Here is a 110479-nt window from a genome sequence, read left to right on the forward strand (position 1 = left end):
ACCCCGAGCGCGTTCGCGATTCGCTCCGTCGTGGCCAGAAGGCCGTCGGCTTCGCAGGCATAAGAAACGTGGTCCATACGCATGGAAGTCATGGTGCCACTTTGTGATGGGCGCCTCAGCTTAGGGGCGCCTTATCGAGATGGGACGTGGGCGGACCGGTCTCAGCGCGCCAGCGGGAGCGAGACCTCCATGGTCGTCCCGGCCGCGCCGGTCTCCGCGATGCGGACCGATCCGCCGTTGCGGACGGCGATGTCCCGGACGAGCGCCAGGCCGATTCCGAAGCTCCGACGCCCGGCCGGCGACGCCGTCCCGCCGCCCGCGTAGCGGTCGAAGACCCGCTCGGGTGCCGGCCCGGCGATCCCCGGGCCAGTGTCCGCGACAGTCAGCAGCGCCGTCGTCCCCGGGCCCCGCCCGCCGTCGGAGACCCGCACGCCGACGGTGACCCGGCCGCCGTCGGGCGTGTATTTGACCGCGTTGTCCGCGAGCGCCACGATCACCCGCCGCAGCGGGGCGGGGGCGACGGCGACGGGAACCGCACCGGCGGGCGTGTCCGCCTCGACCGCGATGCCCCGCTCGCCGGCGAGCACGGCGACGTCGGCCACGACGTCGCGCGCGAGCCCAGCGAGGTCGGTCGGCGTCTCAGGGATGTCCGGTCCGCCGGACACGCTGTGCAGGAGGTCCTCGATGACGGCGGCGAGCTTGGCCGAGTCCGCGCGCAGCTCGGCGAGGACCCCCGCCGCCTCGCTGTCGGGGCCCAGACGCCGCTGGGCGAGCTGGATGCGCGTGTTCAGGACGGTCAGCGGCGTGCGCAGCTCGTGGCTCGCGTCCTGGACGAAGCTGCGCTGGAGGGCGAGCGATTCGCCCAGCGGCTTGACGGCCTGCCGCGCGACGAGCGCCCCCACGACGCCCGCGAGCACGATCCCGAACACGCCGCCCGCGACGAGCGCGCCGAAGACGTCCACGGTGTCCAGCAGGAGCTGCTGCCCGCTGCGCGCCGCGTGTGCGGCGATCTCGGAGGGCTGGGACTTGACCCAGATGAAGACGGCGGCGGCGGCGAGGAGGAGCACGACGACGACGGCGACGGCCGCCGCGATCTGCAGTCCCACCTTCAGGGCGGCCCGCCGCAGCGCGGCCTCGTCCGAGTTCGCGGGGCGGCGCCGCGGGAAGCCGGGGCGCACGCTGCGTGCCGGCGCCGTCATTCGAGGCCGCCGAGCTGGTAGCCGACTCCGTGGACGGTCCTGATCACGGTCTTGTCCGTCTTCTTCCTGAGGTAGTGGACGTAGGTGTCGACGACGCCGGGGGTGTCGCCGGCGTCGAACACCGACGCGAGGAGCTCGGCGCGCGAATGGACCCGGTCCGGCTCGGCGGCGAGGCGCGCCAGCAGGGAGGCCTCGGCCGCCGAGAGCTCGACCCGGTGCCCGTACGGCGAGGTGAGCACCCGCGCCGCCGGATCGAGGTCCCACGAGCCGACTGCCAGCAGCGCGGGGGCCGGCGGCGCGTAGGTCCTCGTGAGCGCGCGGAGCCTCGCGGCCAGCTCGTCGGAGTCGAAGGGCTTGACCAGGTAGTCGTTGGCGCCGGCGTCGAGGCCCTCGACCTTGTCGGGGACGCTGCCGAGCGCGGTGAGGATGAGGACCGGGACCGCGAGCCCCCGGGCACGGATCGACTTCACGAGCGAGACGCCGTCCACGAGGGGGAGCCCGCGGTCCACCACCAGGGCATCCCAGTCCTCGCCGAGCGCGAGCCGGAGGCCCTCGCGCCCGTCCGGGGCGAGGACCACGTCGAAGTCGTCACGGAGCAGCTCCGCCATGAGCGGGCCGAGCTGGGGATCGTCCTCGACGAGCAGGACGCGGGGCGTGGCGGTCATGGCTGCCATTGTGCCAAGCGCGGCTTCCGGGCGCCGTGGCGGCGCGGTCGGCGGCTCAGTCCTGCTCGGCCCCCACCGGGGCGGGGTCCGGCTGGGCGGCCTTGCGGCGGCGGCGCCAGATCTCGAGGCCGATGGGGATGACCGAGGCCGCGACGATCAGCACGGAGAGGATGTCGATGTTCTTGGCGATGAACTCGACGTGGCCGAGCCACACGCCCAGCAGCGTGATGGACACCGCCCACGCGACGCCGCCGAGCACGTTCCAGCCGATGAACCGGCGGTAGGGGTAGTGCGCCATGCCCGCCGCGAGCGGGATGAAGGTGCGCACGATCGGCACGAACCGGGCGAGCACGAGGGCCCGGCCGCCGTACCGGCCGAAGAACTCCTCGGCGCTGTCGAGGTAGGAGAGCTTGAGCACGCGCGCGTCGGCGCGGAACCAGCGCTTGCCGACGAATCGGCCGAGCAGGTAGCCGGCCTGGTCGCCCGCGACCGCCGCGGCCGCCACGACGAGCATGAGCACAGGCAGGCTCAGCCCGAGCTGGACGTGGAGCAGGCCCACGGTGAACAGGAGGGAGTCCCCGGGCAGGAAGGGGAAGAGGAGGCCGGACTCGATGAAGACCATGAGGGCGACCACGCCGAGCACCCAGGGCCCGGCTCCGGTCAGGAGTGCAGTGGGATCGAGCATGGTGGTATCAGCGGCTTTCGAGTCGGGTGATGAAGGGCAGCTTGGCGAGCACCGGCGGGACGAGGCGGTTCCACAGGCCCGCGAAGAGGAAGATCCCGGCGATCGAGGCGGGGAAGGAGACCAGGACGTCCATCGGGTAGTGCATACCCACGTACACGCGGGTCCACGCAACGAAGACCGAGGCCGCGAACCCGACGACGAGGACCCAGACGCCCCATCGCGTGTGCCTCAGGAGGAAGTACAGCGCGATCGTGAGCGAGACGGCGAAGCAGACGTGGCCGCTCGGGAAGCTGTTGGGGTCCATGGCGTCGGAGATGGGGTTCGCGAGGAGGCCCTGGTCGGGACGCTGGCGGTGGACCGCGTATTTGAAGATGAGGCTGTAGACCCAGCCGAAGCCCGTGATGCCGACGACCGCGATCGCGTCCACCGGGGTGCGCCGGACGAACCACAGGGCCGCGAGCACCACGACGAGGATCACGATGGCGCCCTTGGGGCCGAGGATCTGCTCGAGTGCCAGCGAGACGGTGTTCATCCACGGCACGTGGTGCAGGCTCATCCACGCATCGACGTTGAACTCGGCGTTCGTGTAGGCGCTCGTGGTCGCGGCGAAGCCCAGGGCCAGCACCACGACGCTCATCACGACCGGGACGAGGATCCAGTGCTTGAGCGTTGGCAGGTACAGGAGCCGGCTGCGGACCGGGAGGCCGGCCCAGGCCCCCGGCCGGGCCGACGCGTCGCGGGAGGTCATCATGAGCCCATCATGGAGCCGGCCGTCTAAGACCGTTCTAAGAACCTCCCGCTCGCGCAGCGGCGCAAGCGGCACGAACGTGCCGGTCGCCGGGCTTCCCTGTGGCTTGACTCACAGGATCGGCCCGCGCAAGCTGGTGAGCGGAACGTTCGTGCCGGTGATCCCGCCGCGTTCAGGGTCCGGGAAGCGGCGCCAGACGGTGGGCCGCCGGGAAGCGGGGAGGCCTGTGGGCAAGCTCAGCAGGACGGTCGCCGGCGAGGTGAGGGCCCGCCGTCGGGCGCTCGGACTGACACAGCAGGACCTGGCCGAGCTCGCCGGGGTGAGCGAGCGGTTCGTCCGGTTCGTCGAGCAGGCCAAGGCGAGCGTCCAGCTCGACGCCCTCGAAGCGGTCCTCGGCGCGCTCGGGCTCGAGCTGCGCCTCGCCGGCAGCGGTGAGGCACCGTGACGAGGCACCGGATCGCCGACGTCTACAAGGCCGGCGTCCTCGCCGCCCGGCTCGAGCGCTTCGAGGGAGGGACCCGCTTCGCCTACCTGCCCGCCTACGTCTCCTCCGGAGGCGAACCGGTCGCGAGCACACTCCCGCTCACGAGCCGCCCGGTCGTGACCGGCGCCGGGGCCGTGCCGCCGTTCTTCACCGGCCTCCTGCCCGAGGGGCGGCGCCTCGCCTCGCTGCGCCGGGCCGTCAAGACGAGCGCCGACGACGAGCTCGGGCTCCTCATGGCCGCCGGCTCGGACCCTGTGGGCGACGTGCAGATCGTCCCCCACGGCGAGCCGCTGCCCGGCACGGAGACGGCGGCCGGCCCCGGCGCGGGCGCCCCGAGCGGCCCGGACGAGCAGGCCGTGGTCCTCGACCCGCGCCGCACCCCGGACTTCGCCAGGCTCCTGGACGATCCGAACCTCGTGGACCCCAAGGCGCTCGCCGGCGTCCAGGACAAGGTGAGCGCGGGGATGATCTCGGTGCCCGCGGCGCAGTCCGGTCGGAGCTACATCCTCAAGCTCAACGCGCCCGAGTTCCCGCACGTGGTCGAGAACGAGCACCTCATGTACCGTTACGCGGCCCGGCTGCGGATCCCGGTGAGCCCGGTCAGGCTCGTGCACGACGTCGCGGGGCGGGCGGGCCTGCTCGTCGAGCGCTTCGACCGGCCTCCCCGCACGGCGGACGCGGCGGCGGGCGTCCTCCGCCTGGCCGTCGAGGACGGCTCGCAGCTGCTCGGCCTGTATCCCGCGGACAAGTACAACGTGAGCTACGAGGAGCTCTGCCGCGCGGTCGCCGCCCAGTGCGCCGCGCCCCTGCCGGCACTGCGGAGCCTCGCCCTCCAGGGCGCCTTCGCGTGGCTCACCGGCAACGGCGACCTCCACGCCAAGAACGTCTCGGTGGTCCGCGGGCTGGCGGTGCCGGGGGAGTGGGCCGTTGCCCCCGTCTACGACATCCCCTCGACCGTTCCGTACGGGGACAAGTCGCTCGCGCTGCCGCTCGGCGGCAAGCGCACGGGGATCTCCCGGCGGCACTTCCTTGCGTGGGCGCACGAGCTCGGCCTCCCCGCCCGCGCCGCCGAGGGGGTGCTCGCGGCGGCGCTGCGGGCCGCGGGCCCGCTCGTGTCGGACCTCGATGCGGCCGACGGCGGCCCCTCGCCGTTCGCGGCGGCCGTCACCCGCGCCTGGGTCAGGGAGCTGCGGCACCGCCGCCGCCTCATGGAGGGCTGACGGGGCCCCTGGGGGAGCCAAGTCACAGACGGTCACAGTCTTCGGGGCCCCTCGCGGGCGCCCCTACACTCGAGCCATAGGTCATGAGTGCCAGCGCCAAACCCCGGTTCGCTGGCCGGCAACCCTCCCGCCGCGGTGGGGTGCCCCGGGTGAAGACCTGGGCCGGCGAGAGCCGCCGGTCAAGCGCAGCGCAAAGGAGCTTGCTATGTCCAGCAACCCCCAGTGGTCCTTCGAGACCCGCCAGATCCACGTCGGCCAGACCCCGGACGCCGAGACCGGCGCCCGGGCCCTGCCGATCTACCAGACCACCTCGTTCGTGTTCCCGAGCGCCGAGAGCGCCGCGAAGCGCTTCGCCCTCGCGGAGCTCGCCCCCATCTACACGCGTATCGGCAATCCCACCCAGGACGCGGTCGAGCAGCGCATCGCGAGCCTCGAGGGCGGCGTCGCCGCGCTCCTGCTCTCCTCGGGCCAGGCCGCGACCACCTACGCGCTCCTCAACGTCGCCGAGTCCGGCGACCATGTGGTCGCGAGCGCGAGCCTGTACGGCGGGACGTACAACCTGCTCAAGCACACGTTCGCCAAGTTCGGCATCGAGGTCACCTTCGTCGAGGACCCCGACAGCCTGGACGAGTGGAAGGCCGCCGTCCGGCCCGCCACGAAGGCGTTCTTCGCCGAGTCGATCTCCAACCCGCGGCAGAACGTCCTGGACATCGAGGCCGTCGCCGGCGCCGCGCACGCGGCCGGGGTGCCGCTGATCATCGACAACACGGTGGCCACCCCGTACCTCGTGCGCCCGCTCGAGCACGGCGCCGACGTCGTGGTCCACTCGGCCACGAAGTACCTCGGCGGCCACGGTTCCGCGATCGCTGGGGTGATCGTGGACGGCGGCAGCTTCGACTTCGCCCAGGACCCGGAGCGCTTCCCGGGCTTCAACACCCCGGACGAGAGCTACAACGGGCTCGTGTTCGCCCGCGACCTCGGCGTCGGCGGCGCCCTCGGGGCCAACCTCGCCTACATCCTCAAGGCCCGCGTCCAGCTGCTCCGCGACCTCGGTTCCGCGGTCTCGCCGTTCAACGCGTTCCTCATCGCCCAGGGCATCGAGACCCTCTCCCTGCGCGTCGAGCGCCACGTCGAGAACGCCCAGAAGGTCGCGCGCTGGCTCGAGGCGAGGGCCGACGTCGAGTCCGTCGCCTATGCGGGCCTGCCCTCGAGCCCGTGGCACGAGCTCGGCCGGAAGTACGCACCCAAGGGCACCGGCGCGATCGTCTCCTTCGAGCTCGCGGCGGCCGACGGCGTGGACCCCGCCGCCGCGGGGGCGGCCTTCGTCGACGCCCTGTCGCTGCACTCGCACGTGGCCAACATCGGCGACGTCCGCTCGCTCGTGATCCACCCGGCCTCCACCACCCACGCCCAGCTCACGGCCGAGCAGCAGCGTGCCGCGGGCGTCACCCCCGGACTCGTGCGCCTCGCCGTGGGGCTCGAGAACATCGAGGACATCCTCGCCGACCTCGAGGCCGGCTTCGCCGCGGCCGCGGCCGTCGGGCAGTCCCGGGACGGCGCCCGGCAGGAGGAAGCTGTCGCGGAGCCCGTCGCGTGACGCTCCTCGACCGCCCGGGGGCGCCCCGCCCGGCTGCCGCGCGCGGCGGCGAGCGGACGACGGCGCCGCGGCAGGACGGCGTCGTGCTCACCGCCGGCGTGGGGGCCCTCCAGCTCGAGGCCGGCGGCGCGCTCCCCGAGGTCGAGCTCTCCTACGAGACGTGGGGCACCCTCGACGCGGACGCGTCCAACGCCGTGCTGATCCAGCACGCCCTCACCGGCGACACGCACGTGGCCCAGGGCCACGGCGAGGAACCCGGCTGGTGGGACGCGCTCGTGGGGCCGGGGAAGCCCGTGGACACCGAGAAGTACTTCGTCGTCGCGGCCAACATGCTCGGGGGCTGCTACGGCAGCACCGGCCCCAGCAGCCTCGATCCCGAAGGGGTCCCGTGGGGGTCGCGGTTCCCGTTCGTGACGATCCGCGACTCGGTCCGCGCCGAGGCACGCCTCGCCGACCGGCTGGGGATCCGGCGCTGGCACGCCGTGGTGGGAGGGTCGATGGGGGGCGCACGTGCCCTCGAATGGGCCGCGATGTACCCGGACCGGGTGCGCCACTGCGTGGTGGTGGCCATCGGCGGGTACTCGACCGCCGAGCAGATCGCCCTCGCGCAGGCGCAGCTCCTCGCCATCCGCCAGGACCCGGCGTACCGCGGCGGCGACTACTACGGCGGTCCCGTCCCGGTGGCGGGCCTCGGCCTGGCCCGGCGCATCGCCCACATCTCCTACCGCTCCGAGGCCGAGCTGAACTTCCGGTTCGGGCGGCGCGGCCAGGGCGCCGAGAATCCGCTCGAGGCGCCGGGCAGCGCGGCAGAGCGGGGCCGCTACCAGGTGGAGAGCTACCTCGACCACCAGGCGGAGAAGCTCGTGGGACGCTTCGATGCCAACAGCTACGTGGCGCTCACCGAGGCGCTCATGAGCCACGACGTTGGCCGCGGCCGCGGCGGCCTGCAGCGTGCCCTTGCCGGAGCCAAGGCGGAGTTCTTCCTCGCCTCCGTGAACTCGGACCGTCTCTACTTCCCTGAGCAGAGCGACGAGCTCGCCCGCGCCCTCCCGGGCGAGGTCCCGGTGCACTCGATCGACGCGAAGATCGGCCACGACGGCTTCCTGACCGAGATCGGCCAGCTCGGCGCGGAACTGCGCAGGAGCGTCTTCACCCTCTGAGCAGCCGGGACGGCCCCACTCCGGGGGCCGTCCCGGCTGCACCCGAATGAGGCTGAGGCACAGGAACCACACAGGTTCCTCCCGCCCAAGCTACAACTGCGTCCTCCATGCTGGAAGAAGACCAGAGGAGGACCTGATGGGTGAGAGCATCCGCGAGACGGGCCGGCGCCGGGCGCGTCTGGCCGCCGTGGCCGTCGGCGCCAGCGGCGTGTTCGGCGTCGGGGCGATCGCCGCCGCCGTCTACGTCCCGGCGGCTGTCCCCGGCGTGACGAACCCCGGCGGGTCCGGCTCCTCGGACGACTCCGGCCAGAGCGGCGTGTCCGGGCAGGACGGCAGCGGCACCACGGGCGGCCCGTTGGACAGCGGCGGAGTGCGCCACGGCCGCCATCAGCAGTACCAGTCCGGCACCCAGGGCCTCGCACCGTCCCAGGGCGGCGCGCCCATGGGCCAGTCGTCGGGATCCTGACATGGCGGCGCACGCCGACTTCGAGGCGTTCACGTGCGCCTGCCGGGTGGCCGTCGCAGAGCCCTCCGCGCTGCCCGCGGCCCTCGCCGGTGTCCGGGCACTCCTGCGCCGCGTGGACGAGGCGGCCAGCAGCTTCCGCGCCGACTCTGAGCTCGCCCTGCTCCAGCGCGCCGGCGGCGGCACGGCGAGTCCGCTGCTCGCCGACCTCCTCCGCGCCGCGCTCGAGACCGCCGAGCGCAGCGAGGGCGATGTCGTCCCCACCCTCGGGCGTGAACTCGCCTCTCTGGGGTTCGGCTCGCCGGACCACGCGGGCTCCCCGGCGGCGCCGGGCCCCCGGCCGGCTGAGACCTGGCGGGACGTCGCCCTGGACGGCAACAGCCTGACGGTGCCGCCCGGCGTCGTCCTCGACCTCGGCGCGACGGCGAAGGCCGCCGCCGCCGACCTCGCCGCCCGGCAGGTGCACGACGAGCTGGGCACCTCGGTCCTCGTCTCGCTCGGCGGGGACATCGCCACGGCCGGGGCCGACGCGTGGGAGGTCCTGGTGCAGGACCTCCCCGGCGACCCAGCGACGCAGGTCCGGCTCACCGGCGGCTGGGCGATGGCGACCTCGAGCACCCAGAAGCGCCGCCGCGGAGCCGGGGCGCACCACATCCTCGATCCCTGGACGGCGCTCCCGGCCCCCGCGGTGTGGCGCAGCGTCACCGTCGCAGCGCCCGACTGCCTGAGCGCGAACATGGCCAGCACCGCGGCGATCGTGCGGGGAGAGCAGGCGGTGGCGCGGCTGCGCGACCTCGGGTTCCCCGCGCGGCTCGTGAGGGACGACGGCGGCGTGATCGAGCTCGGCGGCTGGCCGGCACCGCGAAGCTGCTCCGACGCCGCGCCGGCGGCGGGGGCGCGGGAATGAACGAGATCATGTGGGCCATCGGACGGGCCGGCGGCATCGTCTCCCTCGGGCTCTTCACCCTCGTGCTCGTGCTCGGGATCGTGAGCCGCTCCGGCCGCACTCTCCTCGGGCTGCCGCGCTTCTCCGTGGCGCTCGTCCACCGCAGCACCGCCCTGACCGCCGTGGTCTTCCTGGCCCTGCACGTGGGCACCCTCCTGCTCGACCCGCACGCCAAGCTCGCCCTCCCCGACGTCGTGGTGCCGTTCATCGCCGCCTGGAACCCCTTCTGGGTGGGCCTCGGGACCGTGGCACTGGACCTCGTCCTCGCCCTCGTGGTGACGGGACTGCTGCGGCAGCGCCTCGGCCAGCGGGTGTTCAGGACCATCCACTGGGCCGCCTACGGCATGTGGCCCATCGGCCTGGCCCACGCCCTCGGCACCGGCACCAACGCCGTGGACCTCTGGTTCCAAGCCTACGCCTGGGGCTGCGCGGGCGCCGTGGCCTGCGCCGTCGTCTGGCGCCTGAGCGCCGGCTTCGCCGAGACGTCCGCCGCCCGGCTCGGGCGAGCCTGAAGGGAACGGCACCCATGGAAGCGACGGCAGCGACGGACATCAGACTCCCCGCCCTCGGCACAGGTCGGCTCTTCGCCGCGACGGGCCCCGGCAGGGCCGCCCACGAGGCGGCCTACGGCGCACGGCGGGACGACTGGACCCGGGGGACGCTGCTCACCGAGCTCGAGTCTTCCGGACTCGCCGGCCGCGGCGGAGCGGGGTTCCCCGCCTGGCGCAAGCTCTCCTCCATCAGCGGGCGCCGTCCGGTGGTCATCGCCAACGGTGCCGAGGGCGAGCCCGTGAGCCGCAAGGACGCCGCGCTCCTGCGCTGGGCCCCGCACCTCGTGCTCGACGGGCTCCTCGACGCCGGGGAGGCGCTGGGCGCCTCGCAGCTGTTCCTCTACGCCCCCGCCGACTCGCTCGCGGCTGTCCGCGACGCCGTGGCCGAACGCCGGGATGCCCGGCGCGTCCGGCTCGTCGAGGCCCCGCGGACGTTCATCTCCGGAGAGGCCACCGCGGTGGTCTCAGCCCTCGAGGGCGGCCCGGCCCTGCCACGGGACACGACCCAACGTCTGAGCAGCAGCGGGTACAGGGGGCAGCCCACGCTCCTGCACAACATCGAGACGCTGGCCCACCTCGCGCTCGTGGCCCGCTACGGGGCCTCGTGGTTCCGGAGCACGGGCACCCGGGAGGATCCCGGGACGCGCCTGGTGAGCCTGGCGGGGGACGTCCCCGCCGAGGCGGTGCTCGAGGTCCCCGGCGGGGCGACCGTCCGCGAGATCCTCCAGGCCGGGGGAGTGAACCCGGCGTCCACCGCCGCCGTCCTCGTGGGCGGGTTCCACGGCGCCTGGGTCCCGAGCAGCGGCTTCGACCGGCCCATGACGACGGCGGGCCTCGCCCGCTACGGCGGCCGCCCGGGCGCGGGGGTGCTCCTCGCGCTCGCGCAGGGCCGGTGCGGCCTCGCGGCCGCCGCGCCGATCGCCCGCTACCTCGCCGACAGCTCGGCGCAGCAGTGCGGGCCGTGCATGTTCGGCTTGCCCGCCATGGCCGCGGTCGTCGAGCGGATCGCCGGGGGCGAGCGCACCCCATGGCTCGCGTCCGAGGCCGAGCGCCTCGCGGGCCTCATCACGGGCCGCGGCGCATGCCGCCACCCCGACGGGGCCGCCGGGTTCGTCCGGAGCACGTTGTCGGTGTTCCGCGACGAGGTCCACGCGCACCTCGGCGGCTCCTGCGTCCAGGGGTGGCAGCGATGAGCCGCACGCAGCTCGAGCTGCACATCGACTTCACCCGCTGCGAGGGGAGGGGCCTCTGCACGGAGCTTCTGCCCGAGCTCCTCGTCCGCGACGACTGGGGCTACCCGGTGGGCCGCGGCGGGCGGGACGTGCCCGTTCCCACCGCGCTCGCGGAAGCCGCCAAGGACGCGGTGGACCTGTGCCCCGTGCAGGCCCTCCTGCTGCGCCGCGTCAGCCGCGCATGACCTCGTTGCGCGCCTTCATGTACTCCTCGAGCGAGATCTTCTGCTCGGAGAACTGCCGGTCGAGCTCGGCGAGCTTCTTGGCCCGGTAGCCCTGCGGCGCATCGTCCGGCGCACCGGCCTCCACGGGCTCGGGAGCCCGCTGGGCCCGCGGCGCCGGCTGGGTCTGCTGCGTCGGGGCGCCGGGCTGGGCCTGCGGGGCAGGCTGTCCGGGGAAGCCCGGGGGAAGTGGCTGCTGCCACCACGGCACGCCCGGCTGGCCCTGCGCCGCCGTGCCCTGCCCCTCCGGGAGCTGGCCCTGGGCATCCTGGGGATAGGGCGGCGGCGCCTGCGTCTGCGGGTACCCGGGGTACTGGCCCTGCGGGTACTGGTCCTGGCCGTCGTGGCCCCGGCGGTCCTGCGGGTAGGGCGGGCGCCCCGTCCCGGGTCCGGACTGGCGCATCTTCCGCATCACCATCGGGATCACCCACCAGAAGATGACGACCCAGAAGATCCAGTTCCCGTTCATGCCACCAGCCTACGCCGCCGCCTGTGGGCCCGCTGGGCGCCAGGGTGGACGCCTGGGCACCCGGCCTGCGGTCAGCTCGGTTCCCCCGAGCCGAGGGGAGCGCCGGCGCCGAAGACGGGCTCCGCCGTCGGCCGCTTCGCGAGGATGCCGTCCCCGCTCGACTTGTGCCGGAGCCGGCGGATCACCCACGGGACGAAGTACTCGCGCGCCCAGACCAGGTCCTCGGTCCGGGCCGCCCGCCACGTGCGCACGGGCACCGGGCTCGGGTCCATAGGTTCGAGGCCGTGCCGGACGTTGAGGGCCTCGAGCGCCATGATCGCGATGGTGTGGTGGCCGAGCGGGGAGAAGTGGAGCCGGTCCGTGTCCCACATGCGCGGGTCGGAGAGCTGGCGCAGGCCCCACATGTCGGCAACCACCGCGTCGTGGCGCGCCGCGACCACACGGAGGTTCTCGTTGTAGATGGCGACTTTGCCGCGGATCGCGGAGAGCACGGGCGTCGAGCCGATGTCGGGACCGTTGAAGAGGAGCACGGTCGCGCCGGCGTCGGCGAGACGTCCGACGGCGGCGTCGAGCCTGAGCGCGAGGGCGTCGGGGTCGCTTCCGGGCCGCAGCAGGTCGTTGCCGCCCGCGGAGACTGAGACGAGGTCCGGCTGGAGCGCGAGGGCCGGCTCGAGCTGCTCGTCCAGGATGCGGCCCAGCAGGCGCCCGCGGATCGCGAGGTTCGCATAGGCGAAATCCTCGGTGCCGTGCGAGAGCTCCTCCGCCAGCCGGTCCGCCCAGCCGCGGTGGCGGCCGGGGTTCTCGGGATCGGGATCCCCGATCCCCTCGGTGAACGAGTCCCCGAGCGCCACGTACCGGTGCCACGGGTGCCGGCGCCCCTCGGGGAGACCGGCTTCTGCTGGGGCCTCGCGTTCGACGGTCATGCCTGCATTATGCCGCGCAAGTAACCTGAATGGTCTTTCAGGTTGGCCCTTCCGCGTTGGTCGGCTCCCGGCTACTGTGGCGCCATGCTCTTCGACGGCATCACTGCCCGGCGGGTCCCGACCCCGCGCTACGAAGCCCAGGTCCTCGAACGCGACGGCGACCCCGCCGATGCGGCCGCGGTGGTGTTCGTCCACGGCAACGTCTCCTCGTCGCTGTTCTGGCAGCAGGCGATGCTGGACCTGCCGGAGGCGTTCCGCGCGGTGGCCGTGGACCTGCGCGGGTTCGGCGGCAGCGAGACGCTCCCCGTCGACGCCCGCCGCGGGCTGCGCGACTACAGCGAGGACCTCGAGGCCGTGATCGCGGCCCTCGGCCTCGGCGTCCCGCACCTCGTCGGGTGGAGCATGGGCGGTGGGGTCGTGCTCCAGTACGCCCTCGACAACCCTGCGCGCTCCCTCACCCTCCAGGCCCCCGTCTCGCCGTACGGCTTCGGCGGCACGGCCGGCGCGGACGGCCGCCGGCTCACCGACGACGACGCCGGCACGGGCGCCGGGGGAGTCAACCCCGACTTCGTGGCCCGGCTCGGCGCCGGCGACACCGGCGCGGACGCACCCACGTCGCCGCGGTCCGTCTTCCGCGCGACCTACGTGCACGCGGGCTTCGAGTCCCCGCACGAGGACGTGTGGGTGGCCTCGATGCTGACCACGGCGATCGGCGAGGGCAACTACCCGGGCACGTCCACGGCGTCGTCCTCGTGGCCCGGCTTCGCCCCGGGCGAGTGGGGCGTGCTCAACACGATGGCCCCGGGCAGGCTCGATCTCTCCCCGATCGTGGAACTCGCCGAGAAGCCGCCCATCCTGTGGATCCACGGCGACGCAGACGCGATCGTCTCGGACGCATCCCTCTTCGATGCGAACGTCCTCGGCCGGCTCGGCGCCATCCCGGGCTGGCCCGGCGAGGAGGCCGCGCCCGCCCAGCCGATGGTCTCGCAGACCCGCCACGTGCTCGAGGCCTACCGTGGCGCCGGGGGAGCGGTGACCGAGGTCGAGCTCGCCGGCTGCGGGCACTCGCCGCACCTGGAGCTCCCCGGCGAGTTCAACCGGGCGCTGGCCGCGCACCTCGGGAAGGCCGACCCGTTCCCATATAGTTGATGTTTCAACTATGTGTGACAATGGTGAGCATGACTGACGCCCCCGCCGACGCCCGGCGTGCCCTCTTCCCCGCCCACTACCCCGAGCATGTCGCCCTCTGGAGCCGACCCGAGGAGGAGCGGAAGGGGACCCCGCTCCTGGTGATGCTCCACGGCTACGGCTCCAACGAGGCGGACCTCATGGGACTCGCCCCCTACGTCCCCGAGCAGTTCACCGTCGCCTCCCTCCGCGCCCCGCAGGAGCTGGCTCCTGGGGCGTACCAGTGGTTCCCGCTGATGGCGGCCCAGGACTTCGCCATGGAGGCCGTCGAAGCGGCGACCGAGTATGTCCTCGCCTGGCTCGACGACGTCCGCAGCCAGCACAGCTCGGTGACGGTGCTCGGCTTCTCGATGGGCATGGCGATGGCCACCTCGCTCATCCGGCGCCGCCCGCACGACTTCGCCGCGGTGGTGGGCCTGTCCGGCTTCGCCATCGACCCCTCCGCCGGCGGCGCCCCCGCGGAGGGCTACGGCTACTTCCTCGACGGCGAGCTCGACGGCACGCTCCCCATGTTCTGGGGCCGAGACCAGGCCGATCCCGTCATCACCCAGGATAAGGTCGAGTACACGATGGGCTGGGTGCGCGGCCACGTGCAGCTCACCAAGGTCACCTACCCGGGGATCGGCCACAGCGTCAGCGCCCCCGAGATCGCCCACGTCAAGGAGTTCCTCGAACTCTCCGTCCTCAAGGGCTGAGGGCCCGCCCGGTCAGGGCTGCGGGACGAGGCGGACGCTCCGGCCGTTGACCTCCACGGAGTCGCCGACGCCGAGCTGGCGCCCGCGACGCTCCTCGATCTCCCCGTTGACCTTCACGAGGCCGTGGCGGATGAGCTCGGCGGCCTCGACGCCGTCCTCGACGAGCGAGGCGAGCTTGAGGAGCTGGCCGAGACGGATCGTCCCCTCCCGGATCTCGACGGTCTCCTCGGCGCCGTCGCGGGGCGAGGGCTGGCCGGCGGGACGGGAGGATTCGCGGGGCGTCATGCTGCAACTCTAGGCTAGCGGCGTGACTGACGCCCGCCGTGTTCCCCTGCCAGTGTGGCTCACGGTGGCGATCGCCGCAGGCGTCGCCATCCCGGCCCAGGGCCGGGTGAACGGCGCGCTCGGCCTCCGTGTCGGCGACGGTCTGGAGGCCGCGGTGACGAGCTTCGCGACGGGACTCGTGCTCCTCCTCGCCGTCGCGCTCCTGCTGCCGTCCGGCCGGGACGGGCTCCGCGAGATCGTCCCCGCCGTGCGGGACCGCCGCGTCCCCTGGTGGTACCTCGGCGCCGGCCTGAGCGGGGCCCTCTTCGTGGTCGCCCAGACCTTCACCGTCGGCATCCTCGGCATCGCCGTGTTCACCATCGCGGCCGTCACCGGCCAGACCATCAGCGGGCTCCTCGTGGACCGCGCGGGATTCGCGCAGGGGCGGAGGCGGCCGCTGACCGGGCTGCGGCTCCTCGCCACCGTCCTCACGCTCGCCTCCGTCGCCTACGCCGTGGCCCCCAAGCTTGCCGTCTCCGACCCGGCCGCGCTCCTCGCGGTCATCGTCCTCCCGGCGGCGGCCGGCTTCGGTCAGAGCTTCCAGTCGGCCATGAACGGCGCAAGCGCCCGCGCGTACCGCAGCCCGCTGGCCGCCACGCTCATGAACTTCATCTCGGGAATCGTCGGCCTCGCGCTCGCGTGGGGCATCAAGCTCGCAGCCGGGGGCCCCGGCCGGCCGCTGCCCGCTGACTTCCCCGGCGACTGGTGGTACTACACGGGCGGCGCCCTCGGGGTCGTGTTCATCGGCGCGGCCGCCGTGCTCGTCCGGCACCTCGGGGTGCTCCTGACCGGGCTCGGGATGATCGCAGGGCAGCTCCTTGGTTCCCTCGCCCTCGACGCCGCCGCGCCCGTGGCCGGCAGCACCATCGCCCTCCCGACCGTGATCGGGACCCTCGCAACGCTGGGGGCGATGGTCGTGGCGACCCTCCCGTGGGACCGCCGCCAGTTCCGCCGGTAGTCTTGGAGGCACACACCCGACGGACCGCACCCAGCGGCCTGAGCACTCTCGGAGGATTCCCCTTGGCACCCAAGACCGCACTGGACTCGATTGTCTCCCTGGCCAAGCGCCGCGGATTCGTCTACCAGGCGGGTGAGATCTACGGAGGGTCCCGCTCGGCGTGGGACTACGGTCCGCTCGGCGTCGAGCTCAAGGAGAACATCAAGGAGCAGTGGTGGCAGACCTTCGTCCGCGGCCGCGAGGACATGGTCGGGCTCGACTCCTCGGTGATCCTGCCCAAGCAGGTCTGGGAGGCCTCGGGCCACGTCGCGACGTTCACGGACCCGCTCGTCGAGTGCCTGCAGTGCCACCACCGCTTCCGCCAGGACCACCTCATCGAGGCCTACGAGGCCAAGAAGGGCCGAGCCCCCGAGGAGGGCATGGCCTCGATCACCTGCCCGAACTGCGGGACGGCCGGCAAGTGGACCGAGCCGCAGATGTTCTCCGGCCTCATGAAGACCTTCCTGGGCCCGGTCGACAACGCGGAGGGCCTGCACTACATGCGCCCCGAGACGGCGCAGGGCATCTTCGTCAACTTCAACAACGTCGTGACCACCTCCCGCAAGAAGCCCCCGTTCGGCATCGGCCAGATCGGCAAGGCCTTCCGCAACGAGATCACGCCGGGCAACTTCATCTTCCGCACCCGCGAGTTCGAGCAGATGGAGATCGAGTACTTCACCGCCCCTGCTGACGCGGACACGTGGTTCAAGCACTGGGTCGATGCCTGCTGGAACTGGTTCATCGACCTCGGCATCGACCCCGGGAACATGCGCAAGTTCGACGTCCCCGAGGACGAGCGCGCCCACTACTCGGCGGGCACGATCGACATCGAGTACCGCTTCGGCTTCCAGGGCAACGAGTGGGGCGAGCTCATGGGCGTCGCCAACCGCACCGACTTCGACCTCTCGAGCCATTCGAAGGCCTCGGGCCACGAGCTCGCCTACTTCAACCAGGCCACGAACGAGCGCTACACGCCGTACGTGATCGAGCCCTCGTTCGGCCTCACCCGGTCCATGATGGCCTTCCTCGTCGACGCGTACACCGAGGACGAGGCGCCCAACACGAAGGGCGGCGTGGACAAGCGCACCGTCCTGCGCCTCGATCCGCGCCTGGCCCCCGTCAAGGCCGCCGTCCTCCCGCTCTCGCGCAACGAGGACCTCTCGCCCAAGGCCCGCGCCCTCGGCGCCGAGCTGCGCCGGCACTGGAACATCGAGTTCGACGACGCCGGTGCGATCGGCCGCCGCTACCGCCGCCAGGACGAGATCGGCACCCCGTTCTGTATCACCGTGGACTTCGCCACGCTCGAGGACCACGCCGTGACGATCCGCGAGCGCGACTCGATGAGCCAGGAGCGGGTCTCCCTCGACAAGGTGACCGGCTACCTGTTCGAGCGGCTCGGGAAGTGACGCGGGCGTGGCACAGCTGACCTATCGGCCCTGGCGCGAGGGCGACGACCGCACCCTCCTGCAGCTGTGGGGCGACGCCGAGGGGGCCTCGCCCGCGCAGTTCCGCGGCGCCTTCGCGCCGGATTCGGACGGTGCGGACGACGCCGCGCCGTCGCCCGCCGCCGCATGGCGCCGCTGCATCGTGGCGGAGGACCAGGGCATTCCCGTGGCGGCCGGCGTCGTCTACGAGGCTGCGCTCCACCCGGCCCGGCTATGGGTGTACGTCGAGGTTGCCCGGGACCATCGCCGGGCCGGCATCGGGACCGAGCTCCTGCAGCGCCTGCGTGGGTGCACCGCCGACGTGCCCGCCCGCATCGCCGAGGCCGCAGGCGGAGGGGCCCCGCGCCTGCGCTCGAAGGTCGAGGCCGGCAGCGCGGGGGCGGCGTTCGCCGAGGCCCGCGGGTTCGGCCTGCTCCAGCGCTCCCGCGAGGTCGTGGTGCGGCCGGGGGCGCTCAAGCTTCCCGTCTTCGGCGACTCGCCGGCCGCGGACACCGGGCTCGGCGACGACACCTCCCCGCTCGTCGAGGACCTGGCGACCGGCTCGGTCGAGCTGAGCGACGCCGTCGGCCGCTACTACATGGCGGTGCACGAGTGGGACCCGCCCGCTCCGCTGAGCGTGGGCCGGGCCCAGCAGCTGTTCCTCTCCGATGCTGCCGGAGCCCACGGAGCCGTGGTGCTGCGCGCCCCGGCCGGGAGCGCGTTCGGGGCCGGGGTCACGCCGTCGAAGAAGGGCCGGCTGCGGGCCTTCGCGGTGAGCTATGCCGGCCCGTCCAGCGCTGCCGCCGAGCAGCCGAGCGAGGTGCTGCTCGGCCACGAGGTCCGCCTCGACCCGGCCGACGCCGAGGACGCCGTGCGCGGACTCCTCGCGCTTGTCGCCTACCAGCACCCCGTGCGGCTCGAGGTCGACGACGCCATGGGTGCCGTCCGGGCCGCCATCGATCCGCTGCTCGAGGCGGGCGCGGCCGAACAGGTCGGGCCCGAGACCCTCACCGTCGGGGACTGAGGGGTCATTTCCCTGCGTTGAGGGGTCATTTCCCAGAGGGAAGTGACCCCTCAGCGCCAGGGGCTACATCTTGTCGCGGTCGGGGCGCAGCCCCTCCATGACGTCGCGGGCGTCCCAGATGTCACGCTCGGCCTCGGTCGGTGCCCCGCCGCCGAACTTCGCCGGCACCCACCACGCCCCTGAGGGGTGTCCCAGCGGGAAGTCGAGCACCGCGGTGTCGACGGCGGACTGGAGGGCCGCCTGGAGGCGCCGTCCGGCGTCCTCGGGACCAGCGGTCCCGAGGAGATCCACGGGGGCGCCGAAGTGGATCCGGATCGGCGCCTTCCACAGGGCTCTGAGCGAGCCCGCGCCGCGTCTCGTCGTGGCGCCGTGTCCCCGCGTCATGATCCGGTGGGCGCCCCAGACGCCCACGGGAACGAGCGGGACGCCGGTCTGGAGGGCCATCCGCACCGCGCCGGTGTGGCACGTGCGCACGGTAAAGCTCCTGCTCACCCCTGCCTCGGGGAAGAGGGCAATGCTCCAGCCGGCGTCCAAAGTGCTCAGCGACGCCCTGAGGCTCGCGTGGCCCGGCTTGCCGACCACGGCGAGCCCTCCGCACGCCGAGATCGCGGCCCCCAGCAGACGGCTCCGGTAGGGGCGCGCGCCCACGAGGAACCTCAGGCGGTCACGTCGCCGCTCCCACCACAGCAGCGCGACGAAGACGAAGTCGAGGTACCCGAAGTGGGTGATCGCGAGCACCACCTGGCCCGGCGGCACGTCGTCGAGACCCGTGGCGGTCACCCGCACGCGGGCGAGGTTTCGGATTCCGGTGAAGGCACGGCGCGCCACGTCGTAGAGCCAGAGGCTGCCGGGGCGAAGGGGCAGACCCCGGTGGGGAGGCTGGGGTCGGCAGGCGTCGCGGGGTGTCGCCATGGCGCCAGACTACAGCCGTGCTGTTCTCCCGCCAGAGGCGCTTCGCGTCCGGGCCTGTCGGCGCCGCTCCCGTCGGCGCCGGAGTTGTCCACATAGGGCGGGCCCGGGGTCCTCTCCCGGGCGGCCGCTCCGTAGCGTCGGGACCAGGTGCCGACGGGGCACCGGAATCCACGGAACGGGGTGCACGGCATGGGCAAGGGACAGCGCCATCGGATACGCGGCGGCCGCGGAGCGCCGGCCGCCGGCACGAGCGGGCCCTCGGTGCCCGCGGGCGTGGGCGGGGAGGACGAGCCGCAGGACCGGCACCTGCCCGAGTTCAGCAGGCGCCAGGCCGATGCCCTCAGAACGCATGCGGCCGAGGCCGTCCGCAGCCGCGGATACCGGGCCTGGGACCGTGGGACCCATGTGGCAGTGACCGGGGGCCCGTTCACCGGTCCGGGCGCGCAGCTGGGGTTCTCGACCATTGCCCGCGAGGCACTGCGGCTTCCCGAAGCCGAGTGGGGTGCCATGGTGGCGGCCGTCGTCGCCCAGCTCCTGGACGCCGCAGTCCATGGGGGCGCGGCAGGCGGGGGCCTCGGCTACGCGGGGCCGGCGCTGCGTGAACGGCTATTCCCGCGCTTCGTGGCACCCGAGCGGGTCCCGCCGGGCCAGCTTGCCGAAGCGCACACGTACGCCCGCGACGTGGGAGGACTGCCCCTGATCCTGGCCATCCGCCACGACCAGACCTCCGTCTACGTCGCCGATGACCACCTCGCGAAGGCAGGCGGGCCCGAGGCGGCCTGGGCGGCCGCGGAATCCAACCTCTTCGAAGCGGGACTGGGCAGGGGAGAGGCCTTCGTCCGTGACGGGACGGCCGTGCTGCTGCTCGAGTCCGATCACCCCCGCCAGGCATCGTGGATGGCCTACCCGGACCGGCTCATGGCCCATTTCGGGATAGAGCCGGGTCCGCGCGGCGTCCTCTTCAGCGTCCCCGCGCTGAGGATGATCGCGTTCAGCGTGACCGAGGGCAGCGTCTCGCGCGCCGGCATCCGCTCGATGCTCGAGCTCAACGCCGTCCTTGCCCAGGACGAGGTGGCGCCCCTGAGCCCGCACGTCTACTGGTGGCGCCCGGGTGCCGCCGTGCAGCAGGCGACGGCGTGGGAGGACGGCCACGTCGTCGTGTCCGTGCCCGAGGAGCTGGCCGTCCTCCTGGGCGGACAGGATGGCAGGGCCGTGGCGTGAGGAGGGCGCGCTGCCCCCGTCCGGGGCGCATGCGCCGGCGTTTTGCATCGCTTTGACACAATGGAGGGGTGACTGCTGTGCCAACCGTCCTCCCAGGAGCCCCCACGGGCGCCCCCGCCGAACCGGTGCGCCTCGAGCTGCCGCCCTTGCACCTGGGGCGGCTCACCGTCGACACCCCCGTGGTGCTCGCGCCGATGGCCGGCATCACGAACACGGCCTTCCGGCGCCTGTGCCGCGAGTTCGGCGGGGGCCTGTACGTCGCCGAGATGGTCACGTCGCGGGCACTCGTCGAGCGGCATCCCGAGTCCCTGCGGATGATCCGGCACGATGACGACGAGACGGTCCGCTCCGTGCAGCTCTACGGGGTGGATCCAGTCACCGTGGGCCAGGCGGTCCGCATGCTCGTCGAGGAAGACCTGGCGGACCACATCGACCTCAACTTCGGCTGCCCGGTCCCCAAGGTCACCAAGCGCGGTGGAGGCTCGGCCCTGCCCTGGAAGACGGACCTGTTCACGCAGATCGTCACCACCGCGGTCCGCGAGGCCGACCAGGGCGGACTGCCGCTGACCGTGAAGATGCGCAAGGGCATCGACGAGGACCACCTGACGTACCTCGAGGCCGGCCGGATCGCGCGGGATGCCGGCGTCGCGGCGGTGGCGCTGCACGGGCGCACAGCGGCCCAGTTCTACTCGGGGACGGCGGACTGGAGCGCCATCGCCCGGCTGCGGGAGGCCCTCCCAGACGTCCCGGTCCTCGGCAACGGCGACATCTGGAGCGCCGAGGACGCGGTGCGCATGGTGCGCGAGACGGGGGTCGACGGCGTCGTCGTCGGACGCGGATGCCAGGGCCGGCCGTGGCTCTTCGGCGACCTGCAGGCGGCCTTCGAAGGCCGCGCGGACCGCATCCAGCCCGGCCTCGCGGAGGTCGGCGAGGCGTTCTTCCGCCACGCGCAGCTCCTGGTCGAGTACTTCGAGGACGAGGGCAAGGCACTGCGGGACATCCGCAAGCACGTCGCCTGGTACTTCAAGGGCTACGCGGTGGGAGGGGAGCTGCGGGCCCGCCTCGCGCAGGTGAACACGCTCGAGGAACTCCGCGGCCTTCTGGGCACGCTCGACGCGGACGCGCCCTACCCCGGCGCCGACGCCGAGGGCCCGCGGGGCCGGGCGGGGTCGCCGAAGCGGCCCGCCCTCCCGGACCGCTGGCTCGAGAGCCGGACCATGGACAGCGACCAGACCCGCGACATCGCCGCCGCAGAGCTGGACGTGTCCGGTGGCTGAGGCAGTCGCCGAGGGCACCCGCGGCTATGCATCCCAGGACACGCAGCGCTGGGTCGAGGAGCCGACCAAGAAGTCCTACCGCAGCGACTTCGAGCGGGACAGGGCCCGCGTCCTCCACTCGTCCGCCCTGCGCCGGCTCGGCGCGAAGACGCAGGTGGTCGCGCCGGACACCGATGACTTCGTCCGCACCAGGCTGACCCATTCGCTCGAGGTCGCCCAGGTCGGCCGCGAGCTCGGACGGGTCCTCGGGTGCGATCCGGACGTCGTTGACGCGGCCTGCCTGAGCCACGACCTCGGCCACCCTCCGTTCGGCCACAACGGCGAGAGCGCCCTGAACGACATCGCCCACGCCATCGGCGGCTTCGAGGGCAACGCCCAGACCCTCCGCCTTCTGACGCGGCTCGAGCCGAAGGTCCTCGACGCCGCAGGTCGGCCCGCCGGGCTGAACCTGACGCGCGCGAGCCTGGACGCGGCGTGCAAGTACCCGTGGACCGCCGTCGATGCGCCGCTGGTCCACGGCCACCGCACCAGCAAGTTCGGCGCGTACGAGGACGACCTCCCGATCTTCTCCTGGATCAGGGAGGGCGCCCCCGCCGGGCGGTCGTGCATCGAAGCCCAGGTCATGGACCTCTCCGACGACATCGCGTACTCGGTCCACGACGTCGAGGACGCGATCGTGGCAGGCAAGTTCCAGCTGCGGTGGATGGAGAACCCGGACCACCGCGCGAGGGTCATCGGCTACACCCAGCAGTGGTACCTGCCGCACAGCGACGCCGGCGCCATCGACGCGGCGCTCGCCCGGCTCGAGGCGACCCCCGTGTGGGTGCGCGAGGCGGACGGCTCGCGCAGGTCCATGGCGGCCCTGAAGAACATGACGAGCCAGCTGATCGGGCGGTTCTGCGACAGCGCGCTCTCGCTGACCAGGGCAGCCTACGGGTCGGCGCCGCTCACGCGGTACGGCGGCGAGGTCATGGTCCCGGAGGAGACGGTCCTGGAGATCGCGGTCATGAAGGGGCTCGCTACCACGTTCGTCATGACCACGGACCACCGCCAGCCCATCTACGAGCGCCAGCGCGAGGTCCTGCACGCCCTCGTCACGGCCCTGAGCGCCACCGGCGAGCGGCATCTCGAGCCGATGTTCGCAGCGGACTGGCGTGCAGCCGAGGACGACGCCGCCCGCCTGCGCGTCGTCGTGGACCAGGTCGCCTCCCTCACGGACGGCTCGGCCCTGGCCTGGTACGAGCGGCTTGTGGGGAGCCTGCCGAGCCTGTGGTGAGCCCCGAAGGAGCCGGGCAAGGACTGACGGCGGCAGTGGCTAAGGTAGATCCGTGGCTGGCCTGATCAAACCCGAGGACATCGCGGAAGTCCGCGCCCGCACGGACATCAGGGAGATCGTCGACGGCTACGTGACGCTCAAGGGAGCAGGCATCGGCTCGTGGAAGGGCCTGTGCCCCTTCCATGACGAGCGCAGCCCCTCCTTCCACGTCCGCCCGCAAGTGGGCACCTACCACTGCTTCGGCTGCGGTGAGAGCGGCGACGTGATCAGCTTCCTGATGAAGATGGACCACACCGCCTTCGCCGAGACCGTCGAGAAGCTCGCTGCGCGCGTCGGCTACGAGCTGCACTACGAAGAGGGCGCAGGCCCCCGGCGCGAGGAGGTCGGGCGGCGGCAGCGGCTCCTCGACGCCCACAAGATCGCCGCCGAATTCTTCCAGGCACAGCTGCTGACGCCAGCGGCGGCCGCCGGACGGCAGTTCCTGTTCGAGCGCGGCTTCGAGCGCAACGTCGCAGAGCAGTTCGGTGTCGGCTTCGCCCCCCAGGGGTGGGACGCCCTCCTGAAGCACCTGCGGTCCAAGGGCTTCCGCGACGACGAGCTCAAGCTGACGGGCATGTTCTCCGAGGGCAACCGGGGGCTCTACGACCGCTTCCGCGGCCGCCTCATCTGGCCCATCCGCGACATCACCGGGGACGTGATCGGGTTCGGCGCCCGCCGCCTCTTCGACGACGACCAGGGACCCAAGTACCTCAACACCCCCGAGACGACGCTCTACAAGAAGTCCCAGGTCCTCTACGGGATCGACCTCGCCAAGCGCAACATCGCCAAGAAGCGACAGCTGGTCGTCGTGGAGGGCTACACCGACGTCATGGCATGCCATCTGGCCGGGGTCGACACTGCGGTCGCGAGCTGCGGCACGGCGTTCGGCGCAGAGCACATCAAGATCGCGCGCCGCCTCCTCTCGGACGACGGGACCGGGGGAGAGGTCGTCTTCACGTTCGACGGCGACGCGGCAGGCCAGAAGGCGGCGCTCAAGGCCTTCGACGAGGACCAGCGCTTCGTCGCCCAGACCTACGTTGCCGTCGAGCCGAGCGGCATGGACCCGTGCGAGCTGCGGCAGCACCGCGGCGACGCGGCGGTGGTCCAGCTCATCGGGACCCGGCGCCCGCTCTTCGAGTTCGCGATCCAGGCGACGCTGCGCAAGCACAACCTCGACTCGGTCGAGGGCAGGGTGTCAGCCCTTCGGGAGGCCGCCCCCGTCGTCGCCCAGATCCGCGACCCCGCGATCCGTCCCGCCTACACCCGCGAGCTCGCGAAGTGGCTCGGGGTCCCCCTCGAGGACGTCTCCCGTGCGGTGCAGTCGGCCGCGCGGCGGGGCGCGCCGCCCACCGCACCGCGCCACGGCTCCCCTCAGCAGGAGGGCCCCGCGCACGACGGCGACGGCCCGGCCCCCGCGTCCTTCTCGCCTGCCGCGTGGCGTCCGGACCCGCGCGACCCGGTCGCGATCATGGAACGCCAGGCGCTCGAGGTCGTGCTCCAGCAGCCCCAGATGCTCGCCGACTCGGCCTGGGCCGAGTTCTCGGCCGCACGGTTCGCCGCGCCCGCCCACGCGGCCCTCCACGCCGCTATCGTCGCCGCGGGACGCGCCGCGCCCCAGGAGGCGGCCGCGGCCTGGATCGAACGGGTACGCCACGAGCTGCCCGAGGCCCTGCGCCCCCTCATGGCCGAACTCGCGGTGACCCCGCTCCCGGCCACGACCGAGGAGTCGCTCGAGAGGTACTGCCGGGACATCCTCGCCGGACTCGCCGAGCTCCAGATCACCGCCCAGAAGGCGGAGATGATGGGGCAGCTGCAGCGGCTCGGCCCGGACAGCCCTCCTGAGGAGTTCCAGCGGCTCAACCGGGCCCTGCTGGACCTCGAGCTCCGCCGCAGGGCGCTCCGTTCGCCCGACTGATCGTCCCGACGGTGCGCCGCGACGGGCCCGGGCGCCGATTTCGCGGGAGGCGCGCGCCCTGATAGGGTAGAACCCGCTGCAATCCCCCGTAGCTCAATTGGCAGAGCATTCGACTGTTAATCGAAGGGTTACTGGTTCGAGTCCAGTCGGGGGAGCCACTTGCAGCCATTCCCCCGTAGCTCAATTGGCAGAGCATTCGACTGTTAATCGAAGGGTTACTGGTTCGAGTCCAGTCGGGGGAGCCATGGTGTGCGCCACCGGCCGGAAGGCCGGTGCAGCGCCGCCCGCGGCCTCTATCATGAACGTATGCCCGAACCGTCGGCCTCCCTCCCGGCAGGGTGGACCCGCTACGAGGGTCCCCTCCTGACCGTGTGGCGTGCCCGCTTCGAGAGCGTGTACGGCGAGGGGTCCGCCGCCGGATTCAACGATGGGCTGCTGATGCGGGACCACCGCAGGCCCATCGCCCAGTGGGTCAACTTCGCCCTGAGGTCCGCCGTCCTCGTCGCTCCCGAGACCCCGGCCGGCTGGCCCGTCCAGCGCTTCGCCATCTACTACGCGCCGCCCCGCGAGGGATTCGAGACCATCCGGACCGAGCGCCACGAGTGGCTCCCACGCGGCCCCCGCGGCTCGGCCACGGACACCGACGCCTTCGACGCCGCGGTCCACGCCGCCGAACAGTTCCTGCAGGTCGAGGCCGCCTTCGGGGCGCTCGGGACCGGGAGCTCCCCAGGCTGAGGCTGGCTGCGCGGCGTCGGGCCCCGCGCGGCCCCGGGTGGTAGTTTGGTCACGGATTGCGCCTCGCGCGTTCCGGACCGACTGGAAGGAACCCGACGACGATGAGTGGACGCCACAGCATGCCGGATGATCGGCGGCCGAAACTGGCGGCTCTGCCGGACCTCGCAGGCCAGGCCGCACGGCTCGCACCGCGCCAGCTGAACGATGAGCTGACGCTAGCGAAGATCGAAATGAAGCAGAGGGGGAAGCAGGCCGGCATCGGTGCCGGCCTGTTCGGTGTGGCGCTCGTGTTCCTCGGGCTCCTCGTGATCGCGCTCGTCGTGGCCGCGATCCTGGGCCTCGCCACCGTGATGCCGGGATGGCTCGCGGCACTCCTGGTCAGTGCGGCCTTCCTCGTGATCCTTGCGATCGCTGCGCTCATCGGGCTCCGCTGGGTGAAGAAGGCCATGCCCCTTGTCCCGGCCGACGCCATCCGCGGCCTGCGGTACGACCTCGGAATCGTGACCGAGGGCCGCAGCTTCGACCCGCGTCTGCTCGACCCCTCCACGATCCAGTACAAGCGCGCCCAGGCCACCAAGGAGGCCGAGAAGGCGCGGCAGCGGCTGGAGAAGGAGGCGCAGGACCGGGCCCACGGCAAGGTCAAGCTGCCGACTCCCACCGAGGCAGAGCTGCGCGAGCGCCTGGAGAAGCGCCGCGAGCACCTCCTCGACGTCCGCGAAGGGCTCGTCGCCGAAATGGACGTCAAGCGCCAGGCAGGCTACCTCGCCGAGGACGTGCGCTCGGCCCTGGCCGGTGCAGCAGGACGCCGCCCCTCTGCGAAGGGCGCGCCGTCCACCCCGGGCGCGGCCGGCCAGCACAACGAGGACGCGGCGCGCCGCGGTGCCGAGGCCGCCGAGATGATCCGGGAGCGCTGGGCACCCCTGACCGTCTTCACCGTGTCGGCGACCGCCTTCGTCGTGTTCCTGCGCAAGCTGGTCAAGAGCTGATCGGCCGGGGGACCTCGAGTGCACGGCAGTACGTCGGCCGTGGGGGGAACGCGAGCGATGCGGGGCCATGAGTGGGCGGAGCGGTCCCCGTGAGGCTCTTCGACGCCGGCGCGCGTCCCGGGCGCGGACAGACCGAGACGGATGCCGTCCTGACCCTGCCGAATGTCATCACCATCCTGCGGTTCCTCGGCGTGCCACTGTTCATGTGGCTCGTCCTCGGACCTCGGGAGTACGGATGGTCGGTCGTGGTGCTCGCCGTCATGGGCAGCACTGACTGGGTCGACGGGTACGTCGCGCGGCGGCTCGGCCAGACCTCGGCCCTCGGCCGGGTCCTCGATCCCGCCGCGGACCGCCTTGCGCTCCTGGCCGTCGCGCTCACCCTCGTGCTCGCCGATGTCGTGCAGTGGTGGTACCTCGCCGCGCTCCTGGTGCCGGACGTCGCCCTCGGCATCGCTTCGCTCTTCTACTTCCACAGCCACCCGGACCTCCCGGTCTCCAGGGTCGGCAAGGTCCGCACCGCCCTGCTCCTCGTGGGAACCCCGCTCCTCGTCCTCTCCAAGCTCGCCCTGCCGGGCGCCTCCCTCTACTCGGCTGCGGCGTGGGCCTTCCTCGTGCTCGGCCTGCTCGGGCACTGGGTCGCGGCGGTGAACTACTTCCGCGCGATCGTCGCCAAGGGGCGGCCGGTCCGGAAGGGCCGGCTCGGGGACGGCAGCAGGGAGGCTGGCTGCTGATGGTGTGGTTCGCCGTGGTCCTCGCCGTGCTGGGCGCCTTCTTCCTCGCGATCGGCGCCCAGCGCCAGGGGAGCGCCGTCAAGGCCGACATGGGCGGCCTGGCGCTCAGCTCGCGGGGATTCGTCCGCCTGGTGAGGAACCCGCGCTGGGTCCTCGGGCTCGCGCTGCTCGGGGCGGGAATGCTGTGCAACATGGTCGCCCTCGTCTCGGCCCCGCTGACCGTCATCCAGCCGATCGGTGCCATCGCGCTTGTGATCACGACGGTGGTGAACTCGAAGGACCAGGGCATCACGATCAACCGGCCGACCGTCGTCGCGATCAGCTCCTGCGTCACCGGCTCGGCGCTGTTCGTCCTCCTCGCCGTGAACGCGACCGTCGAGAACCACCACGTCGGCCCAGACGCCGAACTCACGATCGTCCTCCTGCTCGCCCTCGCGGTGGGGGTCTTCGGCTCCCTCGCCGCGATGTTCCGCCACCGGCTCGGTGCCTTCGTCTACATCCTCGGCGCCGGCGTGCTGTTCGGTTTCGTCGCCGTCCTGACCCGCATCATCGGCCGCGACCTCCTGGCAGCCAACGGCCAATTCCTGCTCAACGTCCAGTGGTACTCCGTGGTCGCGATCGCCGCGGCCGGCGGACTCGGCTCGTGGTTCGTCCAGAACGCCTACTCCTCCGGGCCTCCGGACCTCGTCATCGCGGGCCTGACGGTCATCGATCCGATCGTGGGCATCGCGATAGGCATCACCATCCTCGGTGAGCTGCGTCCCGATGTGCCGCCAGTGCTCGCGTTGTCCATGGTCGTGGCCGCCCTCGTTGCTATCGTGGGGGTCATTGCCCTGTCCCGGCACCACCCCGAGGTCGCGAAGCGGAGGAAGGACGCCGCCCGCGAGCTCCGGGGAGGATCCGGGCCCGATGCACGTTCCCACGCCGGCTGATGCCCACCCGCCACCGGCACAGCGGAGCCGGAACAGCCGGCCCGCCCGACCAGGAGAGCCCTCGTGACACTGCCTGACTCCGACACGGACCTGACCAGCAAGCCGCTGACGATCCTCATCGGCGCCGACACCTACCCGCCGCACGTCAACGGCGCAGCCCAGTTCGGCTACCGCCTCGCCAAGGGCATGACCGCTCGCGGGCACCACGTCCACGTTGCCGCGGTGCGTTCCGACAGGGGCAAGAGCTTCACCGAGGTGCGGCCCGAGGCCACCGTGCACCGCCTCCGCTCCCACTCGGTGCCCACCCACGAGTACTGGCGCATCGTGTTCCCCTGGGAGGTGAAGAAGGAGATCGCGCTCCTCTTCGACCACGTCCAGCCGGACGTCGTGCACATCCAGAGCCACTACATGATCGGCGAGCACGTCCTGTACGAGGCGGTCCGGCGCGGCATCCGCGTCGTGGCGACGAACCACTTCATGCCGGAGAACCTCAACCCCTTCCTGCCCTTCCCGCAGTGGTTCATCGACATTGTCGGCCGCCAGTCGTGGAAGGACATGGGCAAGGTCATGGGCCAGGCCGACGTCGTCACGACCCCCACGCCGCTCGCGGCGCAGGCGATGCACGACCACGCGTTCCTAACCGACGTCCTCCCGCTCTCCAACGGCATCGACATTGCGGCCTATGAGCCGCGGCCCGACGAGACCGTCCAGAAGAACCAGTACCCGACCGTGCTGTTCGCCGGCCGACTGGCCGAGGAGAAGCACGTCGACGTGCTGATCAAGGCCATCGCCAAGACCCCTGCCGAGCTCGACGTGCACCTCGAGATCGTCGGCGGGGGAGAGGTGCGCCCCTCCCTCGAGAAGCTGGTGGACAGCCTCGGCGTCCGCGACCGCGTGCGCTTCCTGGGGCTCGCCCCCGACGATGAGCTGCGGCTCGCGTACCTGCGCGCCGACCTCTTCTGCATGCCCGGCACCGCCGAGCTCCAGTCCCTCGTCACGCTCGAGGCGATGAGCGCCTCCACCCCCGTGGTCCTCGCCGACGCGATGGCCCTGCCGCACCTCGTGGCCGACGGCGAGAACGGCTACCTCTTCAGGCCCAACGACAGTGACGATCTTGCCGCGAAGATCACCGCCGTCCTGAGCCAGTCGGAGCAGGAGCTGGCCCGCATGGGGGCCGAGAGCCACCGCATGGTGCAGAAGCACGGCATCAAGGCGACCCTGGACACGTTCGAGGCCCTCTACCGCGGCACGGACCTAGGGGGAGACCTGGCCCGCGCGTAGCCCGGCGCGGCGGTGCCACTAGGATGAGATGGTCCCGCCCGCGCGGGACGGGGGGCGTTAGCTCAGCCGGTTAGAGCAGGGGACTCATAATCCCTTGGTCGTGGGTTCAAGTCCCACACGCCCTACCCGCAGGGCCCGGGGCCAGCCATGGTTCCGGGCCTTCGTCGTCCCGGCCGCTCTGTGACCTGCCGTCTCACCGGCCGTCCGGGCGGTTGTGGAAACCGGGCAGGGCAGCGTATGTTACTGACCAGTAGTTACCCATCAGTAGCACCATGACCGGGAGACCCCATGTCCCAGCACCGCAGCGCGGCCGACCTTCCCTACGCCGACGGCGACTTCTACTCCTTTGAGGCCCTGCTGGCGGACAAGGAGCGCGACCGCCTCCACGAGGTGCGCGAGTGGCTGGGCCGCGAGGTGGCACCGATCGCGGTCGACTGCTGGAACCGCGCCGAGTTCCCGCACGAGCTCGTCCCCCGCCTGGCGGAGCTCGACGTCATGAGCCCCATCCGCAGGCAGGGCCACTCGAGTCTCCTGGCCGGACTCCTCCATGCCGAGTTCACCCGGGCCGACGCGTCGATCGCCACGTTCATGGGAGTGCACGACGGCCTCTTCACGGGCTCGCTCGAGCTCCTCGCCTCCGAGGAGCAGAAGGCGAAGTGGCTTCCGGAGGCCTACTCGCTCGAGAAGATCGGGGCCTTCGCGCTCACTGAGCCCCTCGGGGGCTCCGACGTGGCCGGGGGCACCCGCACGACCGCCCGCCGGGAGGGCGACGAGTGGGTCCTCAACGGGGCCAAGCGCTGGATCGGCAACGCGACCTTCTCGGACTGGGTCGTCGTCTTCGCCCGCGACGTGGCGGACAACCAGGTCAAGGGATTCCTCGTCGACACGGCGCTGCCCGGCTACCGGGCCACCAAGATCGAGAATAAGATCGCGCTGCGCACCGTACAGAACGCCGACATCACCCTCGACGACGTCCGCGTCCCGGCCGAGTTCAAGCTCGCCCACGCCAACAGTTTCCGGGACACGAACAAGGTCCTCAAGGTCACGCGGCTCGCGGTCGCCTGGCAGGCGGTGGGCCAGCAGCTTGCGGCCTTCGACGTGGCACGGCGGTACGCAGTCGAGCGCGAGCAGTTCGGCCGCCCCATCGCCTCCTTCCAGCTCGTCCAGGACCAGCTCGTGACCATCCTCGGCAACGTGGTGAGCTCGCTGGGCATGATGGTCCGGCTCGCACAGCTCGAGGACGCGGGGCAGGCCCGCGATGAGCAGTCCGCCCTCGCCAAGGCCTTCACTACCGCACGGATGCGCGAGAGCGTCGCGATCGGCCGCAGCCTGCTCGGCGGCAACGGGATCGTGAGCGACTTCGGCATGGCCAAGGTGTTCGCCGACGCCGAGGCCATCTACTCCTACGAGGGCACCCACGAGATCAACACCCTCGTCACCGGGCGCGCCATCACCGGCATCTCGGCGATCGTCTGACCGACAACGCGGCGCCCACGCCCGGCGCCGCTCAGGGCGGGCCCTCCCACGGAAGGAGCACCGAGGGGCGCCGGTCCTCGATGAAGGCGAGCGGGTCGACGTAGTCGTCCCCGCGGCGCACGCCCCAGTGCAGGCAGGCGCCGTCGGCGCAATGGACCGCCCCGGAGGCCGACAGCACCCCGAACTCCTCGCCCCGGGCCACGGCCGAGCCGACCGGAACGGTGGCCTCGACGGGCTCGAAGCTGCTGCGGAGCCCGCCCCCGTGATCGATCGTGACCACCGGGCGGTCCACGACGCGCCCGCTGAAGGACACCCTCCCGGCCTGCGGCGCCCTGACCGGCATGCCGGGCGCCGCCGCCAGGTCGACGCCGCGGTGGCCCGACAGCCACGGGCGGGCGGGCGGATCGAAGGGGCGGGCGACGGCGGGCCGCGGCTCGAGCGGCCACGTCCAGCCTGCCTCCGCGGCCGGCCCTGCGAGGGGCGGGAGCGCCGCGGCCGTCGCCGGGCCCAGCGGCGCGAGCAGCGCCGCCACGAGGGCCAGAGCCGCCGCCAGGCGGACGGCTACGGGCGGGCGGGCTGGCCGGTGGGCAGTGTCCATGGCCTCAGGATGCCGGAGGCGGTGCGGGCCCGGCAGGGCGCAGGACGCCTATGTGGACGACCGGCCGCAGACCGGCCGGCGGGTGGGCAATGTCCCCCGGGGGCTGGAGGTGCCGAGGAGGCCCAGGCGCCGCCCCCGGGCGTGTCGCGCTGTAGTACACTGGGAACCGCGGCTTTCGAGCCCGCTTCGCTGTGCCGGATTCAGTGCTCTGCCACCCGGCCCGGTCCGCGGGGGAGGAGGCCGACTCCGCGCATCCAGCGCCTCGTCTCCCTCATCGCCCGGCCCCGGCCGGCGCATGCCGGGAGAACGGCACTGCCAGCCCATCGGTCCGCGACTGCGGTAGGGCGGGGAGGGGATGCCAGGGACGGACGGCCACCCGGCCGTCGTCGTCAGTAACCGTCAACTATGGCAGGGGCAAGGGCCGACCAAGGGTCGCCCTCGGAGAAAGACCTGCCGGAAGGAGCGTCGGCATGCCCGTCGTTACCATGCGCCAGCTGCTCGACAGCGGTGTCCACTTCGGCCACCAGACCCGCCGTTGGAACCCGAAGATGAAGCGCTTCATCCTCACCGAGCGCAACGGCATCTACATCATCGACCTCCAGCAGTCGCTGTCGTTCATCGACCGCGCCTTCGAGTTCGTCAAGGCCACGGTCGCCCACGGCGGCACCGTGCTCTTCGTCGGCACCAAGAAGCAGGCCCAGGAGGCCATCGCCGAGCAGGCCACCCGCGTCGGCCAGCCGTACGTCAACCAGCGCTGGCTGGGCGGCATGCTCACCAACTTCTCCACGGTTGCCAAGCGCATCCAGCGCCTCAAGGAGCTTGAGGAGATCGACTTCGAGGACGTGGCCGGTTCGGGCCACACCAAGAAGGAGCTCCTCATCCTCCAGCGCGAGAAGGACAAGCTCGAGAAGACCCTCGGCGGCATCCGCAACCTCTCCCGCACTCCGTCCCTCCTCTGGATCGTGGACACGAAGAAGGAGCACCTCGCGGTCGACGAGGCCAAGAAGCTCGGCATCCCGGTGGTGGCCATCCTCGACACGAACTGCGATCCCGACGAGGTCGACTTCCCGATCCCGGGCAACGACGACGCGATCCGCTCCGTGAACCTCCTCACGCGCGTCGTGGCCGACGCCGTGGCCGAGGGCCTCATCGCCCGCCAGAACCGCGGTTCCGGGTCCGAGGGCGCGCAGGCCGAGCCGCTCGCCGAGTGGGAGCGCGAGCTCCTCGAGGGCGAGAAGGCGGAGGCTCCCGCCGAGGCCCCGGCCGCCGCAGAGGCTCCGGTCGCCGCCGAGGCCCCGGCCGAGGCCCCGGCCGAGGCTCCGGCCGCCGCCGAGCAGCCTGCCGAGCAGTCTGCCGAGGGCACGAACTAACTCGACCAAGACCCTCTCCGCGTGCCGTGAAGGACCGGAGGGCCGCCGGCAGGATGGCCGCCCCACGAGGCGGCCATCCTGCTGGCGGAAAGACCTGCAGAACATACGAGACGAGGGGTTCATATGGCGAACTACACCGCCGCTGACATCAAGGCCCTGCGCGAGCGCACCGGCGCCGGCATGATGGACGTCAAGAAGGCTCTTGACGAGGCCAACGGCGACGCCGAGAAGGCCGTCGAGATCATCCGCATCAAGGGCCTCAAGGGCGCCACCAAGCGCGAGGGCCGCTCCACCGCCGAGGGCCTCGTGGCCGCCAAGGTCGAGAACGGCGTCGGCGTCATGGTCGAGGTCAACTGCGAGACCGACTTCGTGGCCAAGTCCGCCAAGTTCATCGAGCTCGCCGACAAGGTGCTCGCCACTGCCGTCGCCTCGGGCGCTGCCGACCTCGAGGCCCTCCTGGCCGCGGACGTCGACGGCAAGCCGCTGAGCGAGTACGTCGTCGAAGAGGGCGCGGTCCTCGGCGAGAAGGTCGCCGTCCGCCGCATCGCCCGTGTCGAGGGCGCGACGGTCGACGCCTACCTCCACAAGACGTCCAAGGACCTCCCGGCCCAGGTCGGCGTCCTCCTGGCCGTGAACGGCGAGGGCGAGGCCGCCGACGCTGCCGCGCATGACGTCGCCGTGCACGTGGCCGCGATGGCCCCGAACTACCTCCGCCGCGAGGACGTCCCGGCCGACCTCGTCGAGTCCGAGCGCCGCATCGCCGAGGAGACCGCCAAGGCCGAGGGCAAGCCGGAGGCTGCCCTGCCGAAGATCGTGGAAGGCCGCGTGACCGGCTTCTACAAGGGCGAGGTTCTCGTCGACCAGGCGTTCGCCAAGGACGCCAAGAAGTCCGTCGGACAGGTGCTGTCCGAGGCCGGCGTCGAGGCGACCGCGTTCGCCCGCTTCCGCGTCGGCGCGTAGCGCGCACACCAGAGGGGCGGCCACTTCGGTGGCCGCCCCTTTGCTGTGGCCGCCGCCGCGCAGGCCCCCGGCAAGTGCCGCTACTCTAGACGCAGGCTCCAGCCCAGACGCTCCACACGAGGGGACACATCCATGGAATCCGTAACGACCGCCGACCCCGCTATCCCCTCCACCGCCGACGAACCCCTGGCCGAGACGGCCGCGGCTGCCTCGCCCGTCGACGACCCGCAGCCCCACCGCCGCCGCGTCCTGCTCAAGCTCTCCGGGGAGGTGTTCGGCGGCGGCAAGCTCGGCGTCGACCCTGCCACCGTGCGGGGAGTGGCCGAGCAGATCGCCGCCGCAGTGGACGAGGTGGAGATCGCCATCGTCGTGGGCGGCGGCAACTTCTTCCGCGGCGCCGAGCTCTCCCTCTCCGGGATGGACCGCTCGCGCGCGGACTACATGGGGATGCTCGGCACGGTCATGAACTGCCTCGCGCTCCAGGACTTCCTCGAGCAGGCTGGCGTCGAGACCCGCGTGCAGAGCGCCATCACCATGGGCCAGGTCGCCGAGGCGTACATTCCGCGCCGCGCGATCCGGCACATGGAGAAGGGCCGGGTCGTGATCTTCGGCGCCGGGGCCGGCCTGCCCTACTTCTCGACCGACACCGTCGCCGCGCAGCGGGCCCTCGAGGTCCACGCGGACGAGGTGCTCATGGCCAAGAGCGGGGTCGACGGCGTGTACACCGCGGACCCCAAGAAGGACCCTGACGCCGTCAAGCTCGAGCACCTCACCTACGACGAGGCCCTGCGCCGGGACATCCGGGTCATGGACCAGACCGCCATGACCATGTGCAAGGACAACCGGCTCGACATGGTCGTGTTCGGCATGGAGGGCGAGGGCAACGTCACGAAGGCGATCCGCGGCGAGTGCCTAGGCACCCGCGTGACCGTCTGAGGGCCACCCACATACGGCTAGGATGTTCCTAGTCCCCTCCGGCGGGGGCCGGCGCCGCGCGCCCGGCCCCCGCCGTACGCTGCAAACGAAGTCCACAAGGAGTGCGACGTGATCGAAGAGACCCTGCTCGAAGCCACCGAGAAGATGGAGAAGGCGGTCGAGGTGGCCAAGGAGGACTTCGCGTCGATCCGCACGGGCCGCGCCAACCCCGCGCTGTACGCGAAGGTCATGGTGGACTACTACGGCACGCCCACCCCGCTGCAGCAGCTGGCCTCCTTCCAGGTCTCGGACGCCCGCACGATCCTCATCACCCCGTATGACAAGAGCGCCCTGCGCGACGTCGAGAAGGCGCTCAGCGACTCCGAGGTCGGCGCCAACCCGTCCAACGACGGCAACGTGATCCGCGTGGTCCTGCCGGAGCTCACCCAGGAGCGCCGCAAGGAGTACGTCAAGATCGTCAAGGGCAAGGGCGAGGACGCCAAGGTCTCGATCCGCAGCATCCGCCGCAAGGCCAAGGAGTCGCTCGACAAGCTCGTCAAGGACGGCGAGGTCGGCGAGGACGACGGCGTGCGCGGCGAGAAGGAGCTGGACTCCCTCACGAAGAAGCACGTCGATGCGGTCGAAGACCTCGTCAAGCGCAAGGAAGCCGAGCTGCTCGAAGTCTGATGAACGCGCCCCAGCCCGACGCGCCGAGCTCGGGGCCCCCTTCCTCAGACGGACACGTGCCGGGGGACGGGCCCCCCGGACTGCGCCGCGACCGCAAGCCCAAGCCGCTCTCGCGCGCCGGCCGCAACCTGCCCGCCGCCATCTCGGTCGGCCTCGCCCTGCTCATCGTGCTGCTCGCGGGCCTGTTCCTGTGGCCGCTGGGCTTCGTGCTGATCGCCGTCGCGGCCGCCCTCCTGGGCGTCTGGGAGGTGTACCGGGCGCTCGAGACGCATGGGACCAGGATCCCGGCGGTGCCGGTGCTGGCGGCGGCCGTGGCGATCCCCGCCACCGCCTACTTCGGCGGCCAGGAGGCCCAGCTGTTCGCGCTCCTGGCCAGCTGCGCGGCGGTGCTCCTGTGGCAGAGCCTCGAGCATCCCGAGGGCGCCGCGCGGGGCGTCTTCGCGGGCGTGTTCGTGGTCCTGTGGATCCCGTTCCTCCTGGGGTACGCCGTGCTCCCGCTGCACGCGACCACCCCGCCTCCGGGCCTTGGCCTGTGGCAGGCCGGCGCGGTGCCGCACGCCACCCTTGAGCTCGCGCTGACACTCCTGCTCGTCGTGGCCAACGACACGTTCGGCTACATCGTGGGCGCGAGCCTCGGCCGGCACCCGATGGCTCCCAAGATCAGCCCGAAGAAGTCCTGGGAGGGCTTCGCCGGTTCAGTCGGCGGGGCGATGGTCGTGGGCGTCCTCGGAGCGGTGCTCCTGCTGGGCCGGCCCTGGTGGGAAGGCCTCGTGCTGGCGGTGGTCATGGTCGGCGCGGCGACCGCGGGCGACCTCGCAGAGTCCATGGTCAAGCGCGAGCTGGGGATCAAGGACATGAGCAGCATCCTCCCGGGCCACGGCGGCATGATGGATCGCCTCGATTCGATCCTCTTCGCCACGCCGGCGGCGTTCCTGGTCTTCAGTCTCCTGCCGGGCTCCTAGCGGGCAGGTTCCCATGATGGTCTTTCGATCACTCCAGAGAGGACGCACACACGTGGCGCACACCGAGGACAGCGCGGCGGCAGGGTTCGATCGGGTCGGCCGCAGCGACCTGGGCTACAGCCCCAAGCAGGTTGAGAAGTTCATGTCGGCGGCCCGGGACTTCCTCGAGGATCCGTCCGCACCGGCCGTGACGAGCCACGACGTCCGCACGGTCTCGTTCGACGCCGTCCGCGGCGGCTACGACGCCACCGAGGTCGACGCCGCGCTGGACCGCCTCGAGGACGCCTTCGCCCGGCGCGAGCGCGACGAGCTGATCCAGCACTCCGGGGAGGACGTCTGGCTGCGCGAGATCGGGCAGCTCGCCGGGGTCCTCCGCGGGCGGCTTGTCCGCGCCGACGGCGAGCGGTTCCGCCGGCCCTCGAGCCCGAAGGCGCCCAGCTACCACGTCGAGGACGTCGACAGCCTGTGCGTCCGTCTGCTCGACTACCTCGAGCACGGCTCGCCCATGAGGGCCGACGATGTGCGCACGGCCGTGTTCCGGACCGTCACGGGCCAGGAGGGCTACGAGGAGACGCAGGTCGATGCCTTCCTCGACCGCGTCGTCGAGCTCATGGCCGCCATCGACTGAGCGCACGACGCCGGCCGCGCGCCGTGCGCTGCCGGGGCGCCTCAGCGCCGCGGTTCGGGCGAATGGAGCCGCACGAGGAAGCGGTCGGCGCTCCGCGGGACGCTGCGCCTGCTCGCGCGCGAGACTGCGATCATGACCGTGAAGGCGAGCGGCACGGTCCAGGCCGCCGGCTGGGCGCACGCGACGGCCAGCGGCGACACCCGGGCGGCCTCGCCCCAGGCGCCCGCGCCCAGCGCGGCGGAGGCAACGAGCGCCCCGCCGCAGGCGACGGCGCCGACCGTCATGCCGGCGATGGCGCCCGCCGGCGTGAGCCGCCGCCACCAGATGCCGAGCACGAGCAGGGGGCAGATTGTCGAGGCCGTGAAGGCGAACACGAGTCCCACGCTCCCGGCGAGGCCCTGGCCCCCCATCCCCACGGCGAGCAGGAGGGGAACGAGGGCGGAGAACGCCGCGGCCGTCCTGAAGCCGCGCACGCTCCCGCCGAACAGCTCCTGGCTGATGACCCCGGCGACCGAGACGAGCAGCCCCGAGGCCGTGGACAGGAAGGCGGCCATGGCGCCGGCGAGCACGAGCGCCGAGAGCGCGGTCCCGAGCGGGCCGGCGAGCAGCCGCTCCGGCAGGAGGATCGCGAGGGCGTCGCCCTGGGCGGTGAGGTCCGGCGCGGCGAGCCGGCCGATGAGCCCCACCGCGGTGGGGAAGACGTAGAAGACGGTCAGCAGCCCGAGCACGATCACCGTGGTCCTCCGGGCCGAGACCCCGTCCGGATTGGTGTAGAAGCGCACGAGGACGTGGGGGAGCCCGAGGGTCCCGAAGAGCAGGGCGAGCAGCAGCGAGAAGGTGCGGTAGCCGCCGTCGGACGTCCCAGGGGCGGGAGGCAGGCCCGCCAGCCCGTCCGCCGGGGCCGCCGGCAGCCCGCGGCCGGCGACCAGCAGCGTCAGGAACACCGCGGGGACGGCGAGGCACGCGAGCTTGAGCCAGAACTGGAAGGCCTGGACGAACGTGATCGAGCGCATGCCGCCGAGCATGACGGCGAGGACCACGACGGCGACCACGGCCGCCGAGCCGGCCCAGCCGGGCAGCCCGGTGGTGATCCGCACCGCGAGCGCGGCCCCCTGCAGCTGCGGGATGATGTAGAGCCAGCCGATGAGGACCACGAGGACGCTCGTGGTGCGCCGGGCCGCGAGCGAGCCGAGCCTGGCGGCGGCGAAGTCGGGGATCGTGTACGCGCCGGAGCGGCGCAGGGGCGCGGCGACGAACAGCAGGAGCATGAGGAACCCGGCCGTGTACCCGACCGGATACCACAGGGCCTGGGATCCGCTGACCATGATGAGCCCCGCCACCCCGAGGAAGCTGGCCGCGGAGAGGTACTCGCCGCCGATGGCCGACGCATTCCACCAGGGCCTCACCGTGCGGGAGGCGACGTAGAAGTCGCTCGTCGTGCGGGAGATCCGCAGGCCGTAGAAGCCCACGAGGACCGTGGCCGCCGCCACGGCGCCGAGCGCCGCGAGGCCGATCGCCGGCGTCACGGGTGGTCCTCGAGGAGCTCGGCGTAGCGCTGTTCCGTGCGGTTCGCGGCGCGGTAGTAGGCCACGGCCGCGACGAGTGCCGCGGGGTACGGCAGCGCCCCGACCAGCAGCCACACGAGCGGGACACCCGGGAGCCAGGGCAGGTCCCCGGCCGCCTCCGAAATGATCCACAGCACGGCCACGGCGGTGAGGAACGCGCCCGCGACGAGCGCCGCAAGCCGGAACTGGGAGCGCAGGAGAGAGCGCAGCACCACACCGCCGAGTTCCGACTGCTCCGCCACCTCGCGCGAGAGCGGAGGCGTCCTGGGCGCCCTGGCCGCGCTCGAGGCCGGCGCGGTCACGCGCACCCGCCGCGAGCGGTCGATCCGCCGGTCGCCGGCGTCCGGGGACGTCACGGCCGTGGCCGGATCCGGCCCGCGGCCAGGCGCTCGCGCAGGCCGGGCAGGCAGCGCCGGCTCACGGGGAGCTCCGATCCGCCGGCCAGCACGGTCGGCTGCGGGCCGCCGAGCCGCAGCTGCTGCACGGCGTCCATGGCCACGAGGTAGGAACGGTGGATCCGCACGAAGCCCGCTGGACCCCACTGCCGCTCGAGGTCTGTCAGGGGAACCCGGACGAGGTAGGTGCCCTCCCGGGTGTGCAGCCGGGCGTAGTCGCCCTGCGCCTGCACGAACGCCACGTCGTCGCGGCGGATCATCCGGGTGACTCCGCCCTGCTCGACGGTGATGACCTCGGGCGCCTCCGCCTGCGGGCCGCGCGACCCCTCGCGGGCCTCGGCGACCCGCGCCACGCAGCGTTCGAGCCGCTCGGGGCGGACCGGCTTGAGCAGGTAGTCGACCGCGGCGAGGTCGAACGCCTCGAGGGCGTGGTCGTCGTCGGCGGTGACGAAGACGACGGCGGGCGGCGCCGCGAAGCGGGCGATCACCCGGGCCAGCTCGAGCCCGTTGAGGCCGGGCATGTGGATGTCGAGGAAGAGGGCATCGATCTCCTCGCGTTCGAGGAGCTTGAGGGCCTCGGTCCCGGACGTCGCCGAGTGGACCGCGCCGATGCGGTCGTCGCGGCCCAGCAGGTAGGTCAGCTCCTGCACCGCCGGCAACTCGTCGTCGACGACGAGGGCACTGATCATGCGGCTCAGTCTATCGGCGGGCGCACGTCGTGCTCCGGCTGCGACTTCGGGATGCGCAGGGTGACGAGCGTGCCGTGCCCGGGGGCCGTCTCGATGACGAGGCCGTGGTCGTCGCCGTACACCTGCCGCAGCCGCGCATCCACATTCCGCAGGCCCACGTGGATCCCGTCTGCGTGGCCGGCGAGGACCTCGCGGAGCCGCTCGGGGTCCATGCCCGCGCCGTCGTCCTCGATCTGCACGAGTGCCTCGTGCGGGGAATCCGCAGCAGTGATGCTGATGTGCCCCGTCTCCTCCCGGGCCTCGAGGCCATGCCGCACCGCGTTCTCGACGAGCGGCTGGAGGCTCAGGAAGGGAATGGGGACGCCCAGCACCTCGGGAGCGATGCGCAGGCTCACTTGGAGCCGCTCCCCGAAGCGGGCGCGCTCGAGCAGGAGGTACTGGTCGATGCTCCTGAGCTCCTCCGCGAGGGTCGTGAAGTCACCGTGCCGGCGGAACGAGTACCGGGTGAAGTCCGCGAACTCGACGAGGAGCTCCCTCGCCCGTGCGGGGTCGGTGAGGATGTAGGAGGCGATCGCGGTGAGCGCGTTGTAGATGAAGTGCGGGCTGATCTGCGCCCTCAGCGCGCGCACCTCGGCCTCCATGAGCAGCGTCCTGGACCTGTCCAGCTCGGCGAGCTCCGCCTGGGTCGCCACCCAGTCCGCGACCTCGCGGGTGGCGCGCACGAGTCCCGCGCCCGCCGAGGGCGAGAACGCCACGACTGTGCCGATCACCCGCGCGCCGGCGCGCACCGGGGCCACGACGGCTCCGCGCAGGCGGCAGTCTGCCTCGGCGCAGCCCACGGCCGCGCACGCGACCTCGTCCCCGTCCGCCACCCGGGCGCGCCCGTGGGCGAGCGTCTTCGCGGCCAGCGCCATCACGGCGTCCGCGTGCGCCGGGCTCTCGCCGTCCCAGGCCAGCAGCCGCGAATCGTCGGTCAGGGCGAGTGCGGGGGCGCCGAGCATGGAGCGCAGGTGGTGGGCGGCCTTCGCCGCGCCCTCGGGGCCGAGGCCGCCGCGCAGGGAACGGCCGGCCTGCGCCGCCGAGTGCAGGATCGTGTAGCTCGCGCGCTCCGCGTCGCTGCCGAACTCCCGGCGCGTCCCCCAGGTCCGCCAGGCGACGGCGCCCACGGCCACACCGGCCACCAGCACGAGGGCCAGGGCGGCGAGCGTCAGGGCGTCGGGGGACATGATGCAAGGCTAGCCGCACGCCGCTGCCGCTCGGCGTCGGCCGGGCACCGTTCGGCGCACGCTCGCGGCCGCTCGGCGCTCACCCGCCGGGGGCTCTGGCTGGCGGGCGGGGAGGGGCGCAAAAGTGATGTGCATCACGCATCCGCCGGAGACTGCGCCGGCATACGTCAGGAGGACCCATGGGCAACGACGCCTCCCGGGACGCGAGGGCCGGCACGGCCCCGCACCCGGACTTCCAGCTGGTTCAGTCCAGCCCCGAGTTCCGCGCGCTGCGCGCCAGCCACCGCAGCTTCGTGTTCCCGATCGCCGGTGCATTCCTGCTCTGGTACTTCCTCTACGTCCTGCTGGCGGACTACGCCCATGACTTCATGTCCATCAAGCTCGCCGGCAGCATCACGGTGGGCCTGGTGCTCGGCCTGGCACAGTTCGTGAGCACGTTCGCCATCACCGCCTGGTATGTGCACCATGCCAACAAGAAGCTCGACCCGGCAGCGGAAGCCATCCGGAGCGAGATCGAGCTCGGCGACGCGTCGCAGGGGGCCCGCGCCGCAGGCAGCGAGGGGAGCGCCCGATGAACGTCGCCGCAAGCCTCCAGAGCAGCACGTGGCTCAACATGTCGATCTTCGCGCTGTTCGTGGCCGTCACGATCGTGATCGTGATCCGCGCGGGCCGGAACAACAAGACCGCCGCCGACTACTACGCGGGGGGCCGGTCCTTCACCGGCGGCCAGAACGGCACCGCCATCTCGGGCGACTACCTCTCCGCCGCCTCGTTCCTGGGCATCACCGGCGCGATCGCCGTCAACGGCTACGACGGCTTCCTCTACTCCATCGGCTTCCTCGTCGCATGGCTCGTCGCGCTGCTGCTCGTCGCCGAGCTCCTGCGGAACACGGGCAAGTTCACCATGGCGGACGTCCTCGCGTTCCGCCTCCGCGAGCGCCCCGTGCGCATCGCGGCGGCCATCTCGACCCTCGCGGTCTGCTTCTTCTACCTCCTGGCCCAGATGGCGGGGGCCGGGGGCCTGATCGCGCTGCTCCTGGGCATCTCCGACTGGGGAGGCCAGGCGGTCGTCATCACCGTGGTCGGCGCGCTCATGATCATGTACGTGCTCCTCGGCGGCATGAAGGGCACCACCTGGGTGCAGATCATCAAGGCCATCCTGCTCATCGCGGGGGCCTTCGTCATGACCGTCATGGTGCTGGCGATCAACGGCTTCAACCTCTCCACGCTCCTGGACAGCGCGGTGCACACGGCCGGTGCGGGCGGCGAGAAGCTGCTCAACCCGGGCCTCGCCTACGGCAAGGACGGCACCTCGAAGCTCGATTTCGTCTCCCTCGGCCTCGCGCTCGTCCTCGGCACCGCGGCCCTGCCGCACGTGCTGATGCGCTTCTACACCGTGCCGACCGCGAAGGAGGCCCGCAAGTCGGTCGTGTGGGCGATCTGGATCATCGGCGCCTTCTACCTCTTCACGCTCGTGCTCGGGTACGGCGCGGCGGCGCTCATCGGCGCGGACACGATCAAGAAGGCGCCCGGCGGGGTGAACTCGGCGGCGCCGCTGCTCGCGTTCCAGCTCGGCGGCCCGCTCCTGCTCGGGTTCATCTCCGCGGTCGCGTTCGCCACGATCCTCGCGGTCGTGGCCGGCCTGACGATCACGGCGGCAGCCTCGTTCGCCCACGACATCTACGCCAACGTCCTCGCCAAGGGCCGGACCACCCCGGCCTCGGAGGTCAAGGTGGCCCGCCGCACCGTCGTGGTGATCGGCATCTTCGCGATCGTCGGCGGCATCTTCGCCAATGGCCAGAACGTCGCCTTCCTCGTGGCCCTCGCCTTCGCGGTGGCGGCCTCGGCCAACCTGCCCACGATCCTCTACTCGCTCTTCTGGAAGAGGTTCACCACCCAGGGCGCGCTGTGGAGCATCTACGGCGGCCTTGGCTCGGCGGTCCTGCTCATCGCCTTCTCTCCGGTGGTCTCCGGGTCGAAGACGTCGATGATCCCGGGCGCGCACTTCGCCTGGTTCCCGCTGAGCAACCCGGGCATCGTCTCCATCCCGCTCGCCTTCGCCCTCGGCTGGCTCGGGACGGTCCTCGACAAGCGGCGGGAGGACCCCACCAGGCAGGCGGAGATGGAGGTCCGGTCCCTCACCGGTGTGGGCGCGGAGAAGGCGGTCTCGCACTAGCGCTACCCCCTCGCGCACGACGGCGGGCGGCGGCTCCCAGCAGGGGGGGGCCGCCGCCCGCTGGGGGTTCCAGGGCGCCCGCCGCGTTCCGGACAGCGGGCCGCGTTCCGGGCAGGGGGCCGCGTTCCGGGCAGCGCGAGCCGGGACCACGCCGTCGTGCGTCAGCGGGGCTGGATCCTGATGCCGTCGAGCATCAGCGGATCGCCCTCCCACCTGTAGGAGAGGTCGAACGCCCGGGTGCCGCAGACGAGCACCCCCTCGGCCGTTCCGCGCGGGCGCTGTCCGGCGCGGGCCAGCGAGTCGGCCCGCTGGATGTCCGCGGCGCACGTCGAGTCCACCTGCAGCTCGGTGAGTCGGCTCGTGAGCTCGGTCTCGCTCAGGTGCTCCTTGAGGGCGGGGGTGAACTCGCCGTAGGCGCGGGAGAGGTTGCCCGAGGCGAGGTCGGCGCTCATCTGCTCCGAGGCCCGCTTGACGCCCGCGCCGGGGCTGAACACGACGAGGGCCAGGACCACGGCCGCGGCGCCCGCGAGGAGGACTGCGCCGCCGCCCACGCCCAGCCCGATCCACAGCCAGGGGCTCCGTTTCCTCGGTGGCCCGCCCGGGCCGGCCCACAGCTCCTGCGGCGTGGGCTCGTGGGGCCGCTCCATGCGGGCTTGGCTCTGGTTGGGCAGCTGGGGGAACGTCATCGTGCGGGTCAGTCCTCGGCGCTAGGCGGGCGGTCGGGGGCCCCTCGCGAGGAGCGGGTCCATCCTGAATGGTATGAGGTCGCCCATGGCGAGGGCAGTATCAGTCCGCTCGACGCCGTCCACAGCGAGGATCTTGCCATTGATCCTGAACAGGTCCTCGGCATCGAGGGCGACGACGCGGAGCAGGAGGTCGGCGGTCCCGGTGAGGCCGTGTCCCTCGAGGACCTCGGGGATCCCGGCGATCTGCTCGGTGATCTCAGCGAGCTTGCGCTGCTGGACGTGGACCGTGATGAACGCCAGCAGGGGGTAGCCGAGGGACGCCGGGTTGATGCGCCGGTCGAAGCCGAGGAACACGTGCCCGGCCTCGAGGCGGGCGAGCCTCGCCTGCACCGTGTTCCTCGAGAGCCCCAGGTCCTGGGCGAGGGCCACGACGGTGCGGCGGGGGTCCTCGGAAAGCGCCCGCAGGATGCGGGCGTCGGTGGCGTCGACGACGTGCATGCTGCGCAGGCTAGCACGCCCCGGACAGGCCGATCTGGGCATCGTGCCCAATGTCGGCGCGATTGGTTGTACCCCCTGATGGTTGTGAGTATGGTCACATTAACCCGGCGGCCCACAGGCCTCCCGAGATCAGAGAGGGATGCGTACCCAGTGTCCAGCTACCAGATGTCGACCGGCGACGACGGCTCGCCGATCCAGCTTCTCTCCCCCCACGGCGAACGCCGGCCCCACGAACGGTACGACAGCCTCGTCGCCGACCTCGGCCCCGTGACCCTCGCCTCGCTCTACGAGGACATGGTGGTCGCCCGGCGCATCGACGCCGAGGGCACGGCACTCCAGCGCCAGGGCCAGCTCGGCCTCTGGCCGCCGTTCCTCGGCCAGGAGGCCGCGCAGATCGGCTCGGCCCACGCCATCGCACCCGACGACTTCATCTTCGCCAGCTACCGCGAGATCGCGGTCGCCTACGCCCGCGGCGTCCCGCTCCCGGACCTCATGCGGCAGTGGCGCGGCGCCGCGAATGCGGGCTGGGACCCGTTCCGCCACAACATGGCACCGACCCAGGTGGTGATCGGCGCCCAGTCGCTGCACGCTGTCGGGTACGCCATGGGGGTGCAGTTCGACGGGGCGGAGACCGCCGTCATCACCTACTTCGGGGACGGCGCCACGAGCCAGGGCGACGTGAACGAGTCGATGGTCTTCGCGGCCAGCTTCCAGGCGCCGGTCGTGTTCTTCTGCCAGAACAACCACTGGGCGATCTCGGAGCCCGTGGGCGTGCAGGCGCACGTGCCGATCGGGCTGCGCGCGCCCGGATTCGGCATCCCGAGCGCGCGGATCGACGGCAACGACGTCCTCGCCTGTCTGGCCGCGACCCGCGAGGCCCTCGGCCGCGCCCGGTCGGGCAACGGCCCCTCGTACATCGAGGCTGTCACCTACCGGATGGGCGCCCACACCACCGCGGACGATCCCACGAGGTACCGCGACGCGAACGAGCTCGAGGACTGGCGCGGGCGCGACCCGATCGCGCGGCTCGAGGCGTACCTGCGCGCCGAGGGCGTGCTCGACGACGCCCTCCGGGCGCGGGTCGCCGAGAAGGCCGACGACGTCGCGGCCACCCTGCGCGAGGCCACCATCCACATGCCCGATCCCGCGCCGGCGGAGCTCTTCGAGCACGTCTACGCCGGGCCGCACTCGGCCCTGGACCGGCAGCGCGAGCACTTCGAGAGATTCCACGCCGGGTTCGACGACCATGCCGCGCACACCGCCGGCGCACACACGGAGGGGGCCCGCTGATGCCCGGGATGACGTTCGCCAAGGCCCTCAACGCGGGCCTGCGCAAGGCCATGGAGCGGGACCCCAAGGTCGTGCTCATGGGCGAGGACATCGGCCGCCTCGGCGGGGTGTTCCGCATCACCGACGGGCTCCAGAAGGACTTCGGCGCCCACCGGGTCATCGACACGCCGCTCGCGGAGTCGGGCATCATGGGCACCGCGATCGGCATGGCCTACCGCGGCTACCGCCCGGTCGTGGAGATCCAGTTCGACGGCTTCGTGTACCCGGCCTTCGACCAGATCGTCTCCCAGGTCGCCAAGATGCACTACCGCACCCGCGGCGCCGTGACCCTGCCGATCACCCTGCGCCTGCCCTACGGCGGGGGCATCGGCTCGCCCGAGCACCACTCGGAATCCCCCGAGGCCTACTTCGCGCACACCGCCGGGCTGCGCGTCGTGTCGCCGTCGACGCCCCAGGACGCGTACACGATGATGCAGGAGGCCATCGCGTGCGACGACCCGGTGGTGTTCCTCGAGCCCAAGCGCCGCTACCACGACAAGGGCGAGGTCGACGAGGCGCTCGAGCCGGGCGCAGGGGCGCTGTCCATGGGCTCGGCCCGGGTCGCTGCCGAGGGGAGCGACGTCACCCTCGTCGCCTACGGGCCGATGGTGAAGACGTGCCTCGACGCCGCGGTGGCCGCCTCCGACGAGGGGGTGTCCGTCGAGGTGATCGACCTGAGGTCCCTCTCGCCGGTGGACTACGGCCCGCTCGAGGCGTCCGTGCGGAAGACGGGACGGCTCGTCATCGCGCACGAGGCCTCGCAGACGCTCGGGCTGGGCGCCGAGCTGTCCGCCGTGCTCACCGAGCGGTGCTTCTACCACCTCGAGCACGCCCCGGTGCGGGTGACCGGCTTCGATGTGCCCTACCCGCCGTCCAAGCTCGAGTTCCACCACCTGCCGGACCTGGACCGGATCCTCGACGGAGTGGACCGGGCCCTGGACAGGCCCAACTCCCTCAGCGGGATGGAGGAGGACGCATGAGCGCGGCCACGGTCGACCAGGGGGCGGGCTCCGTCACGCGGCCCTTCCTGCTCCCGGACCTGGGCGAGGGGCTCACGGAGTCCGAGATCGTCTCCTGGCGGGTCGCGGTGGGCGATTCCGTCCGCCTCAACCAGGTGATCGGCGAGGTCGAGACGGCCAAGGCCGTCGTCGAGCTCCCGAGTCCCTACACCGGCACCGTCACCGCGCTGCTCGCCGAGCCGGGGGACGTCGTCGCCGTCGGCGCGCCGATCGCCGAGTTCGAAGTGGCGGCCGACGCCGGCCGCCCGCCCGCCGCTGCCGGCTCGCCGACGTCGTCGGGCACGGCGGGGGAGGCCCCCCGGCGTCAGGCGACGCTCGTGGGCTACGGCGCCATGCCGGAGACCGGGGCGCGGCCAGCGCGCCGCGCGCGCCTGACGGTGGTCGGGCAGCCCCCTGCCGTCCCGTCGGCACCGCCGGTTGGGCCCCGCGGAGCCGCGGCGGCGCCTGCCCCGGAACCGGAGCGCGCGGGCGCGGAGCCGATGCCCCGCCCGGCGGAGCGGCCCCGCTCCACTCCTCCCGTCCGCAAGCTGGCCAAGGACCTCGGGGTGGACCTCGCGGACCTCGAGGGCACGGGCCCCCGCGGGCTGATCACGCGCGACGACGTGCTCGCCTCGATCGGGACCGGTGGGGCCGGCGCGGCCCCCGCCGCAGGCGCACCGGCCGCGCAGCCCGCCGGCGGCGCCGTGCGCGAGACCCGGACGCCGATCAAGGGCGTGCGCAAGCACACCGCGGCCGCAATGGTCGCGAGCGCGTTCACCGCTCCCCATGCGAGCGAGTTCCTCACGGTGGACGTGACGCCGGCGATGGAGCTGATCGGCCGGCTGCGCGAGAGCCGCGCGTTCGCGGGCCAGAAGGTCACCCCGCTCACGCTCGTCGCGAAGGCCGTGCTCATCGCGCTCCGCAGGAGCCCGTCGCTCAACTCGCGCTGGGACGAGGAAGCGCAGGAGATCGTCCAGTACCACTACGTGAACCTGGGCATCGCGGCCGCCACGCCCCGGGGGCTCGTGGTGCCCAACATCAAGGATGCGCAGGAGCTCTCGCTGGCCGATCTGGCGGGGGTGATCGGCGCCCTCGCCCAGACGGCGAAGGACGGGCGCACGGCGCCGGCCGACCTGTCCGGGGGCACGATCTCGATCACGAACGTCGGCGTCTTCGGAGTGGATGCGGGCACTCCCATCCTGAACCCCGGCGAGGCCGCCATCCTTGCGATGGGCCAGGTCCGCAGGCTCCCCTGGGAGCATGAAGGACAGGTCGCGCTGCGCCAGGTCATGACGCTCTCGCTCTCCTTCGACCACCGCCTCGTGGACGGCGAGCAGGGGTCCAGGTTCCTCGCGGACGTCGGCGCGATCCTCGCCGATCCGGGCATGGTACTCACCATGGTGTGACCCCGCCGGAAGCCCGGCCTGCCCCCGGAATCGCGGGCGGGCCGGGCTTCCGTCTGCCCGGCCCGGGCCGGCACCCGTAGTCCGCCGACGGCGGCCGAGTACCCGCCCAGTGGCCCCCTCGGCGGACCCTGCGTACACCCCCCGAAATCCCCCGAGTAGGGGCCCGCGGAGTACCCAGAAAGACGGGTACGCATTACTCGGGCGCCCCATGGGCCCCAATTTTTACGCTCCTTCTATCACGCCGCCGGCAGCCCGCCAGCGACGGCGAGGGTAGGGGAGCCTGGCCATGGAGCCCATCGGAAACCCACGGATCCGCGGCCGGCGGCGCGCTCGGCGCCGCACTGTCCACGTGCCCCGCAGGGCCGTCGCCGTGCTGCTGGCGGGCGTGCTCGCCGGTGCCGCGCTGCTCGCCGGGACGACGGCCTCGGCGGACGTGGGCACGGTCAACCAGGACAGCATGAGGACCGGGTGGGACAGCAGCGAGAGCGCGCTGTCGCCGGCGGCCGTGGGGTCCACCAACTTCGGCAAGCTGTTCTCCACGGCCCTGAATGGGCAGGTGTACGCCCAGCCGCTCGTGGTGGGCCAGACCGTCATCGCGGCCACGGAGAACAACGCGGTCTACGGCCTCGACGCCAGGACCGGCGCGGTGAAGTGGACGCGTACCGTGGGCCCCTCCTGGCCCGCCTCGACGGTGAGCTGCGGGGACCTGGTCCCGAACGTCGGCATCACGTCCACCCCGGTGTATGACGCGGCGACCAACAGCGTCTTCCTCACGGCGAAGACGAATGACGGCGCGAACGCCCAGCTGCCGCACTGGTACATGCACTCGATCGATGTCACGACCGGTGCCGAGCGGGCCGGGTTCCCGGTGCTGATCGACGGCGCGCCCACCAATGACCCGGCCCATCCCTTCAACGCTCTCACGGCCATGCAGCGGCCGGGGCTGCTGCTCATGGGCGGGGTGGTGTACGCCGGCTTCGCGAGCCACTGCGACTACAACCCGTTCGTGGGCTACGTCGTCGGGGTCTCCACGGCGGGGAAGCAGACCACGATGTGGGCCACCGAGACCGGGGTCAGCAATGCCGAGGGCGGCATCTGGCAGTCCGGCGGCGGACTGGTCTCGGACGGGCCGGGACGGATCCTGTTCACCACGGGCAACGGCATCGCCCCGCAGAAGTCCCCGGGGACGTCCCCGCCGTCGACCCTGGCCGAGTCCGTGGTCCGGCTGCAGGTCGGCACCGACGGCAACCTGACCGCGAAGGACTTCTTCAGCCCGGCGGCCAACGTGAAGCTGAACCAGGACGACGCCGACCTCGGCTCCGGCAGCCCCATGGCCGTGCCCGACGGCTACGGCACCTCGGCGCACCCGCACCTGATGGTGCAGACCGGCAAGGACGGCCACATCTACCTGCTCGACCGGGACAATCTGGGCGGCATGGCCCAGGGCACCGGCGGCACGGATGCCGTGGTGAATACGGCCGGCCCCTACAACGGGGTCTGGGGACGGTCCGCCTTCCTGGGCACCACGCAGGGCGGGTACGTGTACCAGGTCGAGAACAGCGGTTACCTGCGTGCCTCGAAGCTCGTCCCCACGAGCACCGGCGGCGTCCAGCTGGCCTCCGTCGGGACGTCCAGCGGGACCTTCGGGTTCTCCTCCGGCTCGCCCGTGGTGACCTCGTCCGGCACCGACCCGTCCACGGCGCTCGTATGGGTCGTCTACGCCGACAACGGGACGGGAACCAACGGGCAGCTGCGCGCCTACCGGGCCATCCCGGACAGCACGGGCAAGCTCGCGCAGGTCTTCAGCGCCCCGATCGGCACCGCGGCCAAGTTCGTCTCGGTCGCCACGAACGCCGGCAAGGTCTATGTGGGCACCCGCGATGGGAATGTGCTCGCCTTCGGCATCCCGACGACGGCCGCGGTGGGCTCGACGGGCGGTGACCTGGGCCAGGTGGCCGTCGGTGCGAGTGGGACCGCAACCGTGACCATGACGGCGACGCGGGCGGTGACGATCAGCTCGATCACCACGGCCGCGCCGTTCGGGATCGGCTCGGTGGCCCTTCCCAAGGCCCTTGCCTCCGGCGCAAGCCTCTCCCTCCCCGTCACCTTCGCCCCCACGGCGACCGGGGAATCCGACGGCTCGCTGACGGTGAAGACCTCGGACGGCGAGACCGACCAGCTGGGCGTCCACGGCATCGGCACGAAGGACGGCCTCGGCGGCACGCCGACATCGCTCGCCTTCACCAACGTGCCGACCGGCACGATCAGTCGCCAGACCGTGAACATCGTCAACACCGGCACGACCGCGGTGTCGGTCACGGGGGTGACCCTGCCCGCCAACGCGAGCCTCGTCGCGGATTCGAGCACCGTGCCGGTCGTGGGCGCCACGATCCAGCCCCAGGCATCGGTCCCGGTGTCGATCGCCTTCAGCCCGACGGCCGCGGCCACGGTCAGCGACTCGCTGACGGTGACGAGCAACCTGGGGGGCGTGACAGTTCCGATCAGCGCCACCTCCATCTCGGGTGCGTCGCACCTGCAGGTGCCCGCATCGCTCGACTTCGGCAACGTCCCAGTGGGCGCGTCGGCGACCCGCTCCTTCCAGATCCAGAACACCGGCAACATCCCGATGACGATCACCAAGGCGAAGGCTCCTCAGGGCGTGTTCAGCACCACGACGCCCGTCTCGGAGGGGCTGAGCATCCCGCCCGGGGACTCGGTGTTCCAGAGCGTGACGTTCGCCCCGACGGCGGTCGGGCAGGCCGGCACCGCGGACACCTTCTACCTGATCACGGCCGACGACGGCTCCGGCGCCCAGGACGTCATGCTCACCGGGTACGGCGTGAACGATCCGGTCGCCGCGTATGCACAGAAGATCGGCGCAGGGACCTGGGCGTCCCCGCTCGGCCAGTCCCTCTCCACCGAGTACGCCGTGGGCACGGGCACCTGCCAGGACTACACCTCGGGCATCATCTGCTGGTCCCCGACCACCGGGGCGCACGAGGTCCACGGGGCCATCTACACCCGCTACGCCGCGGCCGGAGGCCCCAAGGGCTTCCTGGGCTTCCCGACCACGGACGAGACCAAGTCGCCCGACGGGATCGGCGCGTACAACCACTTCTCCGGCTCGGGCGGGGCCTCGATCTACTGGTCCCCGACCACAGGCGCCCACTCGGTCCAGGGAGCGATCCGGTCCAACTGGGCGGCCTCGGGGTGGGAGCGGGGACCGCTGGGCTACCCGACCACGGACGAGATGGGCACGCCGGACGGGAAGGGGCGGTACAACCACTTCAACGGCTCCGGCGGCGCGTCGATCTACTGGACGCCGACGACGGGGGCGCACTCGGTGCGCGGCGCCATCCGCTCCAACTGGGCAGCGTCCGGCTGGGAGCGGGGACCGCTCGGCTACCCGACCACGGACGAGCTGGGCACGCCGGACGGCGTCGGCCGGTACAACCACTTCAACGGATCGAGCGGCTCCTCGATCTACTGGTCCCCGACGACGGGCGCGCACTCGATCCGCGGTGCGATCCGGGCGGAGTGGGCTGCCTCGGGCTGGGAGAAGGGGCCCCTGGGGTACCCGACGACCGACGAGATGGGCGCCCCGGACGGCTCGGGCCGGTACAACCACTTCTCCAAGTCGGCCTCGATCTACTGGTCGCCGTGGACGGGGGCGCACTCGGTGCTCGGCGCGATCCGGGCCACGTGGGCGTCGATGGGCTGGGAGCGCAGCTGGCTCGGCTACCCGACCTCCGACGAGTACTCCGTCCCCGTCGGTCGGGCGGAGGACTTCGAGAACGGCACCCTGACGTGGAGCGCCTCCACAGGAAGGGTGAACGCCGCCGGCTGACAGCCTGGGCCACCGACCTGTCCCGTCGGCTGGCCCACCGGCGGAGCGGCGCTCACGGCCTGGCCGTGAGCGCCGCTTCCGCCATGAGGGCGAGCGTCGCCCTGGCCGAAGACGCCGCCACGCGCCCTCCGGGCCTGCGCACCGAGTGCGGCGTGGAGTTGATGAGGCCGAACACGGCCTGGGCCCGCATCCGCAGCTCCGCCGCGCTCGCGGTGGGGTGCACGGCCCGCAGGGCCTCGCACCACACGTCGACGTAGGCGAGCTGGAGGGAACGCACCCGCTTGCGGTCGGCGTCCGCGAGGGAGCCGAAGTCCCGGTCCTGGACCCGGATGACGTCCGGCTGGGCGAGGGCGAAGTCCACGTGGAAGGCGACGAGCGCGCGGACGGGGGCGGCGCCGTCGGCCGCCCCCGACGCTGCCTCGAGCGCGACCCGGCGTCCCCCCTCGAGCAGTTCCTCGCTCACCCCGACCAGCAGCGCCCCGAGAACCGCCTGCTTGCCGGGGAAGTGGCGGTAGATGGCCGGACCGCTCACGCCCGCCTCCGCGCCGAGGTCCTCGAGCGAGGCCCCGGCGTAGCCCTGCGCGGCGAACAGCCCGGCGGCCGCATCGAGGATGGCCTGCCGCCGCTCGGCCTTCGCCTGCACCCGCGCACTCGTGCTCTCGCCCATGTCCCTCCGATCCGGCGGAAACTGCCTGTGCTGGACATCACAGTTAATCCACATTAACTTAGAACTCAGTTAGCCGTCACTAACCGAGTTGAAGCGGGCCGTGCCCGTCCCGGAGGACAGATGGAGACCCTGACCAGCCGGATCGATCCGGCAGGCCCCGCCTTCGCCGAGAACGAGGCCGCCCAGCGCGCCCTCGCCGACGAGCTGCGGGCGCGCCTCGCCGCCGCGGCCCTCGGCGGCCCCGAGCGCTCCCGCGAGCGGCACGTGGCGCGCGGCAAGCTGCTCCCGCGCGAGCGGATCGACGTCCTGCTGGACGACGGATCACCGTTCCTCGAGGTCGCCCCGCTCGCGGCGGAGGGGATGTACGACGGCGAGTGCCCGGCCGCCGGGGTCATCGCCGGCATCGGCCTGGTCCACGGCCGCCACGTCATGGTCGTCTCGAACGATGCGACGGTCAAGGGCGGCACCTACTACCCGATGACGGTCAAGAAGCACCTGCGCGCCCAGGAGATCGCACTCGAGAACCGGCTCCCGTGCATCTACCTCGTCGACTCGGGCGGAGCGTTCCTGCCCAAGCAGGACGAGGTGTTCCCGGACCGCGACCACTTCGGCCGGATCTTCTACAACCAGGCCCGCCTCTCCGCCGCCAAGATCCCGCAGATCGCCGCCGTCCTCGGCTCCTGCACCGCCGGCGGGGCCTACGTGCCGGCGATGAGCGACGAGACCGTGATCGTGCGGAACCAGGGCACGATCTTCCTCGGCGGCCCGCCCCTCGTGAAGGCCGCGATCGGCGAGGTCGTCACCGCCGAGGAGCTGGGCGGGGGAGAGGTCCACGCGAAGGTCTCCGGCGTGGCGGACCACCTCGCCGACAACGACGAGCACGCCCTCGAGATCGTGCGCAGCATCGTCGAGACCCTCCCGCCCCCGGCCCCGGCGCCCTGGGAGGTGCGCCCGGCCGTCGAGCCCAAGGCCGAGCAGTCCGAGCTGTACGGGGTGGTGCCCGTCGACGTCAACGCGCAGTACGACGTCCACGAGGTCATCGCCCGGCTCGTGGACGGCAGCGGGTTCCACGAGTTCAAGAAGGACTACGGCGCCACGCTCGTCACCGGCTTCGCACACCTCGACGGCCACCCCGTCGGGATCGTCGCGAACAACGGCGTCCTGTTCTCCGAATCCGCGATGAAAGGCGCGCACTTCATCGAGCTGTGCGACCAGCGCGGCATCCCGCTCGTGTTCCTGCAGAACATCTCCGGGTTCATGGTGGGCCGCGACTACGAGCACGGCGGCATCGCCAAGCACGGCGCGAAGATGGTCACCGCCGTCGCCACCACGCGGGTCCCCAAGCTCACAGTGGTGATCGGCGGCTCCTTCGGCGCCGGCAACTACTCCATGTGCGGCCGCGCGTACTCGCCCCGGTTCCTGTGGATGTGGCCCGCGAGCCGCATCTCGGTCATGGGAGGCAACCAGGCCGCGTCCGTCCTCGCGACCGTCAAGCGCGAGACCTCCGAGGCCCGCGGCGAGGAGTGGTCCGCCGCCGAGGAGGAGGCCTTCAAGGCCCCGATCCGCGCCCAGTACGAGTCCCAGGGCAGCCCCTACTACTCGACCGCGAGGCTCTGGGACGACGGCGTGATCGACCCGGCCGACACGCGCCGCGTGCTCGGCATGGCCCTCGCCGTCCTCGCCCAGTCCCCCCTGCCGGAGACGTCCTTCGGCGTCTTCAGGATGTGAGCCGCATGACCGCCACCGCCCCCGCCGCCCCGCCCTTCGCCAAGGTCCTCGTGGCCAACCGCGGCGAGATCGCCTGCCGCGTGATCCGGACGCTGCGCCGGCTCGGCATCGCGTCCGTCGCCGTGTACAGCGATGCCGACGCCGGCGCGCGCCACGTGCGCGAGGCCGACGAGGCCGTCCGCATCGGCCCTGCCCCCGCGGCCCAGAGCTATCTGAGCATCGCCGCGATCGTTGACGCCGCGCGCGCCACCGGGGCAGAGGCCGTCCACCCCGGCTACGGCTTCCTGAGCGAGAACGCCGAACTCGCCCGCGCCCTCGCAGACGCCGGCGTCGTGTTCGTGGGACCGGGGCCCGAGGCGCTCGCGGTCATGGGGGACAAGATCCGGGCCAAGAACCACGTCGCCGGGCACGGGGTGCCGGTCATCCCGGGCGTCTCCGAGCCGGGCCTGACGGACGCGGAGCTCATCGCGCGGGCGGACGGGGTGGGCTACCCGCTGCTCATCAAGCCCTCCGCCGGCGGGGGCGGCAAGGGCATGACCGTCGTCGAGTCCGCCGCGGAGCTCCCGGGCGCCCTCGCGACCGCCCGCAGGGTCGCGACGGCCGCCTTCGGCGACGGGACGCTGCTCCTCGAGCGGCTCGTCCGCGCGCCCCGGCACATCGAGGTGCAGGTCCTCGCCGACACCCACGGAACCACGATCCACCTCGGCGAGCGCGAGTGCTCCCTGCAGCGGCGGCACCAGAAGGTCATCGAGGAGGCGCCCTCGCCGCTGTTCGCCACGGCGCAGGGCGCCAGCACGCGGGCCCGCATCGGCGCCGCGGCGTGCGAGGCCGCCCGCTCCGTGGGCTACGTCGGCGCCGGCACGGTCGAGTTCCTCGTCTCGGACGAGGCGCCGGACGAGTTCTTCTTCATGGAGATGAACACCCGCCTCCAGGTCGAGCACCCGGTGACGGAGATGGTCACGGGCGTCGACCTCGTCGAGCAGCAGCTCCGCGTCGCCGCGGGCCAGCCCCTGGCCCTCCGCCAGGAGGACTTCCGGCTCGAGGGCCACGCGATCGAGGCCCGCGTCTATGCCGAGGTCCCCGCGCGGGGCTTCCTGCCCGCCACCGGTCGGGTCGAGTTCCTCCACGAGCCGGCCGGGGAGCACATCCGCGTCGACAGCTCGCTGCGGGAAGGCCTCGGCATCGGCTCGGACTACGACCCGATGCTCGCCAAGTGCATCGCCTGGGGCAGCACCCGGGCCGAGGCGCTCGAGACGCTGGACGCCGCGCTCGCCCGCTACACGGTGCTCGGCGTCGAGACCAACCTCGAGTACCTCAGGCTCCTGCTCGCCGACGAGGACGTGCGCGCCGGGCACCTCGACACGACCCTCATCGAGCGCCGGCTCGGCGGCCTCTCCTTCCGAACCCCCGGGGAGGCCGAATACGCGGCCGCGGCGCTCCTGGCCACCGGGGCCGCACCCGAGGCGGCGGGGGCAGCCGGTCACCCTGCTGCGCCCGGTCCCTGGGCATCCGACGGCTGGCGCCTCGGGGCCCCCGCCGCCCGCCGCGTGAGCCTCGGCGCCCCGGACGGCGGCGTCGCGACCGTCGCCGTGCGCGGGCCCGCGGCCGGCTCGGCCCCGTCGGCCGCAACAACCCTCCGCGTGGACCTCGGCTCCGAGCGGGGAGCCGAACGCATGGCGAGCCTCGAGCAGGCGGGGGAGGCCGGCGTCGTGCTCGCCCTTGACGGCGGGGAGCACCGCTTCGCGTGGGCCCTCGCGGAGGGCCCGGACGGGGAGTGCACCGTGCACCTCGGCGACGCGGGCTGGTCCACCGCCATCCCCGTCCTGAGCCGGGCGGAGCGGCTCGAACGGCTGCGTGCCGCCGTGCACCGGCACGAGGGCGAGGCCGCCCCCGAGGTCCGCACGCCCATGCCCGGCACCGTAGTCTCCGTCGCGGTCGACCACGGCCAGGCCGTCGAGGCCGGCCAGCCGCTCGTCTCGGTCGAGGCCATGAAGATGGAGCACCAGCTCGTCGCCGCGCTCGCCGGGACCGTGGCGCTGCACGTTACCCCCGGCGCCCTCGTCAAGGCCGACCAGGTCGTCGCCACCGTCACACCCCACGAAGCCACACCGCGCGAAGCGCACGAAGGAGCCTGATCCATGGACTTCCAGCTCACCGACGAATACCAGGAGCTCTCCGACACCGTCCGCGAGTTCGCCGACGAGGTCGTCGCGCCCGTGTCCGCCCGGCACGACGAGGAGCACAGTTTCCCCTACGAGGTCATCGCCCAGATGGGCGAGATGGGCCTGTTCGGCCTGCCCTTCCCCGAGGAGTACGGCGGGATGGGAGGGGACTACTTCGCGCTCGCCCTCGCGCTCGAGCAGCTCGGCCGCGTCGACCAGTCGGTCGCCATCACGCTCGAGGCCGGCGTCTCGCTCGGCGCCATGCCGATCCACCGCTTCGGCACCGACGCGCAGAAGGAGGCGCTCCTGCCCGACCTCGCCGCGGGCCGCGCGCTCGCAGGATTCGGGCTGACCGAGCCCGAGGCAGGCTCGGACGCCGGCGGGACCAAGACCACCGCGCGGCTCGAGGACGGCGCGGACGGGCGCGAATGGGTCATCAGCGGCTCGAAGGAGTTCATCACGAACTCCGGCACGGACATTACGAAGTTCGTGACGGTCACCGCCGTGACCGGCACCGAGGAGCGGCCCGACGGGACCACGCGCAAGGAGATCTCCACGATCATCGTGCCCAGGGGCACGCCGGGGTTCCGCGCCGAGAAGGCCTACAACAAGGTCGGCTGGAATGCCTCGGACACCCACCCGCTCTCCTTCAAGGACGCCCGCGTCCCCGAGGAGAACCTCCTCGGCGTGCGCGGCCGGGGCTACGCCAACTTCCTCTCCATCCTCGACGAGGGCCGCATCGCGATCGCCGCCCTCGCCACGGGCGCAGCCCAGGGCTGCGTCGACCTGTCCGTGAGGTACGCCAAGGAGCGCACCGCCTTCGGGACGAACATCGGCAAGTACCAGGCCATCCAGTTCAAGATCGCCCGCATGCAGGCGCGCGCCCACACCGCCCGGCTCGCCTACTACGACGCGGCCGCGCGCATGCTCGCCGGCAAGCCCTTCAAGACCGAGGCCGCGATCGCGAAGATGGTGGCCGGCGAGGCCGCCATGGACAACGCCCGCGACGCCACCCAGGTGTTCGGCGGCTACGGCTTCATCAACGAGTCCACCGTCGCAAGGCACTACCGCGACTCGAAGATCCTCGAGATCGGCGAGGGCACCACCGAGGTCCAGCTCATGCTCATCGCGCGCGAACTGGGGCTGTGAACCGGCTCTAGCCAAACGGGCCGCGCCTGACGTTGGATGAGGGCAGGCGCGGCAGCGGACAACGAGGAGGGGCACGTGATCGACAAAGTGGTGGCGAGCGCCGAGGAGGCGGTCGCGGACATCGGGGACGGGGCGTCGCTCGCCGTCGGAGGCTTCGGCCTGTGCGGCATCCCGGTGGCGCTCATCGACGCCCTGCACGCCCAGGGCACCACCGGCCTGACCACCATCAGCAACAACTGCGGGGTGGACGACTGGGGCCTCGGGATCCTCCTCTCGGACGGCCGGATCACCCGCACCATCAGCTCCTACGTGGGCGAGAACAAGGAGTTCGCACGGCAGTTCCTCGCCGGCGAGCTCGAGGTCGTCCTCACCCCGCAGGGCACGCTCGCCGAGAAGCTCCGCGCCGGCGGCGCCGGCATCCCCGCCTTCTACACGGCCGCCGGGGTGGGGACCCTCGTCGCCGAGGGCGGGCTCCCGCAGAAGTACGACGCCGACGGCAACGTCGTGCTCGCCTCCTCGCCGAAGGAGGTGCGCTCCTTCAACGGCGCCGAGTACGTGCTCGAGGAGTCCCTGACTCCCGACTTCGCGCTCGTGCACGCCCAGAAGGCGGACCGCCACGGGAACCTGGTGTTCCACGCGACGGCCATGAACTTCAACCCGCTGTGCGCGATGGCCGGGAGGATCACGATCGCCGAGGTCGAGGAGCTCGTCGAGCCCGGCGAGCTCGATCCCGAGAACATCGACCTGCCGGGCATCTTCGTCCAGCGCGTCGTGCACGTCCCGCCGGGCAGCCCGCACGCCGAGAAGCGCATCGAGAAGAGGACCGTGTCGAGCAGCGAGGGGGCGTCCTGATGCCGTGGACCCGCAACGAGCTCGCCGCGCGAGTGGCCAGGGAGCTCGAGAACGGACAGTACGTCAACCTGGGCATCGGCATGCCCACGCTGATCCCGAACTACATCCCGGACGGGGTCGAGGTGGTCCTCCACTCCGAGAACGGCATCCTCGGCACGGGCCGGTACCCGCGTGAGGACGAGGTCGACCCGGACCTCATCAATGCCGGGAAGGAGACCGTGACCGTCAACCGCGGTGCGGCGTTCTTCGATTCGGCCACCTCGTTCGGCATGGTCCGCGGCGGCCACGTCGACGTCGCCGTGCTCGGGGCCATGGAGGTCTCCGCCCACGGCGACCTCGCCAACTGGATGATCCCCGGGAAGATGGTCAAGGGCATGGGCGGCGCCATGGACCTCGTCTTCGGCGCCAAGCGGCTCATCGTCATGATGGAGCACACCGATCGGAACGGGAACCCCAAGATCCTGCCCGAGTGCACGCTGCCGCTCACGGGGCGCGCGTGCGTCGACCGGATCATCACCGACCTCGGCGTGATCGACGTGGAGCGCAACGGGGTGGGCGCCGGGATGGAGCCGGGCAGCGGCCCCGTGCTCGTGCTGAGGGAGCTCGCTCCCGGGGTGACCGAGGAACAGGTCGTCGCGGCGACCGCGGCCGAGCTCGAGGTGGAGATCCATGACAACGAGCCCTGAGCGCGCCCCCCTCCGCGTCGTCGAGCAGCGCGGCCTCTACTTCGACGAGCTCGAGGAGGGCGTCGCGTACGCCCACCGCCCCGGGCGCACGGTGACCGAGGCGGACAATGTCCTGTTCACCACGCTGACCATGAACACCCAGGCGCTCCACCTCGACGCAGCGTGGAGCGCCGGCCAGCCGTTCGGGCAGCGCCTCATGAACTCGATGTTCACGCTCTCCACCATGGTGGGCCAGTCCGTGGCCCAGCTGACACAGGGGACGATCGTGGCGCAGCTGGGCATCACCGACGTGGCCTTCCCCCACCCGCTCTTCCACGGGGATACGCTCTACACCGAAACCGTCGTCGTGGAGAAGCGCCTCTCGGCCTCGCGCCCCGGACAGGGGATCGTGACCTTCGAGCACACCGGGCGCAACCAGGACGGCACCGTCGTGGCGCGGGCCCGCCGCTCGTGCCTCATGTGGACCAAGGAAGCACACACCCGGTGACCGAGATGACCGCCCAGCCCCACGCCCACGGAGCGCCGTTCGCCATGGGGCCGGCCCTGCTGTTCTGTCCCGCCGACCGTCCCGAGCGCTTCGCGAAGGCTGCGGAGCGGTCCGATGCCGTGATCCTCGACCTCGAGGACGCGGTGGCGCCGGACGCGAAGGCGGAGGCCCGCCGGAACCTGGCCGAGACGCCGCTCGACCCGGAGCGGACCATCGTGCGCGTCAACTCCGCCGGTTCGGTCCACTTCGATGCGGACCTCGAGGCGCTCGAGGCGACGCCGTACCGCACGGTCATGCTGGCCAAGGCCGAGGCACCGGAGCAGCTCGCGCTCCTGCGCGCCTACCGGGTCATCGCCCTCTGCGAGACGGCCGCGGGGATCCTCGCCGCGCCGTCGATCGCCGCCGAGCCGAACACCCTCGGCCTCATGTGGGGGGCCGAGGACCTCGTGGCGTCCCTCGGCGGCACGTCGAGCCGCGCCGCCGACGGCGCGTACCGGGCCGTCGCCCTGCACGCCCGCTCCACCGTGCTCCTCGCCGCCGGCGCCCACGGGAAGGCGGCGATCGACGCCGTCTACACCGCGATCCCGGACCTCGATGGCCTCTCCGCCGAGACCGAGGACGCCGTCGCGTCCGGATTCGCCGCGAAGGCCTGCATCCACCCGAGCCAGGTCGCCGCGGTGCGCGCGGCCTACGCGCCGTCGCCCGAAGCCGTGGAGGCCGCCCAGGCCCTCCTCGCCGCGGCGGAGGACGCCGGGACGGGCGTGTTCCAGTACGAGGGGAAGATGATCGACGGCCCGATCCTCCGCCACGCCGAGGCGGTGCTCCGCCGGGCAGGGCTCGGCGGCTGAGCCCGTCCGGCGGCCGCGCCGAGCCGACGCCCTAGCTCGCCGGCCAGAACAGCTCGGTCCGCCACGTCGCCGGGTCGGGCTCGGCGTTGGGGTCGCTCCTGTAGACCTCCCACATGCTCGAGCCGGGGGTGAGGCCCTGCTCGCGCATCCAGCCGGTCACCTGCTGGTACGTCTCCGGCAGCGACTCATAGGGGCCCACGTGCAGCGCCCGCACGGTCCGGCCGGCCGGCAGCACGCTGGCCGTGACGTCGTCGGTGCCGGCGAACTGGCCCGCCACCGGGAAGCCCGCCTCGACGTCGATGGTCTCGCCCGGCATGCCGTGGTACATCGCGAACGGCGGGCCGGCGACGCGGCCACCCTGGTCCTGGACGGCGGCGACCACGGTGCCGAACACTCCGTCGAAGAAGCTCCGCAGCTCGTCCATCTTCACGGTGGCCCGCACCACGGCGGTCGGCTGTTCGGGGAGCTCGGTGACGCTGATCTCAGTCATGGTTCCATGCTGGCCCATCGGCTCCCGTCGCGCGAGTGCCGGGCGCCGCGGGTCTCGCGGTCCTCGCCGGCGCCGGAGCCCGCGCCCTGCCGCGGCCGGGGCGGCGCGCCCGTAGGGAATACTGGAGGGCATGCAGACTTCCGGCACCGAGAGGGACCCGCAGGCCCAGCGCTCCGTCGTCATCCTCGGATCGACCGGCAGCATCGGCACCCAGGCCCTCGAGGTGGTCGACGGCGCCCCCCACCGCTTCCGGGTCGTGGCCCTCAGTGCCGGGGGAGGCAACCTCGGGCTCCTCGCCCGCCAGGCAGTGTCCACGCGCGCCGAGGCCGTGGGCATCGCCGCCGGCAGCGCCGACGAGCTCCGGTCCCTCATCGACGAGGCCGCGGCGGCCGAGGGCATCGCAGGCTACGAGCCCGAACTCCTCGCGGGCCCCGACGCGTCGGCCCGCATCGCTGCGTGGAGCGGGCCCAGCGGCCCCGCCGACGTCGTGCTCAACGGCATCACGGGAAGCATCGGGCTCGCTCCGACCCTGGCTGCCCTCGCCTCCGGCGCGACGCTCGCGCTCGCGAACAAGGAGAGCCTGATCGTGGGCGGCGCCCTCGTGACGGGGGCCGCCCGGCCCGGCCAGATCGTCCCGGTGGACTCCGAGCATTCCGCGATCGCCCAGTGCCTGCGGGCCGGCCGCGCCGACGAGGTCGAGAAGCTCATCCTCACAGCCTCCGGGGGCCCGTTCCGCGGCAGGGACCGGGCCGCGCTCGCGGGAGTGACCCCCGCCGAGGCGCTCAACCACCCCACGTGGGACATGGGGAAGGTGGTCACCACCAACTCCGCCACGCTCGTCAACAAGGGCCTCGAGCTCATCGAGGCGCACCTGCTGTTCGACGTGCCGCTCGAGGCGATCGACGTCGTCGTCCATCCCCAGTCCGTGGTCCACTCCATGGTCCAGTTCGCCGACGGCTCGGTGATCGCCCAGGCGAGCCCGCCGGACATGCGGCTGCCGATCGCCCTCGGCCTGGGCTGGCCTGACCGGGTCCCGCGCGCCGCGCGACCGTGCGACTTCTCCCAAGCGGCCGCGTGGACATTCGAGCCCCTCGACGCGCGCGCCTTCCCCGCCGTCGAGATCGCCCGCGACGCGGCGAAGCAGGGCACCACCTTCCCGGCCGTGTTCAACGCCGCGAACGAGGAGGCCGTCGAGGCCTTCCACGCCGGCAGGATCGGGTTCCTCGACATCGTCGACACCGTCGAGGCGGTGCTCGCCGAGCATTCGGGTTCCTCGGAGCTCTCTGTGGATTCCGTGCTCGCAGCCGAGGAGTGGGCACGCGCGCGGGCCGGTGAGCGTTTGGGAACGCAGAAGCCTTAGGAGATCCCCAGCGTGAACCCCACTGTCCTCTTCATCCTCGGCGTCGTGTTCGTCGCCCTCGGCATCGCCGCGTCCATCGCCCTGCACGAGGTGGGCCACCTCCTGCCCGCCAAGCTGTTCAACGTCCGCGTCACCCGGTACATGATCGGCTTCGGTCCGACCCTGTTCTCCTTCCGGCGGGGCGAGACCGAGTACGGCGTCAAGGCGCTCCCGCTCGGCGGCTACGTCGCCATGGTGGGGATGTACCCGCCGAACGCGGAGGACGGCTCGGTGCGGCAGTCGAGCACCGGCATGTTCCAGAGCCTCGCCGAGGCCGCGCGGGACCAGGCGCACGAGGAAGTCCGGCCCGAGGACCACGGGCGGCTGTTCTACCAGCTGCCCGTGTGGAAGAAGGCCGTGATCATGCTCGGCGGCCCGGCCATGAACATCATCCTCGGGGTCCTGTTCACCGCGATCCTGCTCATGGGGTTCGGCACGCCGCAGCCCACCACGCAGATCGCCAACGTGTCCGCGTGCATGGTCACCCAGGGCGGCCAGAACGGCGGCGGCCAGAACGGCGGGAGCCAGAGCACCGACCCGGCGACGTGCACCAAGACGCCCGCAGCAGCCGCGGGGTTCCGTCCGGGAGACACGATCGTGGCGTTCGACGGCAAGCGGGTCACCGGGTGGGACCAGCTCACCAGCTGGATCCGGGCGTCCGCCGGCCGCGAGGTCGAGGTGACGGTCAAGCGCGGCGACGCGGAGGTCACCACCAAGGTCACGCCCGTGCTGAGCCAGCGGCCGGTCCTCGGCGCAGACGGCCAGCCGGTGAAGAACACGGACGGCACCTACCAGACCACGCAGGCCGGCTTCCTCGGCATCGGGCCGCGCCAGGGCCTCGTGCCCCAGCCCGCTTCGAGCGTCCTCCCCGCGGTGGGCGAGAACATCGCGCAGGTGACCGGCGTCGTCGTCAACCTCCCCGCCCGCGTCGTCGCCGTCGGGCAGGCCGCGTTCAGCAGCGCCCCCCGCGATCCGAACGGGCCGATCAGCGTGGTCGGCGTCGGCCGGGTCGCCGGCGAAGTCGCGTCCATGGAGGACGTCCCCGTCCAGGCGCGCCTCGCGACGCTGGTGGGCATCCTCGCCGGCGTCAACCTCGCCCTCGCGGTCTTCAACCTCGTCCCGCTCCTGCCGCTGGACGGCGGCCACGTCGCCGGCGCGCTCTACGAGGGCGTCCGACGCCGTGTGGCGGCCTGGCGCCGCCGCCCGGACCCGGGACCGTTCGACATCGCCAAGCTCCTGCCCCTGACCTATGTGGTGGCCAGCGTCCTCCTCGTGATGAGCGCGCTGCTGATCTACGCGGACATCGTCAAGCCGGTCAACCTCTTCGGATGACGTTCAGCGGCACCCGGCGCGAGGGGGATAGTCTGGACCCATGACTGTCTTCGCCGTCGAATACCGCTACGTGTCCGCGCCGGAGGGGGCCGCCCGCCTCGATGAGGTGCGCCCCGAGCACCGCGCGTGGCTGCGGGAGCGCGCCGAGTCCGGCGAGCTGCTCGCGAGCGGCCCCTACGAGGGCGGCGCGAAGGCCCTGCTCATCTTCCAGGCGGCGGACCGCGGCGCCCTGGACACCCTGCTCGCCGAGGACCCGTTCGCGCAGGCCTCACTCATCGCGGACACCGTCGCCACGCCGTGGAATCCGATCATCGGGCGCCTCGCCGACGTCGCGACCGTCTGACCGGCGTCCGGCACCGCCGGCCCTGAACCCCCTCCGCAGTACCCCAGAAGGAGCCCCAGTGACCTCGGTCAGCCTCGGAATGCCAGCAGCCCCGCCGCCAGTCCTCGCGCCCCGGCGCAAGACCCGGCAGATCCGGGTGGGCTCGGTCGGCGTCGGCTCCGAATCCCCGATCAGCGTGCAGTCGATGACCACGACGCCGACCACGGACATCAACGCCACGCTCCAGCAGATCGCCGAGCTCACCGCCGCCGGCTGTGACATCGTCCGAGTGGCGTGCCCGTCCGCGGACGACGCCGAGGCCCTGCCGATCATCGCGAAGAAGTCCCAGATCCCCGTGATCGCGGACATCCACTTCCAGCCCAAGTACGTCTTCGCCGCGATCGAGGCGGGGTGCGCTGCCGTCCGCGTGAACCCCGGCAACATCCGCAAGTTCGACGACCAGGTCAAGGAGATCGCCCAGGCGGCCAAGGACCACGGCACCTCGCTCCGGATCGGCGTCAACGCCGGCTCCCTCGACCCGCGGCTCCTGCAGAAGTACGGCAAGGCGACCCCCGAGGCCCTCGTGGAGAGCGCCATCTGGGAGGCCAGCCTGTTCGAGGAGCACGACTTCCACGACTTCAAGATCTCCGTCAAGCACAACGACCCGGTGGTCATGGTGCGCGCGTACGAGCTCCTCGCGGAGCGCGGCGACTGGCCGCTGCACCTCGGCGTGACCGAGGCCGGGCCGGCGTTCCAGGGCACCATCAAGTCCGCCACGGCGTTCGGCGCCCTGCTCTCGAAGGGCATCGGGGACACCATCCGCGTCTCCCTCTCGGCCCCGCCGGTGGAGGAGGTCAAGGTCGGGATCCAGATCCTGCAGTCGCTGAACCTGCGCCCCCGCAAGCTCGAGATCGTCTCCTGCCCCTCGTGCGGACGCGCCCAGGTGGACGTGTACACGCTCGCGGAGGAGGTCACCGCCGGCCTGGAGGGCATGGAGGTCCCGCTCCGCGTCGCCGTCATGGGCTGCGTCGTGAACGGCCCCGGCGAGGCGCGCGAGGCGGATCTCGGGGTCGCCTCGGGCAACGGCAAGGGCCAGATCTTCGTCAAGGGCGAGGTCATCAAGACGGTGCCCGAGAGCCAGATCGTGGAGACTCTGATCGAAGAGGCGATGAAGATCGCCGAGGAGATGGGGGAGGCCGGTGGCGAAGATGCTGTCGAAGGCGGCCCCGTGGTCACCGTCTCGTAGCCGTCCCGCCCCGCGGGCGGTGCGCCGGCTCACCGACGAGGACACGCCGGCGCTCGCCGAGCTCGCGGCGCTGGACCCGGTCGCGAACGTGTTCGTCGCGGCGCACCTCGCCGCGCAGGGCACCGCGGCCGAGACGGGCACCGGCGCGGAGATCGTCGGGACGTTCGACGGCGACGGGCGGCTCGCGAGCGCGTGCTGGCTGGGTGCCAACATCGTCCCCGTGCAGGTCCCGACCGAGCACGCCCGCGCCTACGCCGATGTGATCCGGCACTCGCGCCGCCGGTTCGCCTCGATCTTCGGACCGGCCGAGGCAACGCTCGCCATCTTCGCGGAGCTGTCCGGGCCGCCCGCCCGGGACGTGCGCAGGGCCCAGCCGCTCCTGGCCATGGAGGGCGCGCCCGCGGTGCCTGCCGACCCGCTCGTGCGGGTCACGACCCTCGACGACTTCGACGCCCTCGCTCCGGCCTGCGTGTCCATGTTCGAGGAGGAGGTGGGCTACTCCCCGGTGGCGGGCGGGAGCGACAACTACTACCGCCGGGTGCGCCAGCTCATCGCCGAGGGCCACTCGTTCGCCCGCTTCGGGCCGCAGGGGGAGGTCGTGTTCAAGGCCGAGCTGGGCTCCGTCTCGCCGGCCGCCTCGCAGGTCCAGGGAGTGTGGGTTGCGCCGGCGCACCGCGGCGAGGGGCTCAGCCACGGGGGCATGGCCGCCGTCGTCGAGCATGCCCAGCGCACGGCTCCGATCGTGAGCCTCTACGTCAACGACTACAACTACAGGGCCCGGGCCAGCTACCGCCGGGTCGGCTTCGAGCAGGTCGGCACCTTCGCGACCGTCCTGTTCTGAGGCGCGCACTGCAACATTGGGGGAGAACGTGGGTCCACTGTCAGGGCCGCGTCGGCGCAGCGCCGTCGCGGCAGTCTCCGCCCTGCTCGCCGTCGGCGCCCTGGCCGGGTGCCGCGCCGGCGTGCAGGTCCCGCCCTCCTCTGGACAGGGCGCCCCGGGCCTCAACGCCTCCGGGGAGCAGCGCAGCTTCACGGGCGACGAGCTGGTCGGAACGGCCGCGGCGGCGAAGACGGCGCTGAGGCTCGGCGGCGCCGTGCTCGACGCGCCCCAGCTCACCGCCCAGAAGGAGGCCGCCGTCCCGGCACTGTTCACCGACGCCGCCCCGGCAGCGTGCGCCGCGCTCACCGCGACGTCCACGCCCGCGGGGTTGGACCGTGCCGCGGCCGCACTCGTCGTCGCGCCCTCGGACAGCCACGCCCAGCACACCGCGGTGGGCCTCAAGAGCCGGGCCACCCCTGAGGAGGCCTCGGCGGAGGTCGCAGCCCTGAAGAAGTCCGCTGCAGCCTGCGGGCGCTACCAGGCGTCGCTGGGCGGCCGGCGCGTGGCCGTCAGCGCGGCCGCGGCGGACCCGGGGGCGGACGCCCAGGAAGCGGTCATGGTCACGTCCACCGCGCAGGTACCCGACGGAAGCGGCGGCACGCCCCAGGAGCGCAGGGCCGTGCGGGCGCTCGCGGCGAAGGGGACCGTGGTCGTGGAGGTCCTCCTCGTCGACGCGCAGGCGGACGACGCCGCGGCCACCGTCCGCGGCTACATCGACATGGCGCTCTCGCGGCTTCCGCTCTAGGCCGAGGCCCGCGCGATCACGCCTCCCGGCGGAACTGGACCTTCCACTCCTCGGGCCCCTCGGTGAGGGAGGAGATGGCGAAGGCGCCCTCGCGGTAGCGCTGCTCGACCTGGGCCAGGAGCGGCAGCGGGGCGTGGTTGGCGATGATCACGAGCCCGGCGCCCACGGCGAGGGAGTCGAGGGCGCCGAAGATCGTCGCGTGGCGGATCGCATGGGGAATCACCCGCACATCGAGCTCGGGGAAGCCCTCGCCGTCGTGCTCTCCGCACGCGCAGGAGGACTTCTGGGTGAGGGTGAGGGGGTTCTCTGCGGTGTATTCCACGGCACATCCTTCCGATCGGTCTGCTGGCCGAAACTTTACTACAATAAATACCGTGGAAAATAGTCTGCTCGGTCCCCAGCCCGCCGCGCCCGGGCCCGCGACGCCCCTCTCCGGAGCCCGCGCGGCCGTGCTCGACCTGGTCAGGGCCAAGCATGCGCCGTGCACCGTCGACGAGCTCGCGGGCGAGACGGCGCAGCATCCCAACACGGTCCGCGAGCACCTCGAGGCCCTCGTGGCCGCGGGACTCCTCGAGGCCGCCGCCGGTGCGACGGCCGGGGAGGGGCGGCGCGGGCGGCCGGCGAAGCGGTACCGTCCCGCCGAGCTGCCGCCGGAGGCCCCGGGCTACGCCGCGCTGGCCGGGGTGCTCGCCGCGGAGGTGGCCCGGCTCGCCCCCGACCCCGCGGCGGCCGGCGCCGAGGCGGGCCGCAGCTGGGCGCGGCGGGCCCTCGCGCCTCCCGCTGGGCCGGTCTCGGCCGAGGACGCCCGACGCCGCGTGCTCGCCGAGCTCGACGGGCTCGGCTTCGCGATCGAGCCTGCCCCCGCACCCGGTGCCCCCGCGGGCGCCCCGTCCTCTCAGGAGCGCGTCCGGCTCGTCGCGTGCCCGCTCCTGGCCGCCGCGAGGGACGAGCCGCGGGTCGTGTGCTCGGTCCATGCGGGCCTCGTCGACGAGTCCCTGCTCCTGCTCGGCCAGCCGGGCCTGCGGGCCCGGCTCGAACCCTTCGCCGAGCCCGGCGCGTGCCTCCTCACGATCGGCACCCTATGAGCCCGGCGCCCCGCCCACAGGCCGCCGGCCCCCGGGCCGCCGGCGGGCGCGGGCTGACCGCGGCGCGGGGCGCGCGTCCGGAAACGGCCGTCTGGCACCGCGCGCTCCTCCTCGCCCTGGGCGGCGCCTCGCTCGTCGCCGGGCTCGATGCTGCACTGGTCCTCCTCGGGCTCCCGGCACCGGCGGGCGGGGGAGCGGCGTCCCCGCTAGCGGCCTCCCACGGGACCCTCATGGTGCTGGGCTTCGTGGGGACGCTCATCGCGCTCGAGCGGGCCGTCGCACTCCGCCGGGCGTGGGGCTACGCCGCCCCCGCCCTGCTCGGCGGCGGTGCGCTGGCGCAGCTCGCACCCTGGGGCCCGGCATGGCCGGCACGCCTCGCCCTGCTGGCCGGCGCGGTCGCCTTCGCCCTCGTCTACGTGCCGCTGTGGCGCCGCCAGCGGGACCCCGCGGTCCTCGTCCAGGCACTCGGGGCCGTGGCCGCGGCCGGTGCGGCCGGGCTGCTGGCCGCAGGGGTGGCCGTGCCCGCCGTCGTGCCCTGGCTCGCCACGTTCCTGATCGCGACCATCGCGGGAGAGCGCCTCGAGCTCGCCCGGCTGCGGATCCGGGGCCGCTGGGCCGAGCCCCTGCTCGTCGCGGGGAACGGCGCGCTCGTGGCGCTGTGCCCCGCGACACTGCTGTGGCCGGCCGCCGGGTATCCGCTGTTCGGCCTCGCGCTGCTCGTGCTGGCGGCGTGGCTCGTGCGGTACGACGTCGCACGGGCCACGATCCGTTCGACCGGGCTGCCGCGGTACGTCGCCGCCTGCCTCCTGGCCGGCTACGCCTGGCTCGCGGTGGCCGCCGGCGTGTGCCTCCTCGTCCCGGGCGCGCCCTCGGGTGCGGCGTACGACGCATTCCTGCACGCGGTCTTCCTCGGGTTCGTCATGTCCATGGTCATGGCGCACGCGCCCGTGATCCTGCCGGCTGTGCTGCGCCGGCCGCTCCCGTACCGGCCGGCGATGTGGGCCGCCGCCGTGCTCCTGCACGCGACGCTCCTGCTGCGGCTCGGGGTCGGTGACGCGCGGGGGGACGCGGCGGCCTGGCAGTGGGGCGGGGCCGGGAACGTCCTCGCCGTCCTGGCGTTCGTGCTGCTCGCGGCCTACTCGGTGGCCCGCCCGGGCGAGCCCAGGGCCGCCACAGAGCCCAGGACCGTCAGGGAACCCCGGCCATGATGCCCACCGTCCCTCCCGCCGGAGCCGACGCCGGAGCCGGTATCCCGCCTGAGCGCATCCCGCCTGCCGGCCGGCCGTCCCGCACCGGCCGGGCCGCGTGGCACCGCTGGGCCAACGCGCCCACGCTCGTCTGGCTGCTCGCCGTGGCGCTCCTCTCCGGAATCCACCGCGGCATCCCCGACTCCGGGTGGCTGCTGGTGCACCTCGCGCTCCTGGGCGCCGTGACGAACGCGATCCTCGTCTACTCGTGGCACTTCGCCGAGGCCCTGCTGCGGCTGCCCGTGCCGTCGCGCCGGGCGCTCGCGGCCCGGCTCGCCCTCCTCAACGCCGGCGCCTCCGCCGCGATGGTCGGGGTCGTGGCCGGGGTGTGGCCTCTGGCGGCCTCCGGCGCCGCCGCCGTGGGCGCAGCGGCGGGGTGGCACGGGGCCGCGCTGCTCGTCAGGCTCCGGCGGGCCCTGCCCTCGCGCTTCCGTTCCACGCTGCGCTACTACCTCGCCGCGTGCGCCCTCCTGCCCTTCGGCGCCGCAGCCGGGGCGCTGCTCGCCCTGCCGGGAGCCAACGACGGCGGGGACCTCCACGCCCGGCTCCTGCTCGCCCACGAGTCCCTCAACCTCCTCGGCTGGGTCGGCCTGAGCGTCCTCGGCACGCTCGTGACGCTCCTTCCGACCATGCTGCGCACGCGGGCGGACGACTCTGCCGAGCCCGTCGCCCGCCGGGCGCTCTGGGTCCTCCTCGCGGGGGTCGGCCTTGCCGCGGGAGGCGCCCTGGCAGGCGTCCGCCCGGCGGCGGCGGCCGGCGTCGTGCTCTTCCTTGCCGGTGTGCTCGTCTCCGCCGTCCCGCTCGCCCGCGCGGTGCGGCGCAAGGCCCCGGTGGCGTTCGCCCCGCTCTCCGCCATCGCCTCGCTCGTCTGGCTCGTGGGGGCCCTCGCCCGCCTCGCGTGGCTGTGCGCGACGGCCCCGGACTGGGACGCGCTGCATCTGGCCCTCGGCGGCCTCACCCCGGCGTTCGCGGCGGGGTTTGCCGCCCAGGTGCTCGCGGGCGCCCTGTCCTACCTCCTGCCCGTGGTGCTCGGCGGCGGCCCCGGGGAGGTCCGCCGGCGCGCCGAGACGCTCGACGCCGGTGCCTGGCTCCGCGTGGCCCTCGCCAATGGCGCACTCGCCCTCTATCTCCTGCCCGTGCCCAGCGCCGTCCGCGTCGCGGCCGCGGTGGCGGGGCTCGTGGCCCTCGCGGGCTTCGTGTGGCTCGCCGGGCGCGCCGTCCTGGGCCGCCCCCGGCGTGGTCCTGGCGAGCAGGAGGAACGGGAGCGCCGCCCCGGGGCATCCGGGCCCGTCGCGCCCGGCCAGTCCGTGCGCAGCCGCCTCGGCTCCGGCGCCGTGGGGCTCGCGATCCTGCTCGCGGCGGTCGTCGCGGGCGTGGCCGCGGACCCCTCCGTCCTCCCCGTCGCAGCCGGGGGGAGCCCCGCGGCCGCCGCCGCGGGCGCCGGCGGAGGGACCGCCGTCGTGCCTACCGGGCACACCACCACGGTGGACGTCGCCATGTCGGGGATGCGCTTCGTGCCCGACGCGGTCAGCGTCCCGGTCGGGGACCGGCTCGTCATCCGCCTGATGAACAAGGACCAGACCGCCCACGACCTCGTCCTCGCCACCGGCCAGGACTCTTCCCGGATCTACCCCGGCAGGAGCGGAGAGCTCGACGCCGGCGTCATCGGCCAGCCGGTGGACGGCTGGTGCTCGGTGGTGGGCCACCGGCAGATGGGGATGGTGTTCCGGGTCACGGTGGCCGGCGCCGGCCGACCGTCCGCGGCCGCCCCGGCACCGGCCGCCCCGGCGCCGGGCGGCATGGACATGCAGGGCATGCAGCACGCCTCCTCGGGTGCCCCGGTTCCCCCGCACACGCCCTATCCGGCGGCGCTTCCCGCCGTGCCCCCGGGAACCGTGCACAAGGTGACGCTGACGGTGCGGGACACGGTGACCGAGGTCGCCCCCGGCGTCGCCCAGACCCTGTGGACGTACAACGGCACCGCGCCCGGTCCCGTCCTGCACGGGCGGGTGGGGGACCGGTTCGAGGTCACCCTCGTCAACGCCGCCTCCACAGGCCACTCGGTCGACTTCCATGCCGGCTCCCTGGCCCCGGACGGGCCGATGCGCACCATCGATCCCGGGCAGTCGCTCGTGTACACGTTCACCGCCACCCAGCCGGGCCTGTGGATGTACCACTGCAGCACCATGCCGATGTCGCTGCACATCGCCAACGGGATGTTCGGCGCAGTGGTCATCGACCCGCCGGACGCGCCGCCCGTGGACCACGAGTTCGTCCTGGTGCAGAGCGAGCAGTACCGCGGCCCGGCCGCGGACGGTGCCGCGGGCACCGCGGACCCGGCCAAGGTCGCCGCGGGCACCCCGGACGCGGTGGTCTTCAACGGCTACCCGAACCAGTACGACGCCGCCCCGCTGGCCGTGCGCGCCGGCGACCGCGTGCGCGTGTGGGTCCTCGACGCCGGCCCGGGCCGCGCGACGTCCTTCCATGTGGTGGGCGCCCAGTTCAGCGCGGTGTGGGCGGAGGGCGCCTACCGGCTCGCCCCGGGGCCGGGCGGCGCGCAGGCGGGAGGGTCGCAGGCCCTCGACCTCGCGCCGGCCCAGGGCGGCTTCGTGGACCTCACGTTCCCCGAGGCGGGCCACTACCCGTTCGTGAGCCACTACATGGTGGATGCTGAGCGCGGCGCGCACGGAGTGTTCGACGTCGCTGCCGCGAGGTGAGTGTCCAGCGCGCACGGAGCGTTCGACGTCGCTGCCGCGAAGTGACAGCCGCGCTGCTGGGATACATTGGTAGCTGACTTTCCAGCCCTCTTCGCCCGTCCCGGCCGCATGCCCGACGGGCCCAGCTACGAGAACGGATGCCCGCGTGGTCCTGCGACTCTCCACCCTGTTCCTGCGCACCCTCCGCGAGGATCCCGCCGACGCCGAGGTGGCAAGCCACAAGCTCCTCGTCCGCGCCGGCTACATCCGCCGGGCCGCGCCGGGCATCTACACGTGGCTCCCGCTCGGGCTGGCGGTCCTGCGGAAGGTCGAGCAGGTCATCCGCGAGGAGATGGCCGCGATCGGCGCGCAGGAGGTGCACTTCCCGGCCCTGCTGCCCAAGGAGCCCTACGAGGCCACGAACCGGTGGACCGAGTACGGCGAGGGGATCTTCCGGCTCAAGGACCGCAAGGATGCCGACTACCTCCTCGCCCCCACGCACGAGGAGATGTTCACGCTGCTGGTCAAGGACCTGTACTCCTCGTACAAGGACCTTCCGCTCTCGCTGTACCAGATCCAGAACAAGTACCGCGACGAGGCCCGTCCCCGCGCCGGCCTGCTGCGCGGGCGGGAGTTCATCATGAAGGACTCCTACTCGTTCGACGTCGACGACGCCGGCCTCGACGCCAGCTACGCGCGGCACCGCGAGGCGTACCTGAAGATCTTCGCCCGGCTCGGCCTCGAGGTCGTCCCGGTCAAGGCGACCGCCGGGGCGATGGGCGGCTCCCGGAGCGAGGAGTTCCTGCACCCCACCGAGATCGGCGAGGACACGTTCGTCCGCTCGCCCGGCGGCTACGCGGCCAACGTCGAGGCCGTGTCCACCGTGGTGCCCGAGGCGGTCGACTACAGTGACGCGCCCCCCGCCCAGGTGCTCGACACCCCTGACACGCCGACCATCGAGACGCTCGTCGAGGCGTCCCAGACGATCTTCCCCAACCCCGAGCGGCCCTGGACGGGCGCCGACACGCTGAAGAACGTGGTGCTCACCGTCACGCTGCCCACCGGTGAGAAGCAGCTCGTGGCGATCGGCGTGCCGGGCGACCGTGCCGTGGACCTCAAGCGCGTCGAGGCGAACATCGGCGCCTTCCTGCCGGTGGCCGGCGAGATCGGGCTCGACCCGGCGAGCGACGAGGAGCTCAAGGCGAATACCGCGCTCGTCAAGGGCTACATCGGCCCGGGCCTCGCGCTCGACAAGCCGGTCCTCGGCCGCGAGGGAGCGGCCAAGGTGCTCTACCTCGTCGATCCCCGCGTCGTGGCCGGCACCCGCTGGATCACGGGCGCGAACGAGCCCGGCAAGCACGTCTACGGTCTCGTGGCCGGGCGGGACTTCGGCTGGGACGGCGTCATCGAGTGCACCGAGGTGCGCGCCGGCGACCCCGCCCCCGACGGCTCGGGCCCGCTCGAGACCGCGCGCGGGATCGAGATGGGCCACATCTTCCAGCTGGGCCGCAAGTACGCCGAGGCGCTCGGGCTCAAGGTCCTGGACGCGAACGGCAAGCAGGTCACCGTCACGATGGGCTCGTACGGCGTGGGCGTCACCCGCGCCGTCGCCGCCCTCGCGGAGTCCAACCACGACGACCGCGGCCTCGTCTGGCCGCGCGCCGTGGCACCGGCGGACGTCCACGTCGTGGCCGTCGGGCGCGGCGAGGAGATCTTCGCCGAGGCCGAGCGCATCACGGCCGAGCTCGAGGCGCGCGGGCTGACCGTCATGCTCGACGATCGCCCCAAGGTCTCCCCGGGCGTGAAGTTCGGCGACGCCGAGCTCATCGGCGTCCCGACGATCGTTGCCGTCGGGAAGGGCCTCGCCTCGGGCGTGCTCGAGGTCAAGGACCGCCGCTCGGGCACTGCCGAGGACGTGCCGGTCGGCGAGGTCGTCGACCGCGTCGTCGCCGCCGTCCGCGGCGCCTGAGCGCGCCCGGCGTGCTCAGCGGCTTCGAGGCCGTCGACCCCCTGACCGTGGCCCTCGTGGTCGTGGCCGGGTTCTGCGCGGGCTGGGTCGACGCCGTCGTCGGCGGCGGGGGCCTCATCCAGCTCCCGGCCCTCCTCGCCGTCCCGGGCATCACCCCCGTGCAGGCGCTCGCGACGAACAAGATGGGCTCGGTCTTCGGCACGACGACGAGCGCCGTCACCTACGCGCGGCGGGTGCGGCCCGACCTGCGCACCGCGATTCCCATGGCCCTCGTGGCGCTGTGCGGCGCGTTCGGCGGCGCGGCCCTGGCCACCGCCCTGCCCGCGCGGGTCTTCAAGCCGATCATCCTCGCGGCGATCATCGCCGTCGCCCTCTTCACGGTCCTGCGCCCGCAGATGGGCCAGTACACCCAGCTGCGGCTCAAGGGCCGGCGCCACCTCGCCGCGGCCTGCGGGCTCGGGGCAGTGATCGGGTTCTACGACGGCCTCATCGGGCCGGGCACGGGCTCGTTCCTCGTGATCGCTCTCGTCTCGGGCATGGGGTACGCCTTCCTGGAGGCGAGCGCGAAGGCCAAGATCGTCAACATGGCCACGAACATCGGCGCCCTGCTGCTCTTCGCCCCCTCGGGCGTCCTGCTGTGGGGCCTCGGGCTCGTCCTCGGCGCCGCCAACATGCTCGGCGGGTACACGGGGGCACGCATGGCGGTCTCGCGTGGCAACAGGTTCATCCGATGGGTGTTCCTGGCCGTCGTCGCGGCCCTCGCGGTCAAGCTCGGCATCGACGTGTGGAACGAGGACTTCGCCTGAGGCCCCGACCCAGCCCCTGTCACCCCAGGGGCGCCCGGGCGTAGCATCTGGCCATGCTCCGCCCCGAGGACTACGACGAGGCCCTGGCCCGGGCGGCCGGCCATGCCCGGCGCTGGCTGGCAGGCCTCCCCTCTCGGCCCGTCGGCCCGCGGGCGGGTGCGGACGAGGCTGCCGAGGCCTTCGGCGGCCCCCTGCCCGAGGAGGGCCTCGATGCAGCCGAGACGGTGGACCTGCTGGCCAGGCTGGCCGAGCCCGGGCTCATGGCCATGGGCTCCGGCCGCTTCTACGGCTGGGTGATCGGCGGGACGCTGCCTGCCGGCCTCGCCGCCGACTGGCTCGTCTCGGCCTGGGACCAGAACACCGGGCTCAGATTCGCCACGCCCGCGGCGGCCGCGGCCGAGGAGGCCGCCGGGCGCTGGATCGTCGAGCTGCTCGGGCTGCCCGCCGGCTCCGACGTCGGCTTCGCCACCGGCGCGAGCATGGCCAACTTCTCGGGCCTCGCGGCGGCGCGCTGGCGGGTCCTCCAGCGGGCCGGCTGGGACGTCAACGTACGGGGCCTCGCAGGCGCACCGCGCGTGCGCGTCCTCGTGGGCGCCGAGCGCCATGACACGGTGGACATGGCGCTGAGGCTGCTGGGCCTCGGCGCGCCCGAGGCCGTGGCGGTGGACCCCCAGGGGCGGATCCGGCCCGAGGCCCTCGGACGCGCGCTCGCCGCCGGGACGGGCCCGGCCATCGTGGTCCTGCAGGCGGGCAACATCCACTCCGGTGCGTTCGATCCCTTCCCCGAGGCGGTCGCCGCCGCCCGGGAGCACGGAGCGTGGGTCCACGTCGACGGTGCCTTCGGGCTGTGGGCGGCCGCCGCCGGCGCGACGCGCCCGCTCGTGCGCGGCATGGACGCCGCGGACTCCTGGGGGACGGACGCGCACAAGAACCTCAACGTGCCCTACGACTGCGGGATCGTCGTCTGCCGCGACATCCCGGCCCTGCGCACGGCGCTGGGCATGCACGCCGACTACCTCGTCCACGACCCGCACGGGGACCACGGGCCCGGCGATCCCCTCGAGAGGGTCCCGGAGCTCTCCCGCCGTGCACGGGGTGTGCCGGTGTGGGCCGTGCTGCGGTCGCTGGGCCGCGGCGGCGTCGAGGCCCTCGTCGAGGGTCTGGTCGCCCACGCCCAGCAGCTCGCGCGGCGCATCGGGGAGCTCCCGGGCGCCGAGGTGCTCAACGACGTCGTGTTCAGCCAGGTGTGCCTGGCCTTCGGCACCGACGCCCGGACGGAGGCCGTCGCGGCCTTCCTGGCAGAGGACGGGCGGGTCTGGATGAGCGGCTCCCGGTGGCGTGGCCGGTCGGTGCTGCGCATCTCCGTGGCGAACTGGTCCTCCGGCCCCGAGGACGTGGAGGTCTCCGTGGCCGCCGTCCGCGACGCGCTCGCCGCGACCGACGGCCTCTGAGTCAGTCGAGCCGTTTGAGGTCCTCGACCGCAGGGAGCCCTGGCAGCAGCCGCCGGCACAGGGCACTCGCCACCCAGAGGGAACGCGTGAAGTCGCCCTCGTGGCCGGCCCGCTCCGCGTACCAGAGCGCGTTCTCGACCTCCCGCAGCACCGCCCAGTCCCGGGCCGCCTCCGGGTCGAGCCCCGCCTCGCGGGCCAGCAGCGCGCAGCGCTCCAGGAGCGCGGCGGGAGCGTCCGGGCCCGCGAGCTCCGGGAGGCGGTTCCACAGCATCGGGGCAACCCCGAACTCGCCCTCGCCGACCGACGCCTGCGGGTCGATCGCGCGGAAGGAGGCACCGCCGTCGGGCGCCGCGGGGCCGCCGTCCGGCACGGCGAGCACGTTCATGCCGTGCAGGTCCGTGTGCACGAGGACGTCCCGGCCGCCCCGCCGGCCCACCGCGCCGCGGGTGGACGCGACCTCGAGGCCCGCCTCGAGCAGCCACCGCGGGAACGGCCGGCCGAGGCGCTCCCACCGTTCGGGGAGCTCGTCGCTCCAGCGCTCGGCCACGGCATCGATGCGTTCGAACTGGCCCCAGCATGGCCTCTCGTCCGGCGCGACCGAGAGCTCCCGCACGAGGCCGCCCCACACCCGCGCAGCCTCGGGGAAGGGGACGTCCTGCAGGCGCCGGCCCGCGTCGAGCCGCTCGAGCAGGAGCGTCGAAGACGCCGCGTCCTCCTCGAGCAGGCGCACCGCGCCGTGCCCGTCCCAGAGCCGCAGGGCCGGAGCCTCGGAGGCGGTCTCTGGAAACGGCCGGGAGAGCTTGAGGGCCAGGCGCTCGCCGCCGCGCCGCACGGGGACCACGAGGGCCCACATCCCGGCGTGCGCGGGCTCTCCCGGGGCCAGATCCGGTGTCAGGTTCCACGCCGCGAGCCGGGCAGCGAGGAGGCCGGGCACGGCGTCGAGCCATGCCCGGCCTCCGGGGCTGCGGAGGCAGCGCCCGAGCAGTGTGTCCGGAACGATCCCGGCGGGGATCATGCGATGCCGGTGGTCCCCAGCAGGCTGCCGAGTCCGAACGTCGCCGCGAGGGCGATCGCCCCGCCGATCACGACGCGGGTGGACGCACGCGTCCGCGACCCGCCGCCGATCCACGCGCCGACCCAGCCGGTGACCGCGAGGGCGATCAGCACCACGACGAACGTCAGCGGCACGCGGACCGCGGGGGGCGCCAGCAGGATGGTCAGCATGGGCAGGACAGCGCCCGCGAGGAAGGAGATGGCCGAGGCGAGGGCCGCGTGCCACGGGCTGACGATCTCGTCGGGGTCGATGCCGAGCTCGATGTCGAGGTGGGCGCGGAGGGCATCCTTGGCCGTGAGCTCCTTCGCGACCGTCGTGGCCGTCGCCTCCGACAGGCCCTTGTGCCGGTAGAGGGAGACGAGCTCGGCGAATTCCTCCTCCGGCTGGTCCCGCAGCTCCGCGGTCTCCTTGGCGATGAGCGACTTCTGGCTGTCGCTCTGGCTGCTCACAGAGACGTACTCGCCCAGCGCCATCGAGATGGCCCCGCCGACGACGGCGGCCATGCCCGCGGCGAGGATCGGGCCGTTCTCGGTGGTCACTCCGGCGACGCCGACGACGACGGCGGCGACGGAGACGATGCCGTCGTTCGCGCCGAGCACGCCCGCACGGAGCCAGTTGAGCTTGGCCGCGAGGTCAGTGCCCTGGGGCTCGGGATGGAGTTGGGTGTCGCTGCTCATGGGACCACTGTGGCACCGGCGGTCCCGCCCTTCCAGCGAGAGAAGGCTTTCCTTACGGCGCGTCGCTCACCCGCGGCCGGACGTCGGGGCGGACGAGGGCACCGGGGAAGCCGGGCCGGTGGAGCTGGGCCCGGGAGATGCCGCCGCCTGCTCGGCGGCGCGGTGGCCGGGGAAGGCAGAGGCCGCGGGGGAGCCGAACGCTCCGGCGGAGGCGGCGCGCCGGGCCGCCTGCAGGAGGGAGCCGGCGACGGCGGCCCGCGCCGGGGCACCCACGGCGCCGACGAGGCCCGACCACGCCGTGGCCGCGGAGGCCTCGAGGGCCGCCACCTGGGCCGGCCCGCCGGCGTCGGCGGGCAGGGCGAAACCGGCCTGCACGGGCGGAAGCGCTGCGCACGCGCCCGCGGCCGCCTCCCCGAGGGCGTCGAGCTGGGCGCGGTGGGCGCCGACGGCGGCCAGCAGGCCCGGGCGGTCCGCGGCGCCGGCGCGGGCCGCGAGGACGGTGTAAGTCCAGACCGCGGCCTCCTCCGCGGACTGGACGGCCGCGAACTGTGCGGCCGCGGACTGTGCCGCCGCGGACTGTGCGGCCGCCGACTGTGCGGCCGCCGACTGTGCGGCCGGCCCGGCCCCGGACGGCGACGGGCAGGCGCCCGCAGCTGCGGTCGCCGACGGGGAGGAGCCCGCGCCCGGCTCTGAAACGGGCGTACCCGGGGCGAGGCGCTCGGACTGGAGCTGCTGGCCCGCCGCAGCCGAGGCGAGGAGCGACGCTGTGGGCCCGTCCACCCGGGCCAGGTCGCCGCGCAGCCCGGAGGCGCTCTGCGAGAGCTGGGCGGCGAGGGCAGCGGGGGAATCGGCCGCGGCGGCCGTGGCCGCTGCCGCCGGCGTCTCTGGGGCCGCTGTCTGCGCTGTCGCCGGTGTCGAGGCGCCTAAGACCCGCGCCTGGAGCTCGAGAACCTCGGCTGCGGAGCCTGCCGCCTCCCGCACGGAAGCGGGGGTGCCGGGGGAGGACGAGGTGCTGGCGCCTCCAGGCTGCCCGCCCGCCTGCTGGCCCGCCGCCAGGCGGCGCGCTGCGGCGGCGAGGTGCGCGGCGCCGTCGTGCGCCCGGATGAGCGCAGCTTCGCTGGCGCCGGGCAGCCTTCCCGGCGGGGCTGGCGCGGCCAGCAGGGCCCCGCCCGCTCCGATGGCGAGGGCGAGGACCAGCACCGCGGCCCAGGCCCACGCCGGCACCGAGCGGCGGCTCCGCCGCCCCCGTGGGCGCGCGGACGGGTTCGAGGGCGCAGTGGTGGATTTCACGGTCTCGATGATGCCACGGGCCGAGGCCCCGTCACGCTGCCGGGCACCGAGCAGATAGTCTAGGAGGACAACTGAGCAAAAGGAGGCGGACCCCCCATGTCCGAGCCCGATCTGCCCTCGCGGGGCGCCCCGACGCCGGCAGAGCAGGATCCGCACGCGGGCGGGGAGGAAGCCCGTCTCCACGCGCTCCTCGAGCCCATCGTGCAGGCACGCCAGCTTGTCCTCGAAGGCATCTCCGTCAAGGCCGCAGGGAAGCACCGGACCGTCGGCGTGGTCGTGGACCTGCAGGACGACGAGACCGGCGGGGTGAGCCTGGACGTCATCGCAGAGCTCTCGCGCGAGCTCTCCGACGCCCTCGATGCCGCCCCCGAGGCGGACACCCGGCCCTACGACCTCGAGGTCTCCTCCCCGGGCGTCTCGCGCCCCCTCACCCAGCTGCGCCACTGGCGCCGTGCCCTGGGCCGGCTTGTCAGGGTCAACGTCATCGGCGAGGAGAACATCACCGGCCGGCTGCGCGAGGTGACCGAGGACGGCATCGTGCTCGTCCCGGACCTGCCGGCCAAGAAGGGCGTCAAGCCGAAGCCGGGAGCCCCGATCGAGCTGGCCTTCGACGCCATCCGCAGCGGGAAGGTCGAGGTCGAGTTCTCGCACCTCGAGGACGCAGAGCTGGGCCCCGCCGACGCCGCTGGGCCGGACAACGACGACACTGACGAGACCGAGGAGGCCTAGTGGACATCGACATGAGCGCGCTCCGCCTGCTGGAGCGCGAGCGGGACATCCCCGTGGAGAAGCTCATCCCGACCATCGAGCAGGCCCTCCTGCTCGCCTACCACAAGTCGCCGGGCGCGATCGAGACGGCCCGCGCGGAGGTGGACCGCCGCAGCGGCCACGTGACCATCTGGGCCACGGAGGTGGACGACGAGGGCAACGTCGTCGGCGAGTTCGACGACACCCCGGAGGGGTTCGGGCGCATCGCCGCCACCACCGCCCGCCAGGTCATCCTCCAGCGGCTCCGCGATGTGGAGGACGACAACGTCCTGGGCGAGTTCAAGGGCCGCGAGGGTGAACTCATCGCCGGCCTCATCCAGCAGGGCCACAACCCGAACATGGTGCAGGTCAGCCTCGGCGCGATTGAGGCCGTCCTGCCTCCGCCCGAGCAGGTCCCGGGGGAGAAGTACCTGCATGGCGCCCGCATCCGCGCCTACGTCGTGGATGTGCACCGTGGCCTGAAGGGCCCCTCGATCACGCTCTCCCGGTCCCACCCGGGGCTGGTCAAGAAGCTCTTCGAGCTCGAGGTGCCCGAGATCGCCGACCGCAGCGTCGAGATCGTCGCGATCGCCCGCGAGGCCGGCCACCGCACCAAGATTGCCGTCCGCGCGCTGGTCCCCGGCGTCAACGCCAAGGGCGCCTGCATCGGCGAGATGGGCTCGCGGGTGCGCGCCGTCATGACCGAGCTGAACGACGAGAAGATCGACATCGTCGACTACAGCGACGACCCGGCGACGTTCATCGCGAACGCCCTCTCGCCGTCGAAGGTCACGAGCGTGTCCATCGTCGACGACGCCACGCGCTCGGCGCGGGTGCTCGTCCCCGACTACCAGCTCTCGCTCGCAATCGGCAAGGAGGGCCAGAACGCCCGCCTCGCCGCGAAGCTCACCGGGTGGCGGATCGACATCGGCTCGGACGCCCAGGCCTGAGCTGTCCGCCGAGGCATTCAGGGATCCGGGCCCAGAGGGTCTAGAATGGATTGGTCCGGGCCTGTGCCCGGCGGCAGGGCAGGGCACCGGGCGCGCAGCTCGGGAGCTCGGCCCCTTCGATGTGGGAGAGCAGGGATGGAACGGACAACCGGCCAGCCTCTGCGCACGTGCATCGGCTGCCGCCGGACAGCGGCCCGGTCGGAACTGCTCCGGCTGGTGATGGACCGCGGAGGCGCCCAGCGCGTCGTCGTGGATCCCCGCCGCCGGCTGCCCGGTCGCGGCGCGTGGCTGCATCCCGACCAGGCATGCCTGAAGCAAGCCGTCAAGCGGCGCGCGTTCCACCGTGCCTTCCGAGGTCCGGCGGACATCAGCGGCGTCGACGACTACTTCAGGTCCTCCGTCCCGGCTGCCGCTGGGCCGGACACCGTCCAAGCTGAAAGCGGGTCAGAAATCTGATGGACACCCGATGAGTCCCCGACCGATGAGTGCGTAGCAATGAACTTCTCGTTGCGCACCGCCGAGGGCTTCCCGATGCACACGGGTGCAGAGGGAGCCTGCAGCAAGCAGTAGACGGTCCGTGCCTGGCTCGGCGCGGACCGAGACAGGAGAAATGTGGCCAAGGTCCGCGTACACGAGCTCGCCAAGGAGCTCGGTATCACCTCCAAGGACGCCGTTGCCAAGCTCGCTGAGCTGGGCGAGTTCGTGCGTTCCGCGTCCTCGACGATCGAGGCGCCCGTCGTGAAGAAGCTTCGCGACGCCTACCCCGCCGACGGCGCGAAGGCGAAGGCCAGCGACAAGCAGGCCCGCCCCGCCGCCAGGCCGTCCGCCGGTGCTCCGACGCCGGGACCGTCGCGTCCCGCGCCGTCCCCGCGCCCGGCAGCCGCGCCCTCGCCCGCCCCGGCCCCCAAGGCCGAGGCTCCCGCGGCGACCCCGCGACCGGCCGCCGAGGCCGAGCGTCCCGCTGCGGAGGCGCCCCGGCCCGCCGCCGAGGCCCCGCGTCCCGGCGCCCGTCCGGCCCCCCGGCCTGCCGCTGGCGGCCGCGGTGCGACTCCCGGCCCGCGTCCGAGCGGTCCGCGCCCCGGCAACAACCCGTTCTCGTCCTCCCAGGGCATGCAGCGCCCCGGGCGCGACGGCGACCGCGCACCCCGTCCGGGCAACAACCCGTTCGCGTCCTCGCAGGGCATGCCCCGTCCCGGCGGCGGCCGCGACGGCGACCGCCCCGGCGGCCCGCGCCCGTCGGCGCCGCGCCCCGGCGGCACCTCCGGCATCCCGCGTCCCGGTGCACCCCGCCCGGGTGCTCCGCGTCCGGGTGCCCCGCGTCCCGGTGGCACGGGCGGACCCCGCCCGGGCGCCCCGCGTCCCGGCGGCACCGGCGGACCCCGCCCGAACCCCGGCATGATGCCCCCGCGCACCGAGCGTCCCCAGCCGGGTGCCCGTCCCGCGGGCACCGGTGGCCGGGGCCCGAACCGTCCCGGCGGCGGCGGCGGTCCCGCCGGCGGCGGCTTCGGCAAGGGCGGCCGCGGTCGCGGCGGCACCCAGGGCGCCTTCGGCAAGGGCGGCGCCGGACGTGGCAAGCAGCGCAAGTCGAAGCGTGCCAAGCGCCAGGAACTGGAGCAGATGAGCGCACCGTCGCTCGGCGGCGTCTCGGTGCCCCGTGGCGACGGCAGCACGATCGTGCGCCTGCGCCGCGGCGCGTCCATCACGGACTTCGCCGAGAAGATCGATGCGAACCCCGCCTCGCTCGTCACGGTGCTGTTCCACCTCGGTGAGATGGCCACCGCGACCCAGTCCCTGGACGAGGAGACCTTCTCGGTCCTCGGCGAGGAGCTCGGCTACAAGATCCAGGTCGTCTCGCCGGAGGACGAGGAGCGCGAGCTGCTCGAGTCCTTCGACATCGACCTCGAGGCCGAGCTCGAGGCGGAGACCGACGAGGAGCTCGAGGCCCGCCCGGCCGTCGTGACCGTCATGGGCCACGTCGACCACGGCAAGACCCGCCTCCTCGACGCGATCCGCAACACCAACGTGGTGGAGGGCGAGCACGGTGGCATCACGCAGCACATCGGTGCCTACCAGATCGCGTTCGAGCACGATGGGCGCGAGCGCAAGCTGACCTTCATCGACACCCCGGGCCACGAGGCGTTCACCGCCATGCGTGCCCGTGGTGCCCAGGTGACCGACATCGCGGTGCTCGTCGTGGCCGCGGACGACGGCGTCATGCCGCAGACCGTCGAGGCGCTCAACCACGCCCAGGCGGCCGGTGTGCCGATCGTCGTGGCGGTGAACAAGATCGACAAGGAGGGCGCGAACCCGGAGAAGATCCGCGGGCAGCTCACCGAGTACGGTCTCGTGCCCGAGGAGTACGGCGGCGACACGATGTTCGTGGACGTCTCCGCGCGCCAGAACCTGCACATCGACGACCTGCTCTCGGCGGTCCTGCTCACGGCGGACGCCGCGCTGGACCTGCGGGCGAACCCGAACAAGGACGCCCGCGGCGTGGCCATCGAGGCCAACCTCGACAAGGGCCGCGGTGCCGTCGCGACCGTCCTCGTGCAGTCCGGAACCCTCCACGTCGGCGACACCATCGTCGCGGGCACGGCCCACGGACGCGTCCGGGCCATGTTCGACGAGGACGGTGAGGCCGTCGAGGCCGCGCTGCCGTCCCGGCCGGTCCAGGTGCTCGGCCTGTCCTCGGTGCCGCGCGCCGGCGACACGTTCCTCGTGACCGAGGACGAGCGCACCGCGCGGCAGATCGCCGAGAAGCGCGAGGCAGCGGATCGCAACGCCCAGCTCGCCAAGCGCCGCAAGCGGATCAGCCTCGAGGACTTCGACCAGGCTGTGGCCGAGGGCAAGATCGACACCCTCAACCTCATCCTCAAGGGCGACGTGTCCGGTGCCGTCGAGGCGCTCGAGGACTCGCTGCTCAAGATCGATGTGGGCGAGGGAGTCCAGCTCCGCGTCATCCACCGCGGCGTCGGCGCGATCACCCAGAACGATGTCAACCTCGCCACGGTCGACAACGCGATCATCATCGGCTTCAACGTCAAGCCGGCCGAGCGCGTTGCCGAGCTCGCGGACCGGGAGGGCGTGGACATGCGCTTCTACTCGGTCATCTACGCGGCGATCGAGGACATCGAGCTCGCGCTCAAGGGCATGCTCAAGCCGGAGTACGAGGAGGTCCAGCTCGGCACTGCCGAGGTCCGGGAGATCTTCAAGTCCTCCAAGTTCGGCAACATCGCCGGCTCGATCGTCCGCAGCGGCCTCATCCGCCGCAACGCGAAGGCCCGCGTGCTGCGCAAGGGCGTCGTGGTGGGCGACCGGCTCAGCATCGAGTCGCTCAAGCGGTTCAAGGACGACGCGACCGAGGTCCGCGAGGGCTACGAGTGCGGTATCGGGCTCGGGTCGTTCAACGACCTCCAGCTCGAGGACATCATCGAGACGTTCGAGATGCGCGAGAAGCCGCGCGTCTGACGCGCCCCGATGGGCGGGGCCCCGGGCAGCCGGGGCCCCGTTCGCACGTCCGTAGCGAGCGATTCCCTGTGGATCGCTGCGCCGAGACGACAAGCACCCGAGACGATAGGAGGGACCATGGCCGATCCGGCCCGCGCCGCGCGGCTCGCGCAGCGCATCAAGGTGGTCGTGGCAGAGGCCCTGCGCAGGGCCGTCAAGGACGAGCGCGCCGAGGCGATCACGATCACCGACGCCCGCGTCACGAACGACCTCCAGCACGCCACGGTGTACTACACCGTCCTGGGCGACGCCGCCGCGGCGACGGGGGCCCGCGAGATCCTCGATGCGAAGAAGGGCGTGCTCCGGCGCGAAGTGGGACGCAACCTCACCATCCGCCTCACGCCGACCCTCGAATTCGTGGCCGACGAGGTTCCCGTCAACGCCTCCCACGTCGAGGACCTGCTCCGGCAGGCCCGCGAGCGCGACGCCGAGGTGGCCCGACTCGCCCAGGGCGCCCGGCCCGCGGGTGACGCCGACCCCTACCGCAAGGCCGATGAGGCCGGTGCGGAGGCCGACGACGACTCGTACGACGACGGGTTCGACGACGTCGAGCCGCGCGAGGACTGACGCGCAGGCAGCCAGCAGCACCGCGCGACGACGGGGCGGTGCCACCGCGATGTGGTGGCACCGCCCCGTCGTCGTACGTGGGCGGGAGCGCGGCTGGCGCTCCATATACTGGGAGGCGTGCTTTCTGGACTGGTGATCGTGGACAAGCCACGCGGGTGGACGAGCCACGACGTCGTGGGAAGGGTCCGCCGCCTCGCGGGGACCCGCAAGGTCGGGCACGCGGGGACGCTCGATCCCATGGCCACGGGGGTGCTCGTCGTCGGGATCAACAAGGCGACCCGCCTGCTCTCCCACATCGTCGGCACCGAGAAGACGTACAGCGCCACCATCCGGCTCGGGCAGCGCACGGTGACGGACGACGCCGAGGGCGAGGTCCTCGAGGAGCGCATCGCGGCGGCCGTGACCGAGCAGCAGATCCGGGACGCGGCAGCGAAGCTCACCGGGAACATCCTGCAGGTCCCCAGCAGCGTCAGCGCCATCAAGGTCGCCGGCGAGCGCTCCTACGCCCGCGTCCGCGCCGGCAAGGAGGTCGCCCTCGAGGCGCGGCCCGTGACGATCCACTCCTTCGACATCCACGCCGTCCGCCGGGAGCGCGGCGGGAAGCTCCAGGACGTGGACGTGACGGTGCGCTGCTCCTCCGGCACCTACATCCGGGCCCTCGCCCGTGACCTCGGCGCCGACCTCGGCGTGGGCGGCCACCTCACGGCGCTGCGCCGCACGCAGGTGGGCCCCTACCGGATCGAGCAGGCGCACACGCTCGAGGAGCTCGCCGGCTCGCTCACCGTCCTGCCGCTCGCGGACGCCGCCCGCTCGCTCCTGCCGGTCCGCGAGCTCAGCGACGGCGAGACCGTGGAGCTGTCCTACGGGCGCCGCATCCCCGCGACGGGATCGGCGGAGCTCACCGCCGCGTTCGCGCCCGACGGCGAGCTGGTCGCCCTCCTGAAGGACGTCGGCGGCCAGGCCAAGCCCGAGCTCGTGTTCGCCGCGCACGGCGAGGCCTGAGGTGGACCCGTTCTTCCTCGTCGGCGCGGTCCTGTGCGCGCTCTCCCTGATCCTGTGCGTGGCCGCGGTCGTCACCAAGACCTATCCGGGGGACGCGGCGATCGTGTCGGTGGCCGTCGTCGAGCTCTTCCTCGTCGTCTACGGCATCGGAGCCGGGATCCGGCAGGCCGGGGGAGAGGCCGTGCGGGGGGAGCCGTGGGAGTTCTGGGGGTACCTCGCGACCGCGCTGATCGTCCCGGTCGCGGCCTTCTGGTGGGCGATCGCGGACCGCACCCGGTGGAGCAACGCAGTGCTGGCCGCCGTGCCGGTGACGATCTTTGTGATGCTGTTCCGCATGGAGCAGATCTGGAACGGAGCACCTTTCTCATGACCTCTGCCGAGCCGTCCTCCAAGCCCGGGCACCGTCCCGAGCACTCGCCCAGGACCCGCAGCGTGGGCCTGGGCCGCATCCTCGTGGCCGTCTACGGCGTCTTCGCGCTGTCGGCGACGGCGCGCGCCGGGTACCAGATCGCCACGAAGTTCTCGGAGGCGCCGCTGGCCTACCTGCTCAGCGCGGTCGCCGCGGTCGTCTACATCGTCGCGACGGTCTCGCTCGCGCGCCGGGGCGTCACGAGCTGGTACGTGACCCTCGGGGCGATCCTGGTCGAGCTCGTGGGCATCCTGGCGGTCGGGACGGCCAGCGTGGTGGACGCCTCGGCGTTCCCCCATGACACCGTCTGGAGCGGGTTCGGGCGCGGCTACGGCTACGTGCCGCTCGTGCTGCCCTTCCTCGGCCTCGCGTGGCTCCTGTACCACCGCCCGCGGGCCGAGGCGGCGGCTGTCACCGACGGCGGCCGGTAGTCTTGTCAGGCACGCATAGGGCGACGAGGCGAGGACGATGGTCTTGATCTGGCACGGAGTGGACGAGATTCCGGAGGATTTCGGCCCGACGGCGGTCACCATCGGCAACTTCGACGGGGTCCACCGCGGCCATCAGCAGGTCCTCGCGCGCCTGCTGTCGACGGCGCGGGAGAGCGGCAGCCGCGCCGTCGCCGTGACGTTCGACCCGCACCCCGCGCAGGTGCACCGCCCCGACACCGCACCCCACCTCATCATGGGGATCGAGGACCGGCTCGCGGCGCTCTCCGGCTACGGGCTCGATGCGATCCTTGTCCTGCACTACACCCTCGACTTCGCGCAGCAGAGTGCCGAGGACTTCGTCCGCAGCATCTTCGTGGACGCCCTGCACGCCTCGCACGTGGTGGTCGGCCACGACGTCCGCTTCGGACGCGGCAACGCGGGCGACCTCGCCGCGATGCAGGAGCTGGGGGAGCGGTTCGGCTTCGGCGTCGTGGTCGTCGAGGAGTTCACCGAGCAGGCACCGCGGCACCGCGCCGACCCGCTGCCCTCCGCCGCTGAGGCGGCCGACGACGCCGAGGAGCGCCGCTGCTCCTCGACCTGGGTGCGCGAGGCCCTCGAGTCGGGCGACGTGCGCACCGCGGCCGAGATCCTCGGCCGGCCCCATGCGATGCACGGGGCCGTGGTCCACGGCGCCTCCCGAGGGCGGGCGCTCGGGTTTCCGACCGCGAACCTCTCCCATGACGCCGCGGGCCACGTCCCGGCCGACGGGATCTACGCCGGCTGGCTCATCGACGAGGCCGGCACCCGCTGGCCCGCGGCGATCTCCGTGGGTTCGAACCCGACGTTCGCAGGAGTTGCCCGTCAGGTCGAGGCCCATGTGATCGACCGCCCCGACGAGGCGCCCGAGGACTTCGACCTCTATGGGCAGAACGTCGTCGTCGAGTTCGTCGACCGCCTGCGCGGCATGGTCGCCTACCGCGGACCCGAGGCGCTCGTGGAGCAGATGAAGCTCGACGTCGACGCGGCGCGCCACGTCTTGGCCGCTTCCGGACAGGGCGGCGCCCCCGTCCGCTGAGGCAGCGTGTTTCGACACAGTGGGGCCTGAACCGATAGAATTCTCGGTGGCCCTCGCTGCAGTCCGTGGCGGCCTGGGCCGCACCGGCCCCGCGGCTGCGGGAACGCATGCCGGTGTTCCCCGGGGACGCAGCGTCCAGCGGGCCGCACGGCACGAAACGAGGAGTTCCAATGGCTTTGGATCCCGCCGTCAAGCAGGAAATCATCAAGGAATACGCGACGAAGGAAGGCGACACCGGGTCCCCCGAGGTCCAGATCGCCGTTCTCACCAAGCGCATCAAGGACTTGACTGAGCACATGAAGCAGCACAAGCACGACTTCCACACCCAGCGCGGCCTGCTCGCGCTCGTGGGTCGCCGCAAGCGCATGCTCGCCTACCTGCACGACACCGACATCGCGCGCTACCGCTCGCTCATCGAGCGTCTCGGCCTGCGCCGGTAGTCTGGGAGCAGTCCGCCCGTCCGCGTCCAGGCGCGGGCGGGCGGCCAGCTTCCCCCACGCCCCGCTGCAGGCGGGGCACGACAACAGAACCACCATCAGGAGGCACCGGCGGCCTGCGGTCCTCGGTAGTGGCCCTTGAGGGCGTCCCGAAGCGGACGCGCCAAGGGCCTCGATCGAAGACCGGGTTCCGGATTGCCTCCGCCACACAAGGAAACGGAGGTGCTCTCCTATGGAGGGTCCCGAGATCCAATTCTCTGAGGCCGTCATCGACAACGGCCGCTACGGCCAGCGCGTCGTCCGCTTCGAGACCGGCCGCCTCGCCAAGCAGGCCGCCGGCGCGGCCATGGCCTACATCGACGATGACACGGCCCTGCTCTCGGCCACCACGGCGGGCAAGTCCCCGCGTGAGGGCTTCGACTTCTTCCCCCTCACCGTGGACGTCGAGGAGCGCATGTACGCCGCGGGACGCATCCCCGGCTCGTTCTTCCGCCGCGAGGGCCGCCCCTCGACGGATGCCATCCTCGCGTGCCGCCTCATGGACCGCCCGCTGCGCCCGGCCTTCGTCAAGGGCCTGCGCAACGAGGTCCAGGTCGTGGTGACGGTCCTGGCGATCAACCCGGACGAGCTCTACGACGTCGTCGCGATCAACGCCGCCTCGATGTCCACCCAGCTCGCCGGCCTGCCGTTCTCCGGCCCCATCGGCGGCGTGCGCGTGGCCCTCGTCCACGACGAGCAGGGCGCCCAGTGGGTCGCGTTCCCGAAGCACTCGCAGCTGCAGAAGGCGACGTTCGACATGGTCGTCGCCGGGCGCATCGCCGGCGATGACGTGGCGATCATGATGGTCGAGGCCGAGGCCACCGACCACTCGTGGAACCTCATCAAGGACGAGGGCGCCACGGCCCCGACCGAGGAGGTCGTCGCCGAGGGCCTCGAGGCTGCCAAGCCGTTCATCCGCGCCCTCTGCGAGGCCCAGCAGGACCTGGCCGACCGCGCCGCGAAGCCGACCGCCGAGTTCCCCGTCTTCCTCGACTACGAGGCCGACGCGTACGACGCCGTCGAGGCCGCCGCCGCTGCCAAGCTCGCCGAGGTCTTCCAGATCGCCGACAAGCAGGAGCGCGAGGCCGCGTCCGACGCGCTCAAGGCCGAGGTGCTCGCCCAGCTCGCCGGCCAGTTCGAGGGCCGCGAGAAGGAGATCTCCGCCGCGTTCCGCTCGGTGACCAAGAAGGTTGTCCGCCAGCGCATCCTCACCGAGCAGGTCCGCATCGACGGCCGCGGCCTGACGGACATCCGCCAGCTCACGGCCGAGGTCGAGGTGCTCCCGCGGGTCCACGGCTCGGCGATCTTCGAGCGGGGCGAGACCCAGATCATGGGTGTCACGACGCTGAACATGCTCAAGATGGAGCAGCAGATCGACTCGCTCTCGCCCGAGACGCACAAGCGGTACATGCACAACTACAACTTCCCGCCGTACTCCACCGGCGAGACGGGCCGCGTGGGCTCCCCGAAGCGCCGCGAGATCGGCCACGGCGCCCTGGCCGAGCGCGCGCTCGTGCCCGTGCTGCCGTCCCGCGAGGAGTTCCCGTACGCGATCCGCCAGGTGTCCGAGGCCCTCGGCTCCAACGGCTCGACGTCGATGGGCTCCGTGTGCGCCTCGACCCTGTCGCTGCTCAACGCCGGTGTGCCGCTCAAGGCCCCGGTCGCCGGCATCGCCATGGGCCTCGTCTCCGACGAGGTGGACGGCCAGACCCGCTACGCGGCCCTCACCGACATCCTCGGTGCCGAGGACGCGTTCGGCGACATGGACTTCAAGGTCGCCGGCACCTCCGAGTTCGTCACCGCGATCCAGCTCGACACCAAGCTCGACGGCATCCCCGCCTCGGTCCTGGCCGCCGCGCTCAAGCAGGCCCGCGAGGCCCGCCTGCACATCCTCTCGGTGATCAACGCCGCGATCGACCGGCCGGACGAGCTCTCCGAGTTCGCGCCCCGGATCATCGCGATCAAGATCCCCGTGGACAAGATCGGCGAGGTCATCGGCCCCAAGGGCAAGATGATCAACCAGATCCAGGAGGACACGGGCGCCGACATCTCGATCGAGGACGACGGCACCGTGCTCATCGGCGCGACCGACGGCTCCTCGGCCGAGGCCGCCCGCGCCGCCGTGAACGCGATCGCGAACCCGCAGCTGCCCGAGGTCGGCGAGCGCTACCTGGGCACCGTCGTCAAGACGACCACGTTCGGCGCGTTCGTCTCGCTCACGCCGGGCAAGGACGGCCTGCTGCACATCTCCGAGCTGCGCAAGCTCGCCGGCGGCAAGCGCGTGGACAACGTCGAGGACGTCGTCTCCGTGGGCCAGAAGGTCCAGGTCGAGATCACCAAGATCGACGACCGCGGCAAGCTCTCCCTCGCCCCCGTCGTGGCCGAGGCCGACGCCGCGGGCCAGAGCGAGGCGTCTGCGGAGGTCGAAGCGTAGCCGCATGGCAACAGTCGAACTGCCGCTGACCTCAGGCCAGCTCGTGGACGGCGCTCCGGCGTCGACCACGATCTTCGGGAAGGATGGCGGCGCCGTGGTGCGCCGGTCCATCCTTCCCGGGGGCGTGCGTGTCCTCACGGAGGCGATGCCGGGCCAGAGGTCGGCGTCGATCGGCTTCTGGGTGGGCGTGGGCTCCCGGGACGAGGCCCTCGGACAGCACGGGGCCACGCACTTCCTCGAGCACCTGCTGTTCAAGGGCACCCAGCGCCGCACCGCCCTCGAGATCGCCTCGGCGTTCGACGAGGTGGGCGGCGAGTCGAATGCCGCGACGGCCAAGGAGAGCACGTGCTACTACGCACGGGTGCTCGACACGGACCTGCCCATGGCCATCGACGTGATCGCGGACATGATCACCTCCGCCGTCCTCGACCCGGATGAGCTCGAGCAGGAGCGCGACGTCATCCTCGAGGAGATCGCCATGGACGGCGACGACCCGACCGACGTGGCCCACGAGCACTTCGTCGCGGCGGTCCTGGGCGACCACCCGCTCGGCCGCCCGATCGGCGGCACGCCCGAGGCCATCCGGGCGGTGCCGCGGGACTCGGTGTGGGAGCACTACCGCCGCTACTACCGCCCCGATGAGCTCGTCATCACCGCGGCGGGCGGCCTCGAGCACGACGCCGTGTGCTCGCTCGTGCTTGACGCGCTCCAGGGCGCGGGCTGGGACCTCGGGTCGGAGGCGGCCCCCGTCGCCCGCCGCTCCGCGGCGCCGGCGGCCATCACGGGCCAGCCGGGCCTGAGCGTCGTCAAGCGGCAGGTCGAGCAGGCGAACGTGATCATGGGATGCCCCTCGATCACCGCGACGGATCCGCGCCGGTACGTCATGAGTGTGCTGAACGCGGTCCTCGGCGGCGGCATGTCCTCGCGCCTGTTCCAGGAGATCCGCGAGAAGCGCGGGCTCGTCTACTCGACCTATTCGTTCGCCTCCGCGTACGCCGACGCCGGGTACTTCGGCATCTACGGCGGCTGCGCGCCGGCGAAGGTCCCGCAGGTCCTGGCCCTCATGGCGGCCGAGCTCGAGAAGCTCGCCGAGCACGGCATCACGGACGAGGAGCTGCGCAAGGCTGTCGGCCAGCTCTCGGGCGGGATCGTGCTCGCGCTCGAGGACACGGGCTCGCGGATGTCCCGGCTGGGCCGTGCCGAGCTCGTCTCGGGAGAGTTCCAGGACATCGAGGAGACCCTCGCGCAGATCGGTGCGGTCACGGCGGCCGAGGTCCAGGACCTCGCCCGCGTGCTCGCAACCGCTCCGCGCACCACCACGGTGGTGGGCCCGTTCGAGGAGACGGAGACCTTCGGCCTGGCCTGAGAGCTGACCACAAGGGACATGACCCCTCAACGTAGGGACATGACCCCTCATCGATCCACGGTGAGGGGTCATTTCCCTGTTCTGAGGGGTCATGTCCCTGCGTCAGGCGAGAATGTCCTTCGTGGTGAACCGGCCGTAGGCGAGGGCGCCGAAGAGCGCAATGTACCCGGCCTGCAGCCACGCGTTGGCGGCGAACGAGTCCCACGAGACCGGGTCGCGCAGGAAGTCGGCGAGCCCGAGCCAGTGGTCGGTGAAGAGCCAGGGGTGCAGCCAGTCGAGCTGGTCGAGCGCGTCGAGGATCTGGGAGACCACGGCGAGAACCGCCGTCGCGGCCATCGCCCCGACCGGCACTCCGGTCAGGGTCGAGGCGAACAGCCCGATCGCGGCGAGCCCGAGCAGGGAGACGGTCGCGTAGCCGGCCATGAGCAGCAGCCGACCGAACGATTCGGCCGGCCCGATCTGTGTCCCGGACAGGAGCGTCGCCTGTCCGAGCGGGAACAGCGCCAGGCCCACCGCAGTGCCTCCGAGGACGACGGCGATCCCCGCCGCCGCGCAGAACACGGCAGAGCTGAGGTACTTCACCACGAGCAGCCGCACGCGGCCGGCGGGGGCGAGGAGCAGGTAGCGCAGCGTCCCGAGGCTCGCCTCCCCGGCGATCGCGTCGCCGGCGACGACGCTGACGGTCAGCGGCAGGAACAGCGGCGTGCAGACCACGAGCCCCACGACCCCGGCGAAGAGGCCGTTGTCCGTGATCTGCTCGAGGAAGGCAGGCCCGCGGCCGCTCGGGGGACGGCCGGGCGAGAACTTCACCGCGAGCCCGATGAGGACGGGAACCGCCGCGAGGGCTGCGAGCATGGCCCACGTCCGCCAGCGCCCGAACAGGACCCGCAGCTCCGAGGCGAGCAGCCGCCCGGTGTGGGTGCCCGCACGGGTGCGCGCGCCCTGGCCGGAGGCCTCAGCCCGCGACATCGAAGCCCTCCCCGGTCAGCTCGACGAACCGCTCCTCGAGCGTCGTGGCCTCGGCAGTGAACCCGCGCACCCGGACCCCGGCATCGACGAGCGCCGCGACGAGGTCCTCTGGCGGGGGAGTCCCTCCGTCCTGCGCTGCGGTCCCCACCGGCCCCCCCGCGTGGGCCGGGCCTGCCGCGGGCGGCGGGGCCCCGCCGTCGTGCGCGGGCACCGCGGCGACGACCGTTCCCGGACCGCCGGGCTCGACATGCAGGCCGAGCCGCCGCAGCACGTCCGCGGCCGCGGCCGTGTCCGGCGTGCGCACCTCGATCCGCGGACGCGCGCCCGCGCGCAGCGCGTCGAGGGTTCCCTGGGCCACGAGCTGCCCGGCGCGCAGCACGGCGGCGTGGGTGCAAATCTGCTCGACCTCCGCCAGCAGGTGGCTGGAGACGAAGACCGTGGTGCCGTCCTCCGCGAGGGAGCGGATCAGGCCCCGGACCTCGCGGGTCCCCTGCGGGTCGAGGCCGTTCGTCGGCTCGTCCAGGACGAGGAGATCGCGGGGGGCGAGCAGCGCCGCGGCCAGCCCGAGCCGCTGCTTCATTCCCAGCGAGTACGCGTGGACCTTCTTCTCCGCCGCGTGCGAAAGCCCCACCCGATCGAGAGCCGCGCCCACCCGGGCGCGGCGGGTGGCCCGGGCCGTCAGCGGGTCGGCGGCGTCGAACCGGGCCAGATTGGCGGCGCCGGTGAGGAAGGGGTAGAACGCGGGCCCCTCCACGAGGGCCCCGACGCGCGGGAGCACGCTCCGCCCCGCGCGAGGCATCGGCTGGCCGAGGACCTCGGCGTGCCCCGAGCTGGGTGCCACGAGCCCCAGCAGCATCCGGATGGTGGTCGTCTTGCCCGAGCCGTTCGGGCCGAGGAACCCGAACACGGCGCCGCGCGGCACCTCGAGGGCGAGGCCGTCCACGGCCTTGCGGGCGCCGAAGCGCTTCGTGAGGCCCTGGGTGCGGATGGCAGCGCCCTCGGGCCGGGTCCGCGCGGCGTCGGGCCCTCCCGTCACTTGGCGGCCGCTGCCTCGAGGGCCGCCGCGGGGACAGCCCCGGCGAGCACGCGCCCGTCGTCCATGAGCAGGACGGTGAACAGCGAGGTGCTGATCAACCGGCCGCCGGCGACCGGCGCGGCGAGCTGCTTCATGAGCGGCTGGTCCTTGAGCCCGGCGGGCACCTTGTCCGCCGGGATGACGGTGATGGTGTCCCAGCCGCGCGGCGTGCCGGCGGCCGGGGCATGCTGGGCCTTGGCCTGCCGGTGCTGCGTTCGCGCGGGGAGCTGCTGCTGCGTGACCTTCGCCCCGGCGGGCGGGGTGAAGGCGAAGACGGAGGCCTCCGGCGCCGACAGCGTGAGCCGGGTGAACGCGGCGTGGAATGCCGCCGCGTCCTGGCCCTTCGCGTACACGTCCACGGCAAGTGGCAGCCCGGTCTGCGCCTCGACCGCGATCCGCACGGAGGCGACGAGGGTGCCGGCGGCCTTCGGAGTGAGCACGAGCGTGTAGGCGCTGTGGCCGGCGACCGTGGCGGGCTGGGCGAGGGAGACGTCCGTGCTCGGCCCGGCGGCGGCCAGGAGCCGCTGCGCGAGCTGGTCCGGAGAGACGGCGGAGGCACCGGGCGCAGTGGCTCCGGCTGAAGCAGGCAGGACGGCGTGGGTCACGGCGTGCGCCGCGGAGTCGTAGGTCCACAGGTCGCTGCCGTTGCGGACGGCGTCCCGCTCGGCGAGCTGGTCGAGGACCTGCACCCGTTCGCGCGTGGGACCGTCGGCGTAGACCTTGGCGGTGTGCGCGCTCGTGAGCAGCTCCAGCGCCGCGGCCTCGGAGCCGAAGGACGCGCTGCCCTTCGCGGCGCCGAGCGCCTGGCCGGGGATCGAGGGCAGCCCGAGGTCCGAGCTCTGCTCGACCGTGCCGGAGAACTGCCGGGCGGTGTGGCCGGCTGCGAGCGCGAGGACCTGCTCCGGGGTCGCGGGCGGGGGCGGGGATCCGGCGGTTGCGCCGGTGGCGAGCAGGCCCACGGCCACCACGGCGGGGACCGCCGCGGCGGGGATCCAGCGGAGCCAGCGGCGCTGGGTGTCGGCGTTCATGGAGACCTCCGGGGAAGGAACCTTTGTCTCAACGCTACGCCGGTCGCAGGCGCCTGTCGTCATCCCTGCGGCGGATCTCGGCGCGCGCTCAGCCGCCCGCGAACGGGGGAAGGACATCCACCACGTCGCCGTCCGCGAGCACGCGCGCGCGGTCGCGCACGGCCACCTCGTTTACGAGGAAGGTGCATCGGCGCAGCACGTCGGCGAGCGGCGGGGCGCCCGTGCTCGGGGAGGCGGGGACGCGGACGACGGCCAGGGCGGCCTCAAGCGCGTCGGCGAGGCTCGCGCCCTCGGGCGCCGCCAGCGACTCCTCGGGCCTGCCGGCGGCGGCCTGGGCCGCGGCGTAGTAGCGCACGGTGATCTGCAAGGGCTCTCCTAGTCTGTCGGCGCTGGGGTCAGCCGCCGATGGCGGACATCGAGCGGTCCGGCTGCACGAAGCCGTCGGCACCGAGGCCCGTGTGGTCCATCCCGTGGGCGCGCGGCTTGAGCCACATCGCCTCCTGCCACCGCCGGGCCACCTGCTCATCCGAGGCCCCCGATCGCAGGAGCCCGCGGAGGTCCACCTCCTCGTGGGAGAAGAGGCAGCTCATGACCTTGCCCTCGGCCGTGATGCGGGTGCGCTTGCAGTCGGCGCAGAACGGCTCGGTCACCGAGGCGATGATCCCGACGGTGCCGAGCAGGACGCCGTCGTCCTTGCCCCGCACCTCGAACCGCTCGGCGGGCGCGCCGTCGCGGTCCCTTGGGTCGGGGGAGAGGCCGAAGCGCTCCGAGAGCAGCCCGCGGACCTCGCCGGCGGTGACCATGCCGTCGCGGGTCCACCCGTGGTCGGCGTCGAGGGGCATCTGCTCGATGAACCGCAGCTCGTAGCCGCGCTCGAGGCACCAGGCGAGCAGGTCAGCGCCGTCGGCGTCGTTGATCCCGCGCATGAGCACGGAGTTGATCTTGATCGGGCCGAGCCCCGCCGCGTCGGCGGCCTCGATCCCGGCCAGGACCCGATCGAAGAACGGGCGGCGGGCCAGCCTGGCGAAGGTCTCCGGGTGCAGGGTGTCGAGCGAGACGTTGATGCGCGTGAGGCCCGCGGCCTTGAGCGCGGCGGCCTTGGCGTCGAGGCCAACGGCGTTGGTCGTGAGGGCGATGGGCAGGTCCGGATGCGCCGCGCGCAGCGCCGCGACGATGTCCGTCAGGTCCGCGCGCACGAGCGGCTCGCCGCCGGTGAGGCGCAGTTCCCGGACCCCGAGCAGGCCGACGCCGATCCCCACGACCCGGACGATCTCCTCGGCGGACAGGAGCGCGTCCTTCGCGAGCCAGGGCAGGCCCTCGGCCGGCATGCAGTAGGAGCAGCGCAGGTTGCACTTGTCGGTGAGCGAGAGGCGCATGTCCGTCGCGACCCGGCCGTACCGGTCCTCGAGCCCCGTCAGGCCCGCAGGCCTGTCCGCCGCCAGCGCCCCGGCCGGCGGGTCGGAGGCGCGCACCTGCGGCATCCCGAGCTCAACACCCATGCGTCTACAGTACGCGAGTGGCGCCCGCCACGCGCCGGCCGACCCCGGGGGACCTATTCTGGTGCCATGAGCGCAGGACCCGAGCCCCTGCCCGCGCCGCCGGGGCAGCGACGCGCCGCCCGGGTCCGGGGCCTGGCAGCCGCCGGAGCAGGCATCGTCGCGGCCGCCGCCGGCGTGCTCTCCGGGGAGCTCGCCGCCGGCCTCCTCAGCCCGTCCCTGAGCCCGGTCTCCGCCGTGGGCAGCGCCGTCACGGACCTCGCACCGCCCGCGGCGAAGGACTGGGCCATCCAGACCTTCGGCACCGGGGACAAGGCCTTCCTCGTCACCGCAATCGGCGTCGTCCTCGCGCTCGTCGGCGCCGCCGCAGGCCTCCTCGAGCTCCGCCGGTCGGGGGCGGGGGCCGCGGTCGCGGGGGCCGTCGGCCTCGCGGGCCTCGTGGCCGTGGCCACCCGCTCGCTCGGTGCGCCGGCAGCGTGGACCTGCGCGCTCCTGGCGGGGGCCGTGGCAGTGGCGCTGCTCCGCTGGCTCGTGGGCCGCCTCCGGCGGGAGGCCGGCCCGCCCGGGCAGGCGCCGGCGGGGTTGCCCCGGCGGGGCTTCCTGCAGGCCCTGACCGGCACGGCGGCCGGGGTCGCGCTGGGAGGTGTCCTGACCGGCGTCGTCCGCAGCGCCTCCCTCGCGGCGGACGCGGCCCGCGCCGCCCTCCGGCTCCCCGCCCCGGCCCAGCCGGCCCCGCCCATCCCGGCCGCGGCCAGCGTCGGCGTGCCGGGCGTGAGCGACCTCGTCACCCCGAACACCGGCTTCTACCGGATCGACACCGCGTTCGTCGTCCCCTCGGTCGACCCGGGCAGCTGGCGCCTGGCGGTCACCGGGCTCGTCGAGCAGCCGGTGACGATCACCTGGGCCGACCTCCTCGCCCAGCCCCTCGTGGAGCGGTACGTGACCCTGACCTGCGTCTCCAACGAGGTCGGCGGAGACCTCGTGGGCAACGCCCGCTGGCTCGGCTGGCCCGTGCGGGAGCTGCTCGCCCGCGCGCGCCCCAGGGCCGGGGCGGACATGGTCCTCTCCCGCAGCGTCGACGGGTTCACCGCGGGCACCCCGCTCGAGGCCCTCACCGACCCTGGGCGCGACGCACTCCTGGCCATCGGGATGAATGGGGAGCCGCTCCCGCCCGAGCACGGGTTCCCCGTCCGGCTCGTGGTCCCCGGGCTGTACGGCTACGTCTCCGCGACGAAGTGGGTCACCGAGCTCAAGGTCACCACCTTCGCGGCCGACCAGGCCTACTGGAGCACCCGCGGCTGGAGCGAGAAGGGCCCGATCAAGACCGCCTCGAGGATCGACGTGCCCCGCCGCGGCAGCCGGGTCGCCGCCGGGGAGGTCGTGGTCGCCGGCGTCGCGTGGGCCCAGCACCGCGGCATCTCGCGCGTGGAGGTCAGGGTGGACGACGGCGCATGGCAGCAGGCGCGGCTCGGCACCGGCATCTCGCGCGACACCTGGTACCAGTGGGCCGCGCCGGTCCGCCTGGCCGCGGGACGGCACCGCATCGCCGTCCGCGCGACCGACGGCGACGGGCAGGTCCAGACATCAGAGCTCGCCCCGCCCGCCCCCGACGGGGCGACGGGGTACGAGATCATCGAGGTGGAGGCCACATGACGCATTCCGACTCCGGCGCCGCGCCCGCCGCGCCCGCCGCGCCCGCCGCGCCTGCCGGGGCCCGCCCGCACGGGCACGGCCACGGGCACCGCAGCGTCGAGGAGCACCGCGAGCGGCTCGCCCGGCTCCTGGCCCCGCTCGCGGACCGGGCCGCCCAGGACCGCTCCCTCGACGCGGCCTTCGGCACCGCCCTCGCCGCCGACCTCGCGGCCCCGGGAAGCCTTCCGCCCTTCGACAACTCCCAGATGGACGGCTTCGCCGTGTGCTCGTCGGACCCCGGCTCCGGGGATCCGACCGGGCCCGGCCTGCGCCGGTTCACGGTGGCAGCGCCCATCCCGGCGGGCGCCGCCCCGCCGCCTCTGCGCCCCGGCCACGCCGCGCCGATCATGACGGGCGCCATGCTCCCCGCGGGCGCGGACGCGGTGGTCCGGGTCGAGCTGGCCGTTCCCTCCGGCTACCCGCCCGAGGGGGCGGCCGTGGACCTTCCCGCGGTCGAGCCGGGGACCTACGTGCGGCGCGCCGGAAGCGACGTGGTGGCCGGCGCCGTCGTGCTCCCTGCCGGGACAGCGCTCGGTCCGGCGCAGCTCGGGCTCGCCGCCGGCCTGGGACTGTCCATGCTGCGGGTGCGGCCGCCGCTGCGCGCGGCGCTCGTGAGCACCGGGGCCGAGCTCGCGGTCCCCGGGCGCCCCCTGGGCCCAGGGCAGATCCACGACGCCAACGGGGCGCTCCTGCACGCGGCGCTGCGCGAAGGCGGGGTGGAGGCGCGCGCGGTCGCGGTGCGCAGCGACGAGCCGGCCGAGCTGCGCGCCGCCCTCGAGGGGCTCGCCCGCGGACCCGAGCGGCCGGACCTCCTCATCACCACCGGCGGGGTCTCGAAGGGCGCCTTCGAGGCGACCAAGCTCGCTCTCGACGGACACGACGTCGAGTTCGCCCACCTCGCGCTGCAGCCCGGCGGACCCCAGGGCCTGGGCACCTTCGCGGGCCTGCCCCTCATCGCCTTCCCCGGCAACCCCGTCAGCTGCTGGGTCTCCTGGGAGGTCCTCCTCCGGCCCGTGCTCTCCGCGCTCCTCGGCGCGCCCCGCGCCCGCCGACGCGTCCGCGCACCCCTCGCCGAGCCGCTCGAATCGCCGGCCGGCATCTTCCAGGTCCGCCGCGCCCGGCTGGGGCCCGACGGCGCGGTCGGCCTCGTGGGCGGCCCCGGCTCGCACCTGCTTGGGGCCCTCGCCTCCTCGGATGCCATCGCCATCGTCCCGGAGGACGCCACCGCGCTCGCGGCCGGGGACAACGTGGAAGTATGGCTCACGTGACTGAGACCCCACACCCCACGCCCGGCCCGGGCCTGACCCACGTGCGCGCCGACGGCAGCGCCCACATGGTCGATGTCAGCGCGAAGCCCGAGTCCACGCGGGAGGCGACGGCCCAGGCGGTCCTGAACACCACCCGCGAGGTCATCGCGCTCCTGGCAGAGGGCGGCCTCCCCAAGGGGGACGCCCTCGCCGTGGCCCGCGTGGCCGGCATCATGGCCGCGAAGAAGACGCCGGAGCTCATTCCGCTGTGCCACCCGCTGCCCATCGCCAAGGTCACGGTCGACTTCGAGCTCGGCGCCGCGGCCGTCACCGTGTTCGCCACGGTGAAGACCCGGGGCGTGACCGGGGTGGAGATGGAGGCCCTCACCGCGGCGTCCGTCGCAGCCCTGGCGGTGTACGACATGGTCAAGGCCGTGGACAAGCACGCCGTCATCACCGACGTCAGGGTGCTCGCCAAGTCCGGCGGCAAGAGCGGGGACTGGAACGTGCGCGGCGGAGGCGGCGCATGAGCGGGCACGACGCCCACGCTGGCCAGGGCGCGCGGCGGGCGGGCATCGTCATCGCCTCGACCCGCGCGGCCACCGGCGCGTACGAGGACCGCACCGGCCCCATCGTCGCGGACTGGCTCTCCGACCACGGATTCGACGTCATCCCGCCCGCGGTGGTGCCGGACGGCCCGAGCGTCGGTGCGGCCCTGCGCGCCCTCCTCGCACTCGGGCCTGCGGCGATCATCACGAGCGGCGGCACCGGGCTGAGCCCGGACGATGTGACGCCCGAGGAGACACGTCCCCTGCTCGACCGCGACGTGCCGGGCATCATGGAGGCCCTGCGCGCGGCCGGGAGTGCCAAGACGCCGCTGGCCGCGCTCTCCCGGGGCCACGCGGGCCTCTCGGGGCGGACCTTCATCGTGAACCTGCCCGGCTCGCCGTCCGGCGTCATGGACGGCCTCGCCGTCCTCGACCCGATGATCGGCCACATCTGCGACCAGGCCTCCGGCCGGGGAGGAGCCAACCATGACCACCACTGAGCCCGTCGAGGTCCTGCACGCGGCCGTGACCACCGCCCCGCTCGACGAGGCCGCCGCCCGGGCCGCCGTCGACGCGCCGGATGCGGGCGCCGTCGTGCTCTTCTCGGGCGTGGTCCGCGACCACGATGACGGCCGCGGCGTCGCCCGCCTGTCCTACACCGCCCATCCGAGCGCCCAGGCAACCCTGCGCTCCGTCGTCGACGCGACGGTCGGCGAGGTGCTCGCGGCCGCCGGCACGGCCGGGGGAGCGCCGGAGCGTCCCCTGCGGGTGTGGATCGCGCACCGCGTGGGGGAGCTCGCGATCGGGGACGCCGCCTTCGTCTGCGCCGTCTCGGCGGCCCACCGGGGCGAGGCGTTCCGGCTGTGCTCCGAGCTCGTGGACCGGGTCAAGGCCGAGGTGCCCATCTGGAAGGAGCAGTTCTTCGACGACGGCGGGAGCGAGTGGGTCGCCGCGCTCGGCTGACCCCGCTGCCCGGCGCCACGATTCTGAGCACCGCCGCCCGCGACAGTAGGCTGGCCGCATGGCAGAACGACTTCCCGTGGCAGTGCTGGGCGCGAACGGGCGCATGGGTTCAGAGGCCGTCCAAGCGGTCAGCTCGGCCGAGGACATGGAACTCGTCGCCGCGCTCGGCCGGGGTGACTCCCTCGAGCGCCTCGTCGACTCCGGCGCCCGGTACGTCGTAGACCTCACCGTCCCCGACGCCACCGAGGCCAACGTCCGCTTCGCGGTCGAGCACGGTCTCCACGCCGTCGTGGGGACCACCGGCTGGAGCGAGGAGCGGCTCAGGTCGCTGCGCGAACTGCTCGCGGCCCATCCCGGGACCGGCGTGCTCATCGCACCGAACTTCGCGCTGGGGTCCGTGCTCGCCTCGGCGTTCGCCGCCAAGGCGGCCCGCTACTTCGAGTCCGTCGAGATCGTCGAGCTCCACCACCCGGACAAGGTGGACGCCCCCTCCGGCACGGCGGTGCGCACCGCCCAGCTCATCGCCGCGGCCCGCAGCGACGCCGGGCTCGGCCCGTCCCCGGACGCGACCACCAAGGAGCTCGACGGAGCGCGGGGTGCCGACGTCGACGGCGTCCGCGTCCACGCCGTGCGGCTCCGCGGCCTCGTCGCCCACCAGGAGGTGCTCCTGGGCGGCCCGGGGGAGCAGCTGACCCTCCGGCACGACTCGTTCGACCGCGCCTCCTTCATGCCGGGAGTGCTCGTGGGCCTGCGCGAGGTCGCACGGCACCCTGGCCTCACCGTCGGCCTCGACGGCTACTTGGACCTCGGGCTGTGAGCGCCATGGACTCCGCGGATCCCCAGAACCGGGACGGCTCCCAGGACCCGCAGCGACCTCCACGGTCCAGAGGCGCGTGGGCGTGGGTCGGTGCCAACAAGACGAAGATCGGTGTCGTCGCCATCACCGTCCTGCTGGTCTTCTACCTGATTGTCACCTTCGACCGGGCCCGGATCCTGCTCCTCGACCCCGGGCCCGTCGCCAAGGCCATCGGCGCAGGCTACCTCGTGCTCCCGATCGTGGGAGCGTGGGCGCTCCTGCGCGAGCTGGCCTTCGGCACCCGGCTCGAGCGCATGGGCAGGGAGCTCGAGGCGGAGGGCGGCCTGCCCGAGGACACGCTGCCGCGCACGGCCGGAGGCAGGATCGTCCGGTCGGCGGCCGACGCCGAGTTCGCCCAGTACCGCCACGAGGCAGAGGCGGCTCCCGAGGACTGGCGGTCGTGGTACCGGCTCGGCCTCGCCTACGATGCTGCGGGCGACCGCAAGCAGGCCCGCGCCGCCATGCGGCAGGCGATCGCCCTGCATCGCGCCCGCTGAGCAGCCCTACCGGCGGGCTGGAGCGCCGCCGCGGCGCGCGCGCCCGCCCGGAGCTCCGGTGCTGCGGGCGACGCCGAGCCGCGTTGCACCATGGGCCACCGCCTCGAGCGGCCCCCGCCAGCCATTGGCCCGGACGAAGAGGCCGACGCCGAGCGCGGCAACGATGTGGACGGCCAGCAGGGCCTCCCGGGTGAGGTGAGCCCAGTCCGCGAGGGGCAGCGCGAGCGCTGCGACGTGCGCCGTGTAGAGGGTCAACGTCATGGCCCCGGCGCCGGCGAGCGGCGCCAGCAGCCCGGTGCGGGCGAGCGGGCCGATCCGGGCGACGAGGAGGAAGGCCCCGATGGCCGCGGCCGAGGTCCCCGCGGTGTGCAGGAGGTCGAGGGGCGTGCCGGAGTGCGGAGCTGCGGAGGTCAGCCACCACCAGGTGCCGGTCTGGTCCACCCCGGTGAGATTCGCCTCGAGCATCGCGCGCAGCGGCCACACTTTCGCTTGGGGCGTGGCCAGCAGGGCGTTGAGGCCGCCGAGCGGCCCGAGGAAGGCCCAGGCACAGGCCTTCGCCAGCGCTGCAGCCGCGGCGCCTCCCAGGACGAGCCACACCTGCGTCGCGGTCCGCGCGAGGTCCGCACGGCCGATCCACAGGCCGACCAGGAGGTAGGCGAACCACTGCAGGGCCGGGTAGTAGCCGGTGACGGCGAGGTCCGCGAGAAGGCGCACCGGATCGGCGAGGTCGGGCCACGACGGATTGTGGCCGAGCCGGAGCGGCGGCACGGCCGCGAGCAGGGCAGGCCGGACCAGGTACGCCGCGACGGGGGCGAGCAGGATCCAGACGGCCGCGAGCAGCCCGAGGGTCTGGCGGCGCAGGCTGAGGACGGCGAGCGCGCACCAGAACAGGACCGCGTAGTCCACGAGGATCACGGCGACGCCCACACGGGCGAGTCCGAGGGTGAGGCCGACGGCGGCGATCACCGCCGCGCGCAGCGCGAGTCCGAGCCGGTTCCGTTCCGCGGGGACGCGCCCCAGGGTCAGCGAGACTCCGGCGAGCACGGCGAACAGGGCCGCCGCCCGGCCCGAGAGCACCGTTCCGACCCAGGTGGCGGAGAAGGCGCCCGTGCCGGAGGCCTGCGCCACCGTCGGCAGGATGTGGGTGGCCATCATGGCCAGCAGGGCCGCCCCTCGCGCCATGTCGACCCCCGCGAGCCTGGCCGGCCCGCCCGCGCGCACCGTGCCCCCAGCCATGCCCCGGGTGCGGGGCACCCCCGATCGTCCGCCCATGGTCCCGATGCTCTCACGCCAGCGTGCCCATGCCGCCCGGGGGCCTCATGCTCCGCGGACCCCACGGCCGGTACACCCCCGGCCTCCGGGAACGGCGAGGGGCACCTTGTCATTCGAAGACATGTTCGAATAGCATGACGCCATGAGCACGGCGCACTACCCCCACGGAAACGGTCCGGTGCCGGCTCCCCGCCCGCATGCATGGCGCGCGGGAGGGCCGCTGCTCCCGGGGGAGCCCCCGCCCGGGGAGCTGGCCCGCCGCCTCTCCGAGCCGGACCTCACCTGCCTGACCGAGCGCGAGCTCCAGGCCTTCGTCGCCGCCTGTCGGCACCTCGAGGACTGGGTGCGCGTCCGTGCCGGGGCCGCGCGTGCGGAGCTCGCGGCCCGCGCCCCCGGGGGTGCCTGAGCGGCCGGGGAGGCGCGGGCGCGTGGCCTAGGATGGGCCTATGTCCGCCGAGCTGACCGTCTCTGCTGTGCAGTCCGTGGCGCTCCCGGGCGGGCTGGCCGCGAACGTCGACGAGCATGTGCGCCTCCTCGAGGACGCCGACGCCCACGGGGCCAGGCTCGCGGTCTTTCCCGAGCTCTCCCTCACCGGCTACGACCTGGACCTCTTCTCCGACGAGTCCAACTGGCTCACCCGCCCCTCGGCGCAGCTTTCCGAGCTCCAGGCGGCCTGTGAGGACATGGGCATCTCGGCGGTCGTGGGGGCCGCGGTCCGCGAGCCGGACCGGACGCCGCACCTCGCCTCAGTCCTCGTGCGCCCCGGGGCGCCCGCCGTGATCGCCCCCAAGATGCACCTCCACGGCCGGGAGAGGGAGATCTTCGAGCCCGGAGGCCGCCTCACTGTGGTCGAGGTCGACGGCTGGAAGGTGGCCCTCGCGGTCTGCTTCGACGTGGCCCAGCCGGGCCACGCTGCCGAGGCGGCGGCTGCGGGAGCCGACCTCTACGCGGCGTCGGCCGTCTACGTCGCGGGGGAGGAGCGCCGGCTCGACCTCCACTTCGGTGCCCGCGCCATGGACAGCAGGTTCTTCGCCCTGCTCGCGAACGCTGGGGGATCCAGCGCACTCGGGACCTCGTGCGGCCAGAGCGGGGTGTGGGGGCCCGACGGGCACCGGATGGCTGCCGCGGCCGGGACCGGTGCCGAGGTCGTCACGGCGGTCCTGTTCCGCTCGGCCCTCGCGCGCTACGGCCGCCCGGCCTGACGCGTTGCCCAAAGCGGCAGCGTACACGGTAACGTTCTGTGCATGGCAGACGACATCCGCACGCGCACTTTCGGCACTCTCCTCACGGCAATGGTGACCCCGTTCACCGCCGACGGCGAGGTCGACTACGATGCGGCGGCGTCCCTGGCGGCCAAGCTCGTCGATGACGGCTGCGACGGCCTCGTCGTCACCGGCACCACGGGGGAGACGTCCACCCTGACGGACGAGGAAAACCTCGGCATGTTCAAGGCCGTCCTCGACGCTGTCGGCGGCCGCGCCAAGGTCATCGCGGGGACGGGCACGAACGACACCCGCCATTCGGTGAGCCTGTCGCGCCGCGCCGAGGCGCTCGGAGTCGACGGCCTCCTCCTCGTCACGCCCTACTACAACAAGCCCAGCCAGGCCGGCGTCCAAGCCCACTTCGAGACGGTCGCCTCTGCCACCGAGCTGCCCGTCATGCTCTACGACATCCCGGGCCGGTCGGGCATCCCGATCGCCCCCGAGACGATCCTCCGTCTGGCCGAGCACCCCCGCATCGCAGGCCTCAAGGACGCTAAGGCCGACTTCGCCTCCGTGACGCGCGTGCTCGCCAAGACCGACCTGGCGGTGTACTCGGGCGACGACGGCCTGACCCTCCCATGGATGGCAGCCGGCGCCCTCGGCGTCGTCTCCGTCACGGCGCACGTCGCCACGAAGCAGTTCCGCTCGCTCGTCGACGCGGCGCTCGCGGGCGACTTCGCGGCCGCCCGCCAGGTCCACTTCGACCTCGACCCGGTGATCCGCGGGATCATGACCCGGGTCCAGGGCGCTGTCGCCGCCAAGCAGGTTCTCAAGTGGCAGGGTGTCCTGCCCAACTCCGTGGTCCGCCTCCCGCTCGTGGAGCCCGGCGACGCGGAGCTCGCCCTCATCCGCAACGATCTCGCCGAAGCCGGAATGGACTTCGGCGCCTAGGAGCAGCCCAGCATGACCCAACGAGCCCTGTCCGTCCTCACCACTCCGCCCCCGCTCCCGTCGGGGACCCTGCGGATCGTCCCGCTCGGCGGGCTCGGTGAGGTCGGGCGGAACATGGCCGTCTTCGAGATCGAGGGCAAGCTCCTCGTCGTCGACTGCGGCGTCCTCTTCCCCGAAGAGACCCAGCCGGGCGTGGACCTGATCCTGCCCGACTTCTCCTACCTCGAAGGCCGCATCCAGGACATCCTCGCCGTCGTGCTCACCCACGGCCACGAGGACCACATCGGAGCCGTCCCGTACCTCCTGCGCCACCGCCGGGACATCCCCCTCGTCGGGTCGCAGCTGACGCTCGCCCTCGTCGAGGCCAAGCTCGCCGAGCACCGCATCACTCCGGTGCTGCGGGTCGTCGAGGAGGGGCAGGTGCTGGACTTCGGTCCCTTCCAGACCGAGTTCGTGGCCGTCAACCACTCGATCCCGGACGCGCTCGCGGTCTTCATCCGCACCGCCGGGGGCACCGTCCTCCACACGGGCGACTTCAAGATGGACCAGCTCCCGCTCGACGGCCGCATCACGGACCTGCGCCACTTCGCCCGCCTCGGCGAGGAGGGCGTGGACCTGTTCATGGCGGACTCGACCAACGCGGACGTCCCCGGATTCACCACCGCTGAGAAGGAGATCGGCCCCACACTGGACCGGCTCTTCGGCCAGGCGCGCAAGCGGATCATCGTGGCCAGCTTCTCCTCGCACGTCCACCGCGTCCAGCAGGTGCTCGACGCCGCCCACCAGCACGGCCGCAAGGTTGCCTTCGTGGGCCGTTCGATGGTGCGGAACATGGGGATCGCGGCCAAGCTGGGCTACCTCGACGTGCCGCCGGGCATCCTCGTCGACATGAAGGCCATCGACTCCATCCCCGACCACCGCCTCGTGCTGATGTCCACGGGATCCCAGGGCGAACCCATGGCCGCGCTCTCGCGCATGGCCAACGGCGACCACCGGGTCCAGGTCGGCGAGGGCGACACCGTGATCCTCGCCTCCTCGCTCATCCCGGGCAATGAGAACGCGGTCTTCCGCGTCATCAACGGCCTCCTCAAGCTCGGCGCGAACGTGATCCACAAGGGCATGGCCAAGGTCCACGTCTCCGGCCACGCTGCCGCGGGCGAGCTCCTCTACTGCTACAACATCGTTGAGCCGCTCAATGCCATGCCGGTGCACGGGGAGACCCGCCACCTCATCGCCAACGGCAACCTGGCCCTCGAGACGGGCATGGAGCCCGACAGCGTCATCCTCGGCGACAACGGGACCGTGGTCGACCTCAAGGGCGGCGTCGCGAAGATCGTCGGGCAGGTCGAGGTCGGCTTCGTCTACGTCGACGGCAGCAGCGTCGGGGAGATCACGGACGTGGACCTCAAGGACCGCAGGATCCTGGGCGAGGAGGGCTTCATCTCGGTCATCGCCGTGGTGAACCGCTCGACGGGCAAGGTCGTGACCGGCCCCGAGATCCACGCCCGCGGCGTCGCCGAGGACGACGCCGTGTTCGACGACATCATCCCCAAGATCAACGCGGCCCTCGAGGAGGCAATCCTCGCCAAGCCGGACCACACGGCCCACCAGCTCCAGCAGGTGGTGCGCCGGGTCATCGGCACCTGGGTGAGCCGCAAGCTGCGGCGCAAGCCCATGATCATCCCGGTGATCCTGGAGGCCTGACGCCCCGCCCTCCGGCCGGAGAAGGCCGCCGCTCCCGTGGAAATCCGCGGGAGCGGCGGCCTTTCGCGGTACCGTGGCGAATATGGCGACTCGTACCTCTTCCACGCCAAAGGCCGGCACGTCCAAGACCAGACCCACCCGGACCACGGCGCCCGCGGCACGGGGGCGGTCGGGCGCGGGCGCGTCCCGGGCCAAGGCATCAGGCAAGGGGGGCACGTCGCCACGTGGCGTGACCGCGACGGACTCGGGGCAGCCGTGGGCGGCGCGCCTCATCGGCGGAACGTGGGGCGCCCTCGCACGCACCGTCGGCGGAGGCGTGCGCCGCATCGGGACCGATGTCAGCGACATCGACCCCGAGGAGCGCCGCGACGGCGCCGCGCTGTTCAACCTGGTCCTCGCCGTCTTCATCGCGACCTTCGCATGGTGGGGCTGGAAGGGCTGGTTCCCGGACGCGGTCTACGCGGTCGTCAACGGTACGTTCGGCTGGGTCTCGCTCCTGCTGCCGCTCATGCTCGCCGTGTGCGCGTTCCGGCTGTTCCGCAAGCCCGCCGACCACCGCGGCAACAACCGGGTCGGCATCGGCTTCCTGGTCATGACGTTCGCCGCCACCGGGATCGCCGATGTCCTCGGGGGGCTGCCCTCCGCCGCCGCGGGCTTCGACGGGCTCCGGGCTGCCGGGGGCATGCTCGGCTTCCTCGCCGCATCCCTCCTCGCGGCCGTCCACCCCGCCATCCCGGTCATCGTCTACTCGGCGCTCGCGTTCGTCTCGGTCCTCATCGTCACGGCCACGCCGTTCGCCGCGATCCCGCGCCGGATCCGCGCTGCCTGGGAGCACCTCATGGGCCTCGACCTGACGCCCGAGGAGCAGGACGAGCACGACCGCAGCTACCTGTACGACTCGGAGCGACGCGCCAAGGAGGCCGCCCGCGAGCGCCGCACGAAGAAGCGGCGGCTGTTCGGCAAGGACGGCGAGGACGCGCCCGAGCCCGGTGACGGCTTCGCCGGAGACGAGCCCTACGAGCGCGCCGTCGTCGACGATCCCGACGCGACTGACGCGACGGCGGGCCCAGCAGCAGGCCGGTCCCAGGCGGAGGCCGCCATCCAGAAGATCCGTGCGGCCCAGGGCCGCGGCAGCGAGCAGGGCGCGGACGGCAAGCCCGTGGAGGGTGCCACCGAGGCCATCCCGACGGTCGGGCTGCCGACCCCGAACGCGGCCCCGGCCGTCCACGTCCCCTCCACACCGGTGGCGCCAGCGCCGCCGCCCACCCCCATTCCCCAGCGCACCGAGCAGCTCCAGCTCTCGGGTGACGTCGCCTACACGCTGCCGTCCTCGGACTTCCTCGTCCAGGGCTCGGCACCGAAGGAGCGGACCGAGGCCAACGACGCGGTCGTCGCGGCGCTGACCAGCACGCTCACCCAGTTCAATGTGGACGCCGAGGTCACGGGCTTCTCCCGCGGTCCCACGGTGACCCGCTATGAGATCGAGCTCGCGCCGGGCACCAAGGTGGAGAAGGTCACGGCGCTGTCGAAGAACATCGCCTACGCCGTCGCGAGCTCCGACGTGCGCATCCTGAGCCCGATCCCCGGCAAGAGCGCCATCGGCATCGAGATCCCCAACACCGACCGCGAGACCGTGTCCCTCGGCGACGTCCTGCGGAGCCAGAACGCGCGCCGGACTGACCACCCCATGGTGATGGGCGTGGGCAAGGACGTCGAGGGCGGATTCGTCGTCGCGAACCTCGCCAAGATGCCGCACCTGCTCGTCGCCGGCGCGACCGGCGCGGGAAAGTCCTCGTTCGTGAATTCGATGATCACCTCGATCCTTATGCGCTCGACGCCGGACGAGGTGCGCATGGTGATGGTCGACCCGAAGCGTGTGGAGCTCACGGCGTACGAGGGCGTCCCGCACCTCATCACCCCGATCATCACGAATCCCAAGAAGGCCGCCGAGGCCCTCCAATGGGTGGTCCGCGAGATGGACGCCCGCTACGACGACCTGGCCAACTACGGGTTCAAGCACATCGACGACTTCAACAAGGCCGTCCGGGCGGGCAAGGTCGTCCCCCCGCCGGGCTCCGAGCGGAAGATCCGCGCCTACCCGTACCTGCTCGTCATCGTGGACGAGCTCGCGGACCTCATGATGGTCGCCCCCCGGGACGTCGAGGACTCCATCGTGCGCATCACCCAGCTCGCGCGCGCCGCGGGCATCCACCTTGTCCTCGCGACCCAGCGCCCCTCGGTCGATGTCGTCACAGGCCTCATCAAGGCCAACGTGCCCTCGCGCATGGCGTTCGCGACCTCCTCGGTCACCGACTCCCGCGTGGTCCTCGACCAGCCCGGCGCCGAGAAGCTGATCGGCCAGGGCGACGCGCTGTTCCTGCCGATGGGCGCCTCGAAGCCCATGCGCGTCCAGGGCGCCTGGGTCTCCGAGTCGGAGATCCACAAGGTGGTCGAGCACGTGAAGGGCCAGCTCCAGGTCACCTACCGCAACGACGTGGCCGCGGAGCCGGAGAAGAAGCAGATCGACGAGGAGATCGGGGACGACCTCGAGGTGCTGCTGCAGGCCACCGAACTCGTGGTCACGACCCAGTTCGGGTCGACGTCGATGCTCCAGCGCAAGCTGCGGGTCGGGTTCGCGAAGGCGGGCCGGCTCATGGACCTGCTCGAGAGCCGCGGCGTGGTCGGGCCGTCCGAGGGCTCCAAGGCACGCGACGTCCTCGTCAAGCCCGATGACCTGCCGGCCGTCCTGGCCGCGCTGCGCGGCCAGGACGCGCCGTCGTCGGCGTCCAGCGCGGCCGACGAGGCACTCGCCGACA

At 72.9% G+C, this 110479-nt stretch carries 107 protein-coding genes, 3 tRNA genes and 1 riboswitch (2 of these 111 running past the window's edge); of the genes, 82 read left to right on the plus strand and 28 right to left on the minus strand.

The window, feature by feature from the left end; genetic code table 11:
- The 5 genes from J2W21_RS04610 to J2W21_RS04630 all read right to left on the minus strand — a co-directional run.
- Window positions 1–83, minus strand: partial view of a VOC family protein gene (locus tag J2W21_RS04610; RefSeq protein WP_307006133.1) — the start only. 556 nt of this gene lie to the left of the window's left edge; 83 of the gene's 639 nt are visible here — the first part of the coding sequence; its start codon is at window positions 81–83; its stop codon lies beyond the left edge, outside the window.
- 78 nt (window positions 84–161) lie between these two features.
- A complete protein-coding gene (locus tag J2W21_RS04615) occupies window positions 162–1199 on the minus strand; it encodes a sensor histidine kinase (RefSeq protein ID WP_307113332.1) in 1038 nt (345 codons plus the stop codon).
- Window positions 1196–1864 carry a response regulator transcription factor gene (locus J2W21_RS04620; protein WP_307113333.1) on the minus strand — a complete coding sequence of 223 codons (669 nt, stop codon included), beginning with the start codon at window positions 1862–1864 and terminating at the stop codon, window positions 1196–1198. Before J2W21_RS04620 ends, J2W21_RS04615 begins: the two co-directional genes overlap by 4 nt.
- A gap of 55 nt (window positions 1865–1919) precedes the next feature.
- Entirely contained in the window at window positions 1920–2549 is a 630-nt protein-coding gene (locus J2W21_RS04625) for a VTT domain-containing protein (protein ID WP_307113334.1), read from the minus strand.
- A gap of 7 nt (window positions 2550–2556) precedes the next feature.
- Window positions 2557–3300 (minus strand): phosphatase PAP2 family protein, encoded by a 744-nt coding sequence (locus J2W21_RS04630; protein ID WP_307113335.1) that lies wholly within the window; start codon window positions 3298–3300, stop codon window positions 2557–2559.
- Window positions 3301–3523: 223 nt separating this feature from the next.
- Between J2W21_RS04630 and J2W21_RS04635 the strand changes: the two genes are divergently transcribed.
- From J2W21_RS04635 to J2W21_RS04675, 9 genes are all read left to right on the plus strand, one after another.
- The gene (locus J2W21_RS04635) at window positions 3524–3742 is read left to right on the plus strand and encodes a type II toxin-antitoxin system Y4mF family antitoxin (RefSeq protein ID WP_307113336.1); all 219 of its coding nucleotides are present in this window, start codon (window positions 3524–3526) and stop codon (window positions 3740–3742) included.
- The gene (locus J2W21_RS04640; RefSeq protein WP_307113337.1) at window positions 3739–5001 is read left to right on the plus strand and encodes a type II toxin-antitoxin system HipA family toxin; all 1263 of its coding nucleotides are present in this window, start codon (window positions 3739–3741) and stop codon (window positions 4999–5001) included. The genes J2W21_RS04635 and J2W21_RS04640 overlap by 4 nt, the downstream gene beginning before the upstream one ends.
- Window positions 5002–5080: 79 nt before the next feature.
- Window positions 5081–5193, plus strand: a riboswitch (SAM riboswitch).
- A 13-nt stretch (window positions 5194–5206) separates the two neighbouring features.
- On the plus strand, window positions 5207–6598 hold the full coding sequence (locus tag J2W21_RS04645) for a bifunctional o-acetylhomoserine/o-acetylserine sulfhydrylase (RefSeq protein WP_307113338.1): 1392 nt from the start codon (window positions 5207–5209) through the stop codon (window positions 6596–6598).
- Window positions 6595–7758, plus strand: coding sequence for a homoserine O-acetyltransferase MetX (gene metX, locus J2W21_RS04650; RefSeq protein WP_373423060.1), 1164 nt, complete (start codon window positions 6595–6597; stop codon window positions 7756–7758). The genes J2W21_RS04645 and metX overlap by 4 nt, the downstream gene beginning before the upstream one ends.
- 136 nt (window positions 7759–7894) lie before the next feature.
- Entirely contained in the window at window positions 7895–8224 is a 330-nt protein-coding gene (locus J2W21_RS04655) for a hypothetical protein (RefSeq protein WP_307113339.1), read from the plus strand.
- A gap of 1 nt (window position 8225) precedes the next feature.
- A complete protein-coding gene (locus tag J2W21_RS04660) occupies window positions 8226–9128 on the plus strand; it encodes an FAD:protein FMN transferase (RefSeq protein WP_307113340.1) in 903 nt (300 codons plus the stop codon).
- Window positions 9125–9679, plus strand: coding sequence for a ferric reductase-like transmembrane domain-containing protein (locus tag J2W21_RS04665; protein WP_307113341.1), 555 nt, complete (start codon window positions 9125–9127; stop codon window positions 9677–9679). The genes J2W21_RS04660 and J2W21_RS04665 overlap by 4 nt, the downstream gene beginning before the upstream one ends.
- A gap of 14 nt (window positions 9680–9693) precedes the next feature.
- Window positions 9694–10911: an NADH-ubiquinone oxidoreductase-F iron-sulfur binding region domain-containing protein gene (locus tag J2W21_RS04670; RefSeq protein WP_307113342.1), complete on the plus strand. Its 1218-nt coding sequence runs from the start codon at window positions 9694–9696 to the stop codon at window positions 10909–10911.
- Window positions 10908–11135 carry a ferredoxin gene (locus J2W21_RS04675; RefSeq protein WP_307113343.1) on the plus strand — a complete coding sequence of 76 codons (228 nt, stop codon included), beginning with the start codon at window positions 10908–10910 and terminating at the stop codon, window positions 11133–11135. Before J2W21_RS04670 ends, J2W21_RS04675 begins: the two co-directional genes overlap by 4 nt.
- Here J2W21_RS04675 and J2W21_RS04680 read toward each other — a convergent pair.
- Window positions 11122–11640, minus strand: coding sequence for a hypothetical protein (locus J2W21_RS04680; protein WP_307113344.1), 519 nt, complete (start codon window positions 11638–11640; stop codon window positions 11122–11124). The genes J2W21_RS04675 and J2W21_RS04680 overlap by 14 nt on opposite strands.
- Window positions 11641–11711: 71 nt before the next feature.
- The gene (locus J2W21_RS04685; protein ID WP_307113345.1) at window positions 11712–12563 is read right to left on the minus strand and encodes an SGNH/GDSL hydrolase family protein; all 852 of its coding nucleotides are present in this window, start codon (window positions 12561–12563) and stop codon (window positions 11712–11714) included.
- Window positions 12564–12647: 84 nt separating this feature from the next.
- On the opposite strand from J2W21_RS04685, the gene J2W21_RS04690 reads away from it, so the two are divergent.
- Both J2W21_RS04690 and J2W21_RS04695 read left to right on the plus strand, forming a co-directional pair.
- Window positions 12648–13712, plus strand: coding sequence for an alpha/beta hydrolase (locus tag J2W21_RS04690; protein WP_307113346.1), 1065 nt, complete (start codon window positions 12648–12650; stop codon window positions 13710–13712).
- A gap of 29 nt (window positions 13713–13741) precedes the next feature.
- On the plus strand, window positions 13742–14446 hold the full coding sequence (locus tag J2W21_RS04695) for an alpha/beta hydrolase (RefSeq protein ID WP_307113347.1): 705 nt from the start codon (window positions 13742–13744) through the stop codon (window positions 14444–14446).
- Between the two features lie 12 nt (window positions 14447–14458).
- Here J2W21_RS04695 and J2W21_RS04700 read toward each other — a convergent pair whose 3' ends face one another.
- A complete protein-coding gene (locus J2W21_RS04700) occupies window positions 14459–14731 on the minus strand; it encodes an RNA-binding S4 domain-containing protein (protein ID WP_307113348.1) in 273 nt (90 codons plus the stop codon).
- A gap of 22 nt (window positions 14732–14753) precedes the next feature.
- On the opposite strand from J2W21_RS04700, the gene J2W21_RS04705 reads away from it, so the two are divergent.
- The 3 genes from J2W21_RS04705 (at window position 14754) to J2W21_RS04715 (ending at window position 18215) form a co-directional block, all read left to right on the plus strand.
- Window positions 14754–15728, plus strand: a complete 975-nt coding sequence (locus J2W21_RS04705; protein WP_307113349.1) for a DMT family transporter — start codon at window positions 14754–14756, stop codon at window positions 15726–15728.
- Window positions 15729–15790: 62 nt separating this feature from the next.
- Window positions 15791–17173 (plus strand): glycine--tRNA ligase, encoded by a 1383-nt coding sequence (locus J2W21_RS04710; protein WP_307113350.1) that lies wholly within the window; start codon window positions 15791–15793, stop codon window positions 17171–17173.
- Between the two features lie 7 nt (window positions 17174–17180).
- Window positions 17181–18215, plus strand: a complete 1035-nt coding sequence (locus J2W21_RS04715; protein ID WP_307113351.1) for a GNAT family N-acetyltransferase — start codon at window positions 17181–17183, stop codon at window positions 18213–18215.
- 63 nt (window positions 18216–18278) lie between these two features.
- Here the strand turns inward: J2W21_RS04715 and J2W21_RS04720 are convergent, their stop codons facing one another.
- Window positions 18279–19127, minus strand: coding sequence for a lysophospholipid acyltransferase family protein (locus J2W21_RS04720; protein WP_307113352.1), 849 nt, complete (start codon window positions 19125–19127; stop codon window positions 18279–18281).
- Between the two features lie 189 nt (window positions 19128–19316).
- Here J2W21_RS04720 and J2W21_RS04725 point away from each other — a divergent pair, with 189 nt between their 5' ends.
- The 13 genes from J2W21_RS04725 (at window position 19317) to J2W21_RS04785 (ending at window position 30996) form a co-directional block, all read left to right on the plus strand.
- Window positions 19317–20348 carry a hypothetical protein gene (locus J2W21_RS04725; protein ID WP_307113353.1) on the plus strand — a complete coding sequence of 344 codons (1032 nt, stop codon included), beginning with the start codon at window positions 19317–19319 and terminating at the stop codon, window positions 20346–20348.
- 68 nt (window positions 20349–20416) lie between these two features.
- Window positions 20417–21625, plus strand: coding sequence for a tRNA dihydrouridine synthase DusB (dusB, locus tag J2W21_RS04730; RefSeq protein WP_373423061.1), 1209 nt, complete (start codon window positions 20417–20419; stop codon window positions 21623–21625).
- Window positions 21618–22901, plus strand: a complete 1284-nt coding sequence (locus tag J2W21_RS04735; RefSeq protein WP_307113354.1) for a deoxyguanosinetriphosphate triphosphohydrolase — start codon at window positions 21618–21620, stop codon at window positions 22899–22901. The genes dusB and J2W21_RS04735 overlap by 8 nt, the downstream gene beginning before the upstream one ends.
- 52 nt (window positions 22902–22953) lie before the next feature.
- Window positions 22954–24855 carry a DNA primase gene (gene dnaG, locus J2W21_RS04740; protein WP_307113355.1) on the plus strand — a complete coding sequence of 634 codons (1902 nt, stop codon included), beginning with the start codon at window positions 22954–22956 and terminating at the stop codon, window positions 24853–24855.
- Window positions 24856–24937: 82 nt separating this feature from the next.
- Window positions 24938–25013: transfer RNA gene (locus J2W21_RS04745), tRNA-Asn, on the plus strand.
- An 11-nt stretch (window positions 25014–25024) separates the two neighbouring features.
- Window positions 25025–25100 (plus strand) — tRNA-Asn (locus J2W21_RS04750).
- A 61-nt stretch (window positions 25101–25161) separates the two neighbouring features.
- Window positions 25162–25590, plus strand: a complete 429-nt coding sequence (locus tag J2W21_RS04755) for a hypothetical protein (protein WP_307113356.1) — start codon at window positions 25162–25164, stop codon at window positions 25588–25590.
- Between the two features lie 119 nt (window positions 25591–25709).
- Window positions 25710–26576: a phage holin family protein gene (locus tag J2W21_RS04760; RefSeq protein ID WP_307113496.1), complete on the plus strand. Its 867-nt coding sequence runs from the start codon at window positions 25710–25712 to the stop codon at window positions 26574–26576.
- Between the two features lie 89 nt (window positions 26577–26665).
- Window positions 26666–27307, plus strand: a complete 642-nt coding sequence (locus J2W21_RS04765; RefSeq protein ID WP_307113357.1) for a CDP-alcohol phosphatidyltransferase family protein — start codon at window positions 26666–26668, stop codon at window positions 27305–27307.
- Window positions 27307–28239 (plus strand): DMT family transporter, encoded by a 933-nt coding sequence (locus J2W21_RS04770; protein WP_307113358.1) that lies wholly within the window; start codon window positions 27307–27309, stop codon window positions 28237–28239. Before J2W21_RS04765 ends, J2W21_RS04770 begins: the two co-directional genes overlap by 1 nt.
- 63 nt (window positions 28240–28302) lie before the next feature.
- Window positions 28303–29520 (plus strand): glycosyltransferase, encoded by a 1218-nt coding sequence (locus tag J2W21_RS04775; protein WP_307113359.1) that lies wholly within the window; start codon window positions 28303–28305, stop codon window positions 29518–29520.
- Between the two features lie 51 nt (window positions 29521–29571).
- Window positions 29572–29645, plus strand: a tRNA-Ile gene (locus J2W21_RS04780).
- Window positions 29646–29808: 163 nt separating this feature from the next.
- On the plus strand, window positions 29809–30996 hold the full coding sequence (locus J2W21_RS04785; RefSeq protein WP_307113360.1) for an acyl-CoA dehydrogenase family protein: 1188 nt from the start codon (window positions 29809–29811) through the stop codon (window positions 30994–30996).
- Window positions 30997–31027: 31 nt separating this feature from the next.
- Here J2W21_RS04785 and J2W21_RS04790 read toward each other — a convergent pair whose 3' ends face one another.
- Entirely contained in the window at window positions 31028–31594 is a 567-nt protein-coding gene (locus J2W21_RS04790; RefSeq protein WP_307113361.1) for a M23 family metallopeptidase, read from the minus strand.
- A gap of 470 nt (window positions 31595–32064) precedes the next feature.
- On the opposite strand from J2W21_RS04790, the gene rpsB reads away from it, so the two are divergent.
- The 6 genes from rpsB (at window position 32065) to J2W21_RS04820 (ending at window position 37116) form a co-directional block, all read left to right on the plus strand.
- Entirely contained in the window at window positions 32065–32964 is a 900-nt protein-coding gene (gene rpsB, locus J2W21_RS04795) for a 30S ribosomal protein S2 (protein WP_307113362.1), read from the plus strand.
- A 123-nt stretch (window positions 32965–33087) separates the two neighbouring features.
- The gene (gene tsf, locus J2W21_RS04800; protein ID WP_307113363.1) at window positions 33088–33924 is read left to right on the plus strand and encodes a translation elongation factor Ts; all 837 of its coding nucleotides are present in this window, start codon (window positions 33088–33090) and stop codon (window positions 33922–33924) included.
- 132 nt (window positions 33925–34056) lie between these two features.
- Window positions 34057–34860 carry a UMP kinase gene (pyrH, locus tag J2W21_RS04805; RefSeq protein WP_307113364.1) on the plus strand — a complete coding sequence of 268 codons (804 nt, stop codon included), beginning with the start codon at window positions 34057–34059 and terminating at the stop codon, window positions 34858–34860.
- 108 nt (window positions 34861–34968) lie between these two features.
- Window positions 34969–35526: a ribosome recycling factor gene (frr, locus tag J2W21_RS04810; protein ID WP_066497164.1), complete on the plus strand. Its 558-nt coding sequence runs from the start codon at window positions 34969–34971 to the stop codon at window positions 35524–35526.
- Entirely contained in the window at window positions 35526–36488 is a 963-nt protein-coding gene (locus J2W21_RS04815) for a phosphatidate cytidylyltransferase (RefSeq protein ID WP_307113365.1), read from the plus strand. Before frr ends, J2W21_RS04815 begins: the two co-directional genes overlap by 1 nt.
- 52 nt (window positions 36489–36540) lie before the next feature.
- The gene (locus J2W21_RS04820) at window positions 36541–37116 is read left to right on the plus strand and encodes a DivIVA domain-containing protein (RefSeq protein WP_307113366.1); all 576 of its coding nucleotides are present in this window, start codon (window positions 36541–36543) and stop codon (window positions 37114–37116) included.
- A gap of 41 nt (window positions 37117–37157) precedes the next feature.
- Here the strand turns inward: J2W21_RS04820 and J2W21_RS04825 are convergent, their stop codons facing one another.
- From J2W21_RS04825 to J2W21_RS04840, 4 genes are read right to left on the minus strand one after another with little or no spacing between them, the layout of a single operon-like run.
- On the minus strand, window positions 37158–38642 hold the full coding sequence (locus tag J2W21_RS04825; RefSeq protein WP_307113367.1) for a sodium/solute symporter: 1485 nt from the start codon (window positions 38640–38642) through the stop codon (window positions 37158–37160).
- Window positions 38639–39037, minus strand: coding sequence for a hypothetical protein (locus J2W21_RS04830; protein ID WP_307113368.1), 399 nt, complete (start codon window positions 39035–39037; stop codon window positions 38639–38641). The genes J2W21_RS04825 and J2W21_RS04830 overlap by 4 nt, the downstream gene beginning before the upstream one ends.
- Entirely contained in the window at window positions 39034–39765 is a 732-nt protein-coding gene (locus J2W21_RS04835; RefSeq protein WP_307113369.1) for a LytR/AlgR family response regulator transcription factor, read from the minus strand. Before J2W21_RS04835 ends, J2W21_RS04830 begins: the two co-directional genes overlap by 4 nt.
- 5 nt (window positions 39766–39770) lie before the next feature.
- Entirely contained in the window at window positions 39771–40991 is a 1221-nt protein-coding gene (locus tag J2W21_RS04840) for a histidine kinase (protein ID WP_307113370.1), read from the minus strand.
- Window positions 40992–41170: 179 nt separating this feature from the next.
- On the opposite strand from J2W21_RS04840, the gene J2W21_RS04845 reads away from it, so the two are divergent.
- Window positions 41171–41566 (plus strand): DUF485 domain-containing protein, encoded by a 396-nt coding sequence (locus J2W21_RS04845; protein WP_307113371.1) that lies wholly within the window; start codon window positions 41171–41173, stop codon window positions 41564–41566.
- The gene (locus tag J2W21_RS04850; RefSeq protein WP_307113372.1) at window positions 41563–43167 is read left to right on the plus strand and encodes a solute symporter family protein; all 1605 of its coding nucleotides are present in this window, start codon (window positions 41563–41565) and stop codon (window positions 43165–43167) included. The genes J2W21_RS04845 and J2W21_RS04850 overlap by 4 nt, the downstream gene beginning before the upstream one ends.
- A 161-nt stretch (window positions 43168–43328) precedes the next feature.
- Here J2W21_RS04850 and J2W21_RS04855 read toward each other — a convergent pair whose 3' ends face one another.
- Together J2W21_RS04855 and J2W21_RS04860 are read right to left on the minus strand one after the other, a co-directional pair.
- Window positions 43329–43853, minus strand: coding sequence for a hypothetical protein (locus J2W21_RS04855; protein ID WP_307113373.1), 525 nt, complete (start codon window positions 43851–43853; stop codon window positions 43329–43331).
- Between the two features lie 21 nt (window positions 43854–43874).
- Window positions 43875–44351, minus strand: a complete 477-nt coding sequence (locus J2W21_RS04860; RefSeq protein WP_307113374.1) for an Lrp/AsnC family transcriptional regulator — start codon at window positions 44349–44351, stop codon at window positions 43875–43877.
- 165 nt (window positions 44352–44516) lie between these two features.
- Here J2W21_RS04860 and pdhA point away from each other — a divergent pair, with 165 nt between their 5' ends.
- The 4 genes from pdhA to J2W21_RS04880 all read left to right on the plus strand — a co-directional run bounded on the left by pdhA (window position 44517) and on the right by J2W21_RS04880 (window position 51931).
- Window positions 44517–45641 (plus strand): pyruvate dehydrogenase (acetyl-transferring) E1 component subunit alpha, encoded by a 1125-nt coding sequence (gene pdhA / locus J2W21_RS04865; protein ID WP_307113497.1) that lies wholly within the window; start codon window positions 44517–44519, stop codon window positions 45639–45641.
- On the plus strand, window positions 45641–46660 hold the full coding sequence (locus tag J2W21_RS04870) for an alpha-ketoacid dehydrogenase subunit beta (RefSeq protein WP_307113375.1): 1020 nt from the start codon (window positions 45641–45643) through the stop codon (window positions 46658–46660). Before pdhA ends, J2W21_RS04870 begins: the two co-directional genes overlap by 1 nt.
- Window positions 46657–48084: a dihydrolipoamide acetyltransferase family protein gene (locus J2W21_RS04875; protein WP_307113376.1), complete on the plus strand. Its 1428-nt coding sequence runs from the start codon at window positions 46657–46659 to the stop codon at window positions 48082–48084. The genes J2W21_RS04870 and J2W21_RS04875 overlap by 4 nt, the downstream gene beginning before the upstream one ends.
- A gap of 286 nt (window positions 48085–48370) precedes the next feature.
- Window positions 48371–51931: a choice-of-anchor D domain-containing protein gene (locus J2W21_RS04880; RefSeq protein ID WP_307113377.1), complete on the plus strand. Its 3561-nt coding sequence runs from the start codon at window positions 48371–48373 to the stop codon at window positions 51929–51931.
- Window positions 51932–51983: 52 nt separating this feature from the next.
- Here J2W21_RS04880 and J2W21_RS04885 read toward each other — a convergent pair whose 3' ends face one another.
- A complete protein-coding gene (locus tag J2W21_RS04885) occupies window positions 51984–52598 on the minus strand; it encodes a TetR/AcrR family transcriptional regulator (protein WP_307113378.1) in 615 nt (204 codons plus the stop codon).
- A gap of 120 nt (window positions 52599–52718) precedes the next feature.
- Here J2W21_RS04885 and J2W21_RS04890 point away from each other — a divergent pair, with 120 nt between their 5' ends.
- From J2W21_RS04890 to J2W21_RS04920, 7 genes are all read left to right on the plus strand, one after another.
- Window positions 52719–54326, plus strand: a complete 1608-nt coding sequence (locus J2W21_RS04890) for a carboxyl transferase domain-containing protein (protein ID WP_307113379.1) — start codon at window positions 52719–52721, stop codon at window positions 54324–54326.
- A 5-nt stretch (window positions 54327–54331) separates the two neighbouring features.
- The gene (locus J2W21_RS04895) at window positions 54332–56461 is read left to right on the plus strand and encodes an acetyl/propionyl/methylcrotonyl-CoA carboxylase subunit alpha (RefSeq protein ID WP_307113380.1); all 2130 of its coding nucleotides are present in this window, start codon (window positions 54332–54334) and stop codon (window positions 56459–56461) included.
- Window positions 56462–56464: 3 nt separating this feature from the next.
- A complete protein-coding gene (locus J2W21_RS04900; RefSeq protein WP_307113381.1) occupies window positions 56465–57637 on the plus strand; it encodes an acyl-CoA dehydrogenase family protein in 1173 nt (390 codons plus the stop codon).
- A 75-nt stretch (window positions 57638–57712) separates the two neighbouring features.
- Window positions 57713–58489, plus strand: a complete 777-nt coding sequence (locus J2W21_RS04905; RefSeq protein ID WP_307113382.1) for a CoA transferase subunit A — start codon at window positions 57713–57715, stop codon at window positions 58487–58489.
- Window positions 58489–59175, plus strand: coding sequence for a CoA transferase subunit B (locus tag J2W21_RS04910; RefSeq protein ID WP_307113383.1), 687 nt, complete (start codon window positions 58489–58491; stop codon window positions 59173–59175). The genes J2W21_RS04905 and J2W21_RS04910 overlap by 1 nt, the downstream gene beginning before the upstream one ends.
- Window positions 59159–59662, plus strand: coding sequence for a MaoC family dehydratase (locus J2W21_RS04915; RefSeq protein WP_307113384.1), 504 nt, complete (start codon window positions 59159–59161; stop codon window positions 59660–59662). The genes J2W21_RS04910 and J2W21_RS04915 overlap by 17 nt, the downstream gene beginning before the upstream one ends.
- Window positions 59663–59667: 5 nt before the next feature.
- Window positions 59668–60510 carry an HpcH/HpaI aldolase/citrate lyase family protein gene (locus tag J2W21_RS04920; RefSeq protein ID WP_307113498.1) on the plus strand — a complete coding sequence of 281 codons (843 nt, stop codon included), beginning with the start codon at window positions 59668–59670 and terminating at the stop codon, window positions 60508–60510.
- Window positions 60511–60541: 31 nt separating this feature from the next.
- On the opposite strand, the gene J2W21_RS04925 is transcribed toward J2W21_RS04920, so the two are convergent.
- Entirely contained in the window at window positions 60542–61000 is a 459-nt protein-coding gene (locus J2W21_RS04925; RefSeq protein ID WP_307113385.1) for a GyrI-like domain-containing protein, read from the minus strand.
- A gap of 130 nt (window positions 61001–61130) precedes the next feature.
- On the opposite strand from J2W21_RS04925, the gene dxr reads away from it, so the two are divergent.
- Genes dxr through J2W21_RS04955 form a run of 6 tightly spaced genes read left to right on the plus strand, consistent with a single transcriptional unit; the run spans window position 61131 to window position 66924 of the window.
- Window positions 61131–62360: a 1-deoxy-D-xylulose-5-phosphate reductoisomerase gene (dxr, locus tag J2W21_RS04930; RefSeq protein ID WP_307113386.1), complete on the plus strand. Its 1230-nt coding sequence runs from the start codon at window positions 61131–61133 to the stop codon at window positions 62358–62360.
- A gap of 12 nt (window positions 62361–62372) precedes the next feature.
- On the plus strand, window positions 62373–63731 hold the full coding sequence (locus J2W21_RS04935) for a M50 family metallopeptidase (protein ID WP_307113387.1): 1359 nt from the start codon (window positions 62373–62375) through the stop codon (window positions 63729–63731).
- A gap of 40 nt (window positions 63732–63771) precedes the next feature.
- A complete protein-coding gene (locus J2W21_RS04940; protein ID WP_307113388.1) occupies window positions 63772–64074 on the plus strand; it encodes a YciI family protein in 303 nt (100 codons plus the stop codon).
- A 58-nt stretch (window positions 64075–64132) separates the two neighbouring features.
- On the plus strand, window positions 64133–65299 hold the full coding sequence (gene ispG / locus J2W21_RS04945; protein ID WP_307113389.1) for a flavodoxin-dependent (E)-4-hydroxy-3-methylbut-2-enyl-diphosphate synthase: 1167 nt from the start codon (window positions 64133–64135) through the stop codon (window positions 65297–65299).
- Window positions 65262–66140: a GNAT family N-acetyltransferase gene (locus J2W21_RS04950; RefSeq protein ID WP_307113499.1), complete on the plus strand. Its 879-nt coding sequence runs from the start codon at window positions 65262–65264 to the stop codon at window positions 66138–66140. Before ispG ends, J2W21_RS04950 begins: the two co-directional genes overlap by 38 nt.
- Window positions 66141–66168: 28 nt before the next feature.
- Window positions 66169–66924 (plus strand): hypothetical protein, encoded by a 756-nt coding sequence (locus J2W21_RS04955; protein ID WP_307113390.1) that lies wholly within the window; start codon window positions 66169–66171, stop codon window positions 66922–66924.
- A gap of 16 nt (window positions 66925–66940) precedes the next feature.
- Here the strand turns inward: J2W21_RS04955 and J2W21_RS04960 are convergent, their stop codons facing one another.
- Window positions 66941–67246: a DUF2249 domain-containing protein gene (locus tag J2W21_RS04960; protein ID WP_307113391.1), complete on the minus strand. Its 306-nt coding sequence runs from the start codon at window positions 67244–67246 to the stop codon at window positions 66941–66943.
- Between the two features lie 52 nt (window positions 67247–67298).
- On the opposite strand from J2W21_RS04960, the gene J2W21_RS04965 reads away from it, so the two are divergent.
- The 6 genes from J2W21_RS04965 to J2W21_RS04990 all read left to right on the plus strand — a co-directional run bounded on the left by J2W21_RS04965 (window position 67299) and on the right by J2W21_RS04990 (window position 76178).
- Window positions 67299–68009, plus strand: coding sequence for a helix-turn-helix domain-containing protein (locus J2W21_RS04965; protein ID WP_307113392.1), 711 nt, complete (start codon window positions 67299–67301; stop codon window positions 68007–68009).
- The gene (locus tag J2W21_RS04970) at window positions 68006–69217 is read left to right on the plus strand and encodes a hypothetical protein (protein WP_307113393.1); all 1212 of its coding nucleotides are present in this window, start codon (window positions 68006–68008) and stop codon (window positions 69215–69217) included. Before J2W21_RS04965 ends, J2W21_RS04970 begins: the two co-directional genes overlap by 4 nt.
- Complete coding sequence (locus tag J2W21_RS04975) at window positions 69214–71973, plus strand: multicopper oxidase domain-containing protein (RefSeq protein ID WP_307113394.1); 2760 nt, start codon at window positions 69214–69216, stop codon at window positions 71971–71973. Before J2W21_RS04970 ends, J2W21_RS04975 begins: the two co-directional genes overlap by 4 nt.
- Window positions 71974–72118: 145 nt before the next feature.
- Entirely contained in the window at window positions 72119–73921 is a 1803-nt protein-coding gene (locus J2W21_RS04980; protein WP_307113395.1) for a proline--tRNA ligase, read from the plus strand.
- An 11-nt stretch (window positions 73922–73932) separates the two neighbouring features.
- Window positions 73933–74727, plus strand: a complete 795-nt coding sequence (locus tag J2W21_RS04985) for a sulfite exporter TauE/SafE family protein (protein ID WP_307113396.1) — start codon at window positions 73933–73935, stop codon at window positions 74725–74727.
- Between the two features lie 53 nt (window positions 74728–74780).
- Window positions 74781–76178, plus strand: a complete 1398-nt coding sequence (locus J2W21_RS04990) for a pyridoxal phosphate-dependent decarboxylase family protein (protein WP_307113397.1) — start codon at window positions 74781–74783, stop codon at window positions 76176–76178.
- Window position 76179: 1 nt separating this feature from the next.
- On the opposite strand, the gene J2W21_RS04995 is transcribed toward J2W21_RS04990, so the two are convergent.
- The 3 genes from J2W21_RS04995 to J2W21_RS05005 all read right to left on the minus strand — a co-directional run bounded on the left by J2W21_RS04995 (window position 76180) and on the right by J2W21_RS05005 (window position 79199).
- Entirely contained in the window at window positions 76180–77193 is a 1014-nt protein-coding gene (locus J2W21_RS04995; protein ID WP_307113398.1) for an aminoglycoside phosphotransferase family protein, read from the minus strand.
- Entirely contained in the window at window positions 77190–77909 is a 720-nt protein-coding gene (locus tag J2W21_RS05000) for a VIT1/CCC1 transporter family protein (protein WP_307113399.1), read from the minus strand. Before J2W21_RS05000 ends, J2W21_RS04995 begins: the two co-directional genes overlap by 4 nt.
- Before the next feature lie 66 nt (window positions 77910–77975).
- On the minus strand, window positions 77976–79199 hold the full coding sequence (locus J2W21_RS05005; RefSeq protein WP_307113400.1) for a DUF4439 domain-containing protein: 1224 nt from the start codon (window positions 79197–79199) through the stop codon (window positions 77976–77978).
- Window positions 79200–79295: 96 nt separating this feature from the next.
- Between J2W21_RS05005 and rimP the strand changes: the two genes are divergently transcribed.
- From rimP to J2W21_RS05065, 12 genes are all read left to right on the plus strand, one after another.
- Complete coding sequence (gene rimP / locus J2W21_RS05010; RefSeq protein WP_307113401.1) at window positions 79296–79928, plus strand: ribosome maturation factor RimP; 633 nt, start codon at window positions 79296–79298, stop codon at window positions 79926–79928.
- Window positions 79928–80896 carry a transcription termination factor NusA gene (gene nusA / locus J2W21_RS05015; protein WP_307113402.1) on the plus strand — a complete coding sequence of 323 codons (969 nt, stop codon included), beginning with the start codon at window positions 79928–79930 and terminating at the stop codon, window positions 80894–80896. The genes rimP and nusA overlap by 1 nt, the downstream gene beginning before the upstream one ends.
- 219 nt (window positions 80897–81115) lie before the next feature.
- Window positions 81116–81352, plus strand: a complete 237-nt coding sequence (locus J2W21_RS05020; RefSeq protein WP_373423072.1) for a YlxR family protein — start codon at window positions 81116–81118, stop codon at window positions 81350–81352.
- A 156-nt stretch (window positions 81353–81508) separates the two neighbouring features.
- Window positions 81509–84364, plus strand: coding sequence for a translation initiation factor IF-2 (gene infB / locus J2W21_RS05025; protein WP_307113404.1), 2856 nt, complete (start codon window positions 81509–81511; stop codon window positions 84362–84364).
- A 117-nt stretch (window positions 84365–84481) separates the two neighbouring features.
- Window positions 84482–84970 carry a 30S ribosome-binding factor RbfA gene (gene rbfA, locus J2W21_RS05030; protein ID WP_307113405.1) on the plus strand — a complete coding sequence of 163 codons (489 nt, stop codon included), beginning with the start codon at window positions 84482–84484 and terminating at the stop codon, window positions 84968–84970.
- Window positions 84971–85087: 117 nt separating this feature from the next.
- Window positions 85088–85972 (plus strand): tRNA pseudouridine(55) synthase TruB, encoded by an 885-nt coding sequence (gene truB, locus J2W21_RS05035; RefSeq protein ID WP_307113406.1) that lies wholly within the window; start codon window positions 85088–85090, stop codon window positions 85970–85972.
- A 1-nt stretch (window position 85973) separates the two neighbouring features.
- Entirely contained in the window at window positions 85974–86342 is a 369-nt protein-coding gene (locus tag J2W21_RS05040) for a hypothetical protein (RefSeq protein WP_307113407.1), read from the plus strand.
- Window positions 86339–86812, plus strand: coding sequence for a hypothetical protein (locus J2W21_RS05045; protein WP_307113408.1), 474 nt, complete (start codon window positions 86339–86341; stop codon window positions 86810–86812). The genes J2W21_RS05040 and J2W21_RS05045 overlap by 4 nt, the downstream gene beginning before the upstream one ends.
- 37 nt (window positions 86813–86849) lie before the next feature.
- A complete protein-coding gene (locus J2W21_RS05050; protein ID WP_307113409.1) occupies window positions 86850–87887 on the plus strand; it encodes a bifunctional riboflavin kinase/FAD synthetase in 1038 nt (345 codons plus the stop codon).
- Window positions 87888–88057: 170 nt separating this feature from the next.
- Window positions 88058–88327, plus strand: a complete 270-nt coding sequence (gene rpsO, locus J2W21_RS05055; protein WP_066497233.1) for a 30S ribosomal protein S15 — start codon at window positions 88058–88060, stop codon at window positions 88325–88327.
- Window positions 88328–88556: 229 nt separating this feature from the next.
- Complete coding sequence (locus tag J2W21_RS05060; protein ID WP_307113410.1) at window positions 88557–90797, plus strand: polyribonucleotide nucleotidyltransferase; 2241 nt, start codon at window positions 88557–88559, stop codon at window positions 90795–90797.
- A 4-nt stretch (window positions 90798–90801) separates the two neighbouring features.
- Window positions 90802–92163: a M16 family metallopeptidase gene (locus J2W21_RS05065; protein WP_307113411.1), complete on the plus strand. Its 1362-nt coding sequence runs from the start codon at window positions 90802–90804 to the stop codon at window positions 92161–92163.
- 102 nt (window positions 92164–92265) lie between these two features.
- Here the strand turns inward: J2W21_RS05065 and J2W21_RS05070 are convergent, their stop codons facing one another.
- The 5 genes from J2W21_RS05070 to moaA all read right to left on the minus strand — a co-directional run bounded on the left by J2W21_RS05070 (window position 92266) and on the right by moaA (window position 96734).
- Complete coding sequence (locus J2W21_RS05070; protein ID WP_373423062.1) at window positions 92266–93132, minus strand: ABC transporter permease; 867 nt, start codon at window positions 93130–93132, stop codon at window positions 92266–92268.
- Entirely contained in the window at window positions 93119–94168 is a 1050-nt protein-coding gene (locus tag J2W21_RS05075) for an ABC transporter ATP-binding protein (protein WP_307113412.1), read from the minus strand. The genes J2W21_RS05070 and J2W21_RS05075 overlap by 14 nt, the downstream gene beginning before the upstream one ends.
- The gene (locus J2W21_RS05080; protein ID WP_307113413.1) at window positions 94165–95235 is read right to left on the minus strand and encodes a DUF2092 domain-containing protein; all 1071 of its coding nucleotides are present in this window, start codon (window positions 95233–95235) and stop codon (window positions 94165–94167) included. Before J2W21_RS05080 ends, J2W21_RS05075 begins: the two co-directional genes overlap by 4 nt.
- Before the next feature lie 88 nt (window positions 95236–95323).
- Window positions 95324–95596: a MoaD/ThiS family protein gene (locus J2W21_RS05085; RefSeq protein ID WP_307113501.1), complete on the minus strand. Its 273-nt coding sequence runs from the start codon at window positions 95594–95596 to the stop codon at window positions 95324–95326.
- A 34-nt stretch (window positions 95597–95630) separates the two neighbouring features.
- On the minus strand, window positions 95631–96734 hold the full coding sequence (gene moaA, locus J2W21_RS05090) for a GTP 3',8-cyclase MoaA (protein WP_373423063.1): 1104 nt from the start codon (window positions 96732–96734) through the stop codon (window positions 95631–95633).
- Window positions 96735–96800: 66 nt separating this feature from the next.
- Here moaA and J2W21_RS05095 point away from each other — a divergent pair, with 66 nt between their 5' ends.
- From J2W21_RS05095 to J2W21_RS05125, 7 genes are read left to right on the plus strand one after another with little or no spacing between them, the layout of a single operon-like run.
- The gene (locus J2W21_RS05095) at window positions 96801–98384 is read left to right on the plus strand and encodes a molybdopterin-dependent oxidoreductase (RefSeq protein WP_307113414.1); all 1584 of its coding nucleotides are present in this window, start codon (window positions 96801–96803) and stop codon (window positions 98382–98384) included.
- Window positions 98381–99691 carry a molybdopterin molybdotransferase MoeA gene (locus tag J2W21_RS05100; protein WP_307113415.1) on the plus strand — a complete coding sequence of 437 codons (1311 nt, stop codon included), beginning with the start codon at window positions 98381–98383 and terminating at the stop codon, window positions 99689–99691. The genes J2W21_RS05095 and J2W21_RS05100 overlap by 4 nt, the downstream gene beginning before the upstream one ends.
- Entirely contained in the window at window positions 99679–100200 is a 522-nt protein-coding gene (gene moaC, locus J2W21_RS05105) for a cyclic pyranopterin monophosphate synthase MoaC (RefSeq protein WP_307113416.1), read from the plus strand. Before J2W21_RS05100 ends, moaC begins: the two co-directional genes overlap by 13 nt.
- The gene (locus tag J2W21_RS05110) at window positions 100197–100718 is read left to right on the plus strand and encodes a MogA/MoaB family molybdenum cofactor biosynthesis protein (protein ID WP_307113417.1); all 522 of its coding nucleotides are present in this window, start codon (window positions 100197–100199) and stop codon (window positions 100716–100718) included. The genes moaC and J2W21_RS05110 overlap by 4 nt, the downstream gene beginning before the upstream one ends.
- On the plus strand, window positions 100705–101181 hold the full coding sequence (locus J2W21_RS05115) for a molybdenum cofactor biosynthesis protein MoaE (RefSeq protein ID WP_307113418.1): 477 nt from the start codon (window positions 100705–100707) through the stop codon (window positions 101179–101181). Before J2W21_RS05110 ends, J2W21_RS05115 begins: the two co-directional genes overlap by 14 nt.
- A 58-nt stretch (window positions 101182–101239) precedes the next feature.
- On the plus strand, window positions 101240–101998 hold the full coding sequence (dapB, locus tag J2W21_RS05120) for a 4-hydroxy-tetrahydrodipicolinate reductase (protein WP_307113419.1): 759 nt from the start codon (window positions 101240–101242) through the stop codon (window positions 101996–101998).
- A gap of 5 nt (window positions 101999–102003) precedes the next feature.
- On the plus strand, window positions 102004–102534 hold the full coding sequence (locus J2W21_RS05125; RefSeq protein ID WP_373423073.1) for a tetratricopeptide repeat protein: 531 nt from the start codon (window positions 102004–102006) through the stop codon (window positions 102532–102534).
- Between the two features lie 6 nt (window positions 102535–102540).
- On the opposite strand, the gene J2W21_RS05130 is transcribed toward J2W21_RS05125, so the two are convergent.
- Window positions 102541–103806 (minus strand): heparan-alpha-glucosaminide N-acetyltransferase domain-containing protein, encoded by a 1266-nt coding sequence (locus tag J2W21_RS05130; RefSeq protein ID WP_307113421.1) that lies wholly within the window; start codon window positions 103804–103806, stop codon window positions 102541–102543.
- Window positions 103807–103948: 142 nt separating this feature from the next.
- Here J2W21_RS05130 and J2W21_RS05135 point away from each other — a divergent pair, with 142 nt between their 5' ends.
- The 5 genes from J2W21_RS05135 to J2W21_RS05155 all read left to right on the plus strand — a co-directional run.
- On the plus strand, window positions 103949–104212 hold the full coding sequence (locus J2W21_RS05135; RefSeq protein ID WP_307113422.1) for a hypothetical protein: 264 nt from the start codon (window positions 103949–103951) through the stop codon (window positions 104210–104212).
- A gap of 40 nt (window positions 104213–104252) precedes the next feature.
- Complete coding sequence (locus J2W21_RS05140) at window positions 104253–105008, plus strand: carbon-nitrogen hydrolase family protein (RefSeq protein WP_307113423.1); 756 nt, start codon at window positions 104253–104255, stop codon at window positions 105006–105008.
- 42 nt (window positions 105009–105050) lie between these two features.
- The gene (gene dapA, locus J2W21_RS05145) at window positions 105051–105959 is read left to right on the plus strand and encodes a 4-hydroxy-tetrahydrodipicolinate synthase (protein WP_307113424.1); all 909 of its coding nucleotides are present in this window, start codon (window positions 105051–105053) and stop codon (window positions 105957–105959) included.
- Window positions 105960–105971: 12 nt separating this feature from the next.
- Window positions 105972–107663 (plus strand): ribonuclease J, encoded by a 1692-nt coding sequence (locus J2W21_RS05150; protein ID WP_307113425.1) that lies wholly within the window; start codon window positions 105972–105974, stop codon window positions 107661–107663.
- A gap of 82 nt (window positions 107664–107745) precedes the next feature.
- Window positions 107746–110479, plus strand: partial view of an FtsK/SpoIIIE family DNA translocase gene (locus tag J2W21_RS05155; protein WP_307113426.1) — the 5' portion only. The gene runs 161 nt beyond the window's last position; 2734 of the gene's 2895 nt are visible here — the first part of the coding sequence; it begins with the start codon at window positions 107746–107748; the stop codon falls past the right edge of the window.

Source organism: Sinomonas atrocyanea, assembly GCF_030811715.1.
GTDB classification, from domain to species: Bacteria; Actinomycetota; Actinomycetes; order Actinomycetales; family Micrococcaceae; genus Sinomonas; species Sinomonas atrocyanea_A.

What these genes read in the sequence shown, in the direction of transcription:
- J2W21_RS05150 (WP_307113425.1), top strand. Translation starts at nt 105,972, where the DNA reads ATGACCCAACGAGCCCTGTCCGTCCTCACCACTCCGCCCCCGCTCCCG.
- dapB (WP_307113419.1), top strand. Translation starts at nt 101,240, where the DNA reads ATGGCAGAACGACTTCCCGTGGCAGTGCTGGGCGCGAACGGGCGCATG.
- J2W21_RS04755 (WP_307113356.1), top strand. Translation starts at nt 25,162, where the DNA reads ATGCCCGAACCGTCGGCCTCCCTCCCGGCAGGGTGGACCCGCTACGAG.
- tsf (WP_307113363.1), top strand. Translation starts at nt 33,088, where the DNA reads ATGGCGAACTACACCGCCGCTGACATCAAGGCCCTGCGCGAGCGCACC.
- J2W21_RS05130 (WP_307113421.1), bottom strand. Translation starts at nt 103,806, where the DNA reads ATGGGCGGACGATCGGGGGTGCCCCGCACCCGGGGCATGGCTGGGGGC.
- J2W21_RS05020 (WP_373423072.1), top strand. Translation starts at nt 81,116, where the DNA reads ATGGACCGCGGAGGCGCCCAGCGCGTCGTCGTGGATCCCCGCCGCCGG.
- J2W21_RS04785 (WP_307113360.1), top strand. Translation starts at nt 29,809, where the DNA reads ATGTCCCAGCACCGCAGCGCGGCCGACCTTCCCTACGCCGACGGCGAC.
- J2W21_RS05080 (WP_307113413.1), bottom strand. Translation starts at nt 95,235, where the DNA reads ATGAACGCCGACACCCAGCGCCGCTGGCTCCGCTGGATCCCCGCCGCG.
- J2W21_RS04760 (WP_307113496.1), top strand. Translation starts at nt 25,710, where the DNA reads ATGCCGGATGATCGGCGGCCGAAACTGGCGGCTCTGCCGGACCTCGCA.
- J2W21_RS04835 (WP_307113369.1), bottom strand. Translation starts at nt 39,765, where the DNA reads ATGATCAGTGCCCTCGTCGTCGACGACGAGTTGCCGGCGGTGCAGGAG.
- J2W21_RS05065 (WP_307113411.1), top strand. Translation starts at nt 90,802, where the DNA reads ATGGCAACAGTCGAACTGCCGCTGACCTCAGGCCAGCTCGTGGACGGC.
- J2W21_RS04895 (WP_307113380.1), top strand. Translation starts at nt 54,332, where the DNA reads ATGACCGCCACCGCCCCCGCCGCCCCGCCCTTCGCCAAGGTCCTCGTG.
- J2W21_RS04970 (WP_307113393.1), top strand. Translation starts at nt 68,006, where the DNA reads ATGAGCCCGGCGCCCCGCCCACAGGCCGCCGGCCCCCGGGCCGCCGGC.
- pyrH (WP_307113364.1), top strand. Translation starts at nt 34,057, where the DNA reads ATGGAATCCGTAACGACCGCCGACCCCGCTATCCCCTCCACCGCCGAC.
- rpsB (WP_307113362.1), top strand. Translation starts at nt 32,065, where the DNA reads ATGCCCGTCGTTACCATGCGCCAGCTGCTCGACAGCGGTGTCCACTTC.
- J2W21_RS05050 (WP_307113409.1), top strand. Translation starts at nt 86,850, where the DNA reads ATGGTCTTGATCTGGCACGGAGTGGACGAGATTCCGGAGGATTTCGGC.
- J2W21_RS04665 (WP_307113341.1), top strand. Translation starts at nt 9,125, where the DNA reads ATGAACGAGATCATGTGGGCCATCGGACGGGCCGGCGGCATCGTCTCC.
- J2W21_RS04990 (WP_307113397.1), top strand. Translation starts at nt 74,781, where the DNA reads ATGCTCCGCCCCGAGGACTACGACGAGGCCCTGGCCCGGGCGGCCGGC.
- J2W21_RS04920 (WP_307113498.1), top strand. Translation starts at nt 59,668, where the DNA reads ATGACCGCCCAGCCCCACGCCCACGGAGCGCCGTTCGCCATGGGGCCG.
- J2W21_RS04645 (WP_307113338.1), top strand. Translation starts at nt 5,207, where the DNA reads ATGTCCAGCAACCCCCAGTGGTCCTTCGAGACCCGCCAGATCCACGTC.
- J2W21_RS04670 (WP_307113342.1), top strand. Translation starts at nt 9,694, where the DNA reads ATGGAAGCGACGGCAGCGACGGACATCAGACTCCCCGCCCTCGGCACA.
- J2W21_RS04615 (WP_307113332.1), bottom strand. Translation starts at nt 1,199, where the DNA reads ATGACGGCGCCGGCACGCAGCGTGCGCCCCGGCTTCCCGCGGCGCCGC.
- dapA (WP_307113424.1), top strand. Translation starts at nt 105,051, where the DNA reads ATGGCAGACGACATCCGCACGCGCACTTTCGGCACTCTCCTCACGGCA.
- J2W21_RS04875 (WP_307113376.1), top strand. Translation starts at nt 46,657, where the DNA reads ATGAGCGCGGCCACGGTCGACCAGGGGGCGGGCTCCGTCACGCGGCCC.
- J2W21_RS04685 (WP_307113345.1), bottom strand. Translation starts at nt 12,563, where the DNA reads ATGACCGTCGAACGCGAGGCCCCAGCAGAAGCCGGTCTCCCCGAGGGG.
- J2W21_RS05095 (WP_307113414.1), top strand. Translation starts at nt 96,801, where the DNA reads ATGAGCGCAGGACCCGAGCCCCTGCCCGCGCCGCCGGGGCAGCGACGC.
- J2W21_RS04925 (WP_307113385.1), bottom strand. Translation starts at nt 61,000, where the DNA reads ATGACTGAGATCAGCGTCACCGAGCTCCCCGAACAGCCGACCGCCGTG.
- J2W21_RS04620 (WP_307113333.1), bottom strand. Translation starts at nt 1,864, where the DNA reads ATGACCGCCACGCCCCGCGTCCTGCTCGTCGAGGACGATCCCCAGCTC.
- moaC (WP_307113416.1), top strand. Translation starts at nt 99,679, where the DNA reads ATGGCTCACGTGACTGAGACCCCACACCCCACGCCCGGCCCGGGCCTG.
- J2W21_RS04720 (WP_307113352.1), bottom strand. Translation starts at nt 19,127, where the DNA reads ATGGCGACACCCCGCGACGCCTGCCGACCCCAGCCTCCCCACCGGGGT.
- J2W21_RS04840 (WP_307113370.1), bottom strand. Translation starts at nt 40,991, where the DNA reads ATGTCCCCCGACGCCCTGACGCTCGCCGCCCTGGCCCTCGTGCTGGTG.
- J2W21_RS04940 (WP_307113388.1), top strand. Translation starts at nt 63,772, where the DNA reads ATGACTGTCTTCGCCGTCGAATACCGCTACGTGTCCGCGCCGGAGGGG.
- J2W21_RS04680 (WP_307113344.1), bottom strand. Translation starts at nt 11,640, where the DNA reads ATGAACGGGAACTGGATCTTCTGGGTCGTCATCTTCTGGTGGGTGATC.
- J2W21_RS05070 (WP_373423062.1), bottom strand. Translation starts at nt 93,132, where the DNA reads ATGTCGCGGGCTGAGGCCTCCGGCCAGGGCGCGCGCACCCGTGCGGGC.
- rpsO (WP_066497233.1), top strand. Translation starts at nt 88,058, where the DNA reads ATGGCTTTGGATCCCGCCGTCAAGCAGGAAATCATCAAGGAATACGCG.
- J2W21_RS05125 (WP_373423073.1), top strand. Translation starts at nt 102,004, where the DNA reads ATGGACTCCGCGGATCCCCAGAACCGGGACGGCTCCCAGGACCCGCAG.
- J2W21_RS04995 (WP_307113398.1), bottom strand. Translation starts at nt 77,193, where the DNA reads ATGATCCCCGCCGGGATCGTTCCGGACACACTGCTCGGGCGCTGCCTC.
- J2W21_RS04630 (WP_307113335.1), bottom strand. Translation starts at nt 3,300, where the DNA reads ATGATGACCTCCCGCGACGCGTCGGCCCGGCCGGGGGCCTGGGCCGGC.
- dxr (WP_307113386.1), top strand. Translation starts at nt 61,131, where the DNA reads ATGCAGACTTCCGGCACCGAGAGGGACCCGCAGGCCCAGCGCTCCGTC.
- pdhA (WP_307113497.1), top strand. Translation starts at nt 44,517, where the DNA reads ATGTCGACCGGCGACGACGGCTCGCCGATCCAGCTTCTCTCCCCCCAC.
- rbfA (WP_307113405.1), top strand. Translation starts at nt 84,482, where the DNA reads ATGGCCGATCCGGCCCGCGCCGCGCGGCTCGCGCAGCGCATCAAGGTG.
- J2W21_RS04900 (WP_307113381.1), top strand. Translation starts at nt 56,465, where the DNA reads ATGGACTTCCAGCTCACCGACGAATACCAGGAGCTCTCCGACACCGTC.
- J2W21_RS04660 (WP_307113340.1), top strand. Translation starts at nt 8,226, where the DNA reads ATGGCGGCGCACGCCGACTTCGAGGCGTTCACGTGCGCCTGCCGGGTG.
- J2W21_RS04910 (WP_307113383.1), top strand. Translation starts at nt 58,489, where the DNA reads ATGCCGTGGACCCGCAACGAGCTCGCCGCGCGAGTGGCCAGGGAGCTC.
- J2W21_RS04700 (WP_307113348.1), bottom strand. Translation starts at nt 14,731, where the DNA reads ATGACGCCCCGCGAATCCTCCCGTCCCGCCGGCCAGCCCTCGCCCCGC.
- J2W21_RS05110 (WP_307113417.1), top strand. Translation starts at nt 100,197, where the DNA reads ATGAGCGGGCACGACGCCCACGCTGGCCAGGGCGCGCGGCGGGCGGGC.
- J2W21_RS05045 (WP_307113408.1), top strand. Translation starts at nt 86,339, where the DNA reads ATGACCTCTGCCGAGCCGTCCTCCAAGCCCGGGCACCGTCCCGAGCAC.
- J2W21_RS04855 (WP_307113373.1), bottom strand. Translation starts at nt 43,853, where the DNA reads ATGACGTTCCCCCAGCTGCCCAACCAGAGCCAAGCCCGCATGGAGCGG.
- J2W21_RS04815 (WP_307113365.1), top strand. Translation starts at nt 35,526, where the DNA reads ATGAACGCGCCCCAGCCCGACGCGCCGAGCTCGGGGCCCCCTTCCTCA.
- J2W21_RS04725 (WP_307113353.1), top strand. Translation starts at nt 19,317, where the DNA reads ATGGGCAAGGGACAGCGCCATCGGATACGCGGCGGCCGCGGAGCGCCG.
- J2W21_RS04880 (WP_307113377.1), top strand. Translation starts at nt 48,371, where the DNA reads ATGGAGCCCATCGGAAACCCACGGATCCGCGGCCGGCGGCGCGCTCGG.
- J2W21_RS05000 (WP_307113399.1), bottom strand. Translation starts at nt 77,909, where the DNA reads ATGAGCAGCGACACCCAACTCCATCCCGAGCCCCAGGGCACTGACCTC.
- J2W21_RS04975 (WP_307113394.1), top strand. Translation starts at nt 69,214, where the DNA reads ATGATGCCCACCGTCCCTCCCGCCGGAGCCGACGCCGGAGCCGGTATC.
- rimP (WP_307113401.1), top strand. Translation starts at nt 79,296, where the DNA reads ATGTCCGAGCCCGATCTGCCCTCGCGGGGCGCCCCGACGCCGGCAGAG.
- J2W21_RS04770 (WP_307113358.1), top strand. Translation starts at nt 27,307, where the DNA reads ATGGTGTGGTTCGCCGTGGTCCTCGCCGTGCTGGGCGCCTTCTTCCTC.
- J2W21_RS05135 (WP_307113422.1), top strand. Translation starts at nt 103,949, where the DNA reads ATGAGCACGGCGCACTACCCCCACGGAAACGGTCCGGTGCCGGCTCCC.
- J2W21_RS04950 (WP_307113499.1), top strand. Translation starts at nt 65,262, where the DNA reads ATGCTGTCGAAGGCGGCCCCGTGGTCACCGTCTCGTAGCCGTCCCGCC.
- J2W21_RS04845 (WP_307113371.1), top strand. Translation starts at nt 41,171, where the DNA reads ATGGGCAACGACGCCTCCCGGGACGCGAGGGCCGGCACGGCCCCGCAC.
- J2W21_RS05100 (WP_307113415.1), top strand. Translation starts at nt 98,381, where the DNA reads ATGACGCATTCCGACTCCGGCGCCGCGCCCGCCGCGCCCGCCGCGCCC.
- J2W21_RS05115 (WP_307113418.1), top strand. Translation starts at nt 100,705, where the DNA reads ATGACCACCACTGAGCCCGTCGAGGTCCTGCACGCGGCCGTGACCACC.
- J2W21_RS05140 (WP_307113423.1), top strand. Translation starts at nt 104,253, where the DNA reads ATGTCCGCCGAGCTGACCGTCTCTGCTGTGCAGTCCGTGGCGCTCCCG.
- moaA (WP_373423063.1), bottom strand. Translation starts at nt 96,734, where the DNA reads ATGGGTGTTGAGCTCGGGATGCCGCAGGTGCGCGCCTCCGACCCGCCG.
- J2W21_RS04860 (WP_307113374.1), bottom strand. Translation starts at nt 44,351, where the DNA reads ATGCACGTCGTCGACGCCACCGACGCCCGCATCCTGCGGGCGCTTTCC.
- J2W21_RS04885 (WP_307113378.1), bottom strand. Translation starts at nt 52,598, where the DNA reads ATGGGCGAGAGCACGAGTGCGCGGGTGCAGGCGAAGGCCGAGCGGCGG.
- J2W21_RS04850 (WP_307113372.1), top strand. Translation starts at nt 41,563, where the DNA reads ATGAACGTCGCCGCAAGCCTCCAGAGCAGCACGTGGCTCAACATGTCG.
- J2W21_RS04870 (WP_307113375.1), top strand. Translation starts at nt 45,641, where the DNA reads ATGCCCGGGATGACGTTCGCCAAGGCCCTCAACGCGGGCCTGCGCAAG.
- J2W21_RS05060 (WP_307113410.1), top strand. Translation starts at nt 88,557, where the DNA reads ATGGAGGGTCCCGAGATCCAATTCTCTGAGGCCGTCATCGACAACGGC.
- J2W21_RS04915 (WP_307113384.1), top strand. Translation starts at nt 59,159, where the DNA reads ATGACAACGAGCCCTGAGCGCGCCCCCCTCCGCGTCGTCGAGCAGCGC.
- J2W21_RS04655 (WP_307113339.1), top strand. Translation starts at nt 7,895, where the DNA reads ATGGGTGAGAGCATCCGCGAGACGGGCCGGCGCCGGGCGCGTCTGGCC.
- J2W21_RS04790 (WP_307113361.1), bottom strand. Translation starts at nt 31,594, where the DNA reads ATGGACACTGCCCACCGGCCAGCCCGCCCGCCCGTAGCCGTCCGCCTG.
- J2W21_RS04695 (WP_307113347.1), top strand. Translation starts at nt 13,742, where the DNA reads ATGACTGACGCCCCCGCCGACGCCCGGCGTGCCCTCTTCCCCGCCCAC.
- J2W21_RS04675 (WP_307113343.1), top strand. Translation starts at nt 10,908, where the DNA reads ATGAGCCGCACGCAGCTCGAGCTGCACATCGACTTCACCCGCTGCGAG.
- J2W21_RS04890 (WP_307113379.1), top strand. Translation starts at nt 52,719, where the DNA reads ATGGAGACCCTGACCAGCCGGATCGATCCGGCAGGCCCCGCCTTCGCC.
- J2W21_RS04690 (WP_307113346.1), top strand. Translation starts at nt 12,648, where the DNA reads ATGCTCTTCGACGGCATCACTGCCCGGCGGGTCCCGACCCCGCGCTAC.
- J2W21_RS04625 (WP_307113334.1), bottom strand. Translation starts at nt 2,549, where the DNA reads ATGCTCGATCCCACTGCACTCCTGACCGGAGCCGGGCCCTGGGTGCTC.